This window comes from Streptomyces sp. NPDC043853, assembly GCF_056436025.1.
Window position 1 is genome coordinate 432,239 of record NZ_JBWKDJ010000002.1, and the last position, 113,017, is coordinate 545,255.

Genomic DNA, 113,017 nt, shown 5'->3' on the forward strand with positions numbered 1-113,017 from the left:
CGACGGGGCAGCCCTCCGCCGCCGCCAGCACACCCTCGTTCGCGTCCGTCTCCGCCGACGCGGGGTGGGACTGACGGGCCGAGTCCAGCGTGAACCCTTCCGGGGCGTGGTTCACGCACATGCCGGAGCCGATGCAGACGCCCCGGTCCACCTCCACGTGCCAGCGGTCACCCATCAGGCACCGGCTCCGGCGTCCGGCCCGGCCGCCGCCGCCGCCGCCGGGGGCGCGTACCCCGCCGGCAGGTGGATCATCTTGTGCTCCAGGTACTCGCTCAGGCCCTCCGGCCCGAACTCCCGCCCCAGTCCGCTGTTCTTGTAGCCGCCGAACGGCCCGAGCATGTCCAGGCTGAAGGTGTTCACGTTGTACGTGCCCGTGCGGATCCGCCGCGCGAAGTCGATGCCCCGCTCCACGTCACCCGTCCACACGCTGCCGCTCAGCCCGAAGTCGGAGTCGTTGGCGATCCGCGCCGCCTCCTCCTCGTCCCCGTACGGCATCAGGCAGACGACCGGGCCGAAGATCTCCTCACGGGCGATCCGCATGGAGTTGTCCACCCCGCCGAACAGCGTCGGCTCCACGTACCAGCCGCGCTCCAGCCCGGCCGGCACCCCGCCGCCGGCGAGCACCTTCGCGCCCTCCTCCTGCCCGATCGCGATGTAGTCGAGCGAGCGCTTCTGCTGCCGCTGCGCGACCAGCGGGCCGATGTGCGTGGCCGGGTCCAGCGGGTCGCCGACCACCTGGGCACGGACCGCCGCCACCAGCGCCTCGGCCACCTCGTCGTAGCGGCTGCGGGGCGCCAGGATGCGGGTCTGCGCCACGCAGGCCTGCCCGTTGTTCATCCAGGCCGACTGGATCAGGCCGGGGACGGCCGCGGCGAGGTCGGCGTCCGGCAGCACCACGGCCGCGGACTTGCCGCCCAGCTCCAGCGTGACCCGGGTCAGGTTGCGCGCCGCGACCTCCATGACCCGCTTGCCGGCCGCGACCGAGCCGGTGAAGGACACCTTGTCCACGCCGGGGTGCCCGACCAGGTACTCGCTGACCTCGCGGTCCGCCGGGAGGATCGACAGCACGCCCTCCGGCAGCCCCGCCTCGCGGGCGATGTCGGCCAGGATGTAGGAGTCCAGCGGGGACTCCGGGGACGGCTTGAGGATCACGGTCGAGCCGCTCAGCAGGGCCGGCGCCAGCTTGGCCGCCGCCACGAACTGCGGCACGTTCCACGGGATCACCGCCGCGACCACACCCACCGGCTCCCGCCGGACCAGGATCGGCCCCAGCGCCCCGGCGCGGTACTCCTCGTACGGGAAGTCGCGGGCCACCGTGATCGCCGCGTCGTAGACCATCATCGGGCCGAGCGCCTGGGCGAGCACGCTCCAGGAGTACGGAGAGCCGTTCTGCGAGCTGATCGCGCGGGCGATCTCCTCGTGCCGCACGGCGATGGCGTCCTTGATACGGGTGACCACCGCGACCCGCTCCTCCAGCGGGAGGCGGGGCCACGGCCCCTCGTCGAAGGCGCGCCGCGCGGCGGCGACGGCCCGGTCCACGTCCTCCCGGGAGGCGTGCGGGACGCGGCCGATGACCTGCTCGGTGTGCGGGGAGACCACCTCGATGGTGCCGCCGCCCAGCGGATCCGCCCACTCCCCGCCGATGAACAGCTTTCCGTGTTCCACGAGCTCGGTCATGGCTGATGCCTCCTGCGCTGCCTGCGACGCCCACCCTGACGATGTTTCAGAACGTGCAGAACTGATACCAGTTCTAGTTCCAGGAGTCCACGCCCAGGACAGAAGTGCGACGGGAGATCCAATACGGCGCCAACAGGTGCGCGAGATGGTCGACTTGGGCTACTACTGATGACTGGAACAAGTTCTCGTGGCCATACGAGACGGAAACCGGATGGGGGACCCCATGTCAGAGGTGTCAGCGGTGCCGGAAGCGTCGGAGACTCCCCGGTCGACCGCTCCCCAGGTGACCGACCACGGCGGCGGGGTCCACTCCCTGAAGGTCCCCATCCCCGACAACCCCCTGGGCCACACCCTCGTCCACGTCCTCGACACCGACCGCGGCCCGGTCCTCGTCGACACCGGCTGGGACGATCCCGCTTCCTGGGACGCCCTGACCGCCGGCCTCACCGCCCTCGGCATCCCCGTCTCCGACGTCCACGGCGTGGTCATCACCCACCACCACCCCGACCACCACGGCCTCTCCGGCCACGTCCGCGAGGCCTCCGGCTGCTGGATCGCCATGCACCCCGCCGACACCGAGGTCGTCCAGCGCACCCGCGCCGCCGAACCGGGCACCTGGCTCGACTACCTCGCCGACAAGCTCGCCGCCGCCGGCGCCCCCGAGGACCACCTCGCCCCGCTGCGCGCCGCCCGCGAGGCGGGCAGGATGCGCACCCTGCCCGGACTCCGCGCCGCGATCCCCGACCGGGACATCGTCCCGGGCGAACTGCTGCCACTGGCCGGCCGCCGGCTCCGCGCGATCTGGACCCCCGGCCACACCCCCGGCCACGTCTGCCTGCACCTGGAGGAGGAACACCCGGCGAACCTGCCCGGCAGCGGCCGCCTCTTCTCCGGCGACCACCTCCTCCCCGGCATCTCCCCGCACATCGGCCTCTACGAGGCCCCCGACGAGAACGGGGTCACCCGGGTCACCGACCCCCTCGGCGACTACCTCGACTCCCTGGAACGGATCGGCCGGCTCGCCCCGGCCGAGGTGCTCCCCGCCCACCAGCACGCCTTCACCGACGCCCCGCAGCGCGTGCGGACCCTCCTCGCCCACCACGAGGACCGCCTGGCCGGCCTGCACCGGCTGCTGAGCGCCGAACCGCTCACCCCCTGGGCCCTGGCCGAGCGGATGGAGTGGAACCGCCCCTGGGAGCAGATCCCGTACGGCTCCCGCAACATCGCGGTCTCGGAGGCGGAGGCCCACCTGCGGCGGCTGGTGAAGCTGGGCCGCGCGGAGGCCGTCCCCGGCTCGTCCCCGGTGACGTACCGGGCGGTGTGAGCGGTCACGGGGAGGCGGTGCAAGGCCGGCCAGGGAAGTGACGTACCGAACGGTATGAGGGGGCGGAGCCGCCCGGAGGCGGGCCGGTAGAGTGGGCGGGTCGTCAACACTTCCGTTCGGGGGGAAGCCGGTGCGAATCCGGCGCTGACCCGCAGCCGTGAACCCGCCCCGCCCGCCGGGCGCCGGGAAGCCGGAATGCCCCGTGCCGGAAGGGTGGCCGGCACCGTCGAGGTCAACGGAGCCGGAGCACGCGGCGCCCGTCCGGGCGCGCCTGCCTCCCGCTCCCCAGCAGAAGAGGCACCCGCCCCGCCATGAACATCCGCCGCAGCGCAGCCACGCTCGCCGCCTCCACCGCGCTGTGCGCGGCCGCCGCCTCCACCGCCCTCGCCGCGCCGTCCCCCTCACCGTCCCCGGTGGTCGTCCCCTCCGGTCTCTACGGCACCGCCGACCCGACCTACGACGGCGTCTTCCGCCAGTCGCTGGCCTTCGTCGCGCAGGACGTCGCCGGGGTGAAGCCGGCGCCTCAGGCGGTGGACTGGCTGACCGGCCAGCAGTGCGCGAACGGCGCCTTCGCCGCGTTCCGCCCGGACCCCGCCAAGGCCTGTGACGCCTCGACCGTGCTCGACACCAACGCCACGGCGGCGGCCGTGCAGGCGCTGGCCGCGCTCGGCGGGCACGAGGCGCAGGTGAAGAAGGCGGCGGACTGGCTGAAGTCCGTCCAGAACGAGAACGGCGGCTGGAGCTACAGCCCCGGCGGCGCGATGGACATGGGCACGGACGCCAACTCCACCGGCATCGTGGTCGGCGCGCTGGCCGCGGCCGGCGAGAAGCCGGCCGAGCTCAAGTCGAAGGCGGGCAAGACCCCCTACGACGCGCTGCGCGGCCTGCAGCTCGCGTGCGCGGAGGAGGGCTTCTCCAAGGACGCGGACCTCGGCGCGTTCGCGTTCCAGCCGGACAAGGCGGGCAAGCTGATCGCCAACGCGGACGCGACCGCCGCGGCCGTGCTGGGCGTACTGGGCAAGGGCATGGTCGTGGCGCCCCCGGGCGCCGACCAGCCGGTCGCCCCGAACCCGGTCGCCTGCGCGGCGGGCGGCGCGAAGGACCCGGCACAGGCGGCCGCGGGCGGCGCGGGCCAGCTGAGCCGGACCATGGCCGCCTCCGGCGACCACCTGATGTCGGCGATGCCCGGCGCCACCGACCAGCCCGACTTCGGCAACACCGCCGACGCGGTGGTCGCGCTGGCCGCAGCGGGCCACAAGGCGGCCGCGGCGAAGCCCCTGTCATGGCTGCAGCAGAACGGCGCCGCCTGGGCGAAGACGGCCGGCCCGGCCGCGTACGCCCAGCTGGTCCTGGCCGCCCAGGCGGGCGGCGCCGACCCGCGCGCCTTCGGCGGCACCGACCTGGTGGCGGCCCTGAACGACCAGGGCCCGGCCCCGGCGGCGACCCCGACGAAGGCCACCGGCGGCATGCCGACGGAGAAGGAAGAAGGGGACAACGACTCGAACTCGGCGCTGTGGTGGACGGTCGGCGCCGGTGCGGCCGCCGGTATCGGCATCGGCATCCTGCTGAGCGGCCGCCGCAAGAAGCAGCAGCCGTGAAGCGGGTGACCGCCGCCGCGTCCCTGCTGCTCGCCGCGGTGCTCGCCGTCCTCGTCGCCGCGCCCGCCCATGCCGCGGGATACCGCTACTGGTCGTTCTGGGACGGCGCGGCGGACGGCGGATGGTCGTACGCGACGCTGGGGCCCTCGACGGCCCGCCCGGCGGACGGCTCGGTGCAGGGCTTCCGCTTCGTGGTGAGCAGGGACGCCTCCGCGGAGGTCGCCAAACCCCGGGCGGCGGCGGAGTTCGCCGCGATCTGCGGGGCGACTCCGGTCGCCGCCGGCAAGAAGCGGGTCGCCGTGGTCGTGGACTTCGGCCTCCCGGCGGACGCCCCCTCGGGCGAGAACCCGCCCCAGGCCGAACCGCGCACCGCCTGCGCCCTGCTGGACCCGGCGGGCACCGCGGCGGAGGCCCTGGCCTCGGTCGCGAAGCCCCTCCGCTACGACAGCGCCGCCCTGCTGTGCGCGATCTCCGGCTACCCCCGCCAGGGCTGCGGCGAACAGGTCGCGAACGCCCCGTCGAAGACCACGGCCCAGTCCCCCGCACCGGCTTCGGCGTCGGCTTCGGCGGACCTGACGGATGACTCCGGCTCCGGTCCTTCCGCCGGCCTCCTCGCCGGTATCGCCGCGATCCTCGCCCTGGGCGCGGCAGCCATCTGGCAGTCCCGCCGCCGCACCCGATGACACCCCCGCACGACCCGACGCCCGCCGCCGGCCACGAGGGACCCGGGGACGGGCCGGACACGGCCCCGTCGGCCGACCACCGGCCCGCGGCCGCCGACAGCAGCGACCGGCCCTCGCCGGCCCAGGCCGACCCCGGGCCTGCGGTCGTCGACGCCGATGACCGGCCGGAGCCGTCCCCGGCCGCGGACACGGCCGCCCCCGACCCGGCCGGGGACGGGCCAGGCACGGCCGCGTCTGCCGACCACCGGCCCGCGGCCACCGACGGCGCGGCACCACCCACCGGGGCCACCCGCACCCGACCTGCGACCTGCACGGGTGGTGCGGATGGGAACACAGCCGGGCCGCAGGCCGGGCACGGCGAAGCCGCCCCCGGCGCACCCGGGGCCCCGGCCCCACCGGCACCCCGCAGGCCGGCCGCCCCACGGGCGACCGCGCAAGGGGCCGCGTACCGACCGGCGCGCCCCGACCAGCGGAGCCAGAGGCGGAGCTGGGGAGCCCCGGAGGCGACCCGCGCCAACTCCCTGCACGCCGGAGCCTGGTGGCTGTGGGCACTCGGCCTCGCCACCGCCGCCTCCCGCACCACCAACCCCCTCCTCCTCGGCCTGATCGTCGCCGTCGCCGGCTACGTCGTCGCCGCCCGCCGCGAGACCACCGCGCCCTGGGCCCGCTCCTACGCGGCCTTCATCAAGCTGGGCCTGTTCGTGCTCGCCCTCCGCCTCGCCTTCTCCGTGCTCCTCGGCTCCCCGATCCCCGGCACGCACGTCCTCTTCACCCTGCCCGAGGTCCCGCTGCCCGCCTGGGCACAGGGCATCCGCTTCGGCGGCCGGGTCACCGCCGAGCAGCTGGTCTTCGCCTTCTACGACGGTGCCAAGCTGGCCGCCCTCCTCGTCTGCATCGGCGCTGCCAACTCCCTCGCCAACCCGGCCCGTCTGCTCAAGTCCCTCCCGGCCGCGCTCTACGAGGCCGGGGTCGCCGTCGTCGTCGCCATGACCTTCGCGCCGAACATGGTCGCGGACGTCGCCCGCCTCCGCCGCGCCCGCCGGCTGCGCGGCCGCCCCACCGGCGGCGTGCGGGCCATCGCCCAGATCGGCCTGCCCGTCCTGGAGGGCGCGCTGGAACGCTCCGTGGCCGTCGCCGCCTCCATGGACGCCCGCGGCTACGGCCGCACCGCCGCGGTCCCGCCCGCCGTGCGCCGCACCACCGCCGTCCTCACCCTCGGCGGCCTGGTCGGCATCTGCGCCGGCACGTACGGGCTGCTCGCCGCCGCGGGCGCCGCGTACGGCCTGCCGGTGCTGCTCGGCGGGCTCGCGCTGGCCCTGGCCGGACTCCGGCTCGGCGGCCGGCGCAGCGTCCGCACCCGCTACCGGCCCGACCGCTGGGGCCCGCGGTCCTGGCTGGTCGCGGGCTCGGGCGCGGCCGTCGCCGCCCTGATGATCCAGGCGGCGGCCGCCGACCCGGCCGCCCTGAAGCCGGGCGTGGTGCCGCTGCTCGCCCCGGGACTTCCGCTCTGGCCCGCGGCCGCCGTCCTCATCGGCCTGCTCCCCGCCTTCGTGGCGCCCGTACCGCCGAAGGAGGCGTCGTAACCCGTGATCCGCTTCGAGCAGGTCTCCCTGTGCTACGACGGCGCGCCCGAGCCCGCGCTCCGGAACGCCGACCTGACGATCCCGGAAGGCGAGCTGACCCTGCTCGTCGGCCCCTCGGGGGTCGGCAAGTCCACCCTCCTCGGCGCGGTCTCCGGCCTGGTCCCGCACTTCACCGGCGGCACCCTGCGCGGCCGGGTCACCGTCGCGGGGCGGGACACCCGCACCCACCGGCCGCGTGAGCTCGCGGACGTGGTGGGCACCGTCGGCCAGGACCCGCAGGCCCACTTCGTCACCGACACCGTCGAGGACGAACTCGCGTACGGCATGGAGTCGCTGGGGCTGGCACCCGCCGTCATGCGCCGCCGGGTGGAGGAGACCCTGGACCTGCTGGGCCTGGGCGAACTCCGCGACCGGCCGCTCAGCACCCTCTCGGGCGGGCAGCAGCAGCGCGTGGCGATCGGCTCGGTGCTGACCACGCACCCGAAGGTGCTGGTGCTGGACGAGCCCACGTCCGCGCTGGACCCGGCGGCCGCGGAGGAGGTCCTGGCGGTCCTCCAGCGGCTGGTGCACGACCTGGGCACCACGGTGCTGATGGCGGAACACCGCCTGGAGCGCGTGGTCCAGTACGCCGACCGGCTCCTGCTCCTGGAAGCGCCCGGCGCGACGCCGGTCCTCGGCACCCCCGCGGACATCATGGCGATCTCCCCCGTCCACCCCCCGGTGGTCGCCCTCGGCCGCCTGGCCGGCTGGCACCCCCTCCCCCTCTCCGTCCGCGACGCCCGCCGCCAGGCCCCCACCCTCCACGACCGCCTTCCGGCAACTCCGCCCCCGGCGGCCCGCGCGGCCTTCGGACGCACCGTCCCGGCCACCCCCACGGCGCCCGGGGGCGCAGCCCCTGCCGGGTGCGGGGCGGCGCCCGGGCACGACGGGCCCGGGGGCGCAGCCCCGGCGGGGCACGGGGCCGAGCCCCGGGACACGGCGTCTTGGGGCGGAGCCCCAAGTTTCGGGAAGGGGCGGGGTGGGGCGATCCTCCGCCGGCTCCGGCGCACCCTGGCCGCGCCCCCGCAGCCACGGCCCGGCCCCACCCCGCTCGCCGCAGCGGAATCGCTGACCGTTCGCCGCGGCCGCACCGAAACCCTCCGCGCCGTCGACCTGACCGTCGCGCCGGGCGAGACCATCGCCCTGATGGGCCGCAACGGCGCCGGGAAGTCCACCCTCCTCGCCACGCTGGTCGGCATGCTCGCACCCGCCTCGGGGTCCCTCACCGTCGGCGGCGCCACCCCCCACCGCACCCCGCCCCGCGCCATGGTGCGGCGCGTCGGCCTCGTCCCCCAGGACCCCCGCGACCTCCTCTACGCCGACACCGTCGCGGCGGAGTGCGCGGCGGCCGACGCCGACGCCGGCGCCGCTCCCGGCACCTGCCGGGCCCTGGTGTCCGCGCTGCTCCCGGACGTCGCGGACGACACCCACCCCCGCGACCTCTCCGAGGGCCAGCGCCTCGCCCTCGCCCTCGCGCTGGTGCTGACCGGCCGGCCCGCCCTCCTGCTGCTCGACGAGCCGACCCGTGGCCTGGACTACGCCGCGAAGGCCCGGCTGATCGAGCTGCTGCGGGACCTCGCGGCCGACGGCCACGCCATCGTGCTCGCCACGCACGACGTGGAGCTCGCCGCCGAACTCGCACACCGCGTGGTCATCCTCGCCGGGGGCGAGATCGTGGCGGACGGTCCGACGGCCGAGGTCGTGGTCTCCTCCCCCGCCTTCTCCCCACAGGTCGCGAAGATCCTCGCACCGGCTCCCTGGCTCACGGTGTCGCAGGTCGCCGAGGCCCTGCCCGACACACCCGCCCCGGACGACGCCGCGGACCCCGTCCCCCGCCCCGGCCGCACCTACCGCAGCGGCCCGGCCCAGGCCCCGGGCCGCCGGCCGGCCACGGGAGCGGCCGACCTGTGAGCCGCACCCCTCTCACCCGCCGTACGTCCCGCACCGCACGGGTCGCACGCACCTCCCGCCCCGTCCCGATCGGCCCGCGCGCCGCCGTCGCCCTCGCCCTGGTCACCCTCATCGGCATCGCCGCCTTCGGCTGGCCGCTCCTCGCCTCCGGGCAGTCCGGCCTGGCGCACTCCCAGGACGCCCCCTGGCTGTTCGCCGCGCTGTTGCCGCTCCTCGTGGCCGTGGTGGTCGCGACCATCGCCGACGACGGCATGGACGCCAAGGCCGTGGCCATGCTCGGGGTCCTCGCCGCGGTCGGCGCCGCCCTGCGCCCGCTCGGTGCGGGCACCGCCGGGCTGGAGCCCATGTTCTTCCTGATGGTGTTGAGCGGGCGGGTCCTCGGCCCCGGCTTCGGGTTCGTCCTGGGCGCCGTCACCATGTTCGCGTCCGCCCTGCTCACCGGCGGGGTGGGCCCGTGGATGCCGTTCCAGATGCTCTCCCTGGGCTGGTTCGCGCTGGGCGCGGGCCTGCTGCCCGGCCGGGGCCGGCTCCGCGGCCGCGCCGAGCTGTGCCTGCTGGCGGCGTACGGGTTCCTCGCCTCGTTCGGGTACGGCCTGGTGATGAACCTGCAGGGCTGGGTGTTCTACCGGTACGCCGAGAGCATCTCCTTCCAGGCCGGCGACCCGCTGCCGGAGAACCTCGCCCGGTTCGTCGCCTACTACCTCGCCACCTCCCTCGGCTGGGACCTGGGCCGGGCCGTGCTGACCGCCGTACTGACCCTCCTCCTCGGCGCCACCGTGCTGCGGGCACTCCGCCGGGCGACTCGGAAAGCGGCGTTCGACGCCTCCGCCACCTTCGAAACCGGGGGCGAAGTGGCCCAGGACACACCCCCAAAACAGGTACAACCAACCACAGAAGGTGAGATTCAGGCCCCTACCCGGTGAGGCGCCCCACAGGACCCAGGTCACATACGACCCGGGACAGTAGCCCCGACGGGCACCCTTCCGCCGCATGACCGGGCCCTTCCGCACCTCCCACTACCCCCGCTCGTAGACGGGGGTCGTTGCCAGCCCGTCGGCGGCCTGGCTAACTGGTTCTCGTCGCCACGGCGGCCGGGTCGACCGCCCGCCGCAGACGAACCCCTCTCCTCCGCGTGAGTGGCTCACGCATGTCTTCGGCATGCACGCGACTTCCCTGTTCCCGACGAAAGGCCCTCCCTTGAACATCTCCGCCATCCGCCGCATCGCCGCTTCCAAGAAGACCCTTGCGGGCACCGTGGTCGGCCTCGCCGCCGCCGGTTCCCTGCTCGCCTCGGTTCCGGCGCAGGCCGCTCCCGGTGGCGCCAAGGCGATCGCCCAGCAGATGATCAAGGACCCGGCCCAGTTCGCCGCCTTCAGCAAGATCGTCGAGCACGAGAGCGGCTGGAACCCCTCCGCCACCAACGCCTCCTCCGGCGCCTACGGCCTGATGCAGGCCCTGCCGGCCTCGAAGATGGCCTCGGCCGGCGCCGACTGGAAGACCAACCCGGCCACCCAGATCAAGTGGGGCCTGGACTACATGAACTCCCGCTACGGCTCCCCCGTCGGCGCCTGGAACTTCTGGCAGGCCAACCACTGGTACTAAGCCGATGGCAGCTCCGCGCACACGGCGCGACAGCACCGGCAGTACCGGCGGCAGCACCAGCGGCAGCCGTACCAGCAGCACCACCAGCACCGCCAGCACCACCGCACGACGTGACGGCACACGGCCGGTAGGCGCCCGACGCGACCGCCCGCCGCACGCAGACACCCGACGCGACGGCAGAGGGCCAGTCCGCGCACAGCGCGACGGCACACCGCGCGTCGGAGAACGGCGCGACGGCGCCGACCCGGACGCACGCGAAGGCCCCGGTTGACCGACCTCCCCAGGTCCGGCCACCGGGGCCTTCCGCATCCCATCCCACAGGGTCCTTGGGCCGGCGGCGCCCCTGCGCACCCGCCGGCACCGCGCCCGCCAGGGGCGCGGCCTCACGCGCTCACGCGCTCACACAGTCGCGCGCTCACGCATTCACGGCGTCAGAGCCGCTGGATGATCGTGCCGGTGGCGAGCGCACCGCCGGCACACATCGTGATCAGCGCGAACTCCTTGTCACGCCGTTCCAGCTCGTGCAGGGCGGTGGTGATCAGGCGGGCGCCGGTGGCCCCCACCGGATGCCCCAGCGCGATCGCCCCGCCGTTGACGTTCACCTTCTCCAGGTCCTGGTCGAAGACCTTGGCCCAGCTCAGCACCACCGAGGCGAACGCCTCGTTGATCTCGACCAGGTCGATGTCCTTCAGCGACATGCCGGCCTTGCCGAGCACCGCCCGGGTCGCGTCGATCGGCCCGTCCAGGTGGTAGTGCGGATCCGCTCCGACCAGGGTCTGCGCGACGATCCGGGCCCGCGGTTTCAGCTTCAGCGCACGGGCCATCTTGCGCGAGGCCCACATCACGGCGGCCGCGCCGTCGGATATCTGGGAGGAGTTCCCGGCGGTGTGCACGGCCGTCGGCATGACCGGCTTGAGCCGGGCCAGCGCCTCCATCGACGTGTCGCGCAGGCCCTCGTCCCGGTCCACCAGCCGCCACATGCCCTGACCGGCATGCTGCTCCTCCTCCGTGGTCGGCACCTGCACGGCGAAGGTCTCCCGCTTGAACCGCTCCTCCGACCACGCCACGGCCGCCCGCTCCTGCGAGAGCAGACCGAGCCGGTCCACGTCCTCCCTGGTCAGTCCGCGGTTGCGGGCGATGCGCTCGGCCGCCTCGAACTGGTTCGGCAGGTCCACGTTCCACTCGTCCGGGAAGGGCTTGCCCGGGCCGTGCTTGGACCCGGAGCCGAGCGGCACCCGGCTCATGGCCTCGACCCCGCAGGCGATGCCGATGTCCATGACCCCGCCGGAGATCATGTTGGCGACCATGTGGTTGGCCTGCTGGCTGGATCCGCACTGGCAGTCCACGGTGGTCGCGGCGGTCTCGTACGGCAGGCCCATCGCGAGCCAGGCGGTCCGGGCGGGATTCATGGACTGTTCGCCGGCGTGCGTGACGGTACCGCCGACGATCTGCTCGACGCAGTCGGGCTGGATGCCCGTACGGGCGAGCAGCTCGCGGTAGGTCTCGCCCAGCAGGTAGGCGGGGTGGAGGTTGGCGAGCGCGCCGCCGCGCTTGCCGATGGGGGTGCGTACGGCTTCGACGATGACGGGTTCCGCGGCCATGAGCTCGTCCTCTCCTGCACTTGCTGCACAGCGGGCCGTCCCGGCGCCCCGCTGACCTGACCTGACCTGACCTGAACCGAACCGAACCAGACCGGATCGAACCAGCACGCGACGCCGGCTACCCGAGGTAACTAGTACGCGTTCTAGTTCTCTCCGCAGTCTTAGTGGCCATCAGCCCTGTCACGCAAGGGTCTTGCACGCCTTGTGCACCGTATCCACACGCGGCGCCGCGCAACAGTTGCTGCCGCGACCCTTGCCACTTCTGGAACTCGTTACTACGTTCAGGACAAGTTTCTGATGGGCCGTCAGAATTCAGTCGGATCGGATCAGATCAGATGTGGAGAGCCCCGATGACCTGTCCCGCGCTGCCCGAGGGCTTCGACGCCACGGACCCCGATCTCCTCCAGTCCCGCGTCCCCTACCCGGAGTTCGCGCAGCTGCGGCAGACCGCCCCGGTCTGGTGGTGCCCGCAACCCCGCGGCATCACCGGCTTCGACGACGACGGGTACTGGGCCGTCACCCGGCACGCGGACGTCAAGTACGTCTCCACGCACCCGGAACTCTTCTCCTCCCGCACCAACACCGCGATCATCCGCTTCAACGGGCACATCCAGCGCGAACAGATAGATGCCCAGCGGCTGATCATGTTGAACATGGATCCGCCGGAGCACACCCGCGTCCGCCAGATCGTGCAGCGCGGTTTCACCCCGCGCGCCATCCGCGGCCTGGAGGAGGCCCTGCGCCACCGGGCCGGGCAGATCGTCGCCGAGGCCAGGGAAGCGGCGCGCGGGGGATCCTTCGACTTCGTCACCCGGATCGCGTGCGAGCTGCCGCTGCAGGCCATCGCCGAACTGATCGGCGTCCCGCAGAAGGACCGCGCGAAGATCTTCGACTGGTCGAACAAGATGATCGCGTACGACGACCCGGAGTACGCCATCACCGAGGAGGTCGGCGCCGAGGCGGCGATGGAGCTCATCGGCTACGCGATGAACATGTCCGCCGACCGGAAGCAGTGCCCGGCCAAGGACATCGTGACCCAGCTGGTTGCCGCCGAGGGGCAGGGCAACCTGAGCTCGGACGAGTTCGGCTTCTTCGTGCTGCTGCTCGCGGTCGCGGGCAACGAGACCACGCGCAACGCGATCAGCCACGGCATGCACGCCTTCCTGACCCACCCCGACCAGTGGGAGCTGTACAAGACGGCCCGGCCCTCGACGGCCGCCGAGGAGATCGTCCGCTGGGCCACCCCCGTGGTCTCCTTCCAGCGGACGGCGACCCAGGACACCGAGCTGGGCGGCCGGAAGATCCGGAAGGGCGACCGGGTGGGGATGTTCTACTCCTCCGCCAACCACGACCCCGAGGTCTTCGAGAACCCCGAGGCCTTCGACATCACCCGCGACCCGAACCCGCACCTGGGATTCGGCGGCGGCGGCCCGCACTTCTGCCTGGGCAAGTCCCTGGCCGTGCTGGAGATCGACCTGATCTTCAACGCGCTGGCGGACGCCCTCCCCGACCTCCGGCTCGCCGGCGAGGACCCGCGCCGGCTGCGCGCGGCCTGGCTCAACGGGATCAAAGAACTCCGGGTCGTCCACGGCTGACCCGGCGGTCCGGGACGGCGGGGGCGACCAACCTCCACGCCGGGCTCCCGCCGTCCGCGGGCGCGGCCGCCACCGCGTCCGCCCCGTCCCTCTCCCCTGCCCGCCCCTCCGCATCCCCTCCACGTCCCCCTCGCCCGCGCCCGCGCCCGAGTGGCGGAACGGGCGGCCCGGGCGGATCATGACAGGAGCGGCGATCCAGCCGAAGGGGCGCCGGGGCGAGCGGGCCCCGGCGCCCCTTCGGCCTGCGGTCGGCCTGCGGTCGGCCCGCGGTCGGCCGGCGGCCGGGCCGGCAGCGCCGCTCCGGAGCCGAAAGCGTTATCCGTCCTCGTCGTCCCCGTGTCCTGGGCCGGTTAGGTTTCCCCGAGCAACCGAATGACCCGCACCCAAGGGACACCACCACATGCGCCGTACCCGTGCGCTCCTCATCGGAGCCCTCGCCGCGGTCCTGACCGCCGCCTGCGCACCCGGATCCGGTACGGCGGCCAGGACGACGGCCACACCGGCCCCGGCAGGCACCCCCACCACGCCGGCCGTGCCCGCCATGCCTGCCACGCCTGCCTCCCCGTCCTCGCCGGCCTCGCCAGCCTCCTCGGCCTCGTCGACTTCACCTGCCTCCTCGGCCTCCGCGGCACCGGCTGCCTCCCCCGCCCCCGGCACCGGCACGCCGGCCACCGGCTCGAAGGCCGTGGCCAGGCCGCCCGTCCCCACCCGGCTCACGATGACGGCCGGCACCCCCGGCGGCCGGCTCCTGCTGAAGCCCGGCGGTCCGGCCGGGGAGTTCACCGTCACCCTGCGCAACGGCAACACCCGCGCCTATCGCCACCTGCTGCTCGCCTTCCAGATGGAGGCGATGCCCGGCGGCACCCTCCCGGGCTACCGCCTGGAGCGCCGCGACCCCGCCACCGGCTCCTGGCGCCCGGCCCCGCTGCGCATCGCCAACGACGTCATGCCGTACGGGCAGCTCACCGGCGGCACCCCGCTGGCCCGCGAAGCGGTCACCACGGTCCGCTACCGCCTCCGCGCCCTCGACGGCGCCCCGGCCGGACCCAACCCGCTGATCGTGGCACTCGTCGACACCGACGCCGACACCGGCCCGGCCTCGACCTCACTCCCGCAGACCACCCTCGGCTGATCCGGACCGCCCTCGGCCGATCCGGCCACGCGCCGTTCCGGCCGCCCGATGCCAGAGCGGGAGCATGCCCATGCCGATGGCCAGGGCCGCGCTCGACCCGTCGCCGTTCCGGGGACCGCTGGTGCGCCCGGGGGACGAGGCGTACGAATCGTCCCGCCGGGTGTGGAACGCCTCGATCAGCCGGCGCCCGGACCTCATCGCCTACTGCACGGGGGTCGCGGACGTGATCGCGGCGGTGCGGCTGGCCACCACCGGCGCCGGCGCCGGACTGCCGCTCGCCGTCCGCTCCGGCGGGCACAGCTTCCCCGGCCACTCCGTCTGCGACGGCGGCATCGTCACGGAGTTCGAGTTCCGGCTGAACCCGCTGGGCCCGGTCGTGCTGGCCGGCCCGATCCTGTGGCGGGTCGCCGACTCCGCCCGGATGCTGCGTTTCTACCAGAACGTCCCGCCGGCCTGAGGCTCGTCCCGCCCCGGCCCGGGCCCGTGCCCGGGCCCCTGTTCAGCGGGACCCCAGCTCAACGGGTACGCCGACCAGCGAGCCGTATTCGGTCCAGGAGCCGTCGTAGTTCTTGACGTCCGGATAGCCGAGCAGCTCGTGCAGCGCGAACCAGGTGTGCGAGGAGCGCTCACCGATGCGGCAGTAGGCGATGACCTCGCGGTCGGAGGTGACGTCCTTGCCGGTGTACAGGGCCTTCAGCTCGTCCGCCGACTTGAAGGTGCCGTCGTCGTTGGCCGCCTGCGCCCAGGGGATGTTGGCCGCGCCGGGGATGTGGCCCGGCACCTGGGCCTGCTCCTGCGGGAGGTGCGGGGGTGCCAGCTTCTCGCCCCGGTACTCCTCCGGGGAGCGGACGTCGACCATGCGCACGCCGGACCCGGCGCTCTCGCTCTGCAACACCTCGCCGCGCATCGCCCGGAACTGCGGGTTCTCCTGGCCCGTCACGGTGAAGCCGGTGCGCTGGTACTGCCTGACCTCCTTGGTCATCTCCCGGCCGTCCAGATCCCACTTCTTGCGGCCGCCGTCGAGCAGCTTCACCTTGTTGAAGCCGCGCAGCCGCATGATCCAGTAGGCGTACGCGGCGAACCAGTTGTTGTTGCCGCCGTAGAGGATCACGGTGGTGTCGTAGTCGACGCCCGCCTCGGCCAGCAGCCGCCCGAGTGCGTCGCGGTCCAGGTAGTCGCGGCCGACGGGGGCGTGCAGGTCGGTGGTCCAGTTCCAGCCCAGGGCACCCGGTATGTGCCCCTGTTCGTACGCGGTGGTGTCCTCGTCCACGTCGATGACGCGCACCGTCCCGTCGTCGAGGTGTGCGGCCAGCCAGTCCGTGTCCACCAGGGTCTCCGGATGTGCGTAGCCGTTGCCTCCCATGGCTCCCATGGTGCTCTCCTCTCTTCTCTCCTCCCCTACGTGTGCAGGTGGTTCCTCAACTCCCCCACCCCGCCCCGGACCACGGCCGTGACGGGGATGCCCGCCAGGTCGAGGAGGCTCGCGGCGATGGTCGCCCGGCGGCCGCTGCCGCAGACCGTCCAGATCTCCCGGTCCCGGGGCATCTCGCCGAGCCGTCGCGGCAGTTCGGCGAGGGGGACGGCGAGCGTGCCGGGGACGCCGCCCTCGGGGCGCTCCGGCCGCACGTCCAGCACCCGGGTGCCGTCGAGCCGGGCCGCGAGTTCGGCCGCGTCGGCGGCGCGGAAGGAGCGCACCGGGTGGCCGGCGGCGGACCAGGCGTCGATGCCGCCCGCCAGGTACCCGGCGATGCCGTCGTATCCGATGCGCAGCAGCTGGCGGGCCGCTTCGGCCGCGGCTTCCGCGGCGGGCTCGGGCAGGACCAGCACCAGGCGGGTGCCGAACGGCACCACCTCGCCGACCAGGCTCGCGAAGCGGTCGTCCAGTTCGAAGCAGAGCGCGCCCGGCACGTGCGCCGCGGCGAAGGTGCGGCGGTCGCGGCCGTCGACGATCTGCGCTCCGCGCCCGGCCGTGCCCTCCACCTGCTCGGGAGTGAGCGGACGGGGCGCGGGCGGGCGGCCGAGCACCTCCGGTCCTTTCCGGTTGATCGGGGCCATGTGGCGGTAGTAGGCGGGGTACGGGGGCAGCCCGAGGAGGCGGCCGCGGACGAACTCGTCCTCGTCCCGCGCGGTCAGCGCGGGGTTGGTGAGCCGTTCGGCGCCGACGGTGGTGGTGCGGTCCGCCGACACCGGGCCGGCCGCGCAGGAGCTTCCCGCGCCGTGCGTGGGCAGCACCCGGGTGGGGTCGGGGAGCTGTGCCAGCCGCCGGACCGTGCGGTACTGGGCGCGGGCGAGCGCCTCGGTGAGGTCGTCGCCGGACAGGTCGGTGCGGCCGGTGTTGCCGACGAGCATGCTGCCGCCGGTGAACACGGCCGCGGGGGGCGGGCCGGGACCGTCGAGGACCAGGTAGGAGGTGTGTTCGACGGTGTGGCCGGGGGTCGACATGGCGCGCACGGTCAGGTCGCCGAGGGTGATCTCGTCGTCCTCGGCGAGCGGCAGGTGGTCGAAGGCGTACGGGACGCGGGCCGGGACGGCCACGGTGGCGCCGGTCGCGGCGCGGACCTCCAGGGCGCCGGAGACGTAGTCGTTGTGCACGTGGGTCTCCAGGACGTACCGGATGCGGAGCTTCCGTGCGGCGCACGAGGCCACGAGGTCCCAGCTGTCGCGCTGCGGGTCGACCAGCGCGGCCTCGTCGCCGCTGACCAGGAGGTAGCTGGTGTCTCCCAGCCCGGTGGTGGTCACCGTCTCGATCTCGTGCACGTCATCACCGCCGTGGGTCCGTCCGTCCGTCTCTCCGCCAGTCAGTTAGTCAGTCAGTCCGTCCGTCACATCCCGTCACGTCAAATCACACCACCGGGGTCGTGTCTCATACGACGACCACGTCGACGGAGGCCACCGGATTGCAGCCGTAGCCGCGGGCGTTCCACGGCGTCCGTACGGGCTGGATGTCGCCGTGCGTGTCGGCGGCGCGGGCCAGCAGCCGGTACGGGCCGGGGCGGTGCGGGGTCCAGCGGAAGGACCAGCCGGCCCAGGCGTACGGGCCGGCCGGGGGTTCCAGCACGGCCTCCTGCCAGTCCGCGGCCTGCGGCCGGTCTCCGGCCCGTTCCCCGGCCGCCGCGGTCCACCGGTCCGGGCCGGGGCCGGGTCCGGGGCCGGGTCCGGGATCGTCGTCCTGGAAGACGGCTTTCACCTCGACCTTCCGTACCTGGAAGCCCCCGCCGGACCAGGCCCGGCCGCGTACGACGGTCTCGTGGTCGCGGAGCACGGCCGTGTCCGGTTCGGGCGCGGTGACGATGGACTTGACCCGGACCGTGCTCACGGGCCCTTCGGGGATGCCCCGCGCGTCCTCGTAGACGTACTCCTCGGCCTGGAACACGCCGGTGAACGGCTCGGTGACGGCCCGCACCCCGGTCAGCCATTTCACGTCGGCGACCGCGTACCTCCCGGGGACCACCAGGCGGACCGGGGCCCCGTGCTCCGCCGAGAGGGGCGCGCCGTTCATCCGGGTGGCCAGGAGGGTGTCCGGGTGGAGGGCGAGGGCCAGGGGGAGGCTGCGCTCGAACCGCACCCGGCGGTCGTGCACGGTGCCGGAGTCGGCTCCGGCGAAGACGATCTCCACCGTTCCCGGCTGGATCAGGGCTCGCGCGGCGAGGGCGCGGAAGGGCACTCCGGCGAACCGGGCACAGCCGACCGCCCGCTGGCCCCAGGGCAGGCCGGGCGGGCGCGGGGTCATCAGGGCGCGGCCGTTGCCCGCGCACTCCAGGACCACGTCGAGTTCCCGGTGTTCCATCGCCCGCAGGTCCTCGTAGCCGAGCTCGAAGGGGGCGGCGACGGCGCCGTCGATCCGGAGCCGCCAGGTGCGGGGCGCGGTCTCGGGGATCCCGAAGTGGTCGCGGACGAAGAAGGCGCCCACCGGGGTGACCGGTTCGGCCAGCGCGGCCGAGGGCGTCTGCGCGTTGTACGGGTCGGTCGTGACCGTCTCCGGTGCCCAGACGGTGGCTCCGGGCCCGAGGGGAATCGGCCGTTCGGCCATGGCGGCCCGTCCCTTTCCTCGGGCCCGGAGCCATCCATCGGACTCTGGGCGAGCCTGACGCGGGTCTCCTCCAGTTTACGACCGCGGGCCCGTCCCGCCCCGGGCTGTGGACGGGGCTGTGGACGGGGCTGTGGACGGGGCTCGGTCGGAATCGGGGCGAGTCGGGTCGGGGCAGGTCGGGGCTAGCGATTGCCGGCGGCTGTCCTGACCTGGGCCTCCTCGCCGCCGACCGCGGGTGTGGCGCGCTGCGCCGGCACCCGCACCCGGAGCTGCCGCGGCCCGGACAGCACGTGGACGAGGGCGAACCCGGTGCCGACCACCAGGGCGCCGCCCACGGCGTCGAGCAGCCAGTGGTTGGCGGTGGCGACGATCGCGCACACCGTGACGACCGGGTGCAGCGCCCCGAGCAGCTTCTGCCAGGCCTTGGGCGCTATCGCGACGATCACGATGCCGCACCACAGCGACCAGCCGAAGTGCAGCGAGGGCATCGCCGCGTACTGGTTGGAGATGGCGGTCATGGCGCCGTACGACGGGTTGGCGAGGTCCTGCGGGCCGTGCACGGTGTCGGTGAAGCCGAGGCCGGGCATGAGCCGCGGCGGCGCGAGCGGGAACAGCCAGAAGCCGAAGAGGGCGATGAGCGTGGCCAGGCCGAGGGAGGCGCGGGCCCACCGGTAGTCGGCGGGGCGCCGCCAGTAGAGGAGCGCCAGGATGCTCAGCGGGATCACGAAGTGGAAGGAGGTGTAGTAGAAGTTGAAGAAGTCCTCCAGCCACTCCGTGCGCACCACCGCCTGGTTGACGGCGTGCTCGATGTCGATGCCGAGGGCCCGTTCCGCGGAGAGGACGGTGTGCGCGTTGCTCTCGGCCACCTCACGGCTGTTCGGTGCGGCGGCCCGGATGTGCGAGTACATCGAGTAGCCGACCCGGATGAGCAGCAGTTCCAGCAGCAGGTTGGGGCGGCTGAGCACGCGCCGCCAGAACGGCATGAGGGGGATCCGCTGCCAGCGGGCCGCGGCCGGGCTCCCGTAGGAGGTGGGCACCGGCTCCCGCCAGTACGGCGAACTGCGCGGCAGGAAGGGCACGGCGCAGGCCGCCGCGACGGCCGCGAGCAGCAGCACGTTGTCGCGTACGGGCGCCATCGCGGCCATGTTCGGCAGCAGCACCGTGCTGGGCAGGGTCATCACCAGCACCACGGCCACCGGCCACACGGGCCGGTCCGCGGCCCTGCGGCCCACCTTGCCGGCCACCGCCAGCAGCACCCAGAGCAGCTGGTGACGCCAGCCGGTCGGGGACACGGCGACGGCGACGCAGCCGGTCACGGCCACGGCCAGCAGCAGCTGGCCGTCGCGGGCGTAGCGGACGGCGCGGCGCAGCCCGACGAGGGCGACGGCACCGGCGAGGACGAGGTACAGGGCCGTCTCGCCGGTGCCGGCCAGCCCGAAGCGGAGCAGCGCGCCGTGCACGGACTGGTTGGCGAGGCTGTCCGGGCTGCCGCCGAGACGGGTGCCGGCCATGTGGTCCACCCAGTACGTCCACGAGTCGCGGGGCAGCGTCACCAGGGCGAGCAGGGACGCGGCGGCGAAGGTCCCGGCGGTGGCCTTGGCGGCGGACCGGCGGCCGGTCAGCCACAGCAGCGGGGTGAAGAGCAGCAGGGCGGGCTGGAGTGCGGCGGCCAGGCCGGTGAGCACGCCGGCGGGGCGGTCACCGGGGACCCGGAACAGGGCGAACAGCACCAGCAGCACGGGCAGTACGGCGGTCTGGCCGGGGAAGGCGGCCTCCCGGACGGGGAGGGAGACCATCATCAGGGCGACCAGTACGGGGGCGGCGAGCAGGGCGGTGCGGCGGGGCACCGGATCGGGCAGGCCGCGGGCCGCCACCAGCCCGACGGCGGCGACGGAGAGCAGGGTGACGAGGGTCCAGGCGATCTCCAGGGACTGGTCGGCGAGACCGGTCAGGGGGCGCAGGACCATGCCCGCGAAGGGGCTGCCGGTGAACAGTCCGCTGTCATAGAGCGAGCCGGGGGCCAGGTCGGGCAGGTAGATGCCGGTCAGCCACTCGCCCGGCGGCACCCGCAGCACCACCGCGGCCTGCCGCACGGCGAGTACGGCGGCCAGACCCCAGAGCACGATGCGTGCGGCCCCCAGCCGCGCGCCTTCACCGCTTCGGCCTATGACCCCGGCATGGCCTTTCGCCCCGCTGTGCTCCGACGCATTCGCCACGCCCCGCCGGCCTCCCGCCCTGTTGCCTGCAACCCCGACTTCGCCTGGCTGCCGCGCTCAATTACCCGGGACGACGATATCCCGGGGCGGAACGTCAACCGGCCTGTCCCGGGAAGGTCGGGCGTACGGGCTTCCCTAGGATGGCGGCATGAGCATCGTGAAGATCAACGCGTTGACGGTCCCGGCGGAGCAGCGGGAAGTCCTGGAGCAGCGGTTCGCGTCGCGGGCCGGCTCGGTGGAGAACTCGGACGGGTTCGAGTGGTTCGAGCTGCTCCGTCCGATGGAGGGTACGGACCAGTACCTCGTGTACACGCGGTGGCGTGACGAGGCGGCCTTCCAGGCGTGGATGGAAGGCCCGATGAAGGCGGCGCACCAGGGCACCGCCGGCGGCGAGGGCGGCGCCGAGCGCCCCAGGCCGGCCGCTTCCGGCTCCACCCTGTGGTCTTTCGAGGTGGTCCAGCAGGCCTCTCCGAAGCAGTCCTCCTGACCTGGCGCCCGGGCCCGCCCGCTGTGGGCGGGCCCGGGCGGGCCGGGGCCGGCGAGGTGGGCCGGGGTGGGGAAGGAGCAGCCGCTCAGCTCCAGAAGGCGTTCTCCTCGTCGATGTCCTCACTGCACTCGTCGATGTCCGTGATCTTGCCGCCGACGATGGTGAAGAACATCGCGCCGTGTTCCTCGATGCCGCGGTCGCCACGGTCGGCGTGCCACTTGTGGACGGCGATCGCGTGCCCGCGCCCGTCCGCCATCACCCGTTCCAGCTCCACGTACATGGTGCCGTTCGTCTCCTCGCCCATCCTCCGGTAGAGGTCGAGGACGGCCTCCCTGCCCTTGTGGTGTCCGGAGAGCGGGTGGGTGCCGGGCACATGGTGGATGACGTCCGCCGTCATCAGCGTGCCCAGTGTCTCCATGTCGCCCTTGCCGAAGGCCTCGTAACCGCGGCGGACCAGGGCACAGTCCGGGTGCTGCGACATGACGGTCCCCCTTCTCGGGACAGATTTATCAGCTTTTCTCATCATCGGGCCGTGGCTGTGGATATTCCACGCGACAGAATTCGCCGCAACTCCACAATGACGCCATGAACCAGAACACGATCAAGAGCACGATCGAGGACGCGGCCAAGAACCCGGGCAAGGACCCGGCCAAGGGCACGAAGTGGAACGCGAAGCAGCGCACGCACGAGACCGCGCACGAGACCGCGCACGACACGGCGGACCGGACGTGGTGCGTCGCACCGGAGCCCGTCACCACCCCGGACGCCACGACCCTGCGCCGCGCCTATTACGCCGAGGTCGCCGGCCGGTATTGGAAACGGTCCGTCAGCGAGGCGGAGATCGACCAGGGCCTGCTGGACGACCCGGCCGACGGCCTGGCCCCGCCCACCGGCGCGTTCGTGGTGGGACGCCTGGGCGGACGGCCCGCGTCCTGCGGGGGGATACGCCTGCTCGATCCGGGCACCGCCGAGCTCACCCGGGTGTACGTCAGCCCGGACGCCCGGGGCACCGGCGGCGGGGCGGCCCTCCTCTGCGCCCTGGAGGACGCCGCGCGCGGCCTGGGCGCGACACGGATCCGGCTGGACACGCGCACGGACCTGGTGGAGGCCCGCGGGCTCTACGCGAAGCACGGTTACGCGGAGATACCCGCGTACAACTCGGGCCCGTACGCCCAGCACTGGTTCGAGAAGGCACTCGACTGACGGACGGCGGACGCTCCAGGGGCCGGGCGGGGGAGCAGGGGTCAGGGCTTCAGCGGTTCAAGGGGCCGACGGTTCTGGGGCCGACGGTTCAAGGAGCCGGTGGTTCAGGGGGCGGCGTGGTCGCGCGGGGACAGCCTGTCGTACGGCTCCTCCGCGTCACAGCCGCACAGCTCCGCGTTGATCTCCTTGACCAGCTCGGTCAGGTCCCAGGGCCGGTCCGGCCCCCACCAGTCGCCCAGCAGCTCGGCCAGCGACTCCTCCCGGGCCTCGGCCAGCCGCCCGGCCGCCGCGCGACCCTTGTCGGTCAGGACGAGCGGCATCCCTTCGCGCCGGGCGAGGCCCCGCTCCTCGACCTGCCGGGCGGCTTCGGTGATGACCCGCAGGGGAACGGGGGTCCGCTCGGCGAGCCGCCCCGGATCGACCTCGCCGTACTTGTTGATCCGCAGCAGCATCCAGGCGGCCGCGGGCATCAGGTCGTAGCCCGCCCTGCGGGTGATCTTCTCGTAGACGTGCTTCTTCCCCTGGAGGGTGCCGAGGACCGACAGGGCGCGGGCGACCTCGTCACGGGAGGACCGCTCGACCGGGTTGGAGGCGAGCGTCTCGGTGACGTCGGGGGCGGTCACCGAGGCCCTGAGCGGGTCCTCCTTGAGGAACCAGGACACGACGAAGGCGACGAGCACGACCGGCACGGCGTAGAGGAACACGTCGGTGATGGAGGTGGCGTAGGCGTCGAGGACGGTGGGCTGGAGGGAGGCGGGTAGCTCGGCGATGGCCCGCGGGTCCGCCTCCAGCCGGGAGACGCTCGCGCCGGCGGGCAGGGTGACCCCGGCGAGGGCCTCGGCGAGCCTGTCGTCGAGGCCGTTGGTGAAGACGGTGCCGAAGACGGCGACGCCGAAGGAGGCGCCGATGGAACGGAAGAAGGTGGCTCCGGAGGTGGCCACGCCGAGGTCGGCGTAGCTGACCGAGTTCTGCACGACGAGCACCAGCACCTGCATGACCAGGCCGAGTCCGGTGCCGAAGACGAAGAAGTAGAGGCTGGTCTCCCAGGTGGGGCTGGTGCGGTGGAGCTGGTGGAGGAGGAGCAGTCCGAGGGCGGTGACGGCGGTGCCGGTGACGGGGAAGACCTTCCAGCGGCCGGTACGGCTGACGATCTGCCCGGAGAGGGTGGAGGAGATGAGCATGCCGAGCACCATCGGCAGCATGTGCACGCCGGACATGGTCGGTGAGACGCCCTGGACGATCTGGAGGAAGGTCGGCAGGTAGACCAGCGCGCCGAACATCGCGAAGCCGATGACGAAGCTGATCACGGAGCACAGGGTGAAGGTGCGGATCCGGAACAGCTTGAGCGGGAGGACGGGCTCCACGGCCCTCCGCTCCACGAGGAGGAAGGCGAGGAGCAGCACGCCGCCGAGGACGGCCAGGCCGACGATGCGGGCCGAGCCCCAGCCCCAGGTGCCGCCGAGGGAGGCGACGAGCACCAGGCAGGTGGCCACGCTCGCGATCAGGAAGGTGCCGAGGTAGTCGATGGTGTGCTTCTCGCGGCGCACCGGGATGTGCAGCGCCGCGGCGATCACGGCCAGCGCGACGATGCCGATGGGGAGGTTGATGTAGAACACCCAGCGCCAGGACAGGTGGTCCACGAACAGCCCGCCCAGGAGCGGGCCGAGCACGCTGGTCGCGCCGAAGACGGCGCCGAAGAGGCCCTGGTACTTGCCGCGTTCGCGGGGCGGGACGATGTCGCCGACGATCGCCATCGACAGCACGATCAGTCCGCCGCCGCCCAGGCCCTGCAGCGCGCGGAAGCCGATGAGCTGGGGCATGTTCTGGGCGATGCCGCACAGCGCGGACCCGATCAGGAAGAGGACGATCGCGCCCTGGAACAGCTTCTTGCGGCCGTACTGGTCGCCCAGCTTGCCCCAGAGCGGGGTCGCGGCCGTCGAGGCGAGCATGTAGGCGGTGACCACCCAGGACAGGTGGGCCATGCCGCCGAGGTCGCTGACGATCGTGGGCAGGGCGGTGGAGACGATGGTCTGGTCGAGGGCCGCGATCAGGAGGCCGAGGAGCAGGGCGCCGATCGGGACGAGTACCCCGCGGGAGGGGTGCTCGGGGCCCGGACCGGACCGCCGACCGGGCGGAGGGCCGACTGCAGGCGTGGTCGCTTCCTGAGCCATGCAGACCTCCTCGGGCCGCTCTTCACGTCCATGGTGAGCGGTGTGCCCGGTTATGGCCTCCCGGGCAGCAGGGGCCGACGAGGACCGGCGGGGAAAGGGCTACATAATCGCTGGCAGTTGCCAGGGAGGGGTTTGAGTGAGCGCTGAGTGCTGTCCTGATTGCGGTGGTGCCGCGAGAGCCGGTTGCGGGTGTGCGCGCCCCGCCGGATTCGACCCGCTGCGCATCCGTCCGTACATATCCCTGGCGGACTCCGCACCCGCCCCTGCCGGCCCCGCCCCCGGCGGCCCCGTCCCGGCCGAGGCCCCGGCCACGCAGGTCCTGCCGCCGGTGGCGCCCGCGCCGGGCTCCTGGGCGCCCGCGGCCGGTCCGGCGTACGGCGTTCCGCCGGGTGTGGCGGCGTACGAGGCTCCGGCGACCGGGCCCGCGTACGGGACATCGGCGGCCGACGTCGGGTACGGCACGCCCGCGCCCGCCGCTCCCGGTTACGGCACGGTCGGCCCGGGGGCCTCCGGTGACGCGCTGCCCGGGTACGGCGCGGCCGTGTCCGGCACGCTCGCGTCCGGGGCGCCCGGAGGCGGCGTACCGACGTACCCGACCCCCGCGCACGACGGCTCCGTACCGCCCGGACCGCAGGGGTCCTTCACGCCCGCGGCGCCGCCCGGGCCGCCGGCGTGGGGGGATTCCGGCACGTCCGGCCTGCCGGACGAGACCGTGGTGCTGCGGCCGGTCCCGCCGTCCGACCGGCGGCGGAAGGAGGCGGCCACGCGGCGACGGGGCATGCCCCTGCTGGCCGGCGCGGCGGCCGCCCTGGTGATCGGCGGCGGGGTCCTGGCCCTCGGCATGGGCTCCGTCGACGACGGCGGGGACGCCGACCTGGCATTGCCGGACCCCAAGCTCACCGGCGCCGCGCAGAGCGTGGCCCCCGTCGGACCCAGCGCCTCGGCCGCGGGCCCCAGCGACGGCCCGACCGCCTCCCGCCGGCCCTCGCGCGGACCGTCCGCCCCGCACCCCTCCGCGTCGGGCAACGCTTCCCCGAAGGCCTCGTCCTCCGCCTCGTCGAAGACCGGCTCCCGGTCCGCCACCGGCCCGGGCCCCAGCCAGAGCTCCCGTCCGGCGGGTGCGTCGCCGGGGTCTCAGGACGGGACCCTGCGCCCGGGCGACTCGGGGCCGGCGGTTCGGAAGCTGCAGGAAGACCTGTCGCGCATCGGCTACTTCCGAGGCCGCGCCGACGGACGCTACTCCGACAAGACGACGAGCCGGGTCGCACAATTCCAGCGCGACTACGGCGTCACCGGCGACCCCTCGGGCGTCTACGGCCCCTCGACCCGCGCCGCGCTCGAATCGGAGCTGGAGCGCCGCGGCGACTCCGACGACTGGGACGACTCCGATGACTGGAGCGACTGGTAGTCGCCCCGGGGCCGGGAAGACCGTTCGCGACTGCCGGTGGCGCAGTGGGCCCCATGTTTTGTATCGTGGAGAAACAAAGTGGCTCCGCCCGCATTCCCTGACCGGCGTGCGGAGCCACTTGTTCTCTTTTCCCTCCCCCTGGAGCCCGTCGTGCCGGCCAGCACCGCCCCCGCCCCCGTCGTCCTCACCGCCAAGGCCCTGCTCCTGGACATGGACGGCACCATCGTCAACTCGGACGCGGTGGTGGAGCGCTGCTGGGGGGAGTGGGCCCGGGCGCACGGGATCGACCCGCAGGCGGCCATGAAGGTGGTCCACGGCCGCCAGGGCCACGCGACGATGGCGATCCTGCTGCCGGACCGCCCGATGGCACTGAACCACGCCGACAACGCCGAGATGCTCGCCCGGGAGACCGCCGACACCGAGGGCGTGGTGCCGGTCGCGGGCGCTCCCGAGTTCATGGCGGCGCTCGGCCCGCTCCCGCACGCCCTGGTCACCTCCGCGGACGAGGCGCTGGCCACGGCCCGGATGGCCGCCTCCGCGCTGCCGATGCCAGAGGTCCGGGTGACCGCCGAGCGGGTGTCGGCGAGCAAGCCGCACCCGGAGGGCTTCCTGAAGGGTGCCGCCGAGCTGGGTGTGGACCCGGCCGAGTGCATCGTGTTCGAGGACTCGGGCGCCGGGATCGCGGCAGGGCGGGCCGCCGGCATGCGCGTGGTCGGCGTCGGCCCGCGTGCCGGTGAGCACGGCCCGACGGTGCACGTGCCGGACCTCACGGCGGTCCGCGTGGAAGCGGACGGCCACGGCGCGATCCGGCTGACCGTGCACGCGGCCGCCTGAGCCCTCCGGCCCCTCCGGGGGCCCGAGCCGCTTCGGGTCCGGTCGACATGCCACCGAACAGATCAATCCCCGGTCCGCGGAGCCGGACATTTCTATGATCTTGGGGCATTCGCGTCGAACGGCTACGCCCTGGGGCGACTCCTGGCGGCGCGCCGCGCAGGTATGGAGGCCCCAGTGCCGGACAACCCAATCAGATCCTCGATCGCGAGATGGTGGCTCCGCTTCGGCGTGGCCCTGCTCGCGATGATCACCGCGGCCGGGCTGTCGACCCTGACCGCGACCGCCGCCGCGGCTGGGCCGAAGCCACCGCCCGACGGTGCGACGGCCCGGTTCGCTTACGTGACCAACCAAAGCGACGACAACGTGTCGGTGATCGACACCGCCACCAACACCGTCCTCACCACCATCACCGTCGGCGACGCACCGTCCGGCGTGGCGGTCACCCCGGACGGCACCCGCGCCTACGTGGCCAACAGCGCCTCGGACGACGTGTCGGTGATCGACACCGCCGCCAACACCGTCCTCACGACCGTCCCCGTCGGCGACTCACCCTCCGGCGTGGCGGTCACCCCCGACGGCACCCGCACCTACGTCACCAATGTCAACTCCGACAACGTGTCGGTGATCGACACCGTGAGCAACACCGTCCTCACCACCATCCCCGTTTTCGATGCACCGTTCGGTGTGGCGATCACCCCGGACGGCACCCGCGCCTACGTCGTCGGTGTCGGCTTCGGCGATGACGTGGCGGTGATCGACACCGCGACCAACACCGTCCTCACCAACATCAACGCCGGCTTCGGACTCTTCGGTGTGGTGGTCACCCCGGACGGCACCCGCGTCTACATCACCGACTTCGAGCTGGACAGGGTGGCGGTGGTCGATACCGCGACCAACACCGTCCTCACCACCATCCCCGTCGGTGACAGGCCGGAGGGGCTGGCGGTCACCCCGGACGGCACCCGCGTCTACGTCGCCAACGCCTCCTCGGACAACGTGTCGGTGATCGACACCGCCACCAACACCGTCCTCACCACCGTCGGCGCCGGCGACGGACCGTTCGGCGTGGCGGTCACCCCGGACGGCACCCGCGTATACGTCACCAACATCTTCTCGGACAACGTGTCGGTGATCGACACCGCCACCAACACCGTGCTCACCACCGTTGCAGTCGGCGCCGGACCGTCCGCGGTGGCCATCGCCACCGTCAGCACGCCTCCCAAGGGCAAGGTCATCTCCAAGAGGCCCGCGCGGGTGCACGAGTCCCCCGACAAGGACTCGGAGGTGATCGGCAGGCTCGACCGCGGCGAGATCGTCAAGGTCGAGTGCAAGGTCGACACCGAGCGGGCCGCGGGCGGGGGCGACAAGAAGAACACCTGGTACAAGCTCGGCCAGGACCCGCGCGGTTATGTCGCGGCCAAGGACCTGAAGATCCTCGACAAGGCCAAGGTGCCCGCCTGCCCCGCCGACTGATCACACGCTGAAAGACGGGCGACCGCTGCCGGCTGAACGCGGTTGGTGCGCATGTCGCCCTTCAAGGCCTTCCGCCCCGCTGGATGACACCCAGCGGGGCGGAATTCCATCCACAGCGCGTCGCGACTGCCCGGGCGGGCCCTTCGTGTACGTGCGCCCCGGATTCCCGCGTCAGGGCGCGATGGCCTCGTAGAGCGAGAAGACGGCCAGCGCGGCCATGACCGCGGCGGCGATCTTGGTGATCAGGCGCAGCGGAACGTACTTCATGAGGGTGCGGCCGCCCAGGATGCCGATGCCGGCGACGGCCCAGAGGGCCAGGACGGCGCCGAGGCCGACGGAGACGGGGTTGTCGTACCGGGCGGCGAGGTTCGCGGTCATGATCTGGGTCAGGTCGCCGAACTCCGCGACCAGGATCAGCATGAAGCCGGCCCCGGAGACCTTCCAGAAGGACTGGTCCGCGGGCGCCTTGATCTCCTCGTCACCGTCGTCCTTCTTCAGCAGCAGCATGGCCGCGCCCGCCAGGAAGAGGACGCCGACCACCGCCTGGACCAGCCGGTGCGGGAGCAGGGTGAGCACGCTTCCGGCGGCGATGGCCAGGGCGACGTGCACGGCGAAGGCGGCGGCGACTCCGGCGAAGACGTAGGAGGCGCGGTAGCGGGTGCCCAGCATGAGGCCGGCGAGGGCCGTCTTGTCGGGGAGCTCGGCGAGGAAGACGACGCCGAACGCGATCGCCATGACGCTGAAGGTGATCACGGGTGGGAACCTCAATCGGTCGGGCAGGACGCTGCCGTTCCGAGAGACCTGGCTGTTTCAGGGGTCGCTTCGGCTCGACAGCGACCTGTACGTACATGACAGGACACTGCGGCCGAAGGTCTCGCTGGCCGACCGCTGACCGCGGCCTGCCTCCGGGCGCCGGCTGGGTGGCCCAGCAGTATGTCGACGGTCCGGCGAAGAGCTACTCCCCTTCTGCTCCGTACAGAGTACGCGACGGCGCGGCAGGCCCGGAATGAGCCTTTGGTCCCGACCTGCCCCGGCGTGGATGCAGGAAAGCACCACACAACAGCCCGGAGGCTCAACTTCCGTTTGAATGGGGCGCGTTGCACGACTTGATGTGACGTGCCCATGTCGTCACCCTGTCATCTGGCGCCCATCCCTGCGACACCCGGCGCCGCCACCATGGCCGGGCCCCGCCGGGGCGCACGGCCGCTCACCCCCCGCACCAGGGAGCCCCTCATGTCCGTCATGCCGAAGTTCTACGCGCGTCGCCTTGGCGTGCTCGCGTCAGCAGCCGGTCTCGCCGTCGCCGCCCTGATCACGGCCCCCGCGGCCCAGGCCGCCCCGCCCGCCCCGATGAGCGCCGCCGCGGCCCGCGCCTACCTGGCCACGGTCACCCCCAAGGCGGAAGGTTCCTCCAGCGGCTACAGCCGCGATCTGTTCCCGCACTGGAGCACCGTCTCCGGCTCCTGCAACACCCGCGAGACCGTCCTCAAGCGCGACGGCGTGGGCGTGGTCACCGACTCCTCCTGCGCCGCCGTCAGCGGCAGCTGGTTCTCCGAGTACGACGGCGCCACCTGGTACGCCGCCTCCGACCTCGACATCGACCACGTGGTGGCGCTCTCCGAGGCGTGGCGGTCCGGGGCCGCCTCCTGGACCACCGCCAAGCGCCAGCAGTTCGCGAACGACCTCACCCGGCCGCAGCTCATCGCCGTGACCGACAACGTCAACCAGGCCAAGGGCGACCTGGACCCCGCCGAGTGGATGCCCTCGCGCACCTCCTACCGCTGCACGTACGCCCGGATGTGGGTCAACGTGAAGCAGTACTGGGGCCTGAGCATGGACTCCGCCGAGAAGAACGCCCTGGTGAACACCCTGAACGGCTGCTGACGACTGCCGAGCGGAATCCCCCGGGCGAGGGAGGACAACTCCCTCGCCCGGGGGACGCAGACTCCTCCTCCGCCACGTACCTTGAATCATGGGTTCGAAGGGTCCCGCCAGATCCCTCGAAGGGGTTCAAGGGCCGAAGGACGAGGGGGAGTTGCATGGCCGACCTGCGCTTGGGTCCGCTGCTGCGGCACGTCGACTGGGACACCGGCGACTCGGCGACCGTATGGGTCGAGACCAGCCGGCCGTGCACGGCCGAGGTGCGCTGCGCCGACGGCGCCGGCGGGTGGACGCGCACCTTCGCGATAGCCGGACACCACTACGCCGTGGTCCCGGTGACCGGCCTCAGCCCCGGCACCGCCACGGCGTACGAAGTGCTGCTCGACGGGGTGCGGGTGTGGCCGCTCCCGGACAGCACCTTTCCCGCGAGCACCATCAGCACCCCGGCCGTGGCCGGGCCCGGCCGGCCGGCGCCCGGGCCGCGGATCACCTTCGGCTCCTGCCGACAGGCCGCCCCGCCCGCCGACTCCCACGGGCCGCACGGCCCGGACGCCCTGGACACCCTGGCCGCGCGGCTGGCGGCGGACCCGGAGGCTGAGCGGCCCGACCTCCTGCTGCTGCTCGGCGACCAGGTGTACGCGGACGCACTGTCCCGGGAGACCCTGCGCTGGCTGGAGGCCCGCCGCGACCTGAGGGACCCACCGGGGAAGCAGGTCGCGGACTACGAGGAGTACACCCGGCTGTACTACGAGTCCTGGCTGGACCCGGAGATCCGCTGGCTGCTGTCCACGGTGCCCAGCCTGCAGATCTTCGACGACCACGACGTCATCGACGACTGGAACACCAGCGCCGCGTGGGTCGCGGAGATGCGGGCCACCTCGTGGTGGCGGGAGCGCGTGCTCAGCGGACTGATGTCGTACTGGGTGTACCAGCACCTGGGGAACCTCTCCCCGGCGGAACTGGCCGCCGACCGGCTGTACGCGGCGGTCCGGGACCGCCCGGACGGCACGGAGGCCCTGCGGGCCTTCGCCTGCCAGGCGGACGCCGATCCGGCCTCGGTCCGCTGGAGCTACCGCCGGGACTTCGGGCGCACCCGGCTGCTGATGGTCGACACGCGCGCCGCCCGGGTGCTGGCCGAGGACCGGCGGGCCATGCTCGACCCGGCGGAGCAGCAGTGGCTGCGGGACAACGCCCTGGCCGGGCACGGGGGTTACGACCACCTGCTGGTGGGTTCCTCGCTGCCGTGGCTGCTGCCCCCGCTGATCCATGACGCGGAGGCGTGGAACACCGCCCTGTGCCGCGGCGAGCGCGGGCCGCGCTGGGCGCGGATCGGCGAGGACCTGCGGCGGCGCAGCGATCTGGAGCACTGGGCCGCTTTCCCCGCCTCGTTCGCCGCGCTCAGCGATCTGATCGAGGAGGTGGGGACGGGCCCGCGGGCCCCGGCGACGGTGGCCGTGCTCTCCGGAGACGTCCACCACGCCTACGTCGCCGAGCCCCGGATACCGACCACGGCCCGGGTGTTCCAGCTCACCTGCTCCCCCGTCCACAACTCCATCCACCGGGCGGTGCGGCTCGGGTTCCGGCTGGGCTGGTCGCGGGCCGGCCGCCGGCTCGGCCGGATGTTCGCCAAGCACGGACGCACCGGACGGCCGCCGTTGACCTGGCGGCGGACCGGAGGACCCTGGTTCGGCAACCAGTTGATGACCCTGTCCCTGTCCGGGCGGTCGGCCCGGCTGCGGCTGGAGCAGGCCCGGCGCACCCGACGGGGCGCCAAGGGCGCTCGCCTGGTGACGGTCTTCGACCGGGACCTGACGGAGTCCGCATGACCTGCGACAGAGCGGTTCGCCCAGTCCCCGCAAGGGTTGCCGCCGGTTTCGGGGACGCACGCACGGCCCCGCCCCGATACCCCCCGTCCACCCCGCGTACGCTGTATGGCTGTCAGCCGCCCCTGCCGCCCCAGCGACGTCGCGGCGCTTCAAAGCCGAGGCACGTCAACCGGACCGGGGGGTCCTGTTTTGTTCGAGACTGTGGGGGCGCTGACCACTAGCCCCTGGATCTACGCCCTGGTGGCCGTTTCCGTCATCCTCGACGTCTTCGTACCGGTTCTGCCGAGCGGCGTCCTGGTGATCACGGCGGCGGCGGCCGCCGCCGCAGCGGGAGCGGCCGGCTCGTCCGAACCCGTACCGGAGCAGGTCCCCGACATCATGGCGCTGCTGGTCATCGCGACCACCGCCTCGGTGCTGGGCGACCTGGCGGCGTACCGGCTGGCCCGCCGCGGCGGTCCCCGCCTGGACCGCGCCATCGCCCGCTCGCGCCGGCTGACCCGGGCCCACGAACGACTGGGCACGGCCCTGGCCCGTGGCGGCGGCACCCTGGTGGTCATCGCCCGCTTCGCCCCGGCGGGCCGCTCGGTGGTCTCGCTGGGCGCGGGCAGGATGCAGCGCAAGGTGAAGGACTTCCTGCCCTGGTCGGCCCTGGCCGGCATGGCCTGGGCCGGCTACAGCGTGGCCCTGGGCTACTTCGGCACCCAATGGCTGGGCACCACCTGGCTCGGCACGGCAGTCTCCCTGGTGGCCCTGTTCGCCGCGGGCGCCCTGGCCGCGTACCTGGTCCGCCGCCCCACCCAGACCGCCACGCCGTAACATCCCCGGCGCCTCCCCCGGCCGGCGCAACCGCTCACCCGTTCACCCGGCCCCGATCGCCGCCCCACCCCTCCGCTCCTAGCGTCGAGGCACGGTGCGCAACCGACCCCGCGTCACATCCGTGCCCCGACCGCGCCGTGCTTCCCGGAGCCGAGGAGTACCACCATGCCCGCCACGCACAGCCCGTACGGCCCCACGCCCCCCACCCATGCCACGGCCGAGGGCCGGGCGAGGACGGCAGCCAAGAACACGGCCAAGGCGGCGGCAGCCGCCACCAGCGCAGCCCTCATCACCCTCGCCTCCCCCATGACCGCCTCCGCCGCGCCCACCGCCAGCATGTCCTCCACCACCGCCTCCCCGGGCGGCCGCGTCGGCCTCAACCTCCAGGGCTGCGGCACCCGCACCGGCAGGGTGACGTCCACCGCCTTCGGCGAGCTCTGGCTCACCCCCGGCAACCTCGAATCCACCACCCTCCTCGGCACGGCCCAGGTCTACCGGGACGCCCGTTCCGGCGCCCACTCGGTCGTCTTCGAGTGCGGCGGCGCGGGCGGCCAGCGGGTGACCCTCACCCTCCAGATCACCCCCGGAGCGGCCCGCGGCGGCACCGGTGGCAGCATCGGCGGGGTCAGCCCCGTGGAGATCGCGGTCGGCGGTTCCCTCGCGGCGGGCGCCCTCGGCGCCGGCGTCTGGCTGCTGCGCCGCCGGGCAGGCACACACTGACGCCCACGGCCTGACGCCCACCGCCCTCACACGGCCGCCGCGTGCCCCCTGACCTGCAATCCGTCGAGCAGCACCCGAGTCGCCTCGGCCACCGCGTCCACGGCCGCGTCGAACACCTCCTGGTTGTGCGCGGCCGGCCGGTGGAAGCCGGACACCTTCCGTACGTACTGCAGGGCGGCGGCCCGGATCTCCTCCTCGGTGGCCTTCTCGGGGAGGGCGGGCGGGCGCAGGGTCTTGATGCTCCGGCACATACCACCACTATGCCTCGGGGAGCACCGCCCCCGACAACTTCATGATCAGCCCGGCCTGCAGTCGCGCCCGCAGCGCCGGATCCCCCACGTCCGCGAGCAGCTGCACGGCCTGCTGGATGGTCTCCGCCGTCCTCCGGTCATCGCGCAGCGCGGCGGTCTGCTCGGCCATGTGCCGGAGCGCGAGATCCGCCCGCCGGTGGAACAGCTGCCCGATCAAGGTCACCACCACCCCCACCGAGCTGGTCACGATCCCCAGGTAGAGGTCCCCGGTGGTCTCGGCCTTCCACACGGCCAGCGCGATCCCGAGCAGCAGGATCCCGGCGCCGAACGCGGCGAAGACCTGACTCACCACGAAACTGCTGCGCGCCTGGGTCAGCCCGTACGCGTAGTACTCGACCAGCAGCGGCGTGAAGTCGTCCCGCCGGTCGCCGAGCACCGCCCGCCCGCCCGCGGAGGAGTCGGCGTACTTCCCGCCCCCGGGCTCGCCCCGCGGGAGGGGCACGTACGCGGCCCGCAGCTGCTCCAGCAGCCGCTCCCGCTCCCGCTCCCGCCTCCGGTCGAACCCCTGCCCCCACGACCCCAGCCACTCCGCCATCCCCTTGGCCATCCCCCGACCATCCCACGCGGACGCCCCCCGGCCAACCCCCGTCGCCCCGGCACCCACCGGCCCGGCCAAGGCGAAACCCGGCGGCATCGGTTGCGGCGTTATGGGATCTTGCTGCCATGAGCAACCAGTCCCCGCCCCCCATAACGGTGGCCGACGATGACATCCTTGCCCGCCGCATCCTGCCGGGTATCAAATCCCTGAGGGAACACCTCGGCTGCTCCCTCCAGGACGCTCTCATCGCCTTCACGGACCGTTACGAGGTCCTGCGACTCGAGCGACCCGACGAGTTCGCGGAGACGCCCGATGAGTACTGGGACGGCTTCTACTCCTGAGACACGCCGGTCCGCGGAGTCGACCGGCAAGCCGGCACGAGGCGGTAGGGCGCTCAGGTCGCTTTGTGGAACCTCTCGGCCGGCGCCGGCCACGGGGGGACTTCGCCCGGCAGCTCCCAAGTCCCGGGGAAGGCGTGGGACTTGAGCGGCGCGGGAGCCGACTCCGCGTGCCGGAAGAGCGGGTCGGCCGGAAAGCGCAGACGCGAAGGGCCCTCGCCGATCCTGGCGAGGGCCCTTCCGCCGGTGAGCGCGGAGGATTTCGAACCACCCACATCTGCCTGCGAGTTGGTTCGATCGCGGCCGCCGCTATCGCCCGAGGCAGGCACCCCGTGGGACTGGGGCCTCACGCGGCTCTGTGCGCCTACTTGATGTTGAGCTTGACCTCCTGGCCTTCGGTGAGGTTGTTCAGCGATATCGGCCTGGTGAACGTCTGGGCCGTCTTCCCGGGCGCCTTGCACGTGACCTCGGCAGTGATGGTGAACGCCGAGTCCAACGGGGCCTCCAGAGAGAGGGGCCCGTACGTCGCCCTACGGTTGCTCCCGCCCGCGGCGGGTCCCCCCGCGTCGTCCTCACCGCTGTCCAGCGATACCGCGGTGGGGACGGACGTATTGGGGGCCGGGAATGCGTTCTTGCAGGTCACCGTGCCCTTGAAGGACACCGTCCCGACCGGAGGCGCTGCCGAGGCCGGAGCGGCCATCAGGAGACCTCCGACCATCGCCGCGGTGACGACCGGGGCCATGGCCGCAGAAACACAAGCGCTGCGGGTCATGCGCGTAGACATGGCATCACCTGCTCATGAGTAGCGTGGGTTCTGTGCGGTCCGACCCGGACGCCAGAATGACAGGCGTGCCTCGAAGAGGAGCGTTGGCTTTCGCAGGGTCGTCCACAAAGAGGCACGGATCCCGCTGCCGTGCTTTCACCAGCTGGTGCGGCAGCCCCAGGCCGTCCCTCACTCACCACGCTCCTACAACGCCTCCCGGCCCGCAACCGGAACGGATTCCCGTGCATCGCGCGCAACTCATGGCGATGGACGTCCTGTTCACCTCGGTACGGACGGGCGAGAGCCCCGCAGCGGCCGGGGTGCCACTTCCGCGTACCCGTGGTAGAGCAGCCGCGACCTTCGGTACGGGTCGCTTGGCGCACACACTCGCCCCGCCTGTCGATTCACCCGTCCGGGTCTCTCGGAGTATGCAGACGGTGCGCTCGGCAGGACGCTGGAAACCAAGCCCACGGGACGGTCGGACAAGCAACCCGTCGAGCCGAGGAGCGGCCGGGTCACCGCGCCGCGCTTCACAGCTGCCGAGCGTCTGCTCCGCCGGACGTCCCCATCCCGGGGACGCCATGACGGGGGGACGCCGCCATGCTGCCCATCCTCCAGGAGCGTGATCATGGCCCGGAACCGCCGTCTGATCCTCAGCTCGCCGTCCGAAGTCTGGCGCCTGCTGTCCGATGGCCACCGCTACGGGGAGTGGGTGACCGGAACCCAGCAGGTCCTCGCCGTGGACCCGCATTGGCCGGACGTCGGCGCACGGCTGAAGGTCCGCGTCGGCGCCGGCCCTCTCACCCTCGACGACACCTGCGTCGTCCGCATCTCCGAACCACGACACCGCCTGCAACTGGAAGCGAAGGCAGGACCTTTCGGTGCGGCTCGCATCGCCATGGAGTTGGTCCCCTGGGGCGAGCACACCCTCTTCACGCTCGATTGGCACCCCCTCCGGGGCCCCGGCACCCGGATGCACGGCCTCCCGGTGGACTACTTCGTCGCGGTCCGCAACGGCATGATGCTGACGAAGCTGGCTCGGATCGCGGTGCGCGAGCACGCCCTGAGTGTTTGAGGAAGGCTGGTCTTTTGAGGCGAGGCCGTAGCGGTACTGCGGCACGAACATGCGCTGCTTGGACACCCTCAGCTGGGTGGCGCAGTGACCCGCGGTGAGCACCAGGTTCTTGCCCTTGCTGCGTACGACGCTGCCACTGCAGTACGTGCTGTCACCGCTGACCGGTGTGCCTTGGAAGAAGAACGTCCCGACCAACGGGAGTCCTTCGAAGTGCGTGGCAGTAGGGGTGCCGGCAGGGGCGGCGGCCATCCCCGGGGTAGCCGGAGGCTCCTTCTCGCTCACGCCGTCGATCGGCTTGGCTGGGCCATCCGCTCAGCTGTCCAGTACTCCATCTCGGAGGCGAGCAAACGGGATCGCGCGGCGGGCGCGACCGTTCCTGACCGCCCGCGTTGATGTCAGATGTGGATGCCAAAGGCCCCAGCCGAGATCGACTGGGGGCCTTTGTACTGGTGGGCGCGGACGGTTTCGAACCGCCGACATCTGCGGCTCGAATCGGGGCGCTGTCGCCGCGCGGTCTGGGACAACGGCCCTACAGTTTGATCATCTTGGCGTACGGGCTCAAGATCCGCTGTCGCGCCGAGCCGAAATCGACGAGCGTCGCGGTTCCGTCCTCGACGCCGATCACTCGGCCGAGTCCGTACACGTCGTGCGTGACCTGGTCACCCACCGCGAAGTGCTTGGGGGGTGGCGCGGTCGGGGCTTTGAAGGGGCTGCTCGGCAGATGGCGCTTCGGTGCGGCTGGCTTTGTCATTGCGCCCAGTATGCGCCCGCCGGGCTCCGACCGGACCGCCGTGCGCATCACCGTTCGGTCCCGATCCCCGCGCCTTCCGGATCGGCGACGGGGAAGGGCCGGAGAGGATCCGAACCGCCGATACCTGCCATCCGGGTGCCCTCGACGTGCTCGGGCCGGTAGTAGCTGGTCAGCGTGTGTGTCGGCTGCTCGCCTTCGTTCACCAGCCGAGCCCGAGCGTGGACCGGAGCGCCAACGGGGATCCCATGCGCCGCCGCGACCGGCCCTGTCGCTTCAACGCGGCTGACGATCTGCGTCTGCTCGTTCCGGTTGTACGCGCGGCCGGACGCCACCCTGTCCGCGATGAAGGCAACTTCGTCGCCGTCGCGCCACTTCGCCTTGTCGTAGCGGGCAACGCCGAGTCGTTTCAGCGGGGTCTGGCCCCGCACGATCGTTCCGACGCCACGTGATGACGTGACGAGCCTCTCCGCTTCCAGTGCCTTGTACGCGGCGTGGACGGTCGCCTTCGCCCCTCCCCGGCTTCCACCAGGTCGCGGATCTGAGGCAGGCGCTGCCCGAGGTGTAGTCGCCGTTCCTGATCTGCTCGCCAGCCTTTCGGCCAGCTCGGCGCCGCCCTCTGCGGACTCCTGCGCCGCCATGTGCGACCCCGCCGACACCCCAGCGATCACGATGAACATCTACACGCACGTGACGGAGGAGACCCGGCGCGAGGCCATCGGGCGCATGGACCGGATGCTGCGGCGCCGGCGTCCGTAGGGACGACTGCCGTCAAGAACTACCGTCAAAGGCCCCCAGCCGGATGCGGCTGGGGGCCTTTGCACTGGTGGGCGCGGACGGTTTCGAACCGCCGACATCTGCTTTGTAAGAGCAGCGCTCTACCCCTGAGCTACGCACCCGTGGATGAATGGACAGCCTACAACGAGGGCGTACCCCGGACGCAAACGCGTAGGGCTGGGAGAGAATGGAGCAAGGCAGGCGGGGCAGGGCCGCGCGCGCGTACGGGAGAGGGATTTTGACTCCTCCCTCCCCTGAAGGGAGGGGATTCCTAGCTCACTTTGCCTGGCACCTAGCAGGTGGCAGGGCTTACAAGATCAGCACTAGCCGGATTGAGACCAGCCCGGACGAGCATCACGCGGGCGGAGTTTTTGTCCCTGGGGGACACCGCTCCGCAGGCGGTGCACGTATACGTTCTCTCGGAGAGGGGGAGTGCGTGCTTGGCTCTCGCGCCGCACTGCGCACAGTCCATGGTGGTGTGCGCGGGGTGGACCAGGTACACGGTGCGTCCGTGCTTGCGGGCCATTTCGACCAGGGCGGCCCTGGTGGCGCCGATCGCGGCGTCTGCCGCCTTGCGGGCCATGGTGGTCTTCGCCAGGAATCTCGGGCGGAAGTCCTCCACGGCGATGTGGCCGAAGTCCCGGACCACGGTCTTGGCCCACTTCCGGCCGGTGTCCTGCCGCTGCCGGGCGGTCTTCTTCGACACCTTGGCCGCAGCCTTGCGGGCCTTGCGGTACCCGGCCGTGTCGGGTCGGTTCTTCGGGGTGCGACTGCGGGCCATCATCCGCTGGTAGCGGGCGAGTTTCTGCGTGGCCGCCTTTCCGTGCTGTGCGTGCGGCAGGTCGTGGGCGTCGGATGTGGTGGTGGCGGTCTCCTTCACGCCCCAGTCCACACCGATCACGCGTCCCGTGGCGGGCAGCGGCTCGCTGGGGGCGGCCACGACGAAGCTGGCGTACCAGTGGCCAAGGCCGTCGCGGTACACCCGCACCGACGACGGAGCGGACGGCAAATCCCGCGACCACACCACGGTCAGCTCAATCCCGCCGGCCAAGTGCAGACGGCCGTCCCTGAGACGGAAACCGCGCCGGGTGTAGCTCAGGGACGGCGCCGCGTCCCGCTTCCGCTTGATGCCCGGCATCCCGGCCCGCTGCCGCACCGGCAGCTTCGCCACGATGTCTTTGAGTGCCTTGGCGCGGGACTTGGCGAAGTCCCGGATGACCTGCTGCTGGGGAACCGAAGCACCCTCACGCAACCACGTCAGCGACCGCCGGGCCTCGGTCAGCATCCTGTCGAGCTGCGCCGGACCACACGTGATCTTCTCAGGGGCAGTCTTGTTCAGGCCGTGGACCTTGCGGGACATCGCCACGCACTCATTCCACACCCAACGACACCGCGCCCACTCCGTGTTCAGCGCCGTAAGCGCCGTGGACGACACACGCAGCCGGTACGTGTACCGGGCACGCCCGGCCGTCCCGGCCATCGCAGATGTCGCAGATGTCACCATGATGATCAACCTACCAATCACCACTGACAACGCCGGAAAGCACAGGTCAGAACAGATGTGCAGCGAACTCCGCCGCCTCGCGGCCCCGCTCCAAGGACCCATTCCTCCCCGGCCTGAAGGCCGGGGCCTTCTGGGAGAAATCAGGTGACGACGGCATCCCGGCGGTGGTTCGGCGGGCGGGACGAGAGCCGGCGGGCGGAGGCGCAGGCCGCGAAGGATGCCGCCGCGGCCGCGTTCTACGAGCTGGACACCGCGCAGCGGGACCTGCGGATCTCCATAGAGACCATCGCGGCCGTGGACGGGAGTCCGGCCGGGCGGCAGGCCGTGGAGGGGTTCGGGGCGCTGGGGCGGCGGATCGACGAGGTCAGCCACGCGTACATCGAGGCCGTGGACGCCTACGACCTGGACCGGGTCGACCTCGACGGCGGGACCGCCGGGCGCGCCAAGCAGCAGTTGGACCGGGCGCGGGACGAGCTGGTGCGGGTCAAGGGTGAGCTGGAGCGGTTCGCGGAGGGGCTGCGGCCGCTGCTGGACCGGGCGGAGAGCCAGCTCGCGCAGGTGGCGCCGGCCCGGGAGCGGGCGCGGGCGGCACTGCTGGCGGCGAGCGACGCGCTGGACGCCGTACGGGCGCAGGGCATGCGGGCCGACGAACTCGCGGCGCGGCTGGCGGCGCTCGGGCCCGAACTGACCAAGCTGACCCAGGGTGCGGGGCAGCACGGCGTACCGGAGACCCTGCAGCGGGCCGACCGGATCCTGCGGGAGGCCGAGGGCATCCGGGCCGAGGCCGAGCGGCTGCCGGAACGGGCCGCCGAGATGGACCGGCGGATGGTGAGCCTGCGGACCCGGGCGCAGGCCCTGCGGAACCGGGCGGAGCGGGTGGATCCCGTGCTGAGCGAGCTGCGGCGCCGGTTCTCCGCGGCGTGCTGGCAGGACCTGCAGCCGGTCCCGGAGCAGGCGGCGCGGGACGTCGCGCAGGCGGAGGAACGGCTGCGGGAGGCGGGCAAGGCCCGCGAGGAGCAGCGGTGGGCGGACGCCACCGCGCTGTTCGGGACGGTACGGGCGCTGCTCGACGCGGTGGACGGCGCGGTTTCGGAGGCGCAGGACCGGCTGGAGCGGCTGGAGGCGGTGGCGCGGGACCCGGAGGTCGAGGTCTCGCGGACCCGGTTCGCGATCCGGGACGCGCAGCGGCTGGCGATGGACGGGCGTACGGTGCCGGATCCGCGGCACGCGCGGCCGCTGGACGAGGCGGTGGCGCGGGTGGACCGGGCGGTGGCGGGCCTCACCGGTCGGCACCCCGACTACTGGCAGTTCCTGAAGGAGCTGGAGGACGTCCGGGTCGGTGTGGGGCGCGTGGTCTCCGAGATCCGCGCCCACCGCGGGCTCGGGTGACCTGGCGGACGGCGAGGAGTCGGGCGGGCGGCCCGCCTCGTCGTGCCGTCCGGGGCCGGCACCGGTTGTCCCGGAGCGGTGGGCGGAGCACGCTGGAGGTATGGATCTGGACCGTAATGGTGCGGTCGAGCCGCACCTTCGCGTACCGGTCACCGCCCGGCTCGACGAGCACCTGCCCGTCGACCACAAACTGAGCAAGGTGTACCGGGTCGGCGCCGGGCTGACCGGGCTGCTGCTGGTCTGCTTCGGGATCCTCGGGCTCACCGACAACGTCGGGTTCTTCGACACCGGCGGCGACCGGGTGCTCGGGCTCAACACCAACGGCGCGCTGAGCGTGCTGTCGATCTGTGTGGGGCTGCTGCTGTTCACGGGGATGGTGATCGGCGGGAACTTCGCCTCCACGCTCAACATCGTGCTGGGGCTGGCGTTCATCGCCAGCGGGTTCGTGAACCTGGCCCTGTTGGACACGGGGCTCAATTTCCTGGCGTTCCACATCCAGAACGTGCTGTTCAGCTTCGTGGTGGGCGTGATGCTGATGTGGTTCGGGATGTACGGGCGGGTGGGTAGTGCGCTTCCGCACGACAATCCGTACTGGCGGGCCCGCCACCCCGAGCAGGCGGCCCGGGAAGACCGTGCGAAGGCCAGGTCCCACAGCCGGTCGCGCGGCCACGAGCGCTACCTGCGGCAGCAGCTCCCCCACTAGGCCGTCTCTTTCGGATCTTGCCTGACCCGCGCCGCCGGGCAAGATCCGAAAGAGACGACCTAGTCGTGAGCCTTTAGCATGCCTGCATGCCTCGCTACGAATACCGCTGCCGGACCTGCGACGACACCTTCGAGCTCAGCCGTCCCATGGCCGAGTCCGGTGATCCCGCCGACTGCCCCGCCGGGCACCCCGACACCGTGAAGCTGCTGTCCGCCGTCGCCGTCGGCGGCACCAGCAGTGCCCCCGCCCCGGCGGCCGGTGGCGGGGGTTGCTGTGGTGGTGGGGGCTGCTGCTGACACCCGCCCCCACCGCACCCGGCTTCCGCTAGCGCTTGCGGGAGAGCGTCAGGCCGTCCGAGATGGCGAGCAGGACGCTCTCCATGCGCTTGTCCTCGCGGACGTGCTCGTTGAAGGCGCGTACGCCGGCCACCGAGCCCGTCGCCTGCTCGTCCAGGACCCTGCCGTGGAAGAGGGTGTTGTCCGTGACGATCAGACCGCCAGGGCGCATGCGCGGGACGAGTTCCTCCCAGTAGTCGATCTGGCTCGTCTTGTCCGCGTCGATGTAGGCCATGTCGACGTGCGGCTCGGCCGGGAGCGACCGGAGGGTGTCCAGGGCCGGGGCGATCCGCAGGTCGATGCGGTCCGCGACGCCCGCCTCCGTCCACGCCTCGCGGCCGTAGGCCGTCCACTCCTCCGAGACGTCGCAGGCGATGATCTTGCCGTCGGCTGGCAGGGCCTGCGCCATGGAGAGGGTGGAGAAGCCGGTGAAGGTGCCGATCTCGACCACGAGGCGGGCGCCGGTCAGTCCGATCAGGAACGCCAGCAGCGGGCCCTGTTCCTCCGCCGACTGCATGCCGGCGGAGTCCGGGAACTTCTCCCAGGTCTTCTCGATCAGTCCGCGCTGCACCGCGGTCAGCGGTGGGTTCTGCGCGAGCATGTAGGCGTACAACTCATCCGTGATTTTGGTGGTGTTGCCCTTTGTCATGATCAAGGAGCCTACTCCGCCGCCGCCTCCCGCGCCGCCTGATTCGCCACCCCGTTCGCAGCCTCCGCCGCCGCCCCGAACGCCCTGATGATCTCCTCGCCCGCCAGCACGCCCGCCGTTTCGAGCGCGGCCACCCCCGGAGCCCGCCACTGCGCCTCCGCCAGCTCGCCGTGCCCCGGCCGCCAGGCCCGGTCCGCCGCCAGCAGCAGGTCCGCGTCCAGCAGCGAGTCCCCGGCGGCCAGGGTGTGCGTGGCGCCCGTACGCCGGGCCACCTCCCGCATCGCCGCGCTCTTGGTCAGCGGGCGCGGGACCGCGTAGATCTTGCGGCCCTGCAGGGAGACCGTCCAGCCGCGCGCCTCCGACCATTCCGTGAGCGCCTTCAGCCACTCGTCCGGCACCAGCGCCCGCTCCACCACCAGGTACGCGAAGAGGTCCTCCGCCACCCGGGCCTTGCGCAGCCACGCCGGGTCGGCCGTGCCGGTCAGGCGCTCGTACACCTCCTCCAGCGGGGCGCACTCCCGCGCCAGCCGTCCCGCGACCGCGCGCCGCCAGTCCCGGTCGGGGACCCCGTCGACGAGCAGCTGGCCGCCGTTCGCGCAGATCGCGTACCGCGCGGCCGGCCCGGGGAAGCGGATCCGCTGGTACTGCTTGCGCGTCCGGGTGGTGGTCGGGACGAACACCACGTCCTCCCGGCCGGCCAGCTCCGCCAGCAGGCCGGCGGCCGTCTCCGTCATGAAGGACAGCGGCCTGCCCTCGTGGATCTCCACGCACAACAGCCTCGGCGCCTCCGGGTCCGGCACGTTCAGCGCCAGGGCGGCCGAGGAGTAGATCAGCGTCCGGTCGAGATCGCTCGCTATCAGGACGGTCACCGGTTGACCACAGCCTTTCCGTCGGCGCCCGTGGCGCCTCTCGTGAAACGGGGATGGATGAGTCCGACGCAGGTGTACGGCAGGCCGTCGACCTCCTCGACCGGCACACCACGCTGCTCGGCCAGCAGCCGTACGTGGTCCAGGTCGGGCCCGGCCCCGCGGCGGGCCAGGATCTTCCACGGCACCCGGCGCAGCAGCACCCGCGTGGTCTCCCCCACGCCCGGCTTGACCAGGTTCACGTCGTGGATGCCGTACTCCTCGCTGATCCGCTCCACCGCCGCCCAGCCCTCCCAGGTCGGGGTGCGGTCGGCCGCGAGGAGCTCCTTGACCTCCTGGTCGACGGCGTCGGCGACCTCGTCGAACCGGGCCGCGACGGTGTCGACGAAGGCCGTCGAGACGTCCGCCCCGGCCAGCTCCCGGTAGAACTTGGCGCCGTGGAAGTCCTGCGGCCCGACCAGGTCGGCGCGCAGCACCGTACGCGAGACCAGGCCGGAGACGGTGGAGTTGAGGCAGGCGGAGGGGATGAGGAAGTCCTCGCGGGTGCCGTAGGTGGCGACGCAGCCGCCCGGGTCGGCGAGCACCACGATCTCCGGGTCGAAGCGGTGGGAGCGGTGGGAGCCGTCGGAGCCGTGGGAGCCGTCGGAGCCGTGGGAGCCGTGGGAGCCGGGGCCGCCTTCCCGCTCCTCGTAGGCCGCCAGCGCGGCCCGCAGCTCCCGGGTGATCGCGCCCTTCCCGGTCCAGCCGTCGACGAAGACGACGTCGGCCGGGTCGTGGTGGGCCGCCAGCCAGCGCAGCGCGTTGCTGTCGATGCCGCGGCCGCGCACGATCGACACGGCGTAGTGCGGCAGGTCCAGGCCGTGCCGGTGGCGGGCCCAGCGGCGCATCAGCACGCCGACGGGGGTGCCGGCCCGGGCCAGCGAGACGAGTACCGGGGACGGGGAGCGCTCGGCGAGCACGGTCTCGGTGACGGTGCCGACCGCGCGGGCGATGCGGGAGGCGGAGGCGTCGAGCGCCGACCTGTAGAGCTCCTGGTACTGCGGACTGGGCTGGTACTCCACCGGCAGGGACTCGGCGTAGTGGGCTCCGCCCGCCTGGATGGCCTCCTCGCGCTCCTCGGTCGGGGCCTCCAGCTCCGCGTCCGAGAGGTCCTGGAGGAGCCAGCCGACGTCCTCGGGGGCGTAGGAGGAGAAGGCGGGCCCGCGGAGGGGCTCGGGCAGCATGATCGGCTCCTGCCGGTCGGTGGCGGATGCGCGGGCGGATGCCGGGGCGGAGGCGGGGGTGGAGGCCGGGGCGGATGCCGGGGCGGATGCGGAGGCGGAGGCCGGGGCGGCGCCGGAGCGGTCCGCCGGGGTCCCGGCAGCGGGCGCGTACGAGGGGACCACCGCGAGCAGCACCCGCCCGGTGTGCCGGCGCAGCCGGTCCAGCAGGCCGCCCGGGGCGTGCAGGGCGGGGGTGTCCCCGGCCGAGTCGACGACGGCGAGGACGGTGTCGAAGCCGCCGCCCGCGACGTTGTACGCGTACCGGTCGCCGGGGCCGTCGGCCGGGTCGTCGTGGGCGGGGAACACCAGGCGGGTGCGTATGGCGTAGCCGGGGTCGTCCACGGCGAGCACCGGCGAGCGGGTCGTGGTCGAGAACCGGACCTCGGCGGCCGCGCCGTTCTCCTCCAGGGCCTTCGCGAGCCGCAGCGGGGTGTACATCAGCTCTTCGTTACCGAGTACGAGAACCCTCCCGGGCCGCGTCCCGAGCGCCTCGGCGAGCTGCGCGCCCAGGCGGGGGACCGCTCGTTCCAGCCGCCTCCGGTGCCCGGACGTGAAACCGTGGCGCCCGCCGTCGGGAACCCCGGCCGGCCAGTCCAGACGGACGCGCTCGACCCCGGCGGCCGGCTCCGGCCCCGCGGCGGCGGCCGGACCGGACTCGCCCGGACTGCCGTCGCCAGGACCGCCGTCGCCCTGAGCGCCGTCGCCCGGACCGGAGGAGCCGGCCTCGTACTCGGCCACCAGCGCCTGCCCCTTCGCCAGCACGTCCGGCGGCAGGGCCACCGTCCCGGAGGCCATCGCGACCAGGTCGATCCGGGCGCCCAGCTCCGCCGCGAGGGCGGCCAGCCGGTCGCGGTCCGCCGGGGAGCGCATGTCGACCAGGGCGACCACCACGTAGTGGCCGCGCGGGTGGCGGACGTGCAGGTCGCGGATGGTGTTGAGGACGGTGTTGCCGGTGGAGAACTCGTCGTCGACCAGGACCAGCGGGCCGGTGCCCGCCAGCTGCGCCGGGTCCTCGGGCAGCAGCAGGTGGGAGGTGGCGTGCGAGTGGGACTCCTCGAAGCCGCCGGCCGGGGTCAGCCCGTCGACCGGACGGCGGGTGGAGTGCAGGTAGGGGGCGGCGCCGAGGCCGTCGGCCACGCAGTGGCCGAGACCGGTCGCGGTCTCGGCGTAGCCGAGGACCACGGCCGAGCCGGCGGCCTCGCCGAGCAGCTCCCGGACCCGCTCACCGAGCCGGTACCCGGCGCCGTACACCACGGAAGGGAACTGCGGCACGTGCTTGCCCAGCACCTGGGACACGAGCAGGTGGGCCCGCTTGGGGTTGCGTCGCAGGGCGAGCCCGAGCAGGCCCGGCAGCTCCTCGGCGCCCTCCAGGCGCACCCCGAGCCGGTCCGCGACCCAGGTGCCCGGCCAGACCGCCGTGCCCGTGCCCGTGTCCGTGCCCGTGTCCGGTCCTGCTGTCGTCTCGGTTACCGCCGTGTCGATCGTCTTGCCTTCCGTGGTCCGCGTGCTGCCGTGGTTGCCGTTGCCGTTGCCGTTGCCGTGCCCGGACATCAGACCTGCAGTCCGGCCGTGAGCAGGTCGACGAAGCCGACCTCCTCCTTCGCCACCCCGAACACCTCGGCGCGCAGCATGGTGCGCTCGGCCCAGGCCCGGTGGGGCTTCACCTCGTTCATCTTGTTCGTGTAGGCGGATCTCATCACTCCGCCGCCGCCCCGCTCCGGGCGCAGGATGTCCCCGGCATCGCTGAACTCCTCGTGCGAGACGACCGACAGGGCGTGCACCGGGGTGGTGTGCGCCGGGTGGATGCAGGTCTTGCCGAGGAGTCCGTTGGCGCGGTCCAGTTCGATCTCGCGCAGCAGCCCGTCCAGGTCGTGCTCGATGAGGGTGGTGCGGAGGTCCTCCGCCTGGCCGTCCAGGAACGGGCTGCGGCGCAGCTGGGGCTTGAACATCCGCTCCTGGTGGCGGAAGTACTCCCAGACCGGGCCGGTGATGGTGAAGCCGGTGCCGTCCGCCCGGCTGAGCACGTTCACCACGTCGGCGATGACGCCCGCGACGATCTGGACGTCGTAGGCGGTCATGTCGGGGGAACGGCGCAGGCCGTAGGCGGAGCAGAAGTCGGTGACGCCGAGGCGGAGGGCGAGGACCCGGTCGCGGTAGCGGTTCACGGTGCGGGAGATCCCGGCGAGGGCCTCGACCCGGGTTTCGAGGTGGAGCAGCTCGGGGGATTCGAGGACGGGCATGGTGTAGAGGCGCCGCCCGCTGGATTCCTCGGCGGCCGCGACGGCGTCCAGGAAGGCGATCCCACGGTCTTCGGTGAATTTCGGAAGTACGAATCCGGTCAACCATCGGACGGAGGCGCCCAGCCGGGTCACCAGGTCCGGTATCTGCTCGGGTGTGCGGACCCGGATGAAGAGGAGGGGCGGCTCGGCGGCGTCGCCCTCGCGGGCCTGCGCGTCGAGCTCGGCGAACTGCCGGACCAGGTTCTCCTCACCCGCCTTGACCTCGACATCGCTGATGGAGTCCTCCAGGCACAGCACCATGGAGACGACTCCGCGGGCCGCCTGCTTGCGGATGTCGGAGGCCAGGTGCGGCCGGACGGCCGGACTGTAGAGGGTGGCGCCCAGGGCCGCGGCAAGGATGCGGGCCGGGGAATCGGCCGTGAATTCGGCCGGTTCCCGGTGGAAGAGACCCTCACGGGCCGCGGGCGATATGTGCCCGAAATGACGCATGTGCTTCCCCCGTACTGCCTCGGCGGCCCAACTGGCGTGGCCGGTAATAGTACGTACGAATGAGATGCCGAGTTCCTCGCGCACATGAAATCCAGGTAACCGTCCTGAAGACTGGGCGGTAGCGGCACCGGGTACCTGCCCCGGGTACCCGGTGGCGGGCGTCGGATCCTCCGCTCCGGAATCCCGGAGCCCCTTGCACCATGCACGGGAGCCGGCGTTCCCCACAAGGGTCGGGCGCGCTCCGTCCTCCGCCGGCCACGGCCGGGCCGGCGTTCCGGCTGCGCCTCCGCCCCCTCGGCGCGCATCGCGACACCCCGCACCGGGGGGCCGCATTGTCCCGCTCCGGCCCGGGAGGGCAGGATGACGGGCATGACGCACGCGATGCAGAAGGGCTCCAACATTCCGGTCACCGCCGCGGCGGTCCGGGCGGTGCTGCGCTGGACCACTGGCCCCGAGGTTCCGGACGTGGACGCTTCGGCGCTGCTGGTGGGCCCGGACGGGCGGGTGCGTTCGGACGAGGACTTCGTCTTCTACAACCAGCCCCGGCACCCCTCGGGGGCGGTGTGGCGGCTGGGCAAGAAGCTGATCGGGGAGAGCGTCACCGACGCGGTGCAGGCCGATCTCGGCTCGGTCACCGCGGCGGTGGACCGGATCCTGGTGGTCGCCTCCGCCGAGGACGTGCCGTTCGAGCGGGTCCGCGACCTGCGGATCCTGCTGTACGACGCCACGGGCGCGGGCGGCACGGACCCCCTCGCCCACTTCGACGTGCGGCCGGAGACCGGGGCCGAGACGGCGCTGATCTGCGGGGAGCTCTACCGCCGGGGCGAGGGCTGGAAGTTCCGGGCGCTCGGCGAGGGCTACTCCAACGGGCTGGTGGGACTGGCCACCGACCACGGCATCTCGGTGGACGAGAACCCCGAGGCCGACGCGGCGGTGGCCCCGGCCGACCCCGAGGCCACCACGGCCATGCGGCCGCCGACCCCGGCCCACCCGGTGCCGCCGGTCCCCTCGGCGCCGCCCACGCAGGCCCCACCGGCCGCGCAGCCCGCCTACGGGTACCCGCAGCCGGTGTCCCCGGCGCCGGTGCCGGGACCGGGCGGGGACCCGTCGTTCCGGCTGCCGCTCCAGGGACCGCAGTTCGTACGCCGCTAGGCCGTTTCTTACGGATCTTGCCTGACCCGCGCCGCCCGGCACCGCACCTCGCTGCGTTGTCGAGGCTCCCGAGTACGTCCAGTACTCGGGAGCCTCTCCGCCTTGCGATGCACGGCACCGGACGACGCGGGCTCAACCGGCAAGATCCGAAAGAGACGACCTAGGTGTATTCGGCCGGGCCCCGAGCCCGGTCGGCCCGGGCCGTCCCGGGAGGGACGGCCTATCGCGCCCCCGACTTGTAGCCCCGGCCCCACTGGAGCCCCCACCCGTACAGCCGGTCCAGCTCGGCCTGGAAGCCGTACACGAACCGCACCTCGCGCCGTACGACCAGCTCGCCGCCGGCGTTCTCCAGCGAGACCACCGCGCAGGACCGGGCCTCGGGGTGCCGTTCGTCGAGGGCGATCTCGATGCGCGGCCCGCTGATCGGGTACAGGGTGACCACGGCGTGGGTCCGGTCGAAGGCCGGGGTCTGGTCGTAGATGTAGACGAAGACCAGCAGCCGTTTGATCTCCTCGGCGTGGTCCAGGTTCACGTAGAGGGTCTCCCCCGAGGGGGAGCCGAAGCGGTCGTCTCCGCTGAGCTTCACGTACGGCGGGTCGTTGAGGTCGCCGAGCAGGTTGCCCAGCGGCTGGACCACGCCCCTGCTGCCGTCCGCCAGCTCGTACAGGCAGCCCATGTCCAGGTCGACGTTGACCATTCCCTGGGTGTGCGCCTGCACCACCTCCGGCTTGAACAGCTTGAACGGATGGCGGAACAGCTGGCCGCTCTGCCCCGACCGGCCGCCGAAGTCCGAGCTGCGCATCCGCCAGGAGAGGTTCACCCGCAGGTTCCCCGTGACGGCGCCCTGTTTGGTCAGCGAGACCTGCGGGTGCCTCTTGGTCAGCTCGATCGCGTTCGACGAGGCACTGCCCGACTGGAACTGCGCCGCCCGGCCTCCCCGGAGCCCGTCGAAGAACCCCATGCCCTTCCCCCCACATCACGGCCCCCGCCGGAGTCATCCGGCGGCGGGAACGCCGACAGGGGGTGGCCGGACGGCCACCCCCTGTCAATGGTTCCGCATACACGCCCGGCTCATGCCTCGGACGCGCGCCTCGGCATCACGCCTTGGCGCCGGCCTCCTCCAGCTCCAGCCGCTTGTTGCGGCGGACCGAGGACCAGAAGGACGCGGCGATCAGCACCACGCCGATGAGACCGGTGATGATCTCGCTGATCTCGTGCTGGATGGTGATCAGCAGGATCACGGCGAGCGCGCCGATCGCGTAGTGCGCGCCGTGCTCCAGGTAGACGTAGTCGTCCAGGGTGCCCTGGCGGACCAGGTAGACCGTGAGCGACCGGACGTACATGGCGCCGATGCCGAGGCCGAGCGCCATCCAGAAGATGTGGTTGGTGATCGCGAAGGCGCCGATGACCCCGTCGAAGGAGAACGACGCGTCCAGCACTTCGAGGTAGAGGAAGAGGAAGAACGCGGCCTTGCCGGCCAGGCCGACCGCCGAGACCTCCTTGCCCTCGGCCTTGGCCTTCTCCTCCTCCTCGTGCTCGCGCTCCTCTTCCTCTTCGAGCTTGTCCTCGAAGTAGGAGGAGAGACCGCCCACGATCAGGTAGGTGATCAGGCCGGCGACTCCGGCGAGCAGCACGGTGGCGGACTTGTCCGCGTGGCCGGTGCTGGTGTGGGCCTGGGTCGCGAAGGTCATCGCGGAGACGAGCAGGGCGATCAGCGCGATGCAGACCGACAGCATGTCGACCTTGCCGAGCTTGGCCAGCGGCCGCTCCAGCCACTGGAGCCACTTGATGTCCCGGTCCTCGAAGATGAAGTCGAGGAAGATCATCAGCAGGAACATGCCACCGAACGCGGCGATCGCGGGGTGGGCGTCGGTGACCAGCGCCTCGTACTGCTCGGGCTCGTCCAGGGCCAGCTGGATGGCCTCGATCGGGCCGACCTTGGCGCTGATCGCGACGATCGCCACGGGGAAGACCAGTCGCATACCGAAGACCGCGACGAGAATGCCGACCGTGAGGAAGATCTTTTGCCAGAAGGCGTTCATCTTCTTCAGGATTCCGGCGTTCACGACCGCATTGTCGAAGGACAGCGAGATCTCGAGGATCGACAGGATCAGTACGACCCCGAACGCCTCCCACCCCCACTGCCAAGCGGCGAAGGCAAGGCCGAGCGCCGTGATGGCGAACGACCAGCCGAAGGTTTTCAGAACCACTGGCACCCCATGATCTTGTACGGCTTTACGAAACGTTGACCCCGAAGTCTAGAGCGATGCCCCTCAGGCCGGACGCGTACCCCTGCCCCACCGCCCGGAACTTCCATTCGCCGCCGTAGCGGTACACCTCACCGAAGATCATCGCGGTCTCGCTGGAGGCGTCCTCGGAAAGGTCGTAGCGGGCGAGTTCCTGGCCGTCCGCCTGGTTCACCACGCGGATGAAGGCGTTCGTGACCTGGCCGAAGGTCTGCCGGCGGGCGTCCGCGTCGTGGATCGAGACCGGGAAGACGATCTTGTCGACCTCGGCCGGCACCTGCGTCAGGTCGATGATGATCGACTCGTCGTCGCCCTCGCCCTCGCCGGTGAGGTTGTCGCCGGTGTGCTCGACGGATCCCTCGGGGCTCTTGAGGTTGTTGTAGAAGACGAAGTACTGGTCCCCGAGCACCCGGCCGCCGTTGCACAGCAGTGCACTGGCGTCGAGGTCGAAGTCGGCCCCCGTGGTGGAGCGCGCGTCCCAGCCGAGGCCGACCAGGATCCGGGTCAGGTTCGGTGCGGCCTTGGAGAGGGAGACGTTGCCTCCCTTGGCGAGCGTGACGCCCATGTGTGGTCCTCCCCGGAACACGTGGTGGTGGCAAAGCCGTCCGGCGCCGCACACGGACGGGTGCGCGGCGCCGGACGGAAGGGCTGCCGGACGGGCCGGCAGAAGGAGACTCAGACGTTGACGCCGAAGTCCTGCGCGATGCCGCGCAGACCCGAGGCGTACCCCTGGCCGATGGCGCGGAACTTCCACTCGGCGCCGTTGCGGTAGAGCTCGCCGAAGACCATGGCGGTCTCGGTCGAGGCGTCCTCGCTCAGGTCGTAGCGGGCCAGTTCCGTGTTGTCGGCCTGGTTCACCACGCGGATGAACGCGTTGCGCACCTGGCCGAAGCTCTGCTGACGGGTCTCGGCGTCGTAGATCGAGACCGGGAAGACGATGCGGTGCACGTCGGCCGGCACGCCGGTGAGGTTCACCTTGATCTGCTCGTCGTCGCCCTCGCCCTCACCGGTGATGTTGTCACCGGTGTGCTCCACGGAGCCGTCGGGGCTCTTGAGGTTGTTGAAGAAGACGAAATTGCCGTCGCTCGCGACCTTGCCCTGGTCGTTGGTGAGCAGGGCGCTGGCGTCGAGGTCGAACTCGGTGCCGGTGGTGGTGCGAGCGTCCCAGCCCAGACCGACGATGACCGCCGTCAGGTTGGGGGCGGCTTTGGTCAGCGAGACGTTGCCGCCCTTGCTGAGGCTGACTCCCACGGGTCCTCCATTGGGTTTTGTGTGGGGCGGTGCCCCGTCGTGCGTTTGCTACCGGGTCAACGGTCCGATCCTAGTGACGGGTTCCCACCCGGCGGCACCTTTAGGCCGATACCGTCACGGCGGTGCCCTCCGGCACCGTCGCCGCCGACGTCCCCGCGGGGACGGTCAGAGGCTGTCGAGCGCCTTGACGTACTCGTTCAGGTCACGGGCGTCCGGGAGGCCGTTGACGACGGTCCAGCGGACGATGCCGTCCTTGTCGATGATGAAGGTGCCGCGCACGGCGCAGCCCTTGTCCTCGTCGAAGACCCCGTACGCGCGGGAGGTCTCGCCGTGCGGCCAGAAGTCCGACAGCAGCGGGTACTCCAGGCCCTCCTGCTCGGCGAAGACGCGCAGGGTGGGCACCGAGTCGTTGGAGACGGCGAGCAGCTGGACCTCGTCGTTCTGGAAGCGGGGCAGCTGGTCGCGCAGCTCGCAGAGCTCGCCGGTGCACACGCCGGTGAAGGCGAACGGGTAGAAGAGCAGGACCACGTTCTTCTCGCCCCGGTAGTCGGACAGCCGGACGGTCGCGCCGTGGTTGTCCTTGAGCTCGAAGTCCGGGGCCTTGTGGCCGACCTCGATCGCCGCCATCTCTCGCATCCCTCCGTTGGGCTGTTCGGGTGGGCCCAGCCTATCGAGGGCGCGCGCCGAACGCGGAAACCCCGCCGACCGGGGGTCGGCGGGGTTCTCGTGGTTCCTGTCCGCTCGGCTGCGGAACGCGGGTCAGCGCTTGCCGGTCTTGGCCGCCTTGGGCGTCACCAGCTTGTTGGCGGTCCAGTCCTTGCCCACGCTCACCGGCTTGCTCGTCGAGAGGCCAGCGGTGGTGGCGGCCTCGTTGACGTCGCTGGGGATCACGTGACCGGAACGACCGGTCTTCGGCGTCATGAGCAGGATCACCGCGTTGTTTTCGACGAACTCGGTGGCGTCGACCAGCGTGTCCGTCAGATCGCCGTCTTCGTCCCGGAACCAGAGGAGCACGGCGTCGGCAACGTCGTCGTAATCCTCGTCGACGAGATCGCTGCCGATCTGCTCCTCGATGGCCTCGCGGAATTCCTGATCGGCGTCGTCGTCGTAGCCGATCTCCTGGACCACCTGGTCGGACTGGAAACCCAGCCGGGCGGCCAGGTTGCTCTCCGCGTGGTCCGCGGTCGCGCTCACGGGGTGCCTCCTGCTCATGTTCGGGGTATGTCTTCGGCTGCGCGCGGACGCGCAGCATTGGGCGTAGTCCACACGGGAGCGGCGGATCGCGCAAGTACCCGGTGGGCGAGACCGTCGAAACGGTGACGATTGCGGCCGTCTCGACGCTCTCGGATTACCCATCCCACACCATTGCAGCGCATTCGGCATCGGATGGGGACCTTCCTACCCGTTCGAGGGGCGAACTGCCTTTCGGGCGTGCCGAACGGGGTGGGCACAATGGGGAGGCTTCGACGGATCCGTCCCCGGGCCGTTCCGGAGCGTCACCGCCCTCCCGCCGGCCCTCACCGGCCCGTCGCCGGGTCTTCCCGGCCGCCCCTCCGGCCGGGCCGCGAGCCGGGCCGGAGGGGCGGCCTGGAGCCCGGCCGGGAAGGCAATTGCCCGAAGTTCCACGGGTTACCTAGCGGTAAAGGTGACGATTGGGGTCCGGCGGTACACGATGGGAGGCGGTGTGACCCATGACACGACCTCCCCAGACAGCGAAGGAACAGCGTGGCTTCCGCATCCGATCGCAACCCGATCATCATTGGCGGCCTGCCGAGCCAGGTCCCGGACTTCGATCCGGAGGAGACGCGGGAGTGGCTCGACTCCCTGGACGCAGCCGTCGACGAGCGCGGGCGTGAGCGGGCCCGCTACCTGATGCTGCGGCTGATCGAGCGGGCCCGCGAGAAGCGCGTGGCCGTCCCCGAGATGCGCAGCACGGACTACGTCAACACGATCGCCACCAAAGACGAGCCGTTCTTCCCCGGCAACGAGGAGATCGAGCGCAAGGTCCTGAACGCCACCCGGTGGAACGCCGCGGTGATGGTCTCGCGAGCGCAGCGCCCGGGCATCGGCGTCGGCGGCCACATCGCCACCTTCGCCTCCTCCGCCTCGCTCTACGACGTGGGCTTCAACCACTTCTTCCGGGGCAAGGACGAGGGCGACGGCGGCGACCAGATCTTCTTCCAGGGCCACGCCTCGCCCGGCGTCTACGCCCGCGCGTACCTGCTGGACCGGCTCTCCGAGCAGCAGCTCGACGCCTTCCGGCAGGAGAGGTCCAGGGCCCCGTACGGCCTGTCCAGCTACCCGCACCCGCGGCTGATGCCGGACTTCTGGGAGTTCCCGACGGTCTCGATGGGCCTCGGCCCGATCGGCGCGATCTACCAGGCCCGGATGAACCGGTACATGGAGGCGCGCGGCATCGCGGACACCTCCAGGTCACACGTTTGGGCGTACCTCGGCGACGGCGAGATGGACGAGCCGGAGTCGCTGGGCCAGCTGACCCTGGCCGCCCGCGAGGGCCTGGACAACCTGACCTTCGTGGTCAACTGCAACCTGCAGCGGCTCGACGGCCCGGTGCGCGGCAACGGCAAGGTCATCCAGGAGCTGGAGTCGGTCTTCCGGGGGGCCGGCTGGAACGTGATCAAGCTGATCTGGGACCGCTCCTGGGACCCGCTGCTGGCCCAGGACCGCGACGGCATCCTGGTCAACAGGATGAACACCACGCCGGACGGACAGTTCCAGACCTACGCGACGGAGACCGGCGCGTACATCCGGGACCACTTCTTCGGCGACGACCAGCGGCTGCGCGCCATGGTCGCGAACATGACCGACGACCAGATCCTGCACCTGGGGCGCGGCGGCCACGACCACAAGAAGATCTACGCGGCGTACGCGGCGGCCAAGGCCCACAAGGGCCAGCCGACGGTCATCCTGGCCAAGACGATCAAGGGCTGGACGCTCGGACCGAACTTCGAGGGCCGCAACGCGACCCACCAGATGAAGAAGCTGACGGTCGCCGACCTCAAGGGCTTCCGCGACCGGCTGCACATCCCGGTCACGGACGCGCAGCTGGAGAGCGGTCTGCCGCCGTACTACCACCCGGGCCCGGACTCCGAGGAGATCCAGTACATGCACGACCGGCGCAGCGCGCTGGGCGGCTACGTACCGACCCGGGTGGTGCGGGCGAAGCCGCTGCCGCTGCCGGAGGACAAGACCTACGCGGCGGCCAAGAAGGGCTCCGGCCACCAGTCGATCGCGACGACCATGGCCTTCGTCCGCATCCTGAAGGACCTGATGCGGGACAAGGAGATCGGCAAGCGGTTCGTGCTGATCGCGCCGGACGAGTACCGCACCTTCGGCATGGACGCGTTCTTCCCGAGCGCCAAGATCTACAACCCGCTGGGCCAGCAGTACGAGGCGGTGGACCGCGACCTGCTGCTCGCCTACAAGGAGTCCCCGACCGGCCAGATGCTGCACGACGGCATCTCGGAGGCGGGCTGCACGGCCTCGCTGATCGCGGCGGGCTCGGCGTACGCCACGCACGGCGAGCCGCTGATCCCGGTCTACGTCTTCTACTCGATGTTCGGTTTCCAGCGGACGGGTGACCAGTTCTGGCAGATGGCCGACCAGCTGGCGCGCGGTTTCGTGCTCGGCGCGACGGCGGGCCGGACCACCCTGACGGGCGAGGGCCTGCAGCACGCGGACGGCCACTCCCAGCTGCTGGCCTCGACCAACCCGGGCTGCGTCGCCTACGACCCGGCGTACGGCTACGAGATCGCGCACATCGTGCAGGACGGTCTGCGGCGGATGTACGGGCCGGAGTCGGAGGACGTCTTCTACTACCTGACGGTCTACAACGAGCCGATCCAGCATCCGGCCGAGCCGGCCGACGTGGACGTGGAGGGCATCCTCAAGGGCATCCACCGGGTCTCGGCGGGCACCTCGGGCGCCGTGCCGGCGCAGATCCTGGCCTCCGGCGTGGCCGTGCCGTGGGCGCTGGAGGCGCAGCGGCTGCTGGAGACGGAGTGGAACGTCCGGGCGGACGTCTGGTCGGCGACCTCCTGGAACGAGCTGCGGCGCGAGGCGGTGGAGGTGGAGAAGCACAACCTGCTCCACCCGGAGGAGGAGCAGCAGGTCCCGTACGTGACCCGGAAGCTGTCCGGTGCCGAGGGGCCGTTCGTGGCGGTGTCGGACTGGATGCGCAGCGTCCCGGACCAGATCTCCCGGTGGATTCCGGGCGCGTACACCTCGCTGGGCGCGGACGGGTTCGGCTTCGCGGACACCCGCGGCGCGGCGCGGCGGTTCTTCCACATCGACGCGCAGTCGGTGGTGCTGGCGGTGCTGACCGAGCTGGCCAAGACCGGGCAGATCGACCGGTCGGTGCTGAAGCAGGCGATCGACCGCTACCAGCTGCTGGACGTCGCGGCGGCGGACCCGGGCGCGGCGGGCGGCGACGCCTGACGCAGCGGGGCGCGGCCCGGCGGGCTCCGCGGTTCACCCGGACGGGGCACGGACGCGGGCTCGGGCCGGGAGGCGGACGCGGACGCACCGGAGCGTGCGTCCGCGTGCGCGGGGCGGCACCCCCGACGATGCCGTCCGATGACGCGGCCCCGGCTCCGGCCGGGGCTGCGTCCGTCTTCACACGTTCCTTACGATGCCTGGCATGAAGGAACAGCCCGCGCAGGTCCGCTGGGAGCGGCGCACGCAGAACCCCTTGCTGGCCCTCGCGGCCCTCTTCGCCGTGGCGTGCGCGGTACCGATCGTCACCCCCGACGCGGATCCGGCGGTCCTGCGGGGCTGTCTGTACGCCGAGTGGGCGGTCTGGGGGGCCTTCGCCGCGGACTACCTGATCCGGCTGGGACTGGCACGGGACCGGCGGCTGTTCGTCCGCACCCACTGGCTGGACCTGGCGGCCGTGCTGCTGCCGCTGGTGCAGCCGCTGCGGCTGCTGCGGCTGGTCGCCACCCTGCTGCTGGTCGGGCGGCGGGCCCGGATGGCCCCGCAGGTCCGGCTCACCACGTACGTGGCGGGCGCCGTGGTCGGGCTGATGATGTTCGGCTCGCTGGCGGTGCTCAGCGTGGAGCGGGACGCGCCGGACGGCAACATCAAGACCCTGGGCGACGCGGTGTGGTGGTCCTTCACCACGATGACCACCGTCGGCTACGGCGACCACTCCCCGACCACCGGCCTGGGCCGGGTGCTCGCGGTGGGCCTGATGCTCTCCGGCATCGCCCTGCTGGGTGTGGTCACCGCGAACATCGCGGCCTGGTTCATCTCCCGCTTCGACCGCGACGACGCGGCGGAACGCGCCCAGCTGGCCCTCCTCACGGACCTCCGGGCCGAGGTCCGCGCCCTCCGCGCGGAGGTGGCCCGCCTCACGCCCGCGGCGGCTTTCCCGGGTGCGGCCGGCTCCGCCCCGTCGGCGGGCGGCCTCGCGCCGGCCTCCGCGACGGCATCGGCGACGGCATCGGCGACGGCAACCGCCCCGGCACCGGCCGCCCCCGGCCCCTGACGGGGCACAGCCGGGCCTGACGGCGGGGATCGCCCGAGGCCGAGCGACCCGCACCGGGGGCGGGGTGGGGGAACGAGCCCTGCGCCCGCCCCGGCGGCGCTAGTTCTCCCAAACCTTGAACGCGCGGACCTGGTACGGCGACCTCGGCAGCCACACCCCGTCCCCGGGGTAGGTCTGGAACTCGCCGGTCTCGGCGCACTCGGCCGACTGGTACGTGGTCACCGGGCGGCCGGTGCGGTTGGCCAGTGCCTGCGCGGGCGGACCGGGCGGCAGCGGGACGCAGCTGTCCACGTCGAGCTGGTGCAGCTCATGGACCTGCCGTTTGCCCTGGAAGTCCGTCTTGGGCCAGAGGCAGAGCTGGCCCGGCCCGCAGGGCCCGAGCGGCGGCGGCGCCGCGGCCCGGGGCGCCGGAGCCGCCCCGGGCCGGACGGCACGGGCGGCGCCGGCCGCATCGGTGCCGGCCCGCGGCGCCGCCGCCGCCGGCAGGAGCGCGGCACCCACCAGGAACACGGCGGCCGCAACGGCCGCGGCTGCTGTGCCCGAACCGGAAACGGCCGTGGCGCGGAAAGACGTGCGCATCGCGATCAACTCCTTGCGCGGCGAACCGCCCGTACGGGTGGCCAGGTCGGCCGGGAAGCCCGTACGGATCGCCGCACCCCCACGCTGACCTGCGGCAACACGGTCGCGGAAGGGGTGTCGGAGCGGACCACCCGGATAGGGGACGGCGCCCCGGACGCCCCGGCAACCGCCCTCCGCAGCCCCGGAATTGACCCCTCCGGCGGCGGTGCCGGACCGGTTCCGGACCGGTGCGGGGCCGGTGCGGGGCCGGTGCGGGGCCGGTTCCGAGCCCCGTACCGGGCCCGGCCCGCCGTCCTCGTCGCCCGGACGGGACCCACCCGAACGTGTCATGCCCGCCGGGACGCCCCGGAGCCTCCGGACCCCCGGCGACGCCGCCTCGAACGGCGCAGCCGGACGGCCGTCCCGCGGCCCGGCACCGGTAGCCTGACCGCTCACTCGACGTCAGACGTCAGGCGTCAGACGTCAGGCGTCCCGGCCTCGGACGGGCGGCGGAGAGGACCATGCGGTGATGACCGACCAGCGGCCGGTGCAGGCGGCGCCGGCCGGACTGCGCGAACGCAAGAAGCAGCGCACCCGCGACGCCCTCCTCCGTGCCGCACTGGTGCTCTTCACCTCGCAGGGCTACGAGCGGACCACCGTGGACGAGATCACCGACGCGGTCGAGGTCTCGCAGCGGACCTTCTTCCGGTACTTCGCCAACAAGGAGGAGGTCGCCTTCGCGGTCCAGGACCTGGCCGAGGCCCACTTCATCGCCGCCCTGGCCGCCCGGCCGGCGGACGAGGGCCCCCTGGACGCGATGCGGAACGCAGTGCTCCGCACCTGGGACACCATCGAGGAGGCCCTGTCCGAGGTGGTCCCGGTGGACCTGTACATGCGCACGTACCGGCTGATCGAGTCCACCCCCGCCCTGCTCGCGGTGCACCTGCGCCGTTCCGCCGAGCTGGAGGAGAAGGTCGCGCGGATGGTGGCGCACCGCGAGGGCCTGGACGTGGACGCGGACCCGCGGCCCCGGGTGGTGGTGGCCGCGTTCTCCGGTGTGACCCGCACCACGGGCCGGCTGTGGGGACGGGGTGAGGACACCAGCGTGCTCGCGATCCGGCGGATGACCGAGGAGTACCTGGACCAGATCGCCCGGGCCCTCGCCGCGGACTGGCACGGCGCGCCCGCGACTTCGCCCGCACCCGCCCAACTCCCCACAGCCGACGCCACCGTGACCTCCGTCACTCCCGCCGCACCCGCCACCCCCGTCGTCACCGTCACCCCCGTCAACCCTCTGCCCGGGTCCCCCACGCGGACGTGACGCCCGCCACCTGATGCACCGCGGCCGGAAATCGTCTCCTAACCTGTTGTCCAGATGAACGTGTCCGGCCCCGCATCCCCGCTCCCCGCGTCCCCCACCACCCTGCGCGCCCTGCTGGCGCTCGCGGTGGTGTTCGTGATGCTGGCCATCACCGGCTGGACCACGGTGCACTCGCCCGACGCGGGGGTGGCTCCGCGCACCGCCGCCCTGACCTCCTGGTCCGGAGCCCGGGCCGGCGGACAGCCGGTGCCGCCCGCCGACGCGCCCGTACGGACGGTCGCCCGCTTCTTCGCGAACCTCACCACCGCCGAGCGGGTCCGGCTCGCCGACACGCACCCGCTGGTGGTCGGCAACCTCAACGGCGTCCCGGCATCGCTGCGCTACCGGGCCAACCGGGTCGCCCTGATCCAGGCCCAGGACGTGGAGCAGCAGCGCGCCGAGGACGTCCGGCTCACCCCGACGGCCCGGACGGAGTCCGGCCGGCGGGCACACCGCTTCGCCTCGATGCTGACCGGCGGCCGGCAGATCCTGGCCTTCGACCCGACCGGCGGCGGCCGGGCCGCCGAGGTCTTCGGCGACCTGGACCGGGCCCGCCGGATCTCGGTGATCGTGCCCGGCGTCGACACCGACCTGCTCACCTTCGAGCGGACCGCGCGCCGCTGGTCCGCGCCGGTGGGCATGGCCCAGTCGCTGTACGCCGCGGAGCGCGAGGCCGCCCCGGAGGTGCCGACCGCCGTGGTCGCCTGGGCCGACTACACCACCCCGGCCGGAATGGGCGTGGACGCGGCCACCGGCCGGCTGGCCGCCGAGGGCGCCGACCGGCTGGAATCGTTCACCGCGGGGCTGCCCGCCCGCGCCACCACGGCCCTGTTCTGCCACAGCTACGGCTCCGTGGTGTGCGGGGTGGCGGCGGCCGGACTGCCGGACCGGGTGACCGACGTCGTGGTGGCGGGCAGCCCGGGCACCCGGGCGGACAACGCCGCCGGACTGCACACCGCGTCCCGGGTCTGGGCGATGCGGGATCCCGGCGACTGGATCGCGGACGTACCGCACCTGGAGGTCGGCGGGCTGGGGCACGGCGCCGACCCGATGTCCGCGGAGTTCGGCGCGCGGCGGCTGTCGGCAGCCGGTGCGGGCAGCCACACCGGCTATTTCGCGCCAGGCACGGAGTCCGTGGAGAACCTCGCCAGAATCGGAACCGGTTCGTACGGTTCCGTGGTGTGCCTCCCCGGGGACGACTCGTGCCGCGACGGCATTTCCGGGACAGATGAGGGCTGACGCGGGTAGAGGCCGGAGAATCGGCGGGAAACCGGTCTTCGCAGCGAGGGGGACGGCCGGGGCCGCCGCACCTTACGATGGCCCGCATGGGTGACGTACTGGCCGGAAATCATGCCGTCTGGGAGTTCGACTCGGACTCGGTGCTCATCCGCTTCACCCGGGGGATCAGGACACGACGGCTGTTCGGCGCGCTCGGACAGCGGCGCATCCCGTACGAGGCGCTGTCCGGACTGACACTGACCTCGGGCAAGCGGGACTCCCTCGTCCTGCGGGCCGTGCCGAGACCGGGCGCGGACCCGCTGGTGGAGGCGGCGGAGGGGCAGCTGAAGGAGGTCTGCGACCCGTACCGGCTGGTACTGCCGGGCGACGGGGCGGTGCAGGCCGCCTCACTGGCGGAAGCAGTACGTCCGCTTCTGGGGCCGGACGCGGAGGCGCCGGCCTTCCTGGTGGACGTGCCGGAGCCGCCGCTGGTGCTCAAGGCCTACGACGCGCGGGCTTCCTTCGACGGCGCCACGGTCGCGCTGCGCTGGTCCCGCACGGGCGCCAGCAGCGCGAAGTGGAAGGCCGGCGACCAGGAGTACCCGGTGCCCGCGCTCTCCGGGGTGGAGTGGTGCTCGCCGGAGGGGCCGGGCGGTCATCTGCGGCTGAAACTGCGCGACGCTCCGGAATCGGTGCCCGCACTGCCGGACCACGATCCGGCGGCGGTGGTCTTCGCCCTGGGCTACGGGGCGGTGCACGAATCGCTGCCGTTCGCGGCGGCGGTGCTGGCCGCGGTGCGGGCGCGTACGCCGGTCGCCGCGGTGCCCTCGGCCCGGTCCGCGCCCGAACCCGAGGGCCCTGGCGCGGACCGGATGCGGCACCTCGGCGAGCTGCACGGCGCCGGACTGCTGACGGACGAGGAGTACGCGGCCTTGAGGGATCGTTTCGCCACGGAACCGGCGGATCAGGCCTGAAGGCCCCGGTCCGCCGTGCCGGCCCCGCACCGGGCCTACTCGCGGGACGCGGAGGTGAAGGTCATGTCCGGGTAGCGGGTGCCGGCGACCTGCGCGGCCAGGAGTTCCAGCGCCGCCAGTTCCGCGCCCGTCAGGACGATGCCGGTCGCGGCCACGTTCTCCGCGAGGCGGTTCCGCTTGCGGGTGCCGGGGATGGGGACCACCGTCAGGCCGTGCACACGGGACCGCTGCTGGACCCAGGCCAGCGCGATCTGCGCCGGCGTCGCGCCGCGCGCCTCCGCGATCTCCCGGACGGGGGTGAGCAGCAGCGCGTTCGTCCGGGCGTTGTCCCCGGTGAACCGCGGCTGGAAGCGCCGGAAGTCCCCCGCCGCCAGGTCCGTGCCCGCGTCCGCGAACGCCCCGGTCAGGAAGCCCCGGCCGAGCGGTGAGTACGGCACGAAGGCCACCCCCAGCTCCGCCGCCGCGCCCACCGCGCTGACCTCCACGTCCCGGCTGAACAGCGACCACTCCGACTGGAGCGCCGCGATCGGGTGCACCGCGTGGGCCTCCCGCAGCTCCGCCCCGGTCACCTCACTCAGCCCCAGGTGCAGGACCTTGCCCTCGGCCACCAGCTCCGCCATCACGCCCACCGTCTCGGCCAGCGGCACGGCCGGGTCCCGCCGGTGCATGTAGTAGAGGTCGATCACCTCCACGCCGAGCCGCTTCAGGCTGGCCTCCACGGCCGCCCGGACGTACGGCCGGTCGTTCCGGATCCCCCGGTGGTGGGGGTCGTCGGTGCGCTCGATGCCGAACTTGGTGGCCAGCACCACCTCGTCCCGGTGCGCGGCCAGGAACGGTGCCAGGAACTCCTCGTTCGCCCCGCGCCCGTAGATGTCCGCCGTGTCCAGGAGGGTGACCCCGGCCTCCAGCGCGGCCTCCAGCGTGTCCCGCGCCGCCGCCTCGTCCGTCTCCCCGTAGAACTCGCTCATGCCCATGCAGCCCAGGCCCTGCGCCCCGACCAGGGGACCCCCCGTGCCGAGCTCGACCCGCCCGACGACCTGCCCGACGACCTGCCCGGTCCCGTTCGCTTCAGCCACCGCAGTTCCCTCCCGAGTACATTCCGATCTTGAGGTCCAGTACGGCGAGCGCGTCGGTCAGTTCCCCGATCCGCGCCCGCACCTCGTCCCGGGTCCGCTCCAGCAGTTGGCGGCGCTCCCCGGCGGTCTCCGCGCCGGCCCGCACGAGTTCGGCGTACCGGACCATGTCCGCCACCGACATGCCGGTGGCCCGCAGTTTGCCGACGAAGGCCAGCCAGTCCAGATCCCGGTCCGTGAACCGGCGCTGCCCCGAGTGCGAGCGGTCGATGTGCGGCATCAGGCCGATCCGCTCGTACCAGCGCAGGGTGTGCTGGGTCAGGCCGGTCCGGGCCTCGACCTCACTGATCGTGTACCGGGTGTCCGTGTCCGTCAGGCTCATGGCGACCACGCTAGATCCCTGGAGTGCACTCCAGGCAAGTGAGGCAAGTAGGCTCGGCAACATGGAGAATCCGGTGAACCTGCAAAGCCTGCGCACCATCGAGAGCTGGCCCGTGCCGACCGCCGCCGCGGCCGTCGTCCGGGCGGACGGCAGCGTCGCCGGGACGCACGGCCCGGTCCACCACCGGTTCCCGCTGGCCTCCGTGACCAAGCCGCTCGCCGCGTACGCCGCGCTCGTCGCCTACGAGGAGGGCGCGGTCGAGCTGGACGAGCCGGCCGGCCCCGAGGGGTCCACGATCCGGCACCTGCTCGCCCACACCAGCGGGCTGGCCTTCGACGAGCACCGCCCCATGGCCCCCGCCGGGACCCGCCGGCTCTACTCCAACGCCGGTTTCGAGGTGCTCGGCGACCACATCGCCAAGGCCACCGGCATCCCCTTCGCCGAATACCTCCACCAGGCCGTGTTCGAGCCGCTCGGCATGACCGCGAGCAGCCTGGACGGCTCGCCGGCCAAGGACGGCGTGTCCACCGTCGCCGACCTGGTCCGGTTCGCCGCCGAGCTGCAGGCGCCGCGGCTGCTGGACCCGCGTACGGTCGCCGAGGCGATCACGGTGGTGCACCCGGGCCTCAAGGGCGTGCTGCCCGGCTACGGCCACCAGTCCCCGAACGACTGGGGCCTGGGCCTGGAGATCCGCGACGGCAAGTCCCCGCACTGGACCGGCGCGTCCTCCTCCCCGCGCACCTTCGGGCACTTCGGCCAGTCCGGCACCTTCCTGTGGGTGGACCCGGACGCGCGGGCGGCCTGCGTGGCGCTGACCGACCGCGCCTTCGGGCCGTGGGCCGTGGCGGCCTGGCCGCCGTTCACCGACGCGGTGCTCGCGGAGCTCTCCGCTTCCCGCTGAGGCATCACCCGTCACGGCCGCGGGAACTGACCGGCCCTCAGGAGCCGAACTCCCACAGCAGCAGTTCCGCCGGGGACCCGGCGGTGATCTCCAGGCCCTCCGCGCCGGTGATCCGCGCCGCGTCCCCCGGCTCCAGCTCCACCCCGTCCAGCCGGACGTCCCCGCGCACCACGTGCACGTACACCCGGGGCGCGTCCGGCACGGGCGTCTTCTCCCCCGCCGCGGGCCGGCGTACGTGCAGCACCGCCGACGCGGCCGGCAGCGGATAGCTCCCGCCGTCCGGCACCGCGCGGACGATTCCGTACGCCGGCTCCCCGCCGGGGTCGCCCGGCGCCAGCCACATCTGCACGAAGCGCAGCGGCCGCGTCCCGTCGTTGCGTTCCACGTGCCGGACCCCGTCGGCCGAGCTCAGGTGCTGGAGGTCGCCGGGGTGCACGGTGGCGGCGTGCCCGGCGTCGTCGCGGTGCGTCAGTTCTCCCTCCACCACCCAGGTGACGATCTCGGTGTGGCGGTGCGGGTGCTCGTCGAATCCGGCGCCCGGGGCGAGCGTCTCCTCGTTGACGGCGAGGACCGGACCGAAGCGCAGGTTGTCCGGATCGTAGAAGTTCCCGAAGGAGAACGCGTGCCGGGTGTCGATCCCGGCGGCCTCGTTCCCGCCCCGGTAGCGGTCTGTGCCACGGCGTACGTCGATCATGACGGCCACGGTAGCGGGCCCCCGGGAGTCATCCGGGCCGCCCGGATAAGGCAGTCTTGTCCCGTGCCCCAACCCGAACGTGAGCATTCCATCGAGCACGCGCCCGCGCACCTGCCCGCGCAGCCCGTCCATCCGCATGCCGCGACGCTGCGCCGGCTGGAGAAGTCCTCCGGGCGGCTGGCCGCGAACGCGATCGCCCGCATGGACGAGTCGCTGCCGTGGTACCGGGCGATGCCGCCGGAGAACCGGTCCTGGATCGGCCTGGTCGCCCAGGCCGGCATCGCCGCGTTCACCGAGTGGTTCCGGCACCCGGAGACCCCTCAGGCGATCTCGACCGACGTGTTCGGCACCGCGCCCCGCGAGCTGACCCGGGCGATCACCCTGCGCCAGACCGTCGAGATGGTGCGGACCACCATCGAGGTCATGGAGGCCGCCATCGAGGAGGTGGCCGCGCCGGGCGACGAGTCGATCCTGCGCGAGGCCCTGCTCGTCTACGCCCGGGAGATCGCCTTCGCCACCGCGCAGGTGTACGCGCAGGCGGCCGAGGCACGCGGCGCCTGGGACGCCCGGCTGGAGTCGCTGGTCGTCAACGCGGTGCTGTCCGGGGAGGCCGACGAGGGCGCGCTCTCCCGGGCCGCCGCACTCGGCTGGAACTCGCCGGAGCACGTCTGCGTGGTGCTGGGCACGGCACCGGACGGCGACAGCGAACTGACCGTGGAGGCGATCCGGCGGGCCTCCCGGCACGCCAAGGTGCAGGTGCTCACCGGGGTGCTCGGGGACCGCCTGGTGGTCATCGCCGGCGGCAGCGACGATCCGCTGCGGGTCGCGAAGTCGCTGATCGGCCCGTTCGCGGCGGGTCCGGTGGTGGCCGGGCCGGTGGTGCCCGACCTGATGGCGGCGACCCGGTCCGCGCAGGCCGCGACGGCCGGCCTGAAGGCGTGCGCGGCATGGCAGGACGCGCCGCGCCCGGTGCTGGCGGACGATCTCCTTCCGGAACGCGCCATCGCCTCCGACCCTTCGGCGCGCGAGCAGTTGGTGGAGGAGATCTACAGACCGCTGGAGGAAGCCGGCTCGGCGCTGCTGGAGACGCTCAGCGTCTACCTGGAGCAGGCCAGCAGCCTGGAAGGTGCGGCCCGGATGCTCTTCGTGCACCCGAACACCGTGCGCTACCGGCTCCGTCGTGTGACCGACGTCACCGGCTGGTCACCCTCCGATGTCCGCTCGGCGTTCACGCTGCGGATCGCCCTGATTCTCGGGCGTCTGGCCGACGGGGATCAGCAACCCTAAACTTTTGTCGGACTTCAACAATTCCCCCGATGGTTCTTCGTCCCTGTCCCCACGGGCGGGGCGGACCGAACACAAGAGAGAGTGTGAGGGTGCTCGTACTCGTCGCTCCCGGCCAAGGCGCTCAGACGCCCGGCTTCCTGACCCCCTGGCTCGACCTGCCCGGCGCCGCCGAACGCGTCGCCGCCTGGTCCGACGCCATCGGTCTCGATCTCGCCCACTACGGCACCAAGGCCGACGCGGACGAGATCCGCGACACCGCGGTGGCGCAGCCGCTGCTGGTGGCCGCCGGCCTGCTGGCCGCGGCGCAGCTCGACGGCATCGTGCCCGGCGCGGTCGCCGGCCACAGCGTCGGCGAGATCACGGCCGCCGCGGTGGCGGGCGTGCTGGACGAGTCCGAGGCGCTGTCCTTCGTGCGCACCCGCGGGCTGGGCATGGCGGAGGCCGCAACGGTCACCCCCACCGGGATGTCCGCCGTCCTCGGCGGGGACCAGGACGTCGTCGTGGCGCACCTGGAGAAGCTGGGGCTGACCCCGGCCAACATCAACGGCGCGGGCCAGATCGTGGCCGCCGGCACCCTGGAGCAGCTGGCCGCCCTGGAGGCGGACAAGCCCGAGGGCGCCATGAAGGTCGTCGCCCTCAAGGTCGCGGGCGCCTTCCACACGCACCACATGGCCCCGGCGGTGGCCCGGCTGGAGGAGGCCGCTCGCGCCCTCACCCCCGCCGACCCGACCGTCACCTACGTCTCCAACAAGGACGGCGCCGCCGTCGCCACGGGTGCCGACGTCGTCGCCCGCCTGGTCGGCCAGGTCGCCAACCCGGTCCGCTGGGACCTGTGCATGGAGCGGTTCGCCGGGCTCGGCGTCACCGGGATCATCGAGCTGTGCCCCGGCGGCACCCTGACGGGTCTGGCCAAGCGGGCCCTCAAGGGCGTCCCCTCGGTGGCCCTGAAGACCCCGGACGACCTCGCGAAGGCCAAGGAGCTCGCTGCCGGAACCTCGGCCTGAGAGAAGGAGCCCCACACCGCATGTCGAAGATCAAGCCTGCCAAGGGCTCCCCTTACGCACGCATCCTCGGCGTCGGCGGTTACCGCCCGACCCGGGTGGTGCCCAACGACGTGATCCTGGAGAAGATCGACTCCTCCGACGAGTGGATCCGCTCCCGCAGCGGCATCCAGACCCGTCACTGGGCCTCGCCCGAGGAGACGGTGGCCGCGATGTCGGTCGAGGCCTCGGGCAAGGCCCTGGCCGACGCCGGCGTGTCGCCCGAGCAGATCGGTGCCGTGATCGTCTCGACGGTCTCGCACTTCAAGCAGACCCCGGCCGTGGCGACCGAGATCGCCGACCGGATCGGCGCGCACAAGCCCGCCGCGTTCGACATCTCGGCGGGCTGTGCCGGCTTCGGCTACGGCCTGACGCTGGCCAAGGGCCTCGTCGTCGAGGGTTCCGCACAGTACGTCCTCGTCATCGGCGTGGAGCGGCTGTCGGACCTGACCGACCTGGAGGACCGCGCGACGGCCTTCCTGTTCGGCGACGGCGCCGGCGCCGTGGTCGTCGGCCCCTCGGACGAGCCGGCCATCGGCCCCACCGTGTGGGGTTCGGAGGGCGACAAGTCCGAGACCATCAAGCAGACCGTGCCGTGGGACCAGTACCGCGGTGACTCGGCCGGTGAGAAGTTCCCGGCCATCACGCAGGAGGGCCAGGCGGTGTTCCGCTGGGCCGTCTTCGAGATGGCCAAGGTGGCCCAGCAGGCGCTCGACGCGGCCGGGATCACCGCGGATGACCTGGACGTCTTCATTCCGCACCAGGCGAACATGCGGATCATCGACTCGATGGTGAAGACTCTGAAGCTGCCGGAACACGTCACGGTCGCCCGTGACGTGGAAACCACCGGCAACACCTCGGCCGCCTCGATTCCGCTCGCCATGGAGCGGCTCCTGGCGACCGGGGCGGCGAAGAGCGGCGACACCGCACTCGTCATCGGCTTCGGGGCGGGGCTCGTCTACGCCGCCACGGTCGTTACCCTCCCCTAGGGCCGGGGATCACTCCCCGCCCGACACCCATTCAGACAGCTACAGAAGGAGCGCCACATGGCCGCCACCCAGGAAGAGATCGTCGCGGGCCTCGCGGACATCGTCAACGAGATCGCCGGCATCCCGGTCGAGGACGTCGAGATCGACAAGTCCTTCACCGACGACCTGGACGTCGACTCCCTGTCCATGGTCGAGGTCGTCGTCGCCGCCGAGGAGCGCTTCGACGTCAAGATCCCCGACGAGGACGTCAAGAACCTGAAGACCGTCGGCGACGCCGCGGCCTACATCCTCAAGCACCAGGGCTGAGCCCGAAGCAGCGTTTGTCGCCACCTGGCGGTGGCCGAACAATTCAGCACCCTCGACACGTGGAGAAAGAATTCCTGTGAGCCCGACCAATCGCACCGTGGTCGTCACCGGTATCGGCGCAACCACTCCGCTGGGTGGCGACAGCGCTTCGACCTGGGAAGGTCTGCTCGCCGGCCGCTCCGGAGTGAAGCCCCTGGAGGGCGAGCGCTTCGCGGAGCTCCCGGTCCGCATCGCCGCGCCGGCCGCCGTGGACCCGAGCGAGGTCCTGCCCCGGCCGCTGGCCCGCAAGTTGGACCGCTCGGCGCAGTTCGCGCTGATCGCGGCCAGGGAGGCGTGGGCCGACGCCGGCTACACCGCCCCCGCGGGCGAGGACGCGTCCATCGCCCCGGAGCGCCTGGGCACCGTGATCGCCTCCGGTATCGGCGGCGTCACCACCCTGCTCGACCAGTACGACGTACTGAAGGAAAAGGGTGTGCGCCGGGTCTCCCCGCACACCGTCCCCATGCTCATGCCGAACGGCCCCTCCGCCAACGTAGGCCTGGAGGTGAACGCCCAGGCGGGCGTGCACACCCCGGTCAGCGCCTGCGCGTCGGGCGCCGAGGCCATCGGTTACGCCGTCGAGATGATCCGTACCGGCCGGGCCGACGTGGTCGTCGCCGGCGGCACCGAGGCGGCGATCCACCCGCTGCCGATCGCGGCGTTCGCCAACATGATGGCGATGTCCAAGAACAACGAGGAGCCCACCAAGGCCTCCCGCCCCTACGACAAGGGCCGCGACGGCTTCGTCCTCGGCGAGGGCGCGGGCGTCGTGGTGCTGGAGTCCGCCGAGCACGCCGCCCGCCGTGGCGCCCGCGTCTACTGCGAGGTGCTGGGCCAGGGCCTCTCGGCCGACTCGCACCACATCGCGCAGCCCGAGCCGACCGGTCGCGGTGTCGCGACCGCCGTGCAGAACCTGCTCGACAACACCGGGCTGAAGCCGGCCGAGCTGGTGCACGTCAACGCGCACGCCACCTCCACCCCGCAGGGTGACTCCGCGGAGATCAAGGCGCTGCGCAAGGTGCTCGGCGACGACCTCGACCACGTGGCGGTCTCCGCCACCAAGTCGATGACCGGTCACCTGCTGGGCGGCGCGGGCGGTATCGAGACCGTCGCGACCGTGCTGGCGCTGTACCACCGGATCGCCCCGCCGACGATCAACATCGACGAGCTGGACGAGGACATCGACGCGGACATCGTGGTCGGCGAGCCGCGCAAGCTGCCGGCCGACGGCACCATCGCCGCGATCAACAACTCCTTCGGCTTCGGCGGCCACAATGTGACGCTGGCGTTCCGGACCGTCTAGTGCGCCTAAACCGGCGCCGCTCTCGCGGACGTGGTTGCTCGACGCGGGACTTCCTCAATTGATGGTTGCGGTGTTCGTCGCTTCGAACACCGCAACCGGCACGCAAAGGCCCACCCGGGATCCGGGTGGGCCTTGTGCATGGGCGGGTCGTTAGACCACCTGGTGGAGCCAGCGGACCGGGGCGCCCTCGCCGGCGTAGCGGAAGGGCTCCAGTTCGTCGTCCCAGGGCTTGCCGAGCAGCCTGGCGATCTCCGCCTCCAGCTCGGTCTCGCCGCGCGCGGCGCGGGCGAGGGCGGCGCGCAGCCGGTCCTCCGGGATCAGGATGTCCCCGTGCATTCCGGTGACGGCGTGGAAGATGCCCAGCTCGGGGGTGGAGCTGTAGCGCTCGCCCTCGGCGGTGGCGCAGGGCTCGGCGGTGACCTCGAAGCGCAGCAGGTGCCAGCCGCGGAGGGCGGAGGCGAGCTTCGAGGCGGTCCCTGGTTCGGCCTGCCAGGAGAACTCGGCTCTCCAGGTGCCCGGGGAGGCGGGCTGCCTGATCCAGTCGAGGTTCACCCGCACCCCGAGCACGCCCGCGACCGCCCATTCCACATGCGGGCAGAGCGCACGCGGTGCGGAATGCACGTACAGAACTCCACGTGTCGTCACCGGGACCTCCAGTGTGGGACGAGGTCGGGAAGAAACTCCTGAAAACGGACAGTTTGTGACGTGATGTAATTTACCGGAAACGATCAGACATTGCGTTACGGGCCCCGCGGCCGAAACGCCACGGGAAAAAGCTACCGTGCGGCGGGGGTCCCGCGGTGACGTACGGTCGGTCCTGGGCCGGGGAAACACAGAGCTTTCACCCGGCGGGACGTCCCGGACGGACCAGGGGCGACGAGGGAGGGAAGCGCGCGATGCACACCATGCACGGGCGCCGGTGCACGCGGAGCGCTCTGGCGGCCGCGTCGGCCGCGGCAGTTCTCCTGGTGGGGACGCTGGGCGGTTGCACGGCGGGGGACGACGGGCCGGAGCGACCGGGCGCGGGGCACTCGGCCCGGCCCTCCCCGAAGCCGACCCCGCGCTGGAACACCTCCCCCGCGTCCATCGCCGCTGTGGGTGACTCCATCACCCGTGGTTTCGATGCCTGTTCGGTCCTCGCGGACTGCCCGGAGGCGTCCTGGGCCACCGGCAACGACCCGGAGGTGCAGTCCCTGGCGAGCCGGCTGCTGGGCAGCACTGCGGCGCCCGCCCGGAGCTGGAACTACGCGGCCACGGGCTCCCGGATGGCGGACCTGCCGGGCCAGCTCTCGGCCGCCGCCGGGCACCGCCCGGACCTGGTCACGGTGATGGTCGGGTCGAACGACGCCTGCCGTCCGACGGCTTCGGCGATGACCCCGGTGACGGAGTTCCGGGCCGGCTTCGAGAAGGGCCTGGCGGAACTGCGGCGCACCTCGCCGAAGTCCCAGGTGTACGTCTCCAGCGTGCCGGACCTGCTGCGCCTGTGGGAGACGGGCAAGGACAGCCCGCTGGGCCGGCAGATCTGGAAGCTGGGCATCTGCCCCTCGATGCTGGCCAAGGCCGAGTCGACGGCCCCGGCGGCGGTGGCCCGGCGGGAGCAGGTCCGGGCCCGCGTGGTGGCGTACAACCAGGCGCTGCGCGAGGTGTGCGCGAAGGACGAGCTGTGCCGCTACGACGGGGGCGCGGTGTTCCAGTACCCCTTCTCGGTCGAGCAGTTGAGCCGGTGGGACTGGTTCCACCCGGGGAAGAACGGGCAGGCGCGGCTCGCCGAACTGGCGCACCGCCAGGTGACCGCGCCCGAGCCGCCGATCTGACGACCCGCCGACCTGACGGCCCGACGGCCCGACGGCCTGCCGACCTGCCGACCCGACCGGCACCGGAGGCGGGTGGACCGGGGGCGGCTGTCAGGTGCCGCCCCCGGTCCGGTCCAGGGGACGTCCGGCCGGCCGGGCGCGTCGGCCGGCCGACGGGGACTCAGATGTGGAGCGTGGCCGTCAGGCGGGTGTCCGCGTACGAGTGGCTCGCCCGGACCTGGTACGCCCCGCCGATCCGCCGCCAGTCGCCGGCCCCCTCGTCCCAGATCTCGAAGGCCCGGCCGGGCAGCGCGACCTCGGCCTCGACGCTCTCTCCGGGCCCGGCCTCGACGGCCGCGAAGCCGGCCAGCCGGCCCGCCGGGCGGCCGTGGCCGTCGGCGCTCCCGCCGGCGGGCGCGAGGTAGACCTGGACCACCTCGCGGCCGGACCGGGTGCCGGTGTTCGTCAGCCGCACCCGGACCGTGGCGCCGGGGCCCCCGGTGCCGGCGGTCACCTCCAGCGACTCGTACCGCCAGTCGGTGTAACCCAGCCCGTGCCCGAAGGCGTACGCGGGCTCGGCACCGGCCTCCTCGTACGCCGCGTAGCCGATGAAGACCCCCTCGCGGTACTCCAGCCGGCCGTCCGCCGGGACCACCTCGGTGACGGGCGCGTCGGCGAGTACGGCGGGCCAGGTGGTGGGCAGTCGTCCGCCCGGCTCCGCGGCGCCGAACAGGACGTCGGCCAGCGCGGCCCCGCCCTCCTGGCCCGGGAACCAGGTGAGTAGTACGGCGGCGACCTCCTCGCGCCAGGGCAGTTCCACCGGCGAGCCCGCGTTGACCACCACCACCGTGTTCGGGTTGACCGCGGCGACGGCCCGGACCAGGTCGTTCTGGCGGCCCGGCAGTTCCAGGTCCTTGCGGTCGAAGCCCTCGGACTCCACCCGCTCGGTGGTGGCGACCACCACGACGGCGGTGTCGGCGGCACGGGCGGCCTCCACCGCTTCGGCGATCAGCTCGTCGGGGTCCCGGCGCGGGCCGAGGTGGAGCAGCGAGAACATGACGGCCTTGAGCGGCAGGGTGCTGACGTCGGGCACCTGGAAGAGGAGCGAGACCGGCACCGTGCGGCCCGCCGCCAGGGTGACCCGGCCGCGTTCGCTGGGCGCGCCGAAGAACGCCTCGAAGGGGTCGGCCTCGTCGCCCATCGGCTGGACGCCCTCCCAGAGGGTCTCGCCGTCCACGGCGAGGGCGAAGGCGCCCAGTCCGCGGGTGCCGAAGGCGTGTTCGCCGGTCTCGCGCGCGGTGAAGGTGCCGGTGACCTCGATGGACGCCATGGTCTCGTAGGTGGCTCCGGCGGGCAGGTCGTCGCCGATCCACTGGACCTGGCCGGTGGGCAGACTGCCTTCGCCGAGGACGGCGCCCGAGGCGTCGCGGCAGACGGCGCGGAGCTCGAAGCCCTGGTCGGCGGCGGTGAGTTCGTCACTGGGGTCGGCGCCGACGGCGTAGTGGAGGGAGCCGGGCGGGAGGGCCGCGGTGAGTCCGTCGAGCGGGGAGACGATCCGTTCGGGGAAGACGGTGGCGGAACCCCCGCCGAGCACGCGGGCGTCCCGGGCGGCGGCGCCGAGCAGGGCGATGGCAAGACCGTCGGTGGCGGGTAGCGGGAGGGCGCCGCCCTCGTTGCGGACCAGCACGAAGCCGCGGACGGCCGTCTCGCGGGCCAGGGCCTGCCCGTCGACCGGCTCGGGGGGTTCGGTCACCACGGCGGGGGCGCCGTCCAGTACGCCCACCCGGGCGGCGAGCCGCAGCACGTTGCGCACGGCCGCGTCGACGGCGGCCTCGGGCACCTCCCCGGCGCGGACGGCCTCGGCGAGGGCGGGCCCGTAGACGGTCTGCGGGCCGGGCATGGCCAGGTCCAGTCCGCCGAGGATGCAGCCGGTGGTGGAGCGGGCGGCCATCCAGTCGGAGACGTTGGCGCCGTCGAAGCCCCACTCCCCGCGCAGCACCTCCTTGACGAGGTGCCGGTGCTCGCTCATGGTCGTGCCGTTGACCCGGTTGTAGGCGGTCATCACGCCCCAGGGGCGGGCGTCCTTGACGATCGCCTCGAAGGGGGCCAGGTAGAGCTCGCGGAGCGGGCGGTCCTCGATGCGGTTGTCGACGGTGAACCGCTCGGTCTCGGCGTCGTTGCCGACGAAGTGCTTGACGGTGGTGCCCACTCCGCCTTCCTGGACGCCGGTGACGTAGCCGGTGCCGATCGCCCCGGTGAGGAGGGGGTCCTCGGAGTAGCACTCGAAGTGGCGGCCGCCGAGCGGTGAACGGTGCAGGTTGACGGTGGGGGCGAGGAGGACGTGCACGCCCTTGCGGCGGGCCTCCTGGGCGAGCAGCCGGCCGGCCCGGCGGGCGGCCTCCGGGTCCCAGGAGGCGGCGAGCGCGGTCGGAGAGGGCAGGGCCACCGACGGGTCGTCGGCGGTCCAGCGGACTCCGCGGACGCCGATCGGGCCGTCGGACATGACCAGCGAACCCAGGCCGATCTCCGGGATCGCGGGCAGGGTCCACATGTCCTGGCCGGCCAGCAGCCGGGTCTTCGTGTCGAGGTCGAGCTTGCCGAGCGCGGCTTCCACTCGGTCCTCGCGGATCCGGTCGGCGTCGGTCATCCGGGCGTCGGTCATCCGGGCGTCGGGCGTGTGGTCGGCGTCGGTCATCGGCCGGGCCTCCTCGTCGGTGCGGGCGGTACGGGGGGCGATCGCGCCCATCGTGGACCCGATTACCTGTAGAACGGTAGGGTTCGTAATCCATTCGTGATTTTTTGGGGCCGTCACGCTCGTCTGATGCCGTACGGTCCTCCTGACGAGGACGAACGGAAGGGGCGCCGGGGCGATGGCCAGGGCGAGGAGCGAGGAACGGCGGGACGAGATCGTCCGGGCGGCCCTCGAGGTGATCGCGGAGCGCGGGTACCGGGGCGCGTCCCTGAACACGGTCGCCGAGCGGGTGGGCCTCACCCAGCAGGGCCTGCTGCACTACTTCCCGACCAAGGAGGCGCTGCTGGTCTCGGTCCTGGAGGAACGCGACCGGTGGGACACCGGCGGCGGTGCGCGCACCTCGGCCGGGCAGTGGCGGCTGGACCTGCTGGCCTCGCTGGTGGACTACAACGCGATGCGGCCGGGCATCGTGCAGACCTTCTCGGCGCTGCTCGGCGAGAGCGTGACGGTAGGCCATCCGGCGCGGGCGTTCTTCACCGACCGGTACGCCCAGGTGCGGGCGGAGATGGCGGTGGTGCTGCGCGCCGAGTTCGGCGACCGGCTGCCCTCCGGCCTCACCCCCGAGGCGGCGGCCCCGCTGCTGACGGCGGTGATGGACGGCCTCCAGTACCAGTGGCTGCTGGACCCGGAGGCGGTGGACATGCCCGCGGCCTTCCGGGCGTTCCTGCACCTGCTGCGGGGGCCGGAGGGCACGGACCGGCCCTGATCCGGGTGACCGGTGAGACGGGGGGATCCGGGCGATCGGGCGATCCCGGTGACCGGGTGATCCGGGCGCGGAGCGCCGTGTCGGTCTGCGCGCCCGCCGCACGGCTGCGGCACGGTGGGGCGCATGACCGAGAACGGCACCCCCCGGACCACCCGCCGGACGGTCCTGCTGGCCGCCGGGTCGGCCGGGATCGCCGCGCTGGCCTCGGCCTGCGCCCGCCCCGCGGAAGACCGTGCCGCCGCCACCGGCCCCGCCGGCCCGACCCCGGCCTGCGTCCTGGTCACCTCGGCGAGCCCAGGCCCGTACTACTCGGGTCCGGGCAAGCTCCGGTCCGACATCACCGAGGGCCAGGCCGGGGTGCCGCTCCGGCTGGAGCTGACGGTGGTGGGGGTGAAGTCCGGCTGCCGGCCGCTCTCCGGCGCCACCGTCGACGTCTGGCAGGCGGACGCCCAGGGCGAGTACTCCACCGGCCGCGCCACCCACCTGCGCGGCACCCAGGTCACCGGCGCGGACGGCCGGTGCGTGATCGAGACGATCGTGCCCGGCTGGTACGCGGGCCTGGCCCCGCACATCCACTTCAAGGTGCGGCCGGACAGCCGCAGCGAGACCACCTCGGTGTTCTACCTGCCCGAGGACGTCCTGCGGCAGGTGTACGCGCGCGAGCCCTACGCGCGCCGGAAGGCCCCGCAGGACCCCAACGGCCGCGACGGCCGGTACCGCTCCTCGGGCGCCGCCATGACCCTGGCCCTCGCCCCGGACGGCAGCGGCTACCGCGCCGCCTACACCGTGGGCATCGCCTGAGGCGGTCGGAGGACTCCAACCTGGAGATGCAGGTGGCGGCGACCCGCACGCTGCAGCGCACGGCTGAGGGGCAGGGCGTGAGCACCGAGCTGATCAGCCCGTACTTCCGGCTGATGGAGCAGCAGCTGGCGCTCGGCGAGAACGACCCGGCGGTGGTGCTGCGCCGCTTCCCGGACGGGAAGCGGCGCGAGGTCCGGGAGGCGGCCCGGGGCGGTGATGCCGCCTAGAAGGACGGCGGCGGGGGGCCGAAGCCGGGGGCCGGGGCGGGGGCGTACGGGCCGGTCGGGCCCGGACCCCGGTCCGTGGCCGGGCCGGAACCGTGGGCGGGGCCCGAACCGTACGCGGGGCCGTGGCCGGAGCCCGCTCCGGAGCCGGGGTCCGCGTCGCGCTCCGGGTCCTCGTCGGGGTCGTCCGCGGTCGGCTCGGCCGGGAGCAGGTCCCGGACCAGGAGGGTGGCGCCGGCCACCGCGCCCGGCATCAGGAAGACCGCGACCAGGGGCACCAGGAAGGCCAGCACCAGCGGCACGCCGAAGCCGAGCGCCAGGCCGCGCCGGGCCCGGAGCAGGGCCATCCGCCGGTCCAGGTCGATGTCACGCCGCTGCAGGGCGACGGCGGTGAGTTCCAGGGCGAGGAAGAAGCCGGAGACGCCGAAGCCGATGACCGGGACCACGGTCTGGCCGACCACGGGGATGAAACCGGCGGCGAAGAGCAGGATGCCGTAGAAGAGCACCCGCAGGAGCACCCGCAGGCTGTCCCTGAGCGAGATCCACAGCTCCTGGACCAGCGAGCGGCCGGACTCGGGGACCTCGCCTCCCTCGCTGCGCTCGACCTGCTCGGACAGGGACTCGTAGAACGGTTCGCCGATCAGCAGCGTCACGGCGGTGAAGGTGATCACCGCGAGGAACAGGCCGAGGCCGAAGACCAGGGCGGTCAGGGAACCGCGGAACAGGCCCAGCCAGGGCGAGGACCAGTCGTCGGCGAAGGGCGTGGCCCAGGAGACCAGGTCGTCGGCGACCGTCCCGAGGCCGACGAGTGCCCCGGCGTACAGGACCAGGGCCACCAGACCGGGCAGCAGCCCGAATCCGAACCACCGGCCGTGCCGGAACACCCACTTCTGTCCGGCCAGCAGATAGCCGAACCCCCCACCGAAATCACGCATGTCCGCAGCTTACGGCGAAGGCCGCACCCTCCCGGAGGAGGGTGCGGCCTTGTCACGGACTTGCTACGTCAGGCTGACGGGCGCCGGGTCAGGCGACGGCGAGCTCGACGGTGATGTTGCCGCGGGTGGCCTTGGAGTAGGGGCACACCTGGTGGGCCTTCTCGACGAGGTCCTTGGCGCGCTCCTGGTCCACGGTCGGGATGGAGGCGACGATCTTGACGATGATGCCGAAGCCCTCGTCGTTCTTGCCGATGCCGACCTCGGCGGTCACGGTGGCGCCGGAGATGTCGGCGTTCTCGTTGCGGGCGACGACACCGAGGGCGCCCTGGAAGCAGGCGCTGTAGCCGGCGGCGAACAGCTGCTCCGGGTTGGTGCCGGCGCCGCTGCCGCCCATCTCCTTCGGCGGGTTCACGACGACGTCGAGCTGGCCGTCGTTCGAGGCGACGCGGCCGTCACGGCCGTTCTCCGCGGTGGCGACGGCGGTGTACAGGACGTCGGACTGCTGGATGGACATGTAAGAAGATCCTCCTGGTAGTCGCCCCGACTCGCGCCCACGGTCGTGACGGTGTACAGAGAGACTAACCGGTGAAAGAAACGATCATCTTTCCGGTGTTCTCGCCGCGCAGCATGCCGAGGAAGGCGTCGACGCCGTTCTCGATGCCCTCGACGACCGTCTCGTCGTAGCGCAGCTCGCCGGAGCGCAGCCAGCCGGCCACGTCCTTCACGAAGCGCTCCTGGATTCCGTAGTGGTCGCTCACCAGGATTCCCTGGAGGCGGAGGCGCTTGCCGATCACGGCGACCAGGTTGCGCGGGCCGGGGGCCGCCTCGGTGTCGTTGTACTGGGCGATCGCGCCGCAGAGGGTGGCGCGGCCGTGCAGGTTGAGGGATCCGATGGCGGCTTCGAGGTGGTCCCCGCCGACGTTGTCGAAGTAGACGTCGATGCCCTCGGGGGCGGCGGCGCGGAGCTGCTCGGCGACGGGGCCCGCCTTGTAGTTGAAGGCGGCGTCGAAGCCGTACTTCCCGGTGAGCAGCCCGACCTTCTCGTCGGAGCCGGCGGAGCCGATGACCCGCGAGGCGCCCTTGATCTTCGCGAACTGGCCGACCAGGCTGCCGACCGCGCCGGCGGCGCCGGACACGAACACGGCGTCGCCCTCCTTGAAGGAGGCGGTCTCGAAGAGGCCGGCGTAGGCGGTCAGGCCCGGCATGCCCAGTACGCCCAGGTAGGCGGAGAGCGGGGCGATCGACCCGTCGACCTTGACCGCGTGCTTGGCGTCCACCTCGGCGTACTCGCGCCAGCCGAGCTGGTGCAGCACGTGGTCACCGACCCGGAAGCCCTCGGCGGCGGAGGCCACGACCTCGCCGACCGCGCCGCCGTCCATGGGGCGGTCCAGCTGGAAGGGCGGGATGTAGGACTTCGCGTCGTTCATCCGGCCGCGCATGTAGGGGTCCACCGACATGTGCAGGTTGCGCACCAGGATCCGGCCCGCGGCGGGCTCTTCGACCGGGACCTCGCGGAGGGCGAAGTCGGCGGGGGTCGGCCAGCCCTGCGGGCGGGAAACGAGGTGCCATTCGCGGCTGACGGCGGGAAGCGCGGGGGAAAGCTCGGACATGAGGAAGCTCCAGATCCGTGAATTACTTCAGGTCGTGAAACAACCATGCCCCTGGATATTTCATGTTGTCAAGCAAACGGGTACCCTGGTGGCATGAGCACGAGCCGGATGGACCCCGTCACCCTCGAAGTCGTCGACCTGATCGGCGCCGTCGTGGCCCGCTACCACGAGGAGTACGAGCACGCGGCCGCCGGCCACCAGCTCACCGGCGCCCAGGCCAAGCTGCTCGGACTGCTGTCCCTGGAGCCGCTCCCGATGCGCAAGATCGCCGAACGGCTCAAGTGCGAGCCGTCGAACGTGACGGGCATCGTGGACCGCCTGGAGGGCCGTGGCCTGGTCGAACGCCGCCCGGACCCGGCCGACCGCCGGGTGAAGATGGCCGCCCCCACCGAGGACGGCCTGCGGACCGCGGAGGAGCTGCGCGAGTCGCTGGGCTTCGCGCGGGAACCCCTGGCCGGGCTCTCCCCGGCCGAGCGGGTCCTGCTGCGGGACCTGCTCAAGCGCATGCTGGGCTGACTCCGGACCGGCCGGGGTCAGCCCTTCGCGTCAGGCCCCGGTCAGCAGCCGAAGATCTGCCACCACTTGCACTCCGTCGTCGGCGACGGCGACGGAGACGGAGTGGGCTGCGAGGGCTTCGACGGGGACACCGAGGGGGAGGCCCCGCCCGAGGCCGTGGTCTTCGGCTTGCCCGTCTTCTTCGAGGACGGGCGCGGTGACGCCGACCCGCTCGGCGAGGCCCCGGTGGGCGAGGCACTCGGCTCCGCGGACGTCTCCGCCCCGTCCGGATCGGGTTCCGGGGAGGCGTCCGTCCCCGGCGCCGCCGAACCCGCGGCCGTCCGGGCCGCCCGGCTCGGCTTGGCCGAGGAGCGCGGGGCCTGTCCCAGCGAGGGCGCGACCGTCCCGACGCCCGAGGTCCCGGTCGGCTCCGCCTCCTGCGGGGTGGAGTCCTCCTGCAGCAGCACGGTCGAGGCCCGGTCCTGGGCCTCCGTCCCCGTCGTCATCCGGGCCAGCAGCACCGCGCCGCCCACCGCGACCAGCAGACCGAGCCCGGCGGTCAGTGCCGTCCGGCGCCGGCGCCGCTGCACCGCCCGCCGCCGCGCCACACCGCGCGCCTGCCCCCGCCCCTGATACGGCCCGCCGAGGACCACCGACAGCTCGCCGACGGGGCCTGCGGGCGCGTACGGGTCACCGGCCGCCGCCGTGCCCGTTCCCGTACCGGTGGTCCTGCCATCCGGCACGGAAACGGGCACGGCGGCGGCCGGTGCGGGGGCGAGGTATTCGGCCGGGGTCCCGCATCCGGCACACGCGAGTGCGCCGTTGAGGTACCTGTGGCACGCGTGGCAGTAGTCCATGGGGCCCGCAGGCTATGCGCTGTTCCACAACAACCGCATCGCGACGACGTAAGGATCCTGTGTGAAATTCGGACCGCGCGCCTTCCAGCTGGTGATCCTGCGCCGGATGGCGGACTTCCGGCCCGGTCTCGCCGAGGAGGCCCGGGCCCGTCTCGGGGCCTCGGCCGCCGAGCAGCGCGAGGCCAATCGGCAGTGGCAGGCGATGGTCCGGTCGCCGCGCTCCCGCGGGTCGCTCGCCCGGTACCGTTCGGTCCTCGGACCGCCGGAATCCGAAACCGCGCGCACCGTCGGGGACCTGGAGTGCACGGCCCTGCGGTGGTCGCTGCCCCTCTGGCCGGACCTGAGGTTCGAGGTGCTGGCCGGGCCCGGCGGGGCGGTGTGGAACGAGTGGCTGGTGCGGGCACCGGACGCACCGGGTCCCGTACTCGACCGCGTGGCGGACCTGCGCCCCTGGTCGGCGACGGTGGACGAGGTGGCCCGCGCCTTCGCCCCGGTCCGGCCGATGGAGGGGACCGCCCCGACCCGGTGGCGGCTGGCCTTCGAACGGGAGGGGCGGCCCTGCGTGGCCGAGTTCACGTACGGGCTGCTCCAGCGGGTGTCGGTGGCGGGCGAGGAACTGTCCCCGGAGCCCGGGGGTGAAGGATGCGCCCCGGGTCAGAGCCCGTCTCCCTGAACGGAACGCATTCGTGCGGTTCGCCTGCTCGGTGGCAGGGTGCGGTCATGGATCAAGTAGAGGTTCTGCTCATCGGAGGACGTGCCGGTGTCGGCAAGACGACGGTGGGGTGGGAGGTCTCGGCGTGCCCGCCGGCTGCGCGGGTCGCTCACTGTGTGATCGAAGGTCCTCGTCGGCGCAGACGACTCCGGATGGCGCGGGATGAATACGCGCGATCCAGGACGGCATCCGGCCGGGTCCTCGGTCTTCCCGGTCCGCTCCGTGGCACACGGATGCCTGCCGTGACCGCCTCGAACGCTGGTGCGTCGCCCGCCTAGGAAGCGAGGAAGGCGCGGACGCCGGCCGAGGTGCTGTCGTCCCCGAGCAGGTCGTTGTGTTTCAGGCAGCCGACGCCGGTGTTCAGCGCCCCGGTCAGCGGGACGCTGCCGTCCGGGTTGATCACCTCGTCGCAGTTCGACCAGAACGTGGCGTACCGGACCGCGCCCGGGGTCTCGTCCCCGGCGGCGAGGTTCTTCTGCACGTAGGAGTTCGGGGTCATGTCCCGGCAGGCCTGGTCCCACAGGGCGCAGGCCCACGCGGTGGAGGTGCCGTGGTTGGGACCGGCCAGCGAGACCCAGTGGTCCACGGTCCGGTCGCCGCCGCCGAACTTCACGTACCAGCGGGTCACCAGTGATCCGAAGGAGTGCGCGACCACGTCGACCCGGTCCGCGCCGGTCCGCCCCCGCACCTCCTCCACGTACGCGGCGAGCCGCCCGGACAGCACCTCGTTGACCGACTGGTGGGTGTCGTAACCCCAGGAGAACAGCTCGGAGTCGGCGTAGCCGGCGGCGCGGAGGTCCTCGCGCAGGGCACCCCAGACCCCGGGGTCGGCGTTGTAACCGTGCACGAGGACCACCGGATTGCGGGCCGCCACCCCGTCGGGGGCGGCCGCGGCGGCCCGGGCGGACGGCGGCGCGAGCAGAGCCGCGCCGAGGGCGAGGCAGAGCGCCAGGACGGCCGTCAGGACGCGGGCCGGAACGAGAGCCGGGACGAGAGCCGTGGCTCGGGTCGGGGTGGTGGTCGGGCCGGCTGCCGGGTGGGCGCACGGCCTCTGGCGGGTCGTCAGCAACGGGGCCCCTTTACCTTGTTACGCACGAGTAGCGCAGGCGGTCAGGGCATGGTCGGGCCTGTCGGTACAGAAATCCACCCCTGTGCAGCACCCCCGTCGGCACTCGACCGGAGCAGCCCAACAGGCCGTACGCCTCTTTTGCCGGGAAAGTTATGGAATGCACCCCGGCAAGCCGCCGGACTTCCTGCGTCAGCGCTCTCGGGAGGATCCGTGACCGTCAGTCTTGAGCAGCTGCGCCGCTGCCACGTCGCCGTCGACCTGGGGGCGGCCCGGACCCGCGTGTACGTGAAGGGCGTCGGTCTGGTGGTCGACGAGCCCAGCTGTGCCGCGATCAACACGCGCACCGGAGCGCTGATCGCCGTGGGCAGCTTCGCCGAACGGATGACCGGCCGCACCCCGCACTACATCCGGGTGGTCCGCCCCGTCTCCGGCGGCACCGTCGTCGACATCGAGATGGCGCAGCGGATGCTGCGTCACCTCCTGGGCGAGAAGCTCCGCCGCGCCCTCCGCCGCAAGCCCCGGCTGCGGGCGGCCGCCTGCACCCCGCACGACGCCGACCCCCTGGCGCAGCGGGCCACCGTGGAGACCCTGGTCGGACTCGGCGCCCGGCGGGTGGAGCTGGTCGACACCCTGATCGCGGCGGCCGTGGGCTGCGGCCTGCCGGTGGAGCAGCCCACCGCGACCATGATCATGGTGTGCGGGGCGGCGGCCACACAGGTGGCGGTCCTCTCCCTGGGCTCGGTGGTGACGGCCGAACGGGTGCCGGTGGGCGGCGAGGCGGTGGACCACGCCGTGGTCCAGCACCTCCGGCTCGCCCACAAGCTGATGCTGCCGAGCCAGGCCGTACGGCCGCTCCAGGTCGCCCTGCACGACAGCGGCCTCACCCCCGGGGGCCCCAGCTCCACCCTCATCACCGGTCTGGACGTGGCCACCGGCCTGGCCCGCTCGGTGCAGGTGGACACGGCTGCGGTGCGCAACGCCATCCACACCCCGCTGATCGCCGTACCGGACGTCATCGGCAAGGTGCTGCGGGACTGCCCGCCGGACCTGGTCGCGGACCTGACGGACCGCGGGATCGTCATGGTGGGCGGCAGCGCGGTGCTGCCCGGCCTGGACCAGCTGCTGCGGGAGGCCACCGGGATGCCCGTGGCCATCGCGGAACGGCCCGACCTCTGCGCCATCCTCGGCCTCGGCGCCATGCTGGAAGGGAAGATCTCCCCGATGGTCCTCGACCCCATGGCCGAATGAACGCGGAGCCGCCGCACGACCACCGTCCCGGGCGGCCGGAAACGCCCGGACGGGCGGAACCGCCCGGGGCGGCCTCGCGGTCCGGGGCGGCCGCGCCCTCCGGGAAGGCTGAGCAGTCCGGGAAGGCTGAGCAGTCCGGGAAGGCTGAGCTGGCCGGGGAAGCCGAGCAGCCCCGGCTGCCGGTGCTGCTGGAGGCCGTCCTCAATGTCGGCTCCCGGCTGGAACTGCACTCCACCCTCCAGCACATCGTGGACTCGGCGGCCGAACTGTGCGGTGCCCGCTACGCCGCCCTCGGGGTCGTCGACCCCGAGCGCGGCCGGCTCACCGAGCTGTACACCGCCGGCCTGACGGACGAGGAACGGGCCCGGATCCCGTACCTCCCCGACGGCCGGTCCGGTCTGCTGGGCACCCTGATCCGCGATCCCCGGCCGCTGGTCGTACCGGACGTCTCCGCCGACCCGCGCTCGGCGGGCTTCCCGCCCGGCCACCCCCCGATGCACTCCTTCCTCGGCGTCCCGATCCGGGTGCACACCGACGTGCTCGGCAACCTCTACCTCGCCGACAAGCGGGACGGCGGCCCGTTCACCGACGAGGACCTCGCCCTGCTCCGGGTACTGGCCTCCCAGGCCGGCATCGCCATCGGCAACGCCCGCCTGTACGACACCGCGCGCCGCCGGGAACGCTGGATCGAGGGCGCGGCGGCCGTCACCACCGCCCTGCTGACCGGCCGCCCCGCCCAGGACGCCCTGATGTGCGTCGCCGAACGGGCCAGGCTGCTGGCCGACGCCGCGGCGGGGGTGGTGCTCCAGCCCACCCCGGCGGGCGGCATGGAGATCGTGGCCGCCTCCACCCACGGCGACCCCGGCGATCTGGTCGGCACCACCATCGCACCCGGCAGCCCGGTGCTGGAGCAGCTGCTGGGCGGCGAACCGGTGTTCGTGGAGGACTCGGCCACCGACCCGCGGATGACCACGCGGGTGGCCGAGCGGTTCGGCCCGAGCATGCTGCTCCCGCTGCAGAGCGGCGGCCGGCTGATCGGCACCCTGGCACTGCCGCGGGCCCGCGGCGACACCCCGTACGACGCCGTGGACCGGCTGCTGGCCTCGCAGTTCGCCTCGCAGGCCGCACTCGCCCTGGTCCTGGCGCACGCCCAGCACGACCGCGAGCAGCTGGCCGTGTACGAGGACCGGGACCGGATCGCCCGGGACCTCCACGACCTGGTGGTACAGCGGCTGTTCGCGACGGAGATGATGCTGGAGAGCACCCGGCGGCGGTCCTCCGGCTCCCCCGCCGACGACGGTGTGGGCAAGGACCTGGGCCGGGCGGTGGACGAACTGGACTCCACCATCCAGGAGGTCCGTACGGCCATCTTCGCGCTCCAGCAGCCCCCGGCGGACGCCCCGGCCACGTTCCGGGGCCGGGTACTGAGGGAAACCGGCGGGGCGGGGGTGCTGTTCGGGTTCCAGCCGTCCGTGCGGTTCGCGGGGGCGGTGGACGCGCTGGTGCCGGAGCCGGTGGCGGCCGGGCTGCTGGCGGCCCTGCGGGGCGCGCTGGCGGCGGTGCACCGGCGGACCGGGGTGACCTCCGTGGACGTGGAGGTGGAAGCGGCACCGGCGCTCGTACGCCTGACCGTGACGGACGACGGCCTCACCGGGACGGGGACCCGGGGAACGACTCTGACCTGGGAGTCCGCCCTCTGACGGGCGGGCACCCGAGCCGACTGGAGGTTGCGCGGTGCACAGTCCCAGGACGATCACGCTGCTCTGCCTGAACGCGCTGCTGGGAGTCTCCCTGGCGGCCGGCCACGGGCTCGGCACGGCCGAGAGCGCGGAACGCCAGTGCCCCTCGGGCCAGACCGTCCGGGGCGGCACCTGCCTCCCGGCGGACACGGCGGAGTTCACCCGCCGGCAGGTCGCCGACTCCCTGGCGAGGTTCAAGCTCACCGCCTCCATGGCCGAGGTGTGGGTGAACGGCGAGAAGGTCGCCTCCACCGCGGCGGGGCACACGATGACCGGCATCCCCGCCACGCCGGACATGCGCTTCCGGATCGGCGCGGTCGCGATCCCGTACCTGTCCACCGAACTGCTGCGGCTCGTCGACCAGGGCCGGGTCGGACTGGACGACAAGATCTCCCGCTGGCGGCCGGACCTGCCGCACGCGGACCGGATCACGCTGCGGATGCTGGCCGCCACCACCTCCGGCTACGCCGACTACGTGCGGGACGACGGATTCATCGCCGCCCTCTACAAGAACCCGTTCCGGCAGTGGACGGCCGAGGAGCTGGTGAAGATCTCGGTGGCCAAGCCGCTGGTGCGGCAGCCCGGGTCGGGATTCGCCTACTCGCACGCGAACTTCGTCATCCTCGGCGACATCATCTCCAAGGTGGAGGGGAAACCGCTGGCCGAGGTGATGCGGGAGCAGATCCTGGGGCCGATGGGGCTGACCGCCACCGGCAACCCGGACACCGCGGTGATCGACCCGCCGGTGCTGCACGGTTTCGACAACGAGCGGGGCGTGTTCGAGGATTCCACCTACTGGAACCCCTCGTGGACGCTGGCGCCGGGCGCGGTGATGACGGGCACCCTCACGGACATGGTGAAGTCCTTCGCGGCGATCGGCGAGGGCACGCTGCTCAGCCCCGAGTCGCACCGGACCCAGCTCACACCGGTCTCGAAGATCGACGGGAACCTCTCGTACGCGCTGGGGCTGGCCGTCCAGAACGGCTGGATCGTGCAGAACCCGTCCTTCGCCGGCTACGCGGGCACGGTGGCGTACCTGCCGTCGAAGAAGCTGGCGGTCCCGACCGTGGCGACGCAGGGCCCGGGCAGCACGGTGCAGAACGCGAGCACGAACGTCCTGGTGGCGATCGCGAACCACCTGGCCCCGGACCGGCCGCTCAAGGCGGGGTGACGGCGGGGCCGGTGCCGGGACATGGGCCGGGGCCGGTGCCGGGCCCTCCCCGGTTGGCCGCCCGCAGCGCGATCCGGGTGTTGGACTGGGCGACCCCGGCCTCGGTCTTGAGCCGGCGCAGCAGCGTGTCCAGGGCGGCGGGATCGGCGGCACGGGCCCGTACGAGGTAGTCGTGCGCGCCGGTGACGTGCACGGCCTCGGTGATGCCGGGCAGTTTGGCGATCGCCCGCTCGAACTCGTCGTTGCTGGTGTCCAGCCGCAGGGTGACGTCGATGAAGACGAGCAGCCCGCCCCGGCTGTCGGCGGCCGGGTCGACGAGCGTGGTGAAGCCACGGATGATCCCGTCGCGGCGCAGCCGCCGCACCCGGTCGGCGGCCGCGTTGGCGCTGAGCCCGACACGGACGCCCAGGTCGCGGTACGAGATCCGCGCATCCTGCTGCAGGATGCCGAGGATTTCACTGTCCAGGCGGTCCATGCCGCGATTCTCGCAGTCCCGGCCGATATCCGCCCGCGCCGCCCCGGCCGGCGCTCGCAGGCTGCCGCGCATGAGTGCATGGATGAGCTCCGGCGCCGCCGGGGCGGTTGCCGGTCTGGGCGTCGCCGTACCGATGGGCGCGATGAGCGTGCTGCTGCTGCAGGAGGCCCTGCGGTCGCGGCGGGCGGCGGTGGCGGGGGCCGCGGGCATCGCGGCGGTGGACTTCGGCTACGCGGCGGTGGCCGTGGTGGTGGGCCCCTGGGTGGCCTCCCACGTCACCCCGGTCGAGGCCTGGGTCCGGCTGGCCGCGGCCGTGATCCTGCTGGCCCTGTCCGGCCACGGCCTGTGGTCCACGGTCCGCACCCGGAACCGCGCACCGGCTCCCGCTCCCGCTCCCGCCGGCGCCCCGGCCACGGCACCCGCCAACGGCGAGGCGGGGACGGCCACCGGCGCGGGAACGGTCCCGACCACGGCCGCGGCACCCGGAACGGGCGGGAGCACGGGCGCGGGCCGGGTGTTCGCCCGCTACGTCGCCCTGACCGCGGTCAACCCGACCACCGCGCTCTACTTCGCGGCCCTCACCACGGCCCAGGGCGCCGAACTGCACGGCACCGGCCAGGCCACGGCCTTCGTCCTCGGCGTCCTGATCGCGTCCATGGCCTGGCAGCAGTTGCTGGCCGCGATCGGCTCCTTCGCCGGCGCCCGCGTCTCCCCCACGGTCCGCACCTGGAGCTTCCGCCTCGGCTACGGCCTGGTGGCCGCCTACGCGATCAAAATCGCCCTCCCCCTCCCCTGACGGAGCCCCGGCGGGGCCACCGCCCCCGGGGTGTGGGCAGGCGTTCCGCAAGGCGATGGGGGTCCCCCCTGCTCGAGCGGCACGACTGCCCACACGGCGGCGGAGTCCAGCCGCCCGCCCTGCCCCCACGGCCGTGGCACGGCCGGCACCGCCGACGGCCGCAGGGTCACGGCCGCCCGCAACGTGGCATGGCGCACAGTCGACGCGCGCCACAGCCCCGCCCGACCCGCGCGGCCTACTGTGGCTGGGTGACCACCCGACTCTCCGCCCGCGCGGCAATCGCCACCGTCACCGACCCCGACACCTTCGCCGAACTCCCCGCGCCCGCAAGGCAGTCCGACGCACACGGCCAAGGCGGCCCCGATGGCCCCGACGGCCCCATCCGCTGGGCCGGCTACGACGCCTCCCGGGGCCGCGCTGCCGCCCGTACCGGCGAGCGGGAGTCCGCGGTCATCGGGACCGCCCGCATCGGCGGCCGCGAAGCCGTGCTCGTCTCCTTCGAGTTCGGCTTCCTCGGCGGCTCCCTGGGCCGGCAGACCGGCGACCGCCTGGAGGCCGCGTACGGCCACGCCCGCGAGCACCGGCTCCCCCTGGTCTCCCTGATCGCCACCGGCGGCTCCCGTATGCAGGAGGGCATGCTCGCGCTCACCCAGCTCCAGCGGGTGGCCCGGCAGTCGGTGCTCACCCGGGCCGCCGGCCTGCCGCAGATCGCCGTGCTCCGCGACCCCACCACCGGCGGTGGCTGGGCCACCCTCGGCGCGGGCGCCGACGTGGTCCTCGCCCTGCCCGGCGCCCAGGTCGGCTTCGCCGGTTCCCGGGTGCGGCCGGCCGACGCCGACCCCGCCGCGTACACCGCCGAGGGCCAGTACGCCGCCGGCCACGTGGACGCCGTCGTGCCCGCCCCGGAGCTCCGCGAAACCCTGGCCGGCTGGCTCCGCCTGCTCGCCGGCCCGCACCCGGGCCACCCGGGCCCCGTCCCTGTCCCCGCCCCCGCCGAACCGCCCGCCGCACTGGCCGAGGTCACACCGCCGGAGACCGGCTGGGACGCCGTACGCCTGGCACGGCGCCCCGAGCGCCCGCGCGCCGCCGCGTACCTGGACGCGTACTTCGACCACCGGCTGCCGCTCTCCGGCGACCGGGCCGGCGGCACCGACCCCGGCCTGCTGTGCGGCTTCGGCCTCCGGGGCGGCCGGACCATCGCCTACGCCGCCCAGTGCGGCACCGCCACCCGCCCCGCCGGCTACCGCGCAGCGGCCCGGCTGATCCGGCTCGCGGACCGGCTGGGGATCCCGGTGCTCACCCTGGTCGACACCCCCGGTGCGGCCAACGACGCGGCCGCCGAGCACGCCGGGGCGGGCGCCGCCATCGCCGACGCCTTCGCGGCCGTGGCGGCGGCGACCGTCCCGGTCACCACCCTGCTCATCGGGGAGGGCGGTTCGGGCGGCGCGCTGGCCCTGGCCGCCCCCGGCAACACCTGGGTCACCCCGGACAGCTACTTCTCCGTCATCGCGCCGGAACTGGCCGCCGCCATCCTCAAACGACCCGCCGACCAGGCCCCGGCCACCGCCGACCAGCTACGGCTGCGCCCCCAGGACCTGGTGGACCTGGGGGTCGCCCGCGGCATCGTCGCCGTCGGCGCCGGGAAGCCCTGACGCACACCGCGGGAAGTGCCGGCTCCGCCGGGCCGGTGGCTCAGCCCGCGCACGGGCCGGTGGCTCAGCCCGCGTGCGGTCCGGGGAGACCGCGCGCGGGCAGCGTCACGTCCATCGCGTAGAGGCGGGTGATCTGCTCGGGCCGCTCGTTGTCGTCACTGGCGAGCAGCAGCCGGAGGCGCCGGCCGCCGTCCCGCTCGGTCACCGCCATCGCCTCGACGTTGTCGACCAGCGGGTGGTTCTGCGGCAGCTTCGACGGGGCGCCGAGGGTGGGGCAGGTGTCGAGGTCGCCGATCAGGGTCTTGCGGGCGGTCCGCAGGCCGGGGCCGTCGGTCAGCCGCTCCACCCGGCGGGTGTCGGTGGCGAGCAGCGGGTCGGCGACGTACAGGCGCACCGTGATGGCGAAGTCCCGGGTGAAGCCGCGTTCGAGGACGATCAGCCGCCCGTCCCTGGTGGGAGCCAGCTCGACCAGTCCGTGGCCGGGGTCGACGGCGTACGCGTACTGCCGGCCGAGGACGAACTCCCCGTTCCCGCGCCGCTCCCAGGTCTGGATGCGCTGGAGGGTACGGCCCCGCGCGTCCGCGCCGTCCCCGGAGAGGGGGCCCTCGACGCCCGCGACCAGGGTGTTGCCGCCCGGCAGCAGGGTCAGCGACTCGAAGGTCTGGTTGGCGGTGGCGCGGCCCTCGGGCGCGAGCCGGAACGCCTCGGGGACGGGCAGGGTGCCGAGCAGCTTCCCGGTGCGGCTGTAGCGGTTGATCGCCGGGGCGTACTCGTCGGTGACCAGGTAGGTGCCGTCACGGTCGACGGCGATGCCCTCGGAGTCCACGGGCCGGCCGGCTCCGTCGGCGAGCGGGAGCTGCGCGGTGGCGGTGGCCTCGGGGGTGTCCCCGCGGCCGGTCTCGATCCTGAACAGCGCCGAGCGGTCGGAGACGGCGGCGATGCTGCCGTCCCGGTCGACCGCGATTCCCGAGATCCCGCCGACCAGGCGGCCGCCGACGGTGGTCTTGTCGAGCGCGTCGGAGTAGCCCGCCACGGAGAGGTACGGGGAGCAGGCGCGGGAGGCTGCGCCGCCGCCCGCGGGGGACGCCCCGGCGGGCTGGGCGAGCGCGCTCGACAGCGCGGCGGTGGCCACGGCGGTGGCGGCGAGCGTACGGAGGCGCATGGCGGCCTTCCTCCTGGATCGGGGGCGGGGGTCATATGGACGTCCGAACTGTCATATGACGATTAGAAACAAAGGGGAAGGCTCTGCAACACGAGGGAAACGAACTCGCCAACTTCTGCACGCATCAGGCCCCCGGGGCAGGCCCGGGCGGCGGGCGCAGGGGGGACGTGGGCGGCGCGGGTCCAGGCGGGCCAACGGCGTGAGCCGATCGAATGGGAAAGTCCGCGCAGCCGGACCCGCGCGGGCATGACCGGCCCGGTCCGGGGCGAAGCTCGGTGGCGCCGTCCCGAACGAAAGGCAGCCGCCCCGATGTTCGTCATCCAGCTCGCCCTGGTGTCCGAGACCCGCACCCACACGATCAGCGCCTCGCAGCTCAACCGGGTGGCCGCCGCGCTGCAGAAGCAGGCCACCCGTGACTTCGGTCCGATCTGGCAGGTCGACACGACCATGGACGCCTTCGACAGGCTCGAGGACGTGCCCGTGGGCTACTGGCCGCTGATCGTGGTCGACGACGTGCCCGACGCGGCGGGCTTCCACACCGACGACAACGGCCAGCCGTTCTCCCTCATCGAGTTCAGCGACAGCTGGTCGCTGACGGCGAGCCACGAGATGCTGGAGATGTGCGCCGACCCGTTCGGGAACCGCCTGGTCTCCGGCAGGTCACCGCACCCGGACCAGGGTCAGGTCGAGTTCCTCGTGGAGGTGGCCGACCCGTCCGAGGCCGCGGAGTTCGGGTACACCGTCAACGGCCTGCTCGTCTCGGACTTCTTCACGCCCCGCTTCTACGACCCGGTGGCCGTCGAGGGCGTCCGCTACAGCTTCGGGGGCCACATCAAGGAGCCCCGGCAGGTACTGCCCGGCGGCTACATCAGCTGGCGCGATCCGGTCACGGACCAGTGGTGGCAGCAGACCTGGTTCGGCGGGGACGAGCCCGAGTTCGTCAGCCTCGGCCGCCTCACCGGGAGCGGCAGTCTCCGCGCGGCCATCGACGCCAGGACCAAGACGGTCGGCCGCCTCGCCGCCGACGGGCCGGGCTCCCGGCGCTTCGGTGCCGCGAGGGCGCTCACGGCGAAGGCCAAGGAGTCCACCGGCGCCCGGGCCGGGGCGTGGCGCGCCCGGATCGAGCACCTGAAGGTCTCGAACCCGGCGAGGGAGGCGTGGAACGACGGGCGGGGTCCCGGTGCCTGAGGACGCGGAGCCGAATGACGGCGCACGGGACGGCGAGGACGCCCGGCAGGAGGATGCGCGACAGGACGAGGACGGCCCGCAGGACGAGGACGGCCGGCAGGACGCGGAAGCCCGGCAGGACGCGGAAGCCCGGCAGGACGAGGAAGCCCGGCAGCGCGAGGCCCGCGCGGAGGAGCTGCGCCGGAGGATCCGGCCGGCCGCGGCGGCCGCCCCGCCGCCCACGGAGGGGAAGAGCCTGCGGGAACAGGTCCACCGCCGGATGAAGGAGCTCGACGAAGCCCGCCGCCGGGAAGGCGGGGGTCCCCGCGCCGACGAGGGGGACGAACCCGAGCCCTGAACCGTACGGCCGGCCGCGCACCGGCTCTCCGCCCTCCCTCACGGAAGGCCCCGGGCCGTGACCGGTGGGGCCGGTGGGGCCGGTGGCCCGCTACGCCTCCGGGGTCCGCGCGTCGTAGCGGGCGAAGCCGCGCCAGCGGAGGGCCAGCAGTCCGACGGCGACGGCGCAGGCGAGGCCGCCGCCGGTGATCGCGAGGGTCGGGGAGGTCAGGTCGGCGACCGACCCGGCCAGGAAATCGCCGAGCCGCGGCCCGCCCACGACGACCACGATGAACACGCCCTGCAGCCGGCCGCGCATGTCGTCGGGGGTGGCGGCCTGAAGCATGGTCGTGCGGAACACCATCGAGACGGTGTCCATCCAGCCGGCCAGGGCCAGGAAGATCACCCCGAGCCAGAGGTTCCGGGTCAGGCCGAACACGGCGATGGCCAGCCCCCAGCCGGCCACCGACAGCACGATCGCCAGCCCGTGCCGGCGGATCCGGCCCTGCCAGCCGGAGAACAGCCCGCCCAGCAGGGCCCCGGCCGCCGTCGCGCCGCCGAGCAGCCCCGCGACCTTGGCGTCGCCGCCGTACCAGACCACGGCGATGGCCGGGAACAGCGCCTTGGGCTGGGCCAGCACCATGGCGCACATGTCGGAGAAGAAGGTCATCCGGACGTTGGGGCGGGTGGCGAGGAAGCGCAGCCCGTCCAGGACGGAGGCCCGGCCCCGCTTGTCCTCGGCGCGGTCCGGCCGCATCGGGGGCAGCCGCCACATGGCGTAGAGGGCGCCGGAGAAGGCGACGGCGTCGATCAGGTAGGCGGTCTGGAAGCCGAAGAGGCCGACGATGAAGCCGCCCAGCGCCGGGCCGACCACGAAACCGGAGGTGGTGGTCACCGACTGCAGGGCGTTGGCGGCGGGCAGCTGTTCGGGCGGCAGCAGCCGGGGGACCATGGCCGAGCGGGCGGGCGCGTTGAGCGCCCCGCAGACCGCCTGGAGCGCGACGACCGTGTAGAGCAGCCAGACCCGGTGGTAGTCGAGGAGCGCGGCCGTGGCCAGCACCACGGAGAGGGCGGCCAGGGCGCTCGCGCTGTACAGGCCGAGCTTGCGACGGTCGACGGAGTCGGCGACGGCCCCGCCGTAGAGGCCGAAGACGACCAGCGGGACGAGCGAGCACAGGCCGACGAGGCCGACCGAGAAGCTGGACCGCGTGATGTCGTACACCTGGAGCGAGACCGCGAAGGCGGTCATGGCAGAACCCATCCAGGAGACGGTGTTGCCGACCCACAGCCGCCGGTAGTCGGGCGAGACGCGCAGGGGTGTCAGGTCGGCGAGTACGCGCCGCCGCGCGGGGGCGGCCGGGCCGTCCGGCTCGGTGGAAGAGGTCGTACCAGTCACACGGGATGGTAACCAGCCGCCGTTCGAGGACGACTCGAATTTCATCCCTCGGGACGCCGGGGCCGGATCACGTCGGATCCGGGCCGGATCACGGACACCGGCCGGATCCCGACCGGATCCCGACCGGATCCCGACCGGATCCGGGCCGAACCCCGACCGGATCCGGGCCGGTCCCGGCCGGGTCCCACGGGACACTCGCCCACACCGCCCGCACACCGGACCCTGAGGCCCCTCCCCTTACCGCGCCGGGCCGGTAACGCGCCACCGTCCCATGACATTTGACTGAATCGACGCGGGTTACCCGCCTCCCCTCACCTCATGATGAAAAGACGTGTATGTCCAGGGAGGCGTAGTGATCGAACCTGGCAAAGGAACAGCGAGCAACACGCTTCACCCGCGGGGGCGGACCGGCACCGTCCCGCTCACGGTCGGGGTCGAGGAGGAGTTCCTGCTCGTCGACGCCCACACCTTCAAGGTGGTCCCGGCGGCACCGCTCGTCCTCGACACGGCCGGCGGGGCGACCCCGCGGCTGCACGCCGAGGGCACCCGCTACCAGGTGGAGATCTCCACCCCGGTCGCCGACTCGGCCCCCACCCTGCGCGCGGAACTCGCCGCACTGCGGCGCGGCCTCGCGGACGCGGCCCGGGCACACGGCTGCCGACTGCTGGCCAGCCCGTCCCCGGTGGTGGCCCTCGACGGGCCGCTGCACCTGACCGACGACGAACCGCGCCAGCGCGAGCAGCACCGGCGGTTCGGCGCCCTCACCGACACCCTGGTCGGCTGCGGGCGGCACATCCACATCGGCACCCTCGACGTGGATTCCGCGGTGGCCGTGGCCAACCGGGTCCGGCCGTGGCTGCCCACGCTGATCGCACTGGCGGCCAACTCGCCGTTCTGGCAGGGGCGTGACACCGGTCACGCCAGCTGGCGGGCGATGGCCTGGTCCGCCTGGCCCTCGGCGGGACTCCCGCCGCACTTCACCTCCACCGCCCACTACCGGCGGTCGGTGCAGGCGCTGCTCGGCTCCGGGGCGGCGCTCGACACCAAGATGGTCTACTGGGACCTGCGCCCCTCCGGAAACTGGCCGACGCTCGAGATCCGGGCGCCCGACATGTCCCCCGGCATCGAGACCGCCGTGCTCCAGGCGGAACTCGCCCGCGCGCTGGTGGCCACCGCCCTGCGCGAGATCGCCGAGCAGCACCCCGCCAAGGAGGCCCGGGACGACGTCCTGCGCCTGGCCCGCTGGCGGGCGGCGCACGACGGCCTGGAGGGCTTCGGCCTGGACCCGTACACGGGCACCGAACTCCCCGCCGCCGACCTGGCGGAGGCCCTGCTCGACCACGTGGGACCGGAACTCGCCGCGGCGGGTGACCTGGATCACGCCGCCGACACCCTGACCGCCCTGCTCCGCGACGGCTCCGGCGCCCACCGCCAGCGCGCCGCCTACGCCCGCCGCCACGACCTGACGGACGTCCTGCGCCACCTGGCGGACGAAACGGAAAAACTCTGATCCCCGGCGCCCCGCCACCGCTCCGGTGCCGGGGCGCCGGTCAGGGCGCCGTCCGGGCCGCCCCTTCGAGGAAGGCCGTCACCCGGTCCACGTACTCGGCCGGATGCGTGACGTGGGGTACGTGGCCGGCACCCTCGTACGTGTGCCGCTCGGCCCGCGGAAGTTCGCCGGCCAGCCGGTCGAGCACCGCCCCGAACCAGGGCGGGCTCTCGGTGCCGCCGGTCAGCAGCGCCGGGCCGGTGTACCCGGACAGCCGGCCGAGGTCGAGCTCCGCCCACTGCGGGTCGTCTTGTTCGTCCACCCAGGTGTGCGCGTTGGCCAGGTACGTCTCGCGGACCTCCGCGGGGAGCCGGTCCCAGGCCCCCGCCCCGAAGGTGACCTCCTCCGCGAACTGCCGGGCCCCCGCGAGCGTCTCCCCGGCCCGAAGCCGGGCAAGGACCGCCCCGAGCGTCCCGCCGCCCTGCGGCCCGCCCTCCACGAGCCCCGTCAGCGGCGGCTCGTGCGCGATCACCGCCCGGAACAGTCCGGGGCGCCGGGCAGCCAGCCCCAGCACGATCGAAGCACCGAAGGAATTCCCGGCGACGAAGGCCGGGGCGAACCCCAGGGTCTCCATCAGCGCCGCCAGATCGTCCTCGTCCTGGACCCGGGAGCCCGGCCCCGTCCCGTCCTCGCTCTCACTGTGCCCGCGGCGGTCGTAGACCAGCACCCGGTACCGCAGCGCGAGCCCGTGCAGCACCGGCTCCCAGCTGCGGTGGTCGCCCCAGGAGCCGTGCACCAGCACCAGCGGCTCGCCGTCCCCGCCCGCCTCGTAGAACAGACCGACGCCGTTGACCGTGACCCGTGACATGCCAACTCCCCTTACCGAGCCGCCGCAGCCCCACCCGGCCATTCAGGCACCGCACACCCGGCCGTACAACCCGCCACAGCCCAAGGTCACGCATCCGGCCCCGTAAACGGCGAAGTGCCCCGGCCCAGAGGTCTGGGCGGGGCACCAAGGTCACCAGCCGGAACGTTTCTTCCGACCAATCCTGCGGTGGGGCGGGTGGGACTCGAACCCACGGCCGACGGATTATGAGTCCGCTGCTCTAACCGGCTGAGCTACCGCCCCTCCACGGCGTGGCGCGTACATGTGTGCGCGCCGTCTGCCGCAGCATAGCCGCTCATACGATCTCCTGCTCCGTGTGCCTCGCATGATCGGCCACGCCTGCCCAGTGAGACCGCGTTGAGGGCTGCCTGGTTCCAGGACCGGGCGGAAAAAACGACAGGAAAAAGAAGAGGACCCACTCGGGGGTCCTCTTCCTGATCGCTCCCCCGGCTGGACTCGAACCAGCAACCCTCCGGTTAACAGCCGAATGCTCTGCCAATTGAGCTACAGGGGATCGCGCTCCCCCGACTGGACTCGAACCAGTAACCTGCCGGTTAACAGCCGGCTGCTCTGCCAATTGAGCTACAGGGGATTGCTGCGTTGCACCGAACAGACCCACCTCCGGCCTCGCCGGGGGGCGGTCGCTCGCTGCGAGACATAGATTAGCGCAAGCAGGGGGGTGCTCCGCCAATCGGTATCGAGAGCAGGCCGGGCACCGAATCGACGAAGGGTGGCAGGGCATGCGCTACAAGGTCACGTTCGCCGTCGGACTCGCCCTCGGGTACGTCCTCGGGACACGTGCGGGGCGGGAGCGTTACGAGCAGCTGAAGAAGTCCGCGCGGGAGCTGGCGCAGAACCCGGTCGTGCGGAACGCCGCCGAGCAGGCCGGAGCGAGCTCGCGGCAGTACGCGGGCAAGGCCTTCGCGGTGGTGGGCGACCGGTTCGGGGACTCCCTGCCGGAGCCGGTGGCCCGGCGGGTGCGCTCGCTGCGCGACCGCCGGCAGGGGCCCGACGACGACTGGGGCACCAGCAACACCTGAGCCCGGGGTACCGGCACGAGCCGAGGCCCGGGGTACCGGCACGAGCCGAGGCCCGGAGTACCGGCACCGGCTGAGCCCCGGGGGACCGGCACCACCCGCGGCCGGGGCACCGGCACCAGCCGGGTCCGGCCACGGCCGTGCCGGCCAGGCGTGCCGGCCGGGCGCGCCGGCCGGGCGTGCCGACCCGGCGTCCCGGGGCTTCCCCGGGCCTTCCGGGGCTTCCCGGGCCTCCGGCCGGTGCGGCGGGTGCGGCAGAATTCTCCGCATGGGGATAGTCGCCGGGCTGGACAGCTCTTCCGCCTTCACTCGCATCGTCGTCTGCGACTCGGAAACGGGCGCGGTGCTGCGCCAGGGGTACGCGCCCCATCCGCAGCCCGCGGCCGACGCCGACCCGTACGAGACCGATCCGCAGGGCTGGCTGCTCTCGCTGGGCGAGGCGGCCGGCGGCGGGATCCTCGAAGGCGTCCAGGCCATCGGCGTCTCCGCGCAGCAGCGCGCGCTGCTGCCGCTGGACGCGCAGGGGGCGCTGGTCCGTCCGGCCCTGGTCGGCAACGACATGCGGGCCCAGGTCGCGGCCGCCGACCTGGTGGAGCGGCTCGGCGGCCGGGCCGCCTGGGTGGAGGCCGTGGGCTCCGTCCCGCAGCACACGCAGCCCCTGGCGAAGCTGGCCTGGCTGGCCCGGAACGAGCCGGACGCGGCCCGCCGGATCGCGGTCCTGATGCAGCCGCACGACTGGCTGGTCTGGCAGCTGCTGGGCCGGCCGGCCCGGCGCACCACCGACCGCGGCGGGGCCTCCGGCACCGGCTGGTGGTCGGCGGCCACCGGCTCCTACCGCCCCGACCTGGTCGAGCTCGCGCTCGGCCACATGTCGATGCTGCCGGAGGTGCTCGGCCCGGCCGACGCCGCCGGCACCACCCCGGAGGGGCTGCTGATCTCCGCGGGGACCGGCGAGACCATGGCCGCCGCGCTGGGCCTGGGCGTGGGGCCGGGCGACGCCGTGGTCTCGCTGGGCGCGTCCGGTTCCGTCATGGCGGTGCACCACGAGGCGCTGGCAGACCCGGGCGGACTGATCACCTCGCTCGCCGACGCCACCGGCATGCACCTGCCGGTGGTGAACACCGCCAATGCCGTACGGACCCTGCGCGGCACCGCCGACATGCTGGGCACCGACCTGGACGGGCTGAGCGAGCTGGCGCTGAAGTCCACGCCGGGCGCCCACGGGCTGGTCCTCCTCCCCTACCTGGAGGGCGAGCGGACCCCGTACCTGCCGCACACCGCCGGGACCCTGACGGGGCTGCGCCGGGACTCGATGAAGCCGGAGCACCTGGCCCGGGCGGCCTTCGAGGGCATGCTGTGCGGGCTGGCGGACGCCCTGGACGTGCTGCGGAGCCGCGGGGTCGGGATCCGGCGGGTGTTCCTGCTGGGCGCGGCGGCCGAGCTGCCCGCCGTGCAGGCCGCGGCGCCGGGGCTGTTCGGCACGCAGGTCGTGGTCCCGCAGCCGGCGGACTACGCGGCGCTGGGCGCGGCCCGGCAGGCGGCGTGGGCGCTGGGCACGGCGCGGGGCACGCTGTCCCCGCACACCCCGCCGGTGTGGCCCGCGGCGGCGGCGCAGGTCTTCGAGCCGGACGAGGACCTGCCGGCCTGGCAGGCGGTGCGGCAGCAGTACGTCGCCACCCGGGAGTCGATCCACCCGGGCGCGTTCGCCGGGCCCGTCGCCTGACCTAGGTCTCACGGCCGGGACCGCGGTCCCGGGGCGGTCCTCCTTTTGGACCGCCTTTGCGAAAATCGGTGGGGGCCGGGAGGGCGGGTACCCGAAGATGGGGTGACCCCCGATCTTTGCCGACCCGGAGCCTGGCGCGTGCTCATACGACTTCTGCGGACCCATCTCGGCCCGTACCGCAAACCCATCGGCCTCCTGGTGCTGCTGCAACTGCTGCAGACCAGCGCGAGCCTGTATCTGCCCACGCTGAACGCCGACATCATCGACAACGGTGTCGTGAACGGCGACACCGGCTACATCCTGGGCTTCGGCGGCCTGATGCTCGGGATGTCGCTGGTCCAGCTGATCTGCAACGCGGGCGCCGTCTACTACGGCGCCAAGACCGCGGCGGCCCTCGGCCGGGACGTCCGCGCGGCCGTCTTCGACCGGGTGCAGAGCTTCTCCGCCCGGGAGCTGGGCCAGTTCGGCGCCCCCTCGCTGATCACCCGTACCACCAATGACGTCCAGCAGGTCCAGATGCTGGTGCTGATGGCGTTCACGCTGATGGTGTCGGCGCCGATCATGTGCGTCGGCGGCATCCTGATGGCGCTGTCCCTCGACGTCCCGCTGTCGACCGTGCTGATCGCGGTGGTGCCGGTGCTCGGCGTCTCGGTCGGCGCGATCGTGATGAAGACCCGCCCGCTGTTCCGGCAGATGCAGGACCGGCTCGACACGGTGAACCGGGTGCTGCGCGAGCAGATCACCGGCAACCGGGTGATCCGCGCCTTCGTGCGCGACGACTACGAGCGGGAACGGTTCCGGGAGGCCAACGCCGGGCTCACCGAGGTCTCCCTGGCCTCGGGCCGGTGGCTGGCGCTGATGTTCCCGACGGTGATCGTGGTGATCAACGTCTCCAGCGTGGCCGTGGTCTGGTTCGGTGCGATGCGCATCGACAGCGGCGCCATGGAGATCGGCCAGCTGACCGCCTTCCTGGCGTATCTGATGCAGATCGTCATGGCCGTGATGATGGCCACCTTCATGTTCATGATGGTGCCGCGGGCCGAGGTGTGCGCGGAGCGCATCCAGGAGGTCCTGGACACCCATTCCAGCGTGGTCCCGCCCGCCGAACCGGTGCGCGAGGTCACCGGCCGCGGCCTGCTCGAACTGCGCGGCGTGGACTTCCGGTACCCGGGCGCGGAGGCCCCGGTGCTGCGCGGCGTGGACCTGGTGGCCCGCCCCGGCGAGACCACCGCGGTCATCGGTTCGACCGGCAGCGGCAAGTCGACGCTGCTGGGGCTGGTCCCGCGGCTGTTCGACGCGACCGGCGGCGATGTGCTGGTGGACGAGGAGGACGTGCGCGGGCTCGATCCCGAGCTGCTGGCCAGGACGGTCGGCCTGGTGCCGCAGAAGCCGTACCTGTTCTCCGGCACGGTCGCCTCGAACCTGCGCTACGGCCGGCCCGACGCCACCGACGAGGAGCTCTGGCGGGCGCTGGAGGTCGCCCAGGCCCGGGAGTTCGTGGAGGCGCTGGAGGGCCGCCTGGACGCGCCGATCACCCAGGGCGGGACCAATGTCTCCGGCGGGCAGCGGCAGCGCCTGGCGATCGCCCGCACGCTGGTGCAGCGGCCCGAGATCTACCTGTTCGACGACTCCTTCTCGGCGCTGGACTACGCGACGGACGCGGCCCTGCGCGCGGCCCTGTCCCGGGAGACGGAGGATGCGACCGTGGTGATCGTGGCCCAGCGGGTGTCGACCATCCGGGACGCCGACCGGATCGTGGTGCTGGACGAGGGCCAGGTGGTGGGCGTGGGACGGCACCACGAGCTGATGGCGGGGAACGAGACCTACCGGGAGATCGTGCTCTCCCAGCTGACGGAGGCGGAAGCCGCATGAGCGGGCCCGGCGGACGGATGATGATGGGGTCGTCGGGCCAGGGTGCCCTCGACTTCAAGAACTCGGGCAAGCGGCTGCTGCGGCAGATCGCCGTGGACCGGGTGAAGCTGTGGGGCATGGTCGCGGCAACGGTCGGCAGCGTGGCGATGACGGTGATCGGACCGAAGATCCTGGGCCGGGCCACCGACCTGGTGTTCGCGGGGATCGTGGGCCGGGAGATGCCGGCCGGGATCACCAAGGAGCAGGCCCTGGAGGGGATGCGCGCCCGCGGCGAGGACGGCGCGGCGGACATGCTCGCGGGCACCGACTTCACGCCCGGCCAGGGCATCGACTTCGGTGCGGTCGGCGCGGTGACGGTCTGGGCGCTGGTGGTGTTCACGCTGGCCGGCCTGCTGATGCTGGTGGCGACGCGGCTGTCGAACCACGTGATCAACGGCAGCGTGTACCGGATGCGCGAGGAGCTGCAGGCGAAGCTGTCGCGGCTGCCGCTGTCGTACTTCGACCAGCAGAAGCGCGGCGAGGTGCTGAGCCGGGCGACGAACGACATCGACAACATCGGGCAGACGCTCCAGCAGACGATGGGCCAGCTGCTGAACTCGCTGCTCACCATCGTCGGCGTGCTGGCGATGATGTTCTGGATATCGCCGCTGCTGGCGCTGGTCGCGCTGGTGACCGTGCCGGTGTCGGTGGTGGTCGCGGCGAAGATCGGCAAGCGGTCGCAGCCGGAGTTCGTGCGGCAGTGGAAGGCCACCGGCTCGCTGAACGCGCACATCGAGGAGATGTACTCGGGCCACACGCTGGTGAAGGTGTTCGGCCGGCAGAAGGAGTCCGCGGAGACCTTCGCCGAGCAGAACGACGCCTTGTACCAGGCGAGTTTCAAGGCGCAGTTCGTCAGCGGCATCATGCAGCCGGTGATGTTCTTCGTGTCGAACATCAACTACGTGCTGGTGGCGGTCGTCGGCGGTCTGCGGGTGGCCTCGGGCACCCTGTCGATCGGTGACGTGCAGGCGTTCATCCAGTACTCGCGGCAGTTCTCGATGCCGCTGTCGCAGGTGGCCTCGATGGCGAACCTGGTGCAGTCCGGGGTCGCGTCGGCGGAGCGGGTGTACGAGCTGCTGGACGCGGCGGAGCAGCAGCCGGATCCGGAGGTTCCGGAGCGACCGGAGCGCATGCGCGGCCGGGTGACCCTGGAGAAGGTGGCGTTCCGCTACGAGCCGGACAAGCCGCTGATCGAGGACCTGTCGCTGGCGGTGGAGCCGGGGCAGACCGTGGCCATCGTCGGGCCGACGGGCGCTGGCAAGACCACCCTGGTGAACCTCCTGATGCGGTTCTACGAGGTGACGGGCGGCCGGATCTCGCTGGACGGGGTGGACATCGCGCGGATGACGCGCGAGGAGCTGCGGACCGGGATCGGCATGGTGCTCCAGGACACCTGGCTGTTCGGCGGCACCATCGCGGAGAACATCGCGTACGGGGCCTCGCGCAAGGTGAGCCGGGCGGAGATCGAGGCGGCGGCGAAGGCCGCGCACGCGGACCGGTTCATCCGCACCCTGCCGGACGGCTACGACACCGTCCTGGACGACGAGGGCGGGGGCGTCAGCGCGGGTGAGAAGCAGCTGATCACGATCGCGCGGGCGTTCCTCTCGGAGCCGGTGATCCTGGTGCTGGACGAGGCGACGAGCTCGGTGGACACGCGGACCGAGGTGCTGATCCAGAAGGCGATGGCCCGTCTGTCGGACGGCCGTACGTCCTTCGTGATCGCGCACCGCCTGTCCACCATCCGCGACGCGGACGTGATCCTGGTGATGGAGAACGGCTCCATCGTGGAACAGGGCACGCACGAGGAGCTGTTGTCCTCCGGCGGCGCGTACGCCCGGCTGTACGCGGCCCAGTTCGCGCAGGCGGTGGCCGAGGTCGACTGAGTCCCTGCCCGTGGTGCGCGGGCGCGGACGGCGGGGGCGGAGTCCGGCGGTGCCGGGCCCGCCCCCGCGGCATTGCGGGTTCAGCCCCAGAGCCCGGGGGTGATCCGGACCGTGGTGGTGGCCTGGCGTCCGGATTCCAGGCCTCGGGCGACGTACGTGTACGTACCCGAGCGGGTGTTCGACGTCAGGTTGGTGCTGATCTCACCGTCCTTGTCGGCGGTGAAGGTGTGGGCCCCGGCGCCCTCGAAGCCTCGGGTGAAGCGGACCTCCTCGCCGGGCTTGAAGTCGTAGCCGTGGAAGGTGCACTGGTGGCCCGAGGCGTGCGTGCCGCACCCCACGAGGCGCGCCGGCCCCTTCGGCACCCACGGCCCGGACGGATGCGTCGGCTTGACCGGCTTGACCGGGACGGGGGTCTTGGGGCCCGGGTCCCTGGGCCCGTTCGGTACCGCGCCGGGGTTCCCGGGACCTGAGTTCCCCGTGCCGGGGTCCTCCTCGACGGTGATCTGACAGCCGGCCAAGAGGACGGCGGCCGCCACCACGGCCGCCGGCAGGACGGCCCTCCGCTGTGCGCGCACCGCGGTTCTCCCTTCTCGTTCTTCCCGCTGCCTACTTCGGGCCCTCGAAGCGCCAGAGCTGGTTGGGGCCGTTCCAGCAGGTGCCCTGGAGGACGTTCGCGCCGGGGGCGATGCTGAGGTTCGCGACGTCGAGGCACTTGTTGCTGTGCCGGGCGCGGATCTGGACCGGCTGACCCACTTGGGGCTTGCCGCCCGGCACCACCTGCGGGTAGCCGTTGGTCTCCACCACGAAGCGCCACTGCTGGTTGGTGCCGCCCAGGCAGTTGGCCTGGATCACGTCCGCGCCGTGGGAGTAGCTCGCGTAGGCGACGTCGAGGCACTTGCCGCTGTGCCGGGCCCGGATCTGGAAGTAGTCGCCGGTCACCCGCTCGATCCGCCACTGCTGGTTCCAGCCGTTCCAGCAGCGGCCCTGCAGGACGTCCGCGCCGTGGTCCGTGTTCTGGTGCGCGACGTCGAGGCACATGGTGCCCCGGGCGTGGTCGGGCTTGACGAGGTAATGGGCGTAGTCCTGGACTTCGACGGCCTGGGCCGGGCCGGTGAACCCCCACAGGGCACTGGCCAGTGCGGCGCCGAAGACGGCCGCGGCGCGCGCCGTCCGCCGCGCGGTGGTCCTCACCATGGTGATCTCCTTCGGTTTGCGCTCCACGAGGTGCATGCGGCCCACAGTGGCTCCTGCAGACCGCCCCCGGCATCAGTGCTGCCACTGAACCGCGGTACGGATCCGGTGCCGCGCGGCTGCGGGATACTGCCGGGGTGGGAAGCGAATTCATCGGCCGGGAGGCCGAGTTGGCGGCCCTTGCCGAAGGGCTCGGGGCCGCGGCCGCGGGCTCCGGGGCCGTGGTGCTGCTCGCGGGGCCGGCGGGCGTCGGCAAGAGCGCCCTCGCGGCCGAGGCGCTGCGCCGCCACGCCGGTCCGGCGGGGTGCGCCGTCGTACGGGGCCATTGCCCGCGGGGCGCGGTGGCGCCGCCGCTGTGGCCCTGGCAGCGGGCGCTGCGCCTCGCCGGGGCGGTCCCGGAGGCGCCCGGACCGCGCGCCGCCGGGGCGTCGGGGGCCGGGGCCCCGGCGGAGCCGCGGCCGTGGAGCGCGATGGGTCCGGCGGACGCGGCGGCGGCGCGGTTCCTGGAACTGGCCCGGATGGGCGAGGCGCTGACGGCGGCGGCTGCCGGACGCCCCTTGGTGGTGCTGCTGGAGGACCTGCACTGGGCCGACACCGCCAGCCTGGACCTGCTGCGGCAACTGACCGGCGAGATCGCCGAGTCCGGGCTGTTCGTTCTCGGCACCTTCCGGGAACCGGTGCCGGAGGAGGCCGCCGGAGCCCTCGCGGACCTGGGCCGCTACGGGGCGGCCACTCTGCGCCTGGCGCCGTTCACGCGGGAGGAGGTCGCGCGGTGCGTCGGTGAGGCGGACGCGGCGGAGTCCTACCGCCGGACGGGCGGGCTGCCCCTGCTCGTGACCGCGCTGCGCACGCACGCGAGCACCATCGGCACCGTGGTCAGCGGCCTGCTGTCCGGGCTCACCGACGAGCAGCGCGACGTCGTGCGGGCCGCGGCCGTGCTCGGCGAGCCGCTCGACACCGACCGGCTCGCCGCGGTGCTGCCCGAGACGGGCGAGTCCGCCGTCGCGGGGGCGCTGGAAGCCGCCTGGCACGCCGGGGTGCTCACCGTGACGCGGACCACCGGCAGCGGACGCGGCTACCGCTTCACCCACGACCTGGTGCGCGAGGAGGTGACCGGCCGGACCTCGCCGGCCACCGCCCGCGCCCTGCACCGGGCCGCCGCCCGGGTGCTGGAGGCGGCCGGGAACCGGGCCGACGCGGCCCGGATCGCGGCGCACTGGCGGCAGGCCGGCCCGGAGGCCGGCCACCGGGCCGCCGCCGCGCGCTGGTCACGGACGGCGGCGGAACTGGCCCGCGAACGGCACGCGTACGCGGACGCCGCCCGGCACCTGGCGGACGCGGCCGCCGTACTCGACGCGGAGGACCCCGAGCGCGCCCCGGCGATCGTCGAGCTGGCCCGCGCCGAGTACCTGGCCGGTCGCTACGAGGCCTGCCTGCGCCACTGCGACGAAGCGTCCGGCGCGGCGGTCGCGAGCGGCCGGCCGGAGCTGCTCGCCGAGGTGGCACTGGTGCTCCAGGGCGTCACCTTCCCCCACGCGTCGGCGGCCGTGATCCGGATGTGCCGGGCGGCGCTGGCCGTGGACGGCCTGCCGGACGCGATGCGCGCCCGGCTGCTCGCCCAGGCGGCCACCGCGTCGGCGGAGCTCGACTCGCTCGCGGAGGCGGCCGAGCAGGCCCGCGCCGCCCTCGCCCTGGCCGAGGCCACCGGCGACCCCCGGGCCGAACTCGACGCCGCCCGGGCGGTGCAGATGACCCTGGCGCACCCCGACGACACGGCCGAGCGGCTGCGCCTGGGCGAGCTGGCCGTGTCCCGCGGCGAGCAACTCGGCGATCCGCTCGCGGCCGTCCTGGGCCACCAGTGGCGCGTCCAGGCCGGGTACCTGCTGGGCCGGCAGGCGGTGGTGGACGACGCGGTCCGCGGCATCGAGGCCGTCGTGGCCCGCTCCCCGCTGCCGCTGGCCCGCTGGCACCTGCTGCGCGTGCGCGCGGCCCGGGCGCTGCAGGAAGGCCGGTTCGCCGAGGCCCGGCGCTGCAACGAGGAGGCGACCGGGCTCGCGCGGGCCGGCGGGGACCAGTCCGCGAACGCGGTGAGCCACGTGCTGTGCCAGCAGCTGGCCGTGGTGCGCGGCGACGCCTCGGAGCTGCCGGAGGACATGTGGCGGGACCTCGATCGGGCGCCCAGGCAGCTGCTGATCCTGTCCCTGCGGGCACGCGGGTTCCTCCTCGGCGGGCGGCCGGAGGAGGCGCGGGACGCCTACGCGCAGCTGCGCCCGCTGCTTCCGGTCCCGATGACGAACCCGCCGTGGCCGGCGGCGCTGCTGCACCTGGTCGACCTGATCGAACTGGTCGGCGACGCCGAGGCCGCTCAACTGGTGTACGACCAGCTGGCGCTGTTCCGGCCGTATCCGGGCGCGATCGGCACGCCCACGGTCTACTTCTCGGGCTCGGTCAGCCGCGAGCTCGGCCGTCTCGCGCGGACCGCCGGCCGACCGGAGCGGGCCGAGGAGCTGCTGCGCGAGGCGCTGGTCCGCAACCGGGCCCTCGGCGCGCGCCCGTACGTGGCGCTGACCTGCCTGGACCTGGCGGCGGTACGGCGTGACGCGGGGGCCTTCGCGGAGGCGTCGGCCCTGGCCCGGGAGGCACTGGCGATCGCCGGGCAGCTGGACCAGCCCGGTGCGACCGCCGCGGCCGTACGCCTCATCGGTGAGATCACCGACCGGCAGGCGGACGGCGACCCGCTCACCCCGCGCCAGCGCCAGATCGCCGAGCTCGTGGCCGGGGCCCGTACGAACCGTGAGATCGCCGGTGACCTGTTCATCTCCGAACGGACGGTGGAGAGCCACGTCCGCAGCATCCTCGAGAGGCTGGGCTGCGCCAACCGGACCCAGCTGGCCGCGCGCTGGCGCGAGCGGGGCCGGGAACGGCCCCCGGACGGGACCTAGTCGAGGTACCCCCGGAGCTGGTCGGCGAAGGCGTGGTCGCGCAGTTTGTTGAGGGTCTTGGACTCGATCTGCCGGATGCGTTCGCGGGTCACCCCGAAGATCCGGCCGATCTCCTCCAGCGTGCGGGGGCGGCCGTCGGCGAGCCCGTAGCGGAGCTGGACCACTTTCCGCTCCCGCTCCCCCAGGGTGGAGAGCACGGCCTCCAGGTGTTCGCGCAGCAGGAAGAACGCGGCGGACTCCACCGGTGAGGCGGCGTCCCCGTCCTCGATCAGGTCGCCGAGGGCCACGTCCTCCTCCTCGCCCACGGGTGCGTGGAGCGAGACCGGTTCCTGGGCGAGCCGGAGCACCTCGCTGACCCGTTCCGGGGTCAGTTCCAGGTGCAGGGCGACCTCTTCGGGGGTGGGCTCGTAGCCGCGTTCCTGCAGCATGCGGCGCTGCACCCGGATCACCCGGTTGATCAGCTCGACCACGTGCACCGGGACCCGTATGGTGCGCGCCTGGTCGGCCAGGGCGCGGGACATGGCCTGCCGGATCCACCAGGTGGCGTAGGTGGAGAACTTGTAGCCGCGCGCGTAGTCGAACTTCTCGACGGCGCGGATGAGTCCGAGGTTGCCCTCCTGGACCAGGTCGAGCATGGTGAGCCCGCGGCCCACGTACCGCTTCGCCACGGAGACGACCAGCCGCAGGTTGGCCTCGATGAGGCGCCGTTTCGCCATCCGCCCCATGACGACGAGCCTGTCGAGGTCCACGGCGAGCTGTGAGTCCAGGTCGGGGGTGCTGGCGAGCTTCTCCTCGGCGAACAGCCCGGCTTCGACGCGCCGGGCGAGGTCCACTTCCTCCGCCGCGGTGAGCAGCGGGATACGGCCTATCTCGCGCAGGTACTGCCGGAACAGGTCGGCGGAGGGCCCCCCGCCCCCGCCGCTGTCCGCGCGCCTGCCCCGCGCGGACAGCCGCTCGGCCGGCTCCGGCGGTTCGGGTTCCTCGTCCGCGTCCATGGACACGGTGTCGGGCTCGGATTCGGCCTCGGATTCGGCCTCGGCCTCGGCCTCGGTGCCGGGCTCGGCGTCGTCCACGGACGGCGCGTGCTCTGCGGTTTCGGTCAGGGTCTGGGTCTGCACGGGGGCGACCTCCAGGGCTCCGAGGACTCAGGCACCGCGACTCAGTGTGGCGTACGGCACATCACCGCCACGAGGGGCGTGCCGGCACTTTCTGAGTCCGGTGCGTGACCGGATGGTTACCCACTGCCCAGAGCTCCGATGCGCCTCGTACGCACGTCCGACGGAATCCGGCGGGTGGCCCCGCGGCCGGTCCGGGGGCTCAGCTGTCGGGGACGGGTTCCAGGCGGACCGCGCAGGTCTTGAACTCCGGCATGCGGGAGACCGGGTCGAGGGCGGGGTTGGTGAGGGTGTTGGCGCGGCCCTCGCCGGGCCAGTGGAAGGGCATGAAGACGGTGTCCGGGCGAATGGTGTCGGTGATCCGGGCCGGGGCGACGACGCGGCCGCGGCGGGAGACCACGGCCAGCGGCCGGCCCTCCGTCGCGCCGAGGCGGGCGGCCAGGCGGGGGTGGAGTTCCACGAAGGGGCCGGGGGCGGCGGCGTTGAGTTCCTCGACGCGGCGGGTCTGGGCCCCGGACTGGTACTGGGCGACCACCCGGCCGGTGGTGAGCAGCAGCGGGTAGTCGGCGTCGGGGACTTCGGCCGCGTCGCGGTGGGAGACCGGGGTGAAGCGGGCCCGGCCGTCGTCGGTGGCGAAGCGGTCGAGGAAGAGGCGGGGGGTGCCGGCCGCCGGACCGGCCTCGGGGCAGGGCCAGAAGACGCCGTCCCGCTCCTCGATGGAACGGTAGGAGATGCCCGAGTAGTCGGCCGGGGCCCCGGCGGTGGCGCGGCGGAGCTCCTCGAAGACCTCTTCGGGGGAGGTCGGGAAGGACTTCTCCAGGGTGGGCCCGCCCAGGCGGCCGGCCAGGGCGTTCATCACCTCCAGGTCGCTGCGGACTCCGGGGGGCGGGGTCAGGGCGCGGCGGCGGAGCAGGACACGGCCCTCCAGGTTGGTGGTGGTGCCGGTCTCCTCGGCCCACTGGGTGACGGGCAGGACCACGTCGGCCAGCCGTGCCGTCTCGGAGAGCACCACGTCGGCGACGGCCAGGAAGTCCAGGGCGCGGATGCGGGACTCGATGTGGGCGGCGCGGGGGGCGGAGACCACCGGGTTGGAGCCCATGAGGAGGAGCGCGCGGACGTCCGTGCCGAGCGCGTCGAGGAGTTCGTAGGCGCTGCGGCCGGGGCCGGGGAGGGAGTCGGGGTCGACGCCCCAGACGGAGGCGACGTGGGCGCGGGCGGCGGGGTCGGCGAGCTTGCGGTAGCCGGGCAGCTGGTCGGCCTTCTGGCCGTGTTCGCGGCCGCCCTGGCCGTTGCCCTGGCCGGTGAGGCAGCCGTAGCCGGAGTACGGGCGGCCGGCGCGGCCGGTGGCCAGGCACAGGTTGATCCAGGCGGAGACGGTGTCGGTGCCCTTGGACTGCTGCTCGGGGCCGCGGGCGGTGAGGACCATGCCGGTGGCCGGGGCGCAGAAGAGGTCGACGGCCTCGCGGAGCCTGGGGACCGGGACGCCGGTGACGCGTTCGACGTGTTCGGGCCAGTGGGCCATGGCGGCGGCCCGGGTCTCGGCCCAGCCGGTGGTGCGGCCGGCGATGAACGCCTCGTCGGTGCGGCCTGAAGCGACCACCAGGTGGAGCAGGCCCAGGGCGAGGGCCAGGTCGGTGCCGGGGCGGGGGGCGAGGTGCAGGTCGGCCTGGGCCGCGGTGCGGGTGCGGCGGGGGTCGACGACGATCAGGGTGCCGCCGTTCTCCCGCAGTTCGGTGAAGTAGCGCAGGGCGGGCGGCATGGTCTCGGCCGGGTTGGAGCCGACCAGGATCACGCAGCCGGTCTTCGGGATGTCCTCCAGCGGGAAGGGCAGGCCCCGGTCCAGGCCGAAGGCCCGCTGGTGGGCGGCGGCCGCGGAGGACATGCAGAACCGGCCGTTGTAGTCGATCTGCGAGGTGCCCAGGGCGATCCGGGCGAACTTGCCCAGGGAGTACGCCTTCTCGTTGGTGAGCCCGCCGCCGCCGAACACGCCGACGGCGTCCGGTCCGTGCGCGGCGCGGGTCCCGGCGAGGCCCTCGGCGACGGCGTCGAGGGCCTCCTCCCAGGTGGCGGGTTCGAGCCGGCCCGTGGCGCGGGAGCGGACGAGCGGCTCGGTCAGGCGCACCCGGGAGGAGAGCACGGCGGGGGCGGTGCGGCCCTTGCCGCACAGGGCTCCCCGGTTGACGGGGAAGTCCGTGCGTTCCTCCACCGCGACCGTCCCGTCCCCGGTGGGCCTCAGGTTCATTCCGCACTGGAGCGCGCAGTACGGGCAGTGGGTGGCGGTGGTGTGCATGCCTCCCAGCGTGGGACGCCGGTGTTACGCGGACCACCGCCGCCGGTTACGCCTCCCGTACGGGGACCTCAGCGCGGGGGTCGGCGGGCGGTGAGCGGTGCGCCTCCGGGGAGGGCCGGCGGGGACCTTCGGGGGGCTTGCTCCGGTCCGGCTCGGCCGAGTCGGCCGGGGCTGGCGGAGCGGGGCTGCGCGAACCCGCGCGGGGGTGTGCCGTGTGCCCACCCTCCCCCAAGCTCTCGACTTCGCTCGAGCAGGGGGACCCCATCGCCCTGCGGCACGCCTGCCCACACGGCGGAGCGGATTGGGCGGCACGGCTGCCCGCACGGCGGCGGGGATGGGCGGCGCGGCTGCCCGCACGGCGGCCGGGATGGGCGGCGCGGCCCTCCTGCCTGCACGGGCGCAGCGACGTGCGGGCGGCTACTGGCCGGTGAGGTACCGGACCGTGAGGCCGGCCGTCCAGCCGCCGTCGACGGCGAGCTCGGCACCGGTCATGTATCCGGCGGCGTCGGAGAGCAGGAAGGCGACCGCGGCGGCTGTCTCCTCCGGGAGGCCGACGCGGCCCATGGGGGTGCCGGGGTAGTTGCCCTCGCCGGCCTGGATGCCCACGGGCGCGGTCATCGGGGTCAGCGTCATGCCGGGGTGCACGGAGTTGACCCGGATCCCGGCCTCGGCGAGCTCCACCGCGCCGATCTTCGACAGGCCGCGCACGCCCCACTTGGAGGCTCCGTACCCGGCGGTCAGGGCGAGGCCGGTGAGGCCGGCCGCCGAGGAGATGTTGACGATCGAGCCGCCGCCGTTCGCGCGCAGCAGCGGGATCGCGGTCTTGATGCCGATGAACACGCCGACCAGGTTGGTCTCGACGCACCGGCGGAAGTGCTCGACGCTCTCGTGCTCCAGGAACTGCCCGGTGGCGATCCCGGCGTTGTTGACCAGGCCGTCGAGCCGGCCGAACTCCGCCACCGCGTGGTCGAGGGCGGCCTGCCAGTCGCTCTCGCTGGTGACGTCGTGCCGCAGGAAGCGGGCCGAGTCGCCGAGCTCCGCCGCGGTGGCCGCGCCCTCCTCCTCCAGCACGTCGGTGATCACGACCTTGCCGCCGCCGTCCACGACGGCCTGCGCGGCGGCCGCGCCGAGACCGCGGGCACCTCCGGTGATGACGACGACCTTGCCGCTGAGATCAACCACAGCCATGGATTCCCGGCCCTCGCTCCGCGTCATACGCCCCCCGAAAGGCTCATATGACTAATCGAAATAACCGCGGTCAGTGTGCCAGAGCGGCCAGGGCCTCCGACACCCCCTTCTCCTCGGGTCCCAGGAACCTCGGCTCCGGCTTCAGCGCGGCGTCCAGGGCGGCCTTGCCCGCCGCGAACACCTCTCGGGCGCCGCCGTAGTACCAGGTCGCGTCGTGCACGTCCGCGACCCCGATCCCGTACGCGTCGATCCCCGCCGCCCCGCAGAGCGCGAGGACCCGGCGTATGTGGAAGCCCTGGCTGATCAGCACCGCCCGGTCGACCCCGAAGACCTTCTTGGCCCGTACGCACGAGTCCCAGGTGTCGAAACCGGCGTAGTCGCTGACGATCCGGTCGTCGGGCACGCCCCGCTGCCTGAGGTACCGGCGCATCGCGTCCGGCTCGTCGTACTCCACCCGGCTGTTGTCCCCGGTGACCAGCACGACCTTGATCCGGCCGGTCCGGTACAGCTCGGCCGCCGCGTCCAGCCGGCGCGCCAGGTACGGCGTCGGCCGCTCGCCCAGCAGGCCGGCCCCGAAGACCACCGCCACATCCCGGGCCGGCACGTCCGCCGTGGTGCGCAGCCGGTCCTCGGCGACCGCGTGCGTCCACGCCGACGGCAGCAGCGCCAGCACGCAGCCGAGCATCAGCGCCTGTACCCACCGCCGCTGCCGCCGCCGGTCCCGCCACCCGCTCTCCGACCCGATCCGCATCCCGATCCGCATCCCGATCCGCATCCCGATCGGCATCCCGATCCGCATTCCGTTCCCCCCTCGCTCGCATGATCGGACGTACGGACCCCCGCCCCGGGTTCCGCCCCCGCTCGCTTTCACTCGTACGAACGACCGAGTGAGGGAGCGGAAAAAACCCGTCACGCCCACGCAACCGCCCTGCAATCCACGGGCGCCAGGATTGGTGTGCATGCCAGCCACCGCCGCCCCGGCCACCCTCGTCGCCGTCGCCCACGGCAGCCGTGACCCCCGCGCCCTCGACACGGTCTCCGCCCTCCTCGACCGCGTCCGCGAGCTCCGCCCCCGACTCGACGTCCGGCTCGGCCACATCGAGCTGAACGAACCGCTGCTCGACGACACCCTGCGCGCCCTGCCCGCCGGCGGCGAGGCCGTCCTCGTCCCTCTCCTCCTGGGCCGCGGCCACCACGTCAAGCACGATCTCCCCGGGGCCGCCGGCCGCGCCCCGCACCTGCTCATACGCCAGGCCGCCCCGCTCGGCCCGCACCCCCTGCTCGTCGAGGCCCTGCACGACCGGCTGCTGGAGGCCGGCACCCCGCCCGGCACCGCCGTGGTCCTCGCCGCGGCCGGCTCCCGCGACCCCGAGTCGGCCCTCGACACCCGCCGTACCGCGGCCCTGCTCGCCGAGCGGCTCGGCGGCGTCCCGGTCCTCCCCGCCTACGCCTCCGCCGCCGCCCCCACCGTGCCCGAAGCGGTCCGCGCCCTGACCGCGCGCGGCCACCGGGTCGCCGTCGCCTCCTACTTCACCGCGCCCGGCCGGTTCGCCGCCCAGAGCGCCGCCGCCGCGCCCGGCCCGGCCGCCGCACCGCTGGGCGACCACCCCGCCCTGGCCCGGCTGGTGCTGCACCGCTACGACCGCGCGGCCGTGCTGCCGTACCTGCCCTCCGGACGGGAACTCGCCACCGCCTGATCCCGGTTTGTCGGTACTTCCGGTTAACGTCATGGCATGGAAGGCACCGTGCACGACCCGTACGATCCGTCCGCCACCGAACGCTGGGCCGCCGAGCCGGACAAGCGGCCCGGCCGGACCGCCTTCCAGCGCGACCGCGCACGCGTGCTGCACTCCGCCGCGCTGCGCCGGCTCGCCGGGAAGACGCAGGTGGTCACCCCCGGCAGCCGCTCCTTCGAGTGGGACGCCAGCCCCCGCACCCGGCTCACCCACTCCCTGGAATGCGCCCAGGTGGGACGGGAGCTGGGCGCCGCCCTGGGCTGCGACCCGGACCTGGTGGAGACCGCCTGCCTCTCCCACGACATGGGCCACCCGCCGTTCGGACACAACGGCGAGGAGGTGCTCAACGAGTTCGCCAAGGACTGCGGCGGCTTCGAGGGCAACGCCCAGTCGCTGCGCCTGCTGACCCGGCTGGAGCCGAAGCGGTTCGTCACCGGTGCCGACGGCGAAC

General features: G+C 73.0%; 101 protein-coding genes, 4 tRNA genes and 4 pseudogenes (2 of these 109 cut by a window edge). 57 read left to right on the forward strand and 52 right to left on the reverse strand.

Features of this window, described 5'->3' with window-relative positions; genetic code table 11:
• Both AC067U_RS07200 and AC067U_RS07205 read right to left on the reverse strand, forming a co-directional pair.
• A protein-coding gene (locus AC067U_RS07200) for a ferredoxin (RefSeq protein WP_478828640.1) crosses the window boundary here: on the reverse strand, positions 1–175 show its 5' portion. 59 nt of this gene lie to the left of the window's left edge; the window shows 175 of its 234 coding nt (coding positions 1–175); it begins with the start codon at positions 173–175; its stop codon lies beyond the left edge, outside the window.
• Positions 175–1,677 carry an aldehyde dehydrogenase gene (locus AC067U_RS07205; protein WP_478828641.1) on the reverse strand — a complete coding sequence of 501 codons (1,503 nt, stop codon included), beginning with the start codon at positions 1,675–1,677 and terminating at the stop codon, positions 175–177. Before AC067U_RS07205 ends, AC067U_RS07200 begins: the two co-directional genes overlap by 1 nt.
• Positions 1,678–1,900: 223 nt before the next feature.
• Between AC067U_RS07205 and AC067U_RS07210 the strand changes: the two genes are divergently transcribed.
• The 7 genes and pseudogenes from AC067U_RS07210 (at position 1,901) to AC067U_RS07240 (ending at position 10,417) form a co-directional block, all read left to right on the forward strand.
• Positions 1,901–3,001 (forward strand): MBL fold metallo-hydrolase, encoded by a 1,101-nt coding sequence (locus AC067U_RS07210; RefSeq protein ID WP_478828642.1) that lies wholly within the window; start codon positions 1,901–1,903, stop codon positions 2,999–3,001.
• A gap of 311 nt (positions 3,002–3,312) precedes the next feature.
• Positions 3,313–4,599 (forward strand): prenyltransferase/squalene oxidase repeat-containing protein, encoded by a 1,287-nt coding sequence (locus AC067U_RS07215; RefSeq protein WP_478828643.1) that lies wholly within the window; start codon positions 3,313–3,315, stop codon positions 4,597–4,599.
• Complete coding sequence (locus AC067U_RS07220) at positions 4,596–5,282, forward strand: SCO2322 family protein (RefSeq protein WP_478828644.1); 687 nt, start codon at positions 4,596–4,598, stop codon at positions 5,280–5,282. The genes AC067U_RS07215 and AC067U_RS07220 overlap by 4 nt, the downstream gene beginning before the upstream one ends.
• Before the next feature lie 479 nt (positions 5,283–5,761).
• Positions 5,762–6,865: pseudogene (locus tag AC067U_RS07225) on the forward strand (energy-coupling factor transporter transmembrane protein EcfT); the annotation flags it as partial.
• A 3-nt stretch (positions 6,866–6,868) separates the two neighbouring features.
• On the forward strand, positions 6,869–8,815 hold the full coding sequence (locus tag AC067U_RS07230) for an ABC transporter ATP-binding protein (RefSeq protein WP_478828645.1): 1,947 nt from the start codon (positions 6,869–6,871) through the stop codon (positions 8,813–8,815).
• Positions 8,812–9,738 carry an ECF transporter S component gene (locus tag AC067U_RS07235; RefSeq protein ID WP_478828646.1) on the forward strand — a complete coding sequence of 309 codons (927 nt, stop codon included), beginning with the start codon at positions 8,812–8,814 and terminating at the stop codon, positions 9,736–9,738. Before AC067U_RS07230 ends, AC067U_RS07235 begins: the two co-directional genes overlap by 4 nt.
• A 274-nt stretch (positions 9,739–10,012) precedes the next feature.
• Complete coding sequence (locus AC067U_RS07240; protein WP_478828647.1) at positions 10,013–10,417, forward strand: aggregation-promoting factor C-terminal-like domain-containing protein; 405 nt, start codon at positions 10,013–10,015, stop codon at positions 10,415–10,417.
• Positions 10,418–10,848: 431 nt separating this feature from the next.
• Here the strand turns inward: AC067U_RS07240 and AC067U_RS07245 are convergent, their stop codons facing one another.
• Positions 10,849–12,018, reverse strand: coding sequence for a steroid 3-ketoacyl-CoA thiolase (locus AC067U_RS07245; RefSeq protein ID WP_478828648.1), 1,170 nt, complete (start codon positions 12,016–12,018; stop codon positions 10,849–10,851).
• Between the two features lie 350 nt (positions 12,019–12,368).
• Here AC067U_RS07245 and AC067U_RS07250 point away from each other — a divergent pair, with 350 nt between their 5' ends.
• The 3 genes from AC067U_RS07250 to AC067U_RS07260 all read left to right on the forward strand — a co-directional run bounded on the left by AC067U_RS07250 (position 12,369) and on the right by AC067U_RS07260 (position 15,202).
• Positions 12,369–13,613: a cytochrome P450 gene (locus tag AC067U_RS07250; RefSeq protein ID WP_478828649.1), complete on the forward strand. Its 1,245-nt coding sequence runs from the start codon at positions 12,369–12,371 to the stop codon at positions 13,611–13,613.
• A gap of 400 nt (positions 13,614–14,013) precedes the next feature.
• Positions 14,014–14,745 carry a hypothetical protein gene (locus AC067U_RS07255; RefSeq protein ID WP_478828650.1) on the forward strand — a complete coding sequence of 244 codons (732 nt, stop codon included), beginning with the start codon at positions 14,014–14,016 and terminating at the stop codon, positions 14,743–14,745.
• A 70-nt stretch (positions 14,746–14,815) separates the two neighbouring features.
• Positions 14,816–15,202, forward strand: coding sequence for a hypothetical protein (locus tag AC067U_RS07260; RefSeq protein WP_478828651.1), 387 nt, complete (start codon positions 14,816–14,818; stop codon positions 15,200–15,202).
• Positions 15,203–15,244: 42 nt separating this feature from the next.
• Here AC067U_RS07260 and AC067U_RS07265 read toward each other — a convergent pair whose 3' ends face one another.
• The 4 genes from AC067U_RS07265 to AC067U_RS07280 form a co-directional block, all read right to left on the reverse strand.
• Positions 15,245–16,117 (reverse strand): sulfurtransferase, encoded by an 873-nt coding sequence (locus tag AC067U_RS07265; RefSeq protein ID WP_478828652.1) that lies wholly within the window; start codon positions 16,115–16,117, stop codon positions 15,245–15,247.
• Between the two features lie 26 nt (positions 16,118–16,143).
• Positions 16,144–17,502, reverse strand: a complete 1,359-nt coding sequence (locus AC067U_RS07270; protein WP_478828653.1) for an MBL fold metallo-hydrolase — start codon at positions 17,500–17,502, stop codon at positions 16,144–16,146.
• A 106-nt stretch (positions 17,503–17,608) separates the two neighbouring features.
• Entirely contained in the window at positions 17,609–18,775 is a 1,167-nt protein-coding gene (locus tag AC067U_RS07275; protein ID WP_478828654.1) for a molybdopterin-dependent oxidoreductase, read from the reverse strand.
• A 182-nt stretch (positions 18,776–18,957) separates the two neighbouring features.
• Positions 18,958–20,991: a bifunctional glycosyltransferase 87/phosphatase PAP2 family protein gene (locus AC067U_RS07280; RefSeq protein WP_478828655.1), complete on the reverse strand. Its 2,034-nt coding sequence runs from the start codon at positions 20,989–20,991 to the stop codon at positions 18,958–18,960.
• Between the two features lie 148 nt (positions 20,992–21,139).
• Here AC067U_RS07280 and AC067U_RS07285 point away from each other — a divergent pair, with 148 nt between their 5' ends.
• A complete protein-coding gene (locus AC067U_RS07285; RefSeq protein WP_478828656.1) occupies positions 21,140–21,478 on the forward strand; it encodes an antibiotic biosynthesis monooxygenase family protein in 339 nt (112 codons plus the stop codon).
• 85 nt (positions 21,479–21,563) lie between these two features.
• Here AC067U_RS07285 and AC067U_RS07290 read toward each other — a convergent pair whose 3' ends face one another.
• Entirely contained in the window at positions 21,564–21,959 is a 396-nt protein-coding gene (locus AC067U_RS07290; protein WP_478828657.1) for a nuclear transport factor 2 family protein, read from the reverse strand.
• A 293-nt stretch (positions 21,960–22,252) separates the two neighbouring features.
• Between AC067U_RS07290 and AC067U_RS07295 the strand changes: the two genes are divergently transcribed.
• Positions 22,253–22,681 carry a GNAT family N-acetyltransferase gene (locus tag AC067U_RS07295; RefSeq protein ID WP_478828934.1) on the forward strand — a complete coding sequence of 143 codons (429 nt, stop codon included), beginning with the start codon at positions 22,253–22,255 and terminating at the stop codon, positions 22,679–22,681.
• A gap of 104 nt (positions 22,682–22,785) precedes the next feature.
• Here AC067U_RS07295 and AC067U_RS07300 read toward each other — a convergent pair whose 3' ends face one another.
• Positions 22,786–24,852: an MFS transporter gene (locus tag AC067U_RS07300; protein WP_478828658.1), complete on the reverse strand. Its 2,067-nt coding sequence runs from the start codon at positions 24,850–24,852 to the stop codon at positions 22,786–22,788.
• 136 nt (positions 24,853–24,988) lie between these two features.
• On the opposite strand from AC067U_RS07300, the gene AC067U_RS07305 reads away from it, so the two are divergent.
• The 3 genes from AC067U_RS07305 (at position 24,989) to AC067U_RS07315 (ending at position 28,567) form a co-directional block, all read left to right on the forward strand.
• Positions 24,989–26,260 (forward strand): peptidoglycan-binding domain-containing protein, encoded by a 1,272-nt coding sequence (locus AC067U_RS07305; RefSeq protein WP_478828659.1) that lies wholly within the window; start codon positions 24,989–24,991, stop codon positions 26,258–26,260.
• 150 nt (positions 26,261–26,410) lie between these two features.
• Complete coding sequence (locus AC067U_RS07310) at positions 26,411–27,094, forward strand: HAD-IA family hydrolase (protein ID WP_478828660.1); 684 nt, start codon at positions 26,411–26,413, stop codon at positions 27,092–27,094.
• A 174-nt stretch (positions 27,095–27,268) separates the two neighbouring features.
• Complete coding sequence (locus AC067U_RS07315) at positions 27,269–28,567, forward strand: YVTN family beta-propeller repeat protein (protein WP_478828661.1); 1,299 nt, start codon at positions 27,269–27,271, stop codon at positions 28,565–28,567.
• A 171-nt stretch (positions 28,568–28,738) separates the two neighbouring features.
• On the opposite strand, the gene AC067U_RS07320 is transcribed toward AC067U_RS07315, so the two are convergent.
• A complete protein-coding gene (locus AC067U_RS07320) occupies positions 28,739–29,302 on the reverse strand; it encodes a TMEM165/GDT1 family protein (protein ID WP_478828935.1) in 564 nt (187 codons plus the stop codon).
• A gap of 507 nt (positions 29,303–29,809) precedes the next feature.
• Here AC067U_RS07320 and AC067U_RS07325 point away from each other — a divergent pair.
• From AC067U_RS07325 to AC067U_RS07340, 4 genes are all read left to right on the forward strand, one after another.
• Positions 29,810–30,451 carry an HNH endonuclease family protein gene (locus tag AC067U_RS07325; RefSeq protein ID WP_478828936.1) on the forward strand — a complete coding sequence of 214 codons (642 nt, stop codon included), beginning with the start codon at positions 29,810–29,812 and terminating at the stop codon, positions 30,449–30,451.
• 155 nt (positions 30,452–30,606) lie between these two features.
• The gene (locus AC067U_RS07330) at positions 30,607–32,274 is read left to right on the forward strand and encodes an alkaline phosphatase D family protein (protein ID WP_478828662.1); all 1,668 of its coding nucleotides are present in this window, start codon (positions 30,607–30,609) and stop codon (positions 32,272–32,274) included.
• 189 nt (positions 32,275–32,463) lie between these two features.
• Positions 32,464–33,090, forward strand: coding sequence for a DedA family protein (locus AC067U_RS07335; protein WP_478828663.1), 627 nt, complete (start codon positions 32,464–32,466; stop codon positions 33,088–33,090).
• Between the two features lie 165 nt (positions 33,091–33,255).
• Positions 33,256–33,810, forward strand: a complete 555-nt coding sequence (locus tag AC067U_RS07340; RefSeq protein WP_478828664.1) for a hypothetical protein — start codon at positions 33,256–33,258, stop codon at positions 33,808–33,810.
• 26 nt (positions 33,811–33,836) lie between these two features.
• On the opposite strand, the gene AC067U_RS07345 is transcribed toward AC067U_RS07340, so the two are convergent.
• Positions 33,837–34,061 (reverse strand): DUF2277 domain-containing protein, encoded by a 225-nt coding sequence (locus AC067U_RS07345; RefSeq protein WP_478828665.1) that lies wholly within the window; start codon positions 34,059–34,061, stop codon positions 33,837–33,839.
• Between the two features lie 7 nt (positions 34,062–34,068).
• The gene (locus AC067U_RS07350) at positions 34,069–34,668 is read right to left on the reverse strand and encodes a TRADD-N-associated membrane domain-containing protein (RefSeq protein WP_478828666.1); all 600 of its coding nucleotides are present in this window, start codon (positions 34,666–34,668) and stop codon (positions 34,069–34,071) included.
• 116 nt (positions 34,669–34,784) lie between these two features.
• On the opposite strand from AC067U_RS07350, the gene AC067U_RS07355 reads away from it, so the two are divergent.
• The gene (locus tag AC067U_RS07355; protein WP_478828667.1) at positions 34,785–35,000 is read left to right on the forward strand and encodes a hypothetical protein; all 216 of its coding nucleotides are present in this window, start codon (positions 34,785–34,787) and stop codon (positions 34,998–35,000) included.
• Positions 35,001–35,361: 361 nt separating this feature from the next.
• On the opposite strand, the gene AC067U_RS07360 is transcribed toward AC067U_RS07355, so the two are convergent.
• Positions 35,362–35,781 carry a hypothetical protein gene (locus AC067U_RS07360; RefSeq protein WP_478828668.1) on the reverse strand — a complete coding sequence of 140 codons (420 nt, stop codon included), beginning with the start codon at positions 35,779–35,781 and terminating at the stop codon, positions 35,362–35,364.
• A gap of 607 nt (positions 35,782–36,388) precedes the next feature.
• Here AC067U_RS07360 and AC067U_RS07365 point away from each other — a divergent pair.
• Positions 36,389–36,835 carry an SRPBCC family protein gene (locus AC067U_RS07365; RefSeq protein ID WP_478828669.1) on the forward strand — a complete coding sequence of 149 codons (447 nt, stop codon included), beginning with the start codon at positions 36,389–36,391 and terminating at the stop codon, positions 36,833–36,835.
• A gap of 529 nt (positions 36,836–37,364) precedes the next feature.
• On the opposite strand, the gene AC067U_RS07370 is transcribed toward AC067U_RS07365, so the two are convergent.
• From AC067U_RS07370 to AC067U_RS07385, 4 genes and pseudogenes are all read right to left on the reverse strand, one after another.
• On the reverse strand, positions 37,365–37,586 hold the full coding sequence (locus AC067U_RS07370) for a hypothetical protein (RefSeq protein ID WP_478828670.1): 222 nt from the start codon (positions 37,584–37,586) through the stop codon (positions 37,365–37,367).
• Between the two features lie 59 nt (positions 37,587–37,645).
• Positions 37,646–38,165: pseudogene (locus tag AC067U_RS07375) on the reverse strand (GntR family transcriptional regulator); the annotation flags it as partial.
• Between the two features lie 242 nt (positions 38,166–38,407).
• A tRNA-Val gene (locus AC067U_RS07380) sits at positions 38,408–38,482 on the reverse strand.
• A 170-nt stretch (positions 38,483–38,652) separates the two neighbouring features.
• A complete protein-coding gene (locus AC067U_RS07385; RefSeq protein WP_478828937.1) occupies positions 38,653–39,840 on the reverse strand; it encodes an RNA-guided endonuclease InsQ/TnpB family protein in 1,188 nt (395 codons plus the stop codon).
• A gap of 168 nt (positions 39,841–40,008) precedes the next feature.
• Here AC067U_RS07385 and AC067U_RS07390 point away from each other — a divergent pair, with 168 nt between their 5' ends.
• The 3 genes from AC067U_RS07390 to AC067U_RS07400 all read left to right on the forward strand — a co-directional run bounded on the left by AC067U_RS07390 (position 40,009) and on the right by AC067U_RS07400 (position 42,252).
• Complete coding sequence (locus AC067U_RS07390; protein ID WP_478828671.1) at positions 40,009–41,253, forward strand: hypothetical protein; 1,245 nt, start codon at positions 40,009–40,011, stop codon at positions 41,251–41,253.
• 100 nt (positions 41,254–41,353) lie between these two features.
• Entirely contained in the window at positions 41,354–41,956 is a 603-nt protein-coding gene (locus tag AC067U_RS07395; RefSeq protein ID WP_478828672.1) for a DUF4383 domain-containing protein, read from the forward strand.
• 86 nt (positions 41,957–42,042) lie between these two features.
• Positions 42,043–42,252: an FmdB family zinc ribbon protein gene (locus AC067U_RS07400; protein ID WP_393577199.1), complete on the forward strand. Its 210-nt coding sequence runs from the start codon at positions 42,043–42,045 to the stop codon at positions 42,250–42,252.
• Between the two features lie 28 nt (positions 42,253–42,280).
• Here the strand turns inward: AC067U_RS07400 and AC067U_RS07405 are convergent, their stop codons facing one another.
• From AC067U_RS07405 to AC067U_RS07420, 4 genes are read right to left on the reverse strand one after another with little or no spacing between them, the layout of a single operon-like run.
• Entirely contained in the window at positions 42,281–42,940 is a 660-nt protein-coding gene (locus tag AC067U_RS07405) for an O-methyltransferase (protein ID WP_478828673.1), read from the reverse strand.
• An 11-nt stretch (positions 42,941–42,951) separates the two neighbouring features.
• Positions 42,952–43,809, reverse strand: coding sequence for an HAD family hydrolase (locus tag AC067U_RS07410; RefSeq protein ID WP_478828674.1), 858 nt, complete (start codon positions 43,807–43,809; stop codon positions 42,952–42,954).
• Positions 43,806–46,619: a phosphoribosyltransferase gene (locus AC067U_RS07415; protein ID WP_478828675.1), complete on the reverse strand. Its 2,814-nt coding sequence runs from the start codon at positions 46,617–46,619 to the stop codon at positions 43,806–43,808. Before AC067U_RS07415 ends, AC067U_RS07410 begins: the two co-directional genes overlap by 4 nt.
• Positions 46,619–47,797 (reverse strand): HpcH/HpaI aldolase/citrate lyase family protein, encoded by a 1,179-nt coding sequence (locus AC067U_RS07420; protein WP_478828676.1) that lies wholly within the window; start codon positions 47,795–47,797, stop codon positions 46,619–46,621. The genes AC067U_RS07415 and AC067U_RS07420 overlap by 1 nt, the downstream gene beginning before the upstream one ends.
• A 369-nt stretch (positions 47,798–48,166) precedes the next feature.
• Here AC067U_RS07420 and AC067U_RS07425 point away from each other — a divergent pair, with 369 nt between their 5' ends.
• Positions 48,167–48,949 (forward strand): TerD family protein, encoded by a 783-nt coding sequence (locus AC067U_RS07425; protein ID WP_478828677.1) that lies wholly within the window; start codon positions 48,167–48,169, stop codon positions 48,947–48,949.
• Between the two features lie 220 nt (positions 48,950–49,169).
• Here AC067U_RS07425 and AC067U_RS07430 read toward each other — a convergent pair whose 3' ends face one another.
• From AC067U_RS07430 to AC067U_RS07455, 6 genes are all read right to left on the reverse strand, one after another.
• A complete protein-coding gene (locus AC067U_RS07430; protein ID WP_478828678.1) occupies positions 49,170–49,910 on the reverse strand; it encodes a TerD family protein in 741 nt (246 codons plus the stop codon).
• Between the two features lie 136 nt (positions 49,911–50,046).
• A complete protein-coding gene (locus AC067U_RS07435) occupies positions 50,047–51,159 on the reverse strand; it encodes a DUF475 domain-containing protein (protein WP_478828938.1) in 1,113 nt (370 codons plus the stop codon).
• 25 nt (positions 51,160–51,184) lie between these two features.
• Positions 51,185–51,760, reverse strand: coding sequence for a TerD family protein (locus AC067U_RS07440; RefSeq protein WP_478828679.1), 576 nt, complete (start codon positions 51,758–51,760; stop codon positions 51,185–51,187).
• A gap of 110 nt (positions 51,761–51,870) precedes the next feature.
• The gene (locus tag AC067U_RS07445) at positions 51,871–52,446 is read right to left on the reverse strand and encodes a TerD family protein (protein WP_478828680.1); all 576 of its coding nucleotides are present in this window, start codon (positions 52,444–52,446) and stop codon (positions 51,871–51,873) included.
• A gap of 165 nt (positions 52,447–52,611) precedes the next feature.
• Positions 52,612–53,073, reverse strand: coding sequence for a peroxiredoxin (locus tag AC067U_RS07450; protein WP_478828681.1), 462 nt, complete (start codon positions 53,071–53,073; stop codon positions 52,612–52,614).
• 132 nt (positions 53,074–53,205) lie between these two features.
• Positions 53,206–53,640, reverse strand: coding sequence for a DUF3052 domain-containing protein (locus AC067U_RS07455; RefSeq protein WP_478828682.1), 435 nt, complete (start codon positions 53,638–53,640; stop codon positions 53,206–53,208).
• 531 nt (positions 53,641–54,171) lie between these two features.
• On the opposite strand from AC067U_RS07455, the gene aceE reads away from it, so the two are divergent.
• Both aceE and AC067U_RS07465 read left to right on the forward strand, forming a co-directional pair.
• Entirely contained in the window at positions 54,172–56,904 is a 2,733-nt protein-coding gene (gene aceE / locus AC067U_RS07460; protein WP_478828683.1) for a pyruvate dehydrogenase (acetyl-transferring), homodimeric type, read from the forward strand.
• A 202-nt stretch (positions 56,905–57,106) separates the two neighbouring features.
• Positions 57,107–57,955: a potassium channel family protein gene (locus AC067U_RS07465; protein ID WP_478828684.1), complete on the forward strand. Its 849-nt coding sequence runs from the start codon at positions 57,107–57,109 to the stop codon at positions 57,953–57,955.
• A gap of 99 nt (positions 57,956–58,054) precedes the next feature.
• Here AC067U_RS07465 and AC067U_RS07470 read toward each other — a convergent pair whose 3' ends face one another.
• Positions 58,055–58,534 carry a peptidase inhibitor family I36 protein gene (locus AC067U_RS07470; RefSeq protein WP_478828685.1) on the reverse strand — a complete coding sequence of 160 codons (480 nt, stop codon included), beginning with the start codon at positions 58,532–58,534 and terminating at the stop codon, positions 58,055–58,057.
• 508 nt (positions 58,535–59,042) lie between these two features.
• On the opposite strand from AC067U_RS07470, the pseudogene AC067U_RS07475 reads away from it, so the two are divergent.
• The 3 genes and pseudogenes from AC067U_RS07475 to AC067U_RS07485 form a co-directional block, all read left to right on the forward strand.
• Positions 59,043–59,687 (forward strand): annotated as a pseudogene (locus AC067U_RS07475) (TetR family transcriptional regulator); the annotation flags it as partial.
• A gap of 201 nt (positions 59,688–59,888) precedes the next feature.
• On the forward strand, positions 59,889–61,112 hold the full coding sequence (locus tag AC067U_RS07480; protein WP_478828686.1) for an alpha/beta hydrolase: 1,224 nt from the start codon (positions 59,889–59,891) through the stop codon (positions 61,110–61,112).
• Positions 61,113–61,198: 86 nt separating this feature from the next.
• Complete coding sequence (locus AC067U_RS07485) at positions 61,199–62,065, forward strand: DUF4429 domain-containing protein (protein WP_478828687.1); 867 nt, start codon at positions 61,199–61,201, stop codon at positions 62,063–62,065.
• A 35-nt stretch (positions 62,066–62,100) separates the two neighbouring features.
• Here AC067U_RS07485 and AC067U_RS07490 read toward each other — a convergent pair whose 3' ends face one another.
• Complete coding sequence (locus tag AC067U_RS07490; protein ID WP_478828688.1) at positions 62,101–63,141, reverse strand: aldo/keto reductase; 1,041 nt, start codon at positions 63,139–63,141, stop codon at positions 62,101–62,103.
• On the reverse strand, positions 63,134–63,520 hold the full coding sequence (locus tag AC067U_RS07495; RefSeq protein WP_478828689.1) for a MerR family transcriptional regulator: 387 nt from the start codon (positions 63,518–63,520) through the stop codon (positions 63,134–63,136). Before AC067U_RS07495 ends, AC067U_RS07490 begins: the two co-directional genes overlap by 8 nt.
• Before the next feature lie 79 nt (positions 63,521–63,599).
• Here AC067U_RS07495 and AC067U_RS07500 point away from each other — a divergent pair, with 79 nt between their 5' ends.
• Entirely contained in the window at positions 63,600–64,421 is an 822-nt protein-coding gene (locus AC067U_RS07500; protein WP_478828939.1) for a serine hydrolase domain-containing protein, read from the forward strand.
• Positions 64,422–64,458: 37 nt separating this feature from the next.
• On the opposite strand, the gene AC067U_RS07505 is transcribed toward AC067U_RS07500, so the two are convergent.
• Positions 64,459–65,115 (reverse strand): pirin family protein, encoded by a 657-nt coding sequence (locus AC067U_RS07505; RefSeq protein ID WP_478828690.1) that lies wholly within the window; start codon positions 65,113–65,115, stop codon positions 64,459–64,461.
• A 90-nt stretch (positions 65,116–65,205) separates the two neighbouring features.
• Here AC067U_RS07505 and AC067U_RS07510 point away from each other — a divergent pair, with 90 nt between their 5' ends.
• The 5 genes from AC067U_RS07510 to fabF all read left to right on the forward strand — a co-directional run bounded on the left by AC067U_RS07510 (position 65,206) and on the right by fabF (position 70,079).
• On the forward strand, positions 65,206–66,402 hold the full coding sequence (locus AC067U_RS07510) for a PucR family transcriptional regulator (RefSeq protein WP_478828940.1): 1,197 nt from the start codon (positions 65,206–65,208) through the stop codon (positions 66,400–66,402).
• Positions 66,403–66,491: 89 nt separating this feature from the next.
• Positions 66,492–67,406, forward strand: coding sequence for an ACP S-malonyltransferase (locus AC067U_RS07515; RefSeq protein WP_478828691.1), 915 nt, complete (start codon positions 66,492–66,494; stop codon positions 67,404–67,406).
• A gap of 20 nt (positions 67,407–67,426) precedes the next feature.
• Complete coding sequence (locus AC067U_RS07520; RefSeq protein ID WP_478828692.1) at positions 67,427–68,431, forward strand: beta-ketoacyl-ACP synthase 3; 1,005 nt, start codon at positions 67,427–67,429, stop codon at positions 68,429–68,431.
• A gap of 57 nt (positions 68,432–68,488) precedes the next feature.
• On the forward strand, positions 68,489–68,737 hold the full coding sequence (locus AC067U_RS07525) for an acyl carrier protein (RefSeq protein ID WP_478828693.1): 249 nt from the start codon (positions 68,489–68,491) through the stop codon (positions 68,735–68,737).
• Positions 68,738–68,813: 76 nt separating this feature from the next.
• Positions 68,814–70,079: a beta-ketoacyl-ACP synthase II gene (gene fabF, locus AC067U_RS07530; RefSeq protein ID WP_478828694.1), complete on the forward strand. Its 1,266-nt coding sequence runs from the start codon at positions 68,814–68,816 to the stop codon at positions 70,077–70,079.
• A 150-nt stretch (positions 70,080–70,229) separates the two neighbouring features.
• Here the strand turns inward: fabF and AC067U_RS07535 are convergent, their stop codons facing one another.
• Positions 70,230–70,724: a DUF3145 domain-containing protein gene (locus AC067U_RS07535; RefSeq protein WP_478828695.1), complete on the reverse strand. Its 495-nt coding sequence runs from the start codon at positions 70,722–70,724 to the stop codon at positions 70,230–70,232.
• A 251-nt stretch (positions 70,725–70,975) separates the two neighbouring features.
• On the opposite strand from AC067U_RS07535, the gene AC067U_RS07540 reads away from it, so the two are divergent.
• A complete protein-coding gene (locus AC067U_RS07540; protein ID WP_478828696.1) occupies positions 70,976–71,893 on the forward strand; it encodes an SGNH/GDSL hydrolase family protein in 918 nt (305 codons plus the stop codon).
• Between the two features lie 160 nt (positions 71,894–72,053).
• Here AC067U_RS07540 and AC067U_RS07545 read toward each other — a convergent pair whose 3' ends face one another.
• A complete protein-coding gene (locus AC067U_RS07545) occupies positions 72,054–74,534 on the reverse strand; it encodes a glycoside hydrolase family 3 protein (RefSeq protein WP_478828941.1) in 2,481 nt (826 codons plus the stop codon).
• 208 nt (positions 74,535–74,742) lie between these two features.
• Between AC067U_RS07545 and AC067U_RS07550 the strand changes: the two genes are divergently transcribed.
• The 3 genes from AC067U_RS07550 (at position 74,743) to AC067U_RS07560 (ending at position 76,358) form a co-directional block, all read left to right on the forward strand.
• Positions 74,743–75,330, forward strand: a complete 588-nt coding sequence (locus tag AC067U_RS07550) for a TetR/AcrR family transcriptional regulator (RefSeq protein WP_478828697.1) — start codon at positions 74,743–74,745, stop codon at positions 75,328–75,330.
• 123 nt (positions 75,331–75,453) lie between these two features.
• Complete coding sequence (locus AC067U_RS07555; RefSeq protein ID WP_478828698.1) at positions 75,454–76,131, forward strand: dioxygenase family protein; 678 nt, start codon at positions 75,454–75,456, stop codon at positions 76,129–76,131.
• A 77-nt stretch (positions 76,132–76,208) separates the two neighbouring features.
• Positions 76,209–76,358, forward strand: coding sequence for a hypothetical protein (locus AC067U_RS07560; RefSeq protein ID WP_478828699.1), 150 nt, complete (start codon positions 76,209–76,211; stop codon positions 76,356–76,358).
• On the opposite strand, the gene AC067U_RS07565 is transcribed toward AC067U_RS07560, so the two are convergent.
• The 3 genes from AC067U_RS07565 to AC067U_RS07575 all read right to left on the reverse strand — a co-directional run bounded on the left by AC067U_RS07565 (position 76,355) and on the right by AC067U_RS07575 (position 78,900).
• Positions 76,355–77,290, reverse strand: a complete 936-nt coding sequence (locus AC067U_RS07565) for an EI24 domain-containing protein (protein ID WP_478828700.1) — start codon at positions 77,288–77,290, stop codon at positions 76,355–76,357. The genes AC067U_RS07560 and AC067U_RS07565 overlap by 4 nt on opposite strands.
• Positions 77,291–77,378: 88 nt before the next feature.
• Positions 77,379–77,804 (reverse strand): organic hydroperoxide resistance protein, encoded by a 426-nt coding sequence (locus tag AC067U_RS07570; protein ID WP_478828701.1) that lies wholly within the window; start codon positions 77,802–77,804, stop codon positions 77,379–77,381.
• 64 nt (positions 77,805–77,868) lie between these two features.
• Positions 77,869–78,900 carry an NADP-dependent oxidoreductase gene (locus AC067U_RS07575; protein WP_478828702.1) on the reverse strand — a complete coding sequence of 344 codons (1,032 nt, stop codon included), beginning with the start codon at positions 78,898–78,900 and terminating at the stop codon, positions 77,869–77,871.
• A gap of 93 nt (positions 78,901–78,993) precedes the next feature.
• Between AC067U_RS07575 and AC067U_RS07580 the strand changes: the two genes are divergently transcribed.
• Complete coding sequence (locus AC067U_RS07580; RefSeq protein WP_478828703.1) at positions 78,994–79,416, forward strand: MarR family winged helix-turn-helix transcriptional regulator; 423 nt, start codon at positions 78,994–78,996, stop codon at positions 79,414–79,416.
• A gap of 41 nt (positions 79,417–79,457) precedes the next feature.
• Here the strand turns inward: AC067U_RS07580 and AC067U_RS07585 are convergent, their stop codons facing one another.
• On the reverse strand, positions 79,458–80,252 hold the full coding sequence (locus AC067U_RS07585; RefSeq protein WP_478828704.1) for an SCO2400 family protein: 795 nt from the start codon (positions 80,250–80,252) through the stop codon (positions 79,458–79,460).
• Positions 80,253–80,358: 106 nt separating this feature from the next.
• Between AC067U_RS07585 and AC067U_RS07590 the strand changes: the two genes are divergently transcribed.
• Complete coding sequence (locus AC067U_RS07590; protein WP_478828942.1) at positions 80,359–80,925, forward strand: RNA-binding protein; 567 nt, start codon at positions 80,359–80,361, stop codon at positions 80,923–80,925.
• Positions 80,926–81,091: 166 nt separating this feature from the next.
• Here AC067U_RS07590 and AC067U_RS07595 read toward each other — a convergent pair.
• Both AC067U_RS07595 and AC067U_RS07600 read right to left on the reverse strand, forming a co-directional pair.
• A pseudogene (locus tag AC067U_RS07595) lies at positions 81,092–81,238 on the reverse strand (IS5/IS1182 family transposase); the annotation flags it as partial.
• Positions 81,239–81,928, reverse strand: coding sequence for an esterase/lipase family protein (locus AC067U_RS07600; RefSeq protein ID WP_478828943.1), 690 nt, complete (start codon positions 81,926–81,928; stop codon positions 81,239–81,241).
• Positions 81,929–82,243: 315 nt separating this feature from the next.
• Between AC067U_RS07600 and AC067U_RS07605 the strand changes: the two genes are divergently transcribed.
• The 3 genes from AC067U_RS07605 to AC067U_RS07615 are packed head-to-tail and all read left to right on the forward strand — an operon-like array spanning position 82,244 to position 86,191.
• Positions 82,244–83,281, forward strand: coding sequence for a rod shape-determining protein (locus tag AC067U_RS07605; RefSeq protein WP_478828705.1), 1,038 nt, complete (start codon positions 82,244–82,246; stop codon positions 83,279–83,281).
• Positions 83,278–84,981: a GAF domain-containing protein gene (locus AC067U_RS07610; protein ID WP_478828706.1), complete on the forward strand. Its 1,704-nt coding sequence runs from the start codon at positions 83,278–83,280 to the stop codon at positions 84,979–84,981. The genes AC067U_RS07605 and AC067U_RS07610 overlap by 4 nt, the downstream gene beginning before the upstream one ends.
• Positions 84,982–85,015: 34 nt before the next feature.
• Positions 85,016–86,191, forward strand: a complete 1,176-nt coding sequence (locus tag AC067U_RS07615) for a serine hydrolase domain-containing protein (RefSeq protein ID WP_478828707.1) — start codon at positions 85,016–85,018, stop codon at positions 86,189–86,191.
• Here the strand turns inward: AC067U_RS07615 and AC067U_RS07620 are convergent.
• Positions 86,178–86,666: an Lrp/AsnC family transcriptional regulator gene (locus AC067U_RS07620; RefSeq protein ID WP_478828708.1), complete on the reverse strand. Its 489-nt coding sequence runs from the start codon at positions 86,664–86,666 to the stop codon at positions 86,178–86,180. The genes AC067U_RS07615 and AC067U_RS07620 overlap by 14 nt on opposite strands.
• A 70-nt stretch (positions 86,667–86,736) precedes the next feature.
• Here AC067U_RS07620 and AC067U_RS07625 point away from each other — a divergent pair, with 70 nt between their 5' ends.
• Together AC067U_RS07625 and AC067U_RS07630 are read left to right on the forward strand one after the other, a co-directional pair.
• The gene (locus AC067U_RS07625) at positions 86,737–87,462 is read left to right on the forward strand and encodes a LysE family transporter (RefSeq protein WP_478828709.1); all 726 of its coding nucleotides are present in this window, start codon (positions 86,737–86,739) and stop codon (positions 87,460–87,462) included.
• 248 nt (positions 87,463–87,710) lie between these two features.
• Positions 87,711–89,114, forward strand: coding sequence for a carboxyl transferase domain-containing protein (locus AC067U_RS07630; protein ID WP_478828710.1), 1,404 nt, complete (start codon positions 87,711–87,713; stop codon positions 89,112–89,114).
• Positions 89,115–89,178: 64 nt separating this feature from the next.
• Here AC067U_RS07630 and AC067U_RS07635 read toward each other — a convergent pair whose 3' ends face one another.
• Positions 89,179–90,276, reverse strand: a complete 1,098-nt coding sequence (locus tag AC067U_RS07635) for an esterase-like activity of phytase family protein (protein ID WP_478828711.1) — start codon at positions 90,274–90,276, stop codon at positions 89,179–89,181.
• Positions 90,277–90,585: 309 nt separating this feature from the next.
• Between AC067U_RS07635 and AC067U_RS07640 the strand changes: the two genes are divergently transcribed.
• The gene (locus tag AC067U_RS07640; protein WP_478828712.1) at positions 90,586–91,464 is read left to right on the forward strand and encodes a hypothetical protein; all 879 of its coding nucleotides are present in this window, start codon (positions 90,586–90,588) and stop codon (positions 91,462–91,464) included.
• Complete coding sequence (locus tag AC067U_RS07645) at positions 91,457–91,801, forward strand: hypothetical protein (protein WP_478828713.1); 345 nt, start codon at positions 91,457–91,459, stop codon at positions 91,799–91,801. The genes AC067U_RS07640 and AC067U_RS07645 overlap by 8 nt, the downstream gene beginning before the upstream one ends.
• 90 nt (positions 91,802–91,891) lie before the next feature.
• Here the strand turns inward: AC067U_RS07645 and AC067U_RS07650 are convergent, their stop codons facing one another.
• A complete protein-coding gene (locus AC067U_RS07650; protein ID WP_478828714.1) occupies positions 91,892–93,220 on the reverse strand; it encodes an MFS transporter in 1,329 nt (442 codons plus the stop codon).
• Between the two features lie 307 nt (positions 93,221–93,527).
• Between AC067U_RS07650 and AC067U_RS07655 the strand changes: the two genes are divergently transcribed.
• Positions 93,528–94,685, forward strand: a complete 1,158-nt coding sequence (locus AC067U_RS07655) for a carboxylate-amine ligase (protein WP_478828715.1) — start codon at positions 93,528–93,530, stop codon at positions 94,683–94,685.
• Positions 94,686–94,725: 40 nt separating this feature from the next.
• Here AC067U_RS07655 and AC067U_RS07660 read toward each other — a convergent pair whose 3' ends face one another.
• The 4 genes from AC067U_RS07660 to AC067U_RS07675 all read right to left on the reverse strand — a co-directional run bounded on the left by AC067U_RS07660 (position 94,726) and on the right by AC067U_RS07675 (position 96,142).
• Positions 94,726–95,532, reverse strand: coding sequence for an alpha/beta fold hydrolase (locus tag AC067U_RS07660; RefSeq protein ID WP_478828716.1), 807 nt, complete (start codon positions 95,530–95,532; stop codon positions 94,726–94,728).
• Between the two features lie 187 nt (positions 95,533–95,719).
• Positions 95,720–95,793: transfer RNA gene (locus AC067U_RS07665), tRNA-Ile, on the reverse strand.
• 198 nt (positions 95,794–95,991) lie between these two features.
• A tRNA-Asn gene (locus AC067U_RS07670) sits at positions 95,992–96,064 on the reverse strand.
• Positions 96,065–96,069: 5 nt separating this feature from the next.
• Positions 96,070–96,142 (reverse strand) — tRNA-Asn (locus tag AC067U_RS07675).
• A 148-nt stretch (positions 96,143–96,290) separates the two neighbouring features.
• Here AC067U_RS07675 and AC067U_RS07680 point away from each other — a divergent pair.
• The 4 genes from AC067U_RS07680 to AC067U_RS07695 all read left to right on the forward strand — a co-directional run bounded on the left by AC067U_RS07680 (position 96,291) and on the right by AC067U_RS07695 (position 102,104).
• A complete protein-coding gene (locus tag AC067U_RS07680; RefSeq protein ID WP_478828717.1) occupies positions 96,291–96,590 on the forward strand; it encodes a YtxH domain-containing protein in 300 nt (99 codons plus the stop codon).
• Positions 96,591–96,855: 265 nt separating this feature from the next.
• Positions 96,856–98,310, forward strand: a complete 1,455-nt coding sequence (locus AC067U_RS07685; protein ID WP_478828718.1) for an FGGY family carbohydrate kinase — start codon at positions 96,856–96,858, stop codon at positions 98,308–98,310.
• A 138-nt stretch (positions 98,311–98,448) separates the two neighbouring features.
• Positions 98,449–100,182, forward strand: a complete 1,734-nt coding sequence (locus tag AC067U_RS07690) for an ABC transporter ATP-binding protein (protein ID WP_478828719.1) — start codon at positions 98,449–98,451, stop codon at positions 100,180–100,182.
• Positions 100,179–102,104 (forward strand): ABC transporter ATP-binding protein, encoded by a 1,926-nt coding sequence (locus AC067U_RS07695; protein WP_478828720.1) that lies wholly within the window; start codon positions 100,179–100,181, stop codon positions 102,102–102,104. The genes AC067U_RS07690 and AC067U_RS07695 overlap by 4 nt, the downstream gene beginning before the upstream one ends.
• A gap of 80 nt (positions 102,105–102,184) precedes the next feature.
• Here AC067U_RS07695 and AC067U_RS07700 read toward each other — a convergent pair whose 3' ends face one another.
• Together AC067U_RS07700 and AC067U_RS07705 are read right to left on the reverse strand one after the other, a co-directional pair.
• Positions 102,185–102,679: a hypothetical protein gene (locus tag AC067U_RS07700; protein ID WP_478828721.1), complete on the reverse strand. Its 495-nt coding sequence runs from the start codon at positions 102,677–102,679 to the stop codon at positions 102,185–102,187.
• A 31-nt stretch (positions 102,680–102,710) separates the two neighbouring features.
• Positions 102,711–103,334, reverse strand: a complete 624-nt coding sequence (locus tag AC067U_RS07705; RefSeq protein WP_478828722.1) for an RICIN domain-containing protein — start codon at positions 103,332–103,334, stop codon at positions 102,711–102,713.
• Positions 103,335–103,432: 98 nt separating this feature from the next.
• Here AC067U_RS07705 and AC067U_RS07710 point away from each other — a divergent pair, with 98 nt between their 5' ends.
• Complete coding sequence (locus tag AC067U_RS07710; RefSeq protein ID WP_478828723.1) at positions 103,433–106,237, forward strand: ATP-binding protein; 2,805 nt, start codon at positions 103,433–103,435, stop codon at positions 106,235–106,237.
• On the opposite strand, the gene AC067U_RS07715 is transcribed toward AC067U_RS07710, so the two are convergent.
• From AC067U_RS07715 to AC067U_RS07730, 4 genes are all read right to left on the reverse strand, one after another.
• Entirely contained in the window at positions 106,234–107,355 is a 1,122-nt protein-coding gene (locus AC067U_RS07715; protein ID WP_478828724.1) for an RNA polymerase sigma factor, read from the reverse strand. The genes AC067U_RS07710 and AC067U_RS07715 overlap by 4 nt on opposite strands.
• Positions 107,356–107,554: 199 nt before the next feature.
• Positions 107,555–109,642, reverse strand: coding sequence for a molybdopterin oxidoreductase family protein (locus AC067U_RS07720; RefSeq protein ID WP_478828725.1), 2,088 nt, complete (start codon positions 109,640–109,642; stop codon positions 107,555–107,557).
• A 417-nt stretch (positions 109,643–110,059) separates the two neighbouring features.
• Positions 110,060–110,824, reverse strand: a complete 765-nt coding sequence (locus tag AC067U_RS07725; RefSeq protein WP_478828944.1) for a glucose 1-dehydrogenase — start codon at positions 110,822–110,824, stop codon at positions 110,060–110,062.
• A gap of 76 nt (positions 110,825–110,900) precedes the next feature.
• Entirely contained in the window at positions 110,901–111,605 is a 705-nt protein-coding gene (locus AC067U_RS07730; protein ID WP_478828945.1) for a SanA/YdcF family protein, read from the reverse strand.
• Positions 111,606–111,789: 184 nt separating this feature from the next.
• Between AC067U_RS07730 and AC067U_RS07735 the strand changes: the two genes are divergently transcribed.
• Both AC067U_RS07735 and AC067U_RS07740 read left to right on the forward strand, forming a co-directional pair.
• Positions 111,790–112,527 carry a sirohydrochlorin chelatase gene (locus AC067U_RS07735; RefSeq protein ID WP_478828726.1) on the forward strand — a complete coding sequence of 246 codons (738 nt, stop codon included), beginning with the start codon at positions 111,790–111,792 and terminating at the stop codon, positions 112,525–112,527.
• Positions 112,528–112,563: 36 nt separating this feature from the next.
• Positions 112,564–113,017: the 5' end (the start) of a deoxyguanosinetriphosphate triphosphohydrolase gene (locus AC067U_RS07740; RefSeq protein WP_478828727.1), read on the forward strand. The gene runs 848 nt beyond the window's last position; the window shows 454 of its 1,302 coding nt (coding positions 1–454); its start codon is at positions 112,564–112,566; the stop codon falls past the right edge of the window.

Bases quoted from the DNA above. Each gene is read 5' to 3' on its own strand.
- AC067U_RS07205 (WP_478828641.1), bottom strand. From the start codon at position 1,677: ATGACCGAGCTCGTGGAACACGGAAAGCTGTTCATCGGCGGGGAGTGG.
- AC067U_RS07210 (WP_478828642.1), top strand. From the start codon at position 1,901: ATGTCAGAGGTGTCAGCGGTGCCGGAAGCGTCGGAGACTCCCCGGTCG.
- AC067U_RS07215 (WP_478828643.1), top strand. From the start codon at position 3,313: ATGAACATCCGCCGCAGCGCAGCCACGCTCGCCGCCTCCACCGCGCTG.
- AC067U_RS07245 (WP_478828648.1), bottom strand. From the start codon at position 12,018: ATGGCCGCGGAACCCGTCATCGTCGAAGCCGTACGCACCCCCATCGGC.
- AC067U_RS07250 (WP_478828649.1), top strand. From the start codon at position 12,369: ATGACCTGTCCCGCGCTGCCCGAGGGCTTCGACGCCACGGACCCCGAT.
- AC067U_RS07255 (WP_478828650.1), top strand. From the start codon at position 14,014: ATGCGCCGTACCCGTGCGCTCCTCATCGGAGCCCTCGCCGCGGTCCTG.
- AC067U_RS07260 (WP_478828651.1), top strand. From the start codon at position 14,816: ATGCCGATGGCCAGGGCCGCGCTCGACCCGTCGCCGTTCCGGGGACCG.
- AC067U_RS07265 (WP_478828652.1), bottom strand. From the start codon at position 16,117: ATGGGAGCCATGGGAGGCAACGGCTACGCACATCCGGAGACCCTGGTG.
- AC067U_RS07275 (WP_478828654.1), bottom strand. From the start codon at position 18,775: ATGGCCGAACGGCCGATTCCCCTCGGGCCCGGAGCCACCGTCTGGGCA.
- AC067U_RS07285 (WP_478828656.1), top strand. From the start codon at position 21,140: ATGAGCATCGTGAAGATCAACGCGTTGACGGTCCCGGCGGAGCAGCGG.
- AC067U_RS07290 (WP_478828657.1), bottom strand. From the start codon at position 21,959: ATGTCGCAGCACCCGGACTGTGCCCTGGTCCGCCGCGGTTACGAGGCC.
- AC067U_RS07300 (WP_478828658.1), bottom strand. From the start codon at position 24,852: ATGGCTCAGGAAGCGACCACGCCTGCAGTCGGCCCTCCGCCCGGTCGG.
- AC067U_RS07320 (WP_478828935.1), bottom strand. From the start codon at position 29,302: ATGGCGATCGCGTTCGGCGTCGTCTTCCTCGCCGAGCTCCCCGACAAG.
- AC067U_RS07325 (WP_478828936.1), top strand. From the start codon at position 29,810: ATGCCGAAGTTCTACGCGCGTCGCCTTGGCGTGCTCGCGTCAGCAGCC.
- AC067U_RS07330 (WP_478828662.1), top strand. From the start codon at position 30,607: ATGGCCGACCTGCGCTTGGGTCCGCTGCTGCGGCACGTCGACTGGGAC.
- AC067U_RS07340 (WP_478828664.1), top strand. From the start codon at position 33,256: ATGCCCGCCACGCACAGCCCGTACGGCCCCACGCCCCCCACCCATGCC.
- AC067U_RS07345 (WP_478828665.1), bottom strand. From the start codon at position 34,061: ATGTGCCGGAGCATCAAGACCCTGCGCCCGCCCGCCCTCCCCGAGAAG.
- AC067U_RS07350 (WP_478828666.1), bottom strand. From the start codon at position 34,668: ATGGCCAAGGGGATGGCGGAGTGGCTGGGGTCGTGGGGGCAGGGGTTC.
- AC067U_RS07355 (WP_478828667.1), top strand. From the start codon at position 34,785: ATGAGCAACCAGTCCCCGCCCCCCATAACGGTGGCCGACGATGACATC.
- AC067U_RS07360 (WP_478828668.1), bottom strand. From the start codon at position 35,781: ATGTCTACGCGCATGACCCGCAGCGCTTGTGTTTCTGCGGCCATGGCC.
- AC067U_RS07365 (WP_478828669.1), top strand. From the start codon at position 36,389: ATGGCCCGGAACCGCCGTCTGATCCTCAGCTCGCCGTCCGAAGTCTGG.
- AC067U_RS07370 (WP_478828670.1), bottom strand. From the start codon at position 37,586: ATGACAAAGCCAGCCGCACCGAAGCGCCATCTGCCGAGCAGCCCCTTC.
- AC067U_RS07385 (WP_478828937.1), bottom strand. From the start codon at position 39,840: ATGGCCGGGACGGCCGGGCGTGCCCGGTACACGTACCGGCTGCGTGTG.
- AC067U_RS07395 (WP_478828672.1), top strand. From the start codon at position 41,354: ATGGATCTGGACCGTAATGGTGCGGTCGAGCCGCACCTTCGCGTACCG.
- AC067U_RS07400 (WP_393577199.1), top strand. From the start codon at position 42,043: ATGCCTCGCTACGAATACCGCTGCCGGACCTGCGACGACACCTTCGAG.
- AC067U_RS07405 (WP_478828673.1), bottom strand. From the start codon at position 42,940: ATGACAAAGGGCAACACCACCAAAATCACGGATGAGTTGTACGCCTAC.
- AC067U_RS07415 (WP_478828675.1), bottom strand. From the start codon at position 46,619: ATGTCCGGGCACGGCAACGGCAACGGCAACGGCAACCACGGCAGCACG.
- AC067U_RS07420 (WP_478828676.1), bottom strand. From the start codon at position 47,797: ATGCGTCATTTCGGGCACATATCGCCCGCGGCCCGTGAGGGTCTCTTC.
- AC067U_RS07425 (WP_478828677.1), top strand. From the start codon at position 48,167: ATGACGCACGCGATGCAGAAGGGCTCCAACATTCCGGTCACCGCCGCG.
- AC067U_RS07430 (WP_478828678.1), bottom strand. From the start codon at position 49,910: ATGGGGTTCTTCGACGGGCTCCGGGGAGGCCGGGCGGCGCAGTTCCAG.
- AC067U_RS07440 (WP_478828679.1), bottom strand. From the start codon at position 51,760: ATGGGCGTCACGCTCGCCAAGGGAGGCAACGTCTCCCTCTCCAAGGCC.
- AC067U_RS07450 (WP_478828681.1), bottom strand. From the start codon at position 53,073: ATGGCGGCGATCGAGGTCGGCCACAAGGCCCCGGACTTCGAGCTCAAG.
- AC067U_RS07465 (WP_478828684.1), top strand. From the start codon at position 57,107: ATGAAGGAACAGCCCGCGCAGGTCCGCTGGGAGCGGCGCACGCAGAAC.
- AC067U_RS07470 (WP_478828685.1), bottom strand. From the start codon at position 58,534: ATGCGCACGTCTTTCCGCGCCACGGCCGTTTCCGGTTCGGGCACAGCA.
- AC067U_RS07480 (WP_478828686.1), top strand. From the start codon at position 59,889: ATGAACGTGTCCGGCCCCGCATCCCCGCTCCCCGCGTCCCCCACCACC.
- AC067U_RS07485 (WP_478828687.1), top strand. From the start codon at position 61,199: ATGGGTGACGTACTGGCCGGAAATCATGCCGTCTGGGAGTTCGACTCG.
- AC067U_RS07495 (WP_478828689.1), bottom strand. From the start codon at position 63,520: ATGAGCCTGACGGACACGGACACCCGGTACACGATCAGTGAGGTCGAG.
- AC067U_RS07505 (WP_478828690.1), bottom strand. From the start codon at position 65,115: ATGATCGACGTACGCCGTGGCACAGACCGCTACCGGGGCGGGAACGAG.
- AC067U_RS07520 (WP_478828692.1), top strand. From the start codon at position 67,427: ATGTCGAAGATCAAGCCTGCCAAGGGCTCCCCTTACGCACGCATCCTC.
- AC067U_RS07525 (WP_478828693.1), top strand. From the start codon at position 68,489: ATGGCCGCCACCCAGGAAGAGATCGTCGCGGGCCTCGCGGACATCGTC.
- AC067U_RS07540 (WP_478828696.1), top strand. From the start codon at position 70,976: ATGCACACCATGCACGGGCGCCGGTGCACGCGGAGCGCTCTGGCGGCC.
- AC067U_RS07545 (WP_478828941.1), bottom strand. From the start codon at position 74,534: ATGACCGACGCCCGGATGACCGACGCCGACCGGATCCGCGAGGACCGA.
- AC067U_RS07550 (WP_478828697.1), top strand. From the start codon at position 74,743: ATGGCCAGGGCGAGGAGCGAGGAACGGCGGGACGAGATCGTCCGGGCG.
- AC067U_RS07555 (WP_478828698.1), top strand. From the start codon at position 75,454: ATGACCGAGAACGGCACCCCCCGGACCACCCGCCGGACGGTCCTGCTG.
- AC067U_RS07565 (WP_478828700.1), bottom strand. From the start codon at position 77,290: ATGCGTGATTTCGGTGGGGGGTTCGGCTATCTGCTGGCCGGACAGAAG.
- AC067U_RS07570 (WP_478828701.1), bottom strand. From the start codon at position 77,804: ATGTCCATCCAGCAGTCCGACGTCCTGTACACCGCCGTCGCCACCGCG.
- AC067U_RS07575 (WP_478828702.1), bottom strand. From the start codon at position 78,900: ATGTCCGAGCTTTCCCCCGCGCTTCCCGCCGTCAGCCGCGAATGGCAC.
- AC067U_RS07580 (WP_478828703.1), top strand. From the start codon at position 78,994: ATGAGCACGAGCCGGATGGACCCCGTCACCCTCGAAGTCGTCGACCTG.
- AC067U_RS07585 (WP_478828704.1), bottom strand. From the start codon at position 80,252: ATGGACTACTGCCACGCGTGCCACAGGTACCTCAACGGCGCACTCGCG.
- AC067U_RS07590 (WP_478828942.1), top strand. From the start codon at position 80,359: ATGGCGGACTTCCGGCCCGGTCTCGCCGAGGAGGCCCGGGCCCGTCTC.
- AC067U_RS07610 (WP_478828706.1), top strand. From the start codon at position 83,278: ATGAACGCGGAGCCGCCGCACGACCACCGTCCCGGGCGGCCGGAAACG.
- AC067U_RS07620 (WP_478828708.1), bottom strand. From the start codon at position 86,666: ATGGACCGCCTGGACAGTGAAATCCTCGGCATCCTGCAGCAGGATGCG.
- AC067U_RS07625 (WP_478828709.1), top strand. From the start codon at position 86,737: ATGAGTGCATGGATGAGCTCCGGCGCCGCCGGGGCGGTTGCCGGTCTG.
- AC067U_RS07635 (WP_478828711.1), bottom strand. From the start codon at position 90,276: ATGCGCCTCCGTACGCTCGCCGCCACCGCCGTGGCCACCGCCGCGCTG.
- AC067U_RS07640 (WP_478828712.1), top strand. From the start codon at position 90,586: ATGTTCGTCATCCAGCTCGCCCTGGTGTCCGAGACCCGCACCCACACG.
- AC067U_RS07650 (WP_478828714.1), bottom strand. From the start codon at position 93,220: ATGAAATTCGAGTCGTCCTCGAACGGCGGCTGGTTACCATCCCGTGTG.
- AC067U_RS07660 (WP_478828716.1), bottom strand. From the start codon at position 95,532: ATGTCACGGGTCACGGTCAACGGCGTCGGTCTGTTCTACGAGGCGGGC.
- AC067U_RS07680 (WP_478828717.1), top strand. From the start codon at position 96,291: ATGCGCTACAAGGTCACGTTCGCCGTCGGACTCGCCCTCGGGTACGTC.
- AC067U_RS07685 (WP_478828718.1), top strand. From the start codon at position 96,856: ATGGGGATAGTCGCCGGGCTGGACAGCTCTTCCGCCTTCACTCGCATC.
- AC067U_RS07695 (WP_478828720.1), top strand. From the start codon at position 100,179: ATGAGCGGGCCCGGCGGACGGATGATGATGGGGTCGTCGGGCCAGGGT.
- AC067U_RS07705 (WP_478828722.1), bottom strand. From the start codon at position 103,334: ATGCACCTCGTGGAGCGCAAACCGAAGGAGATCACCATGGTGAGGACC.
- AC067U_RS07720 (WP_478828725.1), bottom strand. From the start codon at position 109,642: ATGCACACCACCGCCACCCACTGCCCGTACTGCGCGCTCCAGTGCGGA.
- AC067U_RS07730 (WP_478828945.1), bottom strand. From the start codon at position 111,605: ATGCGGATCGGGATGCGGATCGGGATGCGGATCGGGTCGGAGAGCGGG.
- AC067U_RS07735 (WP_478828726.1), top strand. From the start codon at position 111,790: ATGCCAGCCACCGCCGCCCCGGCCACCCTCGTCGCCGTCGCCCACGGC.